The sequence below is a fragment of the Stenotrophomonas sp. TD3 genome (assembly GCF_001939825.1).
GTDB lineage: Bacteria > Pseudomonadota > Gammaproteobacteria > Xanthomonadales > Xanthomonadaceae > Stenotrophomonas.
The window spans coordinates 166384-274048 of record NZ_MOYM01000003.1; the positions used below are offsets into that span (position 1 = coordinate 166384).

At 65.5% G+C, this 107665-nt stretch carries 128 protein-coding genes (2 of these 128 running past the window's edge); 89 read left to right on the forward strand and 39 right to left on the reverse strand.

Annotated elements, in window-relative coordinates:
• From BKE09_RS20185 to BKE09_RS20200, 4 genes are all read right to left on the reverse strand, one after another.
• Nucleotides 1-665, reverse strand: partial view of a HAMP domain-containing sensor histidine kinase gene (locus BKE09_RS20185; protein WP_075677553.1) — the 5' end (the start) only. The gene continues 685 nt to the left of window position 1, outside the view; the window shows 665 of its 1350 coding nt (coding positions 1-665); it begins with the start codon at nt 663-665; its stop codon lies off the left edge, out of view.
• Nucleotides 665-1339 (reverse strand): response regulator transcription factor, encoded by a 675-nt coding sequence (locus BKE09_RS20190; protein WP_014037666.1) that lies wholly within the window; start codon nt 1337-1339, stop codon nt 665-667. The genes BKE09_RS20185 and BKE09_RS20190 overlap by 1 nt, the downstream gene beginning before the upstream one ends.
• 201 nt (nt 1340-1540) lie before the next feature.
• Complete coding sequence (locus tag BKE09_RS20195; protein ID WP_075677555.1) at nt 1541-3682, reverse strand: TonB-dependent receptor; 2142 nt, start codon at nt 3680-3682, stop codon at nt 1541-1543.
• 72 nt (nt 3683-3754) lie between these two features.
• Nucleotides 3755-4399 carry a TetR/AcrR family transcriptional regulator gene (locus BKE09_RS20200; RefSeq protein WP_075677557.1) on the reverse strand — a complete coding sequence of 215 codons (645 nt, stop codon included), beginning with the start codon at nt 4397-4399 and terminating at the stop codon, nt 3755-3757.
• A gap of 82 nt (nt 4400-4481) precedes the next feature.
• Between BKE09_RS20200 and BKE09_RS20205 the strand changes: the two genes are divergently transcribed.
• Nucleotides 4482-6011 (forward strand): FAD-dependent monooxygenase, encoded by a 1530-nt coding sequence (locus tag BKE09_RS20205; RefSeq protein WP_075677559.1) that lies wholly within the window; start codon nt 4482-4484, stop codon nt 6009-6011.
• Nucleotides 6012-6056: 45 nt separating this feature from the next.
• On the opposite strand, the gene BKE09_RS20210 is transcribed toward BKE09_RS20205, so the two are convergent.
• The 4 genes from BKE09_RS20210 to BKE09_RS20225 form a co-directional block, all read right to left on the reverse strand.
• A complete protein-coding gene (locus BKE09_RS20210) occupies nt 6057-6302 on the reverse strand; it encodes a hypothetical protein (RefSeq protein WP_014037662.1) in 246 nt (81 codons plus the stop codon).
• Between the two features lie 124 nt (nt 6303-6426).
• Entirely contained in the window at nt 6427-6696 is a 270-nt protein-coding gene (locus BKE09_RS20215) for a hypothetical protein (RefSeq protein WP_014037661.1), read from the reverse strand.
• A gap of 103 nt (nt 6697-6799) precedes the next feature.
• Entirely contained in the window at nt 6800-7276 is a 477-nt protein-coding gene (locus BKE09_RS20220) for a hypothetical protein (RefSeq protein ID WP_014037660.1), read from the reverse strand.
• Between the two features lie 92 nt (nt 7277-7368).
• Nucleotides 7369-8607 carry an NADH:flavin oxidoreductase/NADH oxidase family protein gene (locus BKE09_RS20225; protein ID WP_075677561.1) on the reverse strand — a complete coding sequence of 413 codons (1239 nt, stop codon included), beginning with the start codon at nt 8605-8607 and terminating at the stop codon, nt 7369-7371.
• Between the two features lie 89 nt (nt 8608-8696).
• Here BKE09_RS20225 and BKE09_RS20230 point away from each other — a divergent pair, with 89 nt between their 5' ends.
• The gene (locus tag BKE09_RS20230) at nt 8697-9176 is read left to right on the forward strand and encodes a MerR family transcriptional regulator (RefSeq protein ID WP_075677563.1); all 480 of its coding nucleotides are present in this window, start codon (nt 8697-8699) and stop codon (nt 9174-9176) included.
• A 16-nt stretch (nt 9177-9192) separates the two neighbouring features.
• Here the strand turns inward: BKE09_RS20230 and BKE09_RS20235 are convergent, their stop codons facing one another.
• Nucleotides 9193-10404: an MFS transporter gene (locus BKE09_RS20235; RefSeq protein WP_075677565.1), complete on the reverse strand. Its 1212-nt coding sequence runs from the start codon at nt 10402-10404 to the stop codon at nt 9193-9195.
• A gap of 221 nt (nt 10405-10625) precedes the next feature.
• On the opposite strand from BKE09_RS20235, the gene BKE09_RS20240 reads away from it, so the two are divergent.
• The 19 genes from BKE09_RS20240 to BKE09_RS20330 all read left to right on the forward strand — a co-directional run bounded on the left by BKE09_RS20240 (nt 10626) and on the right by BKE09_RS20330 (nt 30083).
• Nucleotides 10626-10883: a hypothetical protein gene (locus BKE09_RS20240; RefSeq protein ID WP_014037656.1), complete on the forward strand. Its 258-nt coding sequence runs from the start codon at nt 10626-10628 to the stop codon at nt 10881-10883.
• Nucleotides 10884-10918: 35 nt separating this feature from the next.
• A complete protein-coding gene (locus BKE09_RS20245; RefSeq protein WP_075677567.1) occupies nt 10919-12598 on the forward strand; it encodes a type IV secretory system conjugative DNA transfer family protein in 1680 nt (559 codons plus the stop codon).
• A gap of 431 nt (nt 12599-13029) precedes the next feature.
• Nucleotides 13030-13476, forward strand: coding sequence for a hypothetical protein (locus BKE09_RS20250; protein ID WP_042358796.1), 447 nt, complete (start codon nt 13030-13032; stop codon nt 13474-13476).
• 89 nt (nt 13477-13565) lie between these two features.
• Complete coding sequence (locus BKE09_RS20255; RefSeq protein ID WP_075677569.1) at nt 13566-14627, forward strand: type IV secretion system protein; 1062 nt, start codon at nt 13566-13568, stop codon at nt 14625-14627.
• A complete protein-coding gene (locus tag BKE09_RS20260) occupies nt 14624-15403 on the forward strand; it encodes a TrbG/VirB9 family P-type conjugative transfer protein (RefSeq protein ID WP_032954280.1) in 780 nt (259 codons plus the stop codon). The genes BKE09_RS20255 and BKE09_RS20260 overlap by 4 nt, the downstream gene beginning before the upstream one ends.
• Nucleotides 15400-16671, forward strand: coding sequence for a TrbI/VirB10 family protein (locus tag BKE09_RS20265; RefSeq protein WP_075677571.1), 1272 nt, complete (start codon nt 15400-15402; stop codon nt 16669-16671). The genes BKE09_RS20260 and BKE09_RS20265 overlap by 4 nt, the downstream gene beginning before the upstream one ends.
• 14 nt (nt 16672-16685) lie before the next feature.
• Complete coding sequence (gene virB11 / locus BKE09_RS20270; RefSeq protein WP_014037650.1) at nt 16686-17729, forward strand: P-type DNA transfer ATPase VirB11; 1044 nt, start codon at nt 16686-16688, stop codon at nt 17727-17729.
• Nucleotides 17730-17732: 3 nt separating this feature from the next.
• Nucleotides 17733-18716 carry a lytic transglycosylase domain-containing protein gene (locus BKE09_RS20275; protein WP_075677573.1) on the forward strand — a complete coding sequence of 328 codons (984 nt, stop codon included), beginning with the start codon at nt 17733-17735 and terminating at the stop codon, nt 18714-18716.
• Between the two features lie 72 nt (nt 18717-18788).
• Nucleotides 18789-19199, forward strand: coding sequence for a TrbC/VirB2 family protein (locus tag BKE09_RS20280; protein ID WP_075677575.1), 411 nt, complete (start codon nt 18789-18791; stop codon nt 19197-19199).
• On the forward strand, nt 19192-19500 hold the full coding sequence (locus tag BKE09_RS20285; RefSeq protein WP_075677577.1) for a VirB3 family type IV secretion system protein: 309 nt from the start codon (nt 19192-19194) through the stop codon (nt 19498-19500). Before BKE09_RS20280 ends, BKE09_RS20285 begins: the two co-directional genes overlap by 8 nt.
• Before the next feature lie 81 nt (nt 19501-19581).
• Nucleotides 19582-22020, forward strand: a complete 2439-nt coding sequence (locus BKE09_RS20290) for a VirB4 family type IV secretion/conjugal transfer ATPase (RefSeq protein ID WP_075677579.1) — start codon at nt 19582-19584, stop codon at nt 22018-22020.
• 59 nt (nt 22021-22079) lie between these two features.
• On the forward strand, nt 22080-22871 hold the full coding sequence (locus BKE09_RS20295; RefSeq protein WP_075677581.1) for a hypothetical protein: 792 nt from the start codon (nt 22080-22082) through the stop codon (nt 22869-22871).
• A 76-nt stretch (nt 22872-22947) separates the two neighbouring features.
• Nucleotides 22948-24105, forward strand: a complete 1158-nt coding sequence (locus BKE09_RS20300) for a type IV secretion system protein (RefSeq protein ID WP_075677583.1) — start codon at nt 22948-22950, stop codon at nt 24103-24105.
• Nucleotides 24106-24136: 31 nt separating this feature from the next.
• The gene (locus BKE09_RS20305) at nt 24137-24676 is read left to right on the forward strand and encodes a DUF4189 domain-containing protein (RefSeq protein WP_240502958.1); all 540 of its coding nucleotides are present in this window, start codon (nt 24137-24139) and stop codon (nt 24674-24676) included.
• 166 nt (nt 24677-24842) lie between these two features.
• On the forward strand, nt 24843-25391 hold the full coding sequence (locus BKE09_RS20310) for a DUF4189 domain-containing protein (protein WP_075677585.1): 549 nt from the start codon (nt 24843-24845) through the stop codon (nt 25389-25391).
• A 219-nt stretch (nt 25392-25610) separates the two neighbouring features.
• Entirely contained in the window at nt 25611-26624 is a 1014-nt protein-coding gene (locus BKE09_RS20315) for a hypothetical protein (RefSeq protein ID WP_075677587.1), read from the forward strand.
• A gap of 490 nt (nt 26625-27114) precedes the next feature.
• Nucleotides 27115-27651 (forward strand): hypothetical protein, encoded by a 537-nt coding sequence (locus BKE09_RS20320; protein ID WP_014037638.1) that lies wholly within the window; start codon nt 27115-27117, stop codon nt 27649-27651.
• 57 nt (nt 27652-27708) lie between these two features.
• Nucleotides 27709-28716 carry an XVIPCD domain-containing protein gene (locus tag BKE09_RS20325; protein WP_075677589.1) on the forward strand — a complete coding sequence of 336 codons (1008 nt, stop codon included), beginning with the start codon at nt 27709-27711 and terminating at the stop codon, nt 28714-28716.
• Between the two features lie 98 nt (nt 28717-28814).
• The gene (locus BKE09_RS20330; RefSeq protein WP_170871778.1) at nt 28815-30083 is read left to right on the forward strand and encodes a hypothetical protein; all 1269 of its coding nucleotides are present in this window, start codon (nt 28815-28817) and stop codon (nt 30081-30083) included.
• Nucleotides 30084-30136: 53 nt separating this feature from the next.
• Here BKE09_RS20330 and BKE09_RS20335 read toward each other — a convergent pair whose 3' ends face one another.
• From BKE09_RS20335 to BKE09_RS20345, 3 genes are read right to left on the reverse strand one after another with little or no spacing between them, the layout of a single operon-like run.
• A complete protein-coding gene (locus BKE09_RS20335) occupies nt 30137-31465 on the reverse strand; it encodes an XVIPCD domain-containing protein (protein ID WP_075677593.1) in 1329 nt (442 codons plus the stop codon).
• Complete coding sequence (locus tag BKE09_RS20340) at nt 31462-32115, reverse strand: hypothetical protein (RefSeq protein WP_075677595.1); 654 nt, start codon at nt 32113-32115, stop codon at nt 31462-31464. Before BKE09_RS20340 ends, BKE09_RS20335 begins: the two co-directional genes overlap by 4 nt.
• A 40-nt stretch (nt 32116-32155) precedes the next feature.
• Nucleotides 32156-32827: a hypothetical protein gene (locus tag BKE09_RS20345; protein WP_139319697.1), complete on the reverse strand. Its 672-nt coding sequence runs from the start codon at nt 32825-32827 to the stop codon at nt 32156-32158.
• Nucleotides 32828-33073: 246 nt separating this feature from the next.
• Between BKE09_RS20345 and BKE09_RS20350 the strand changes: the two genes are divergently transcribed.
• Entirely contained in the window at nt 33074-33580 is a 507-nt protein-coding gene (locus BKE09_RS20350; RefSeq protein ID WP_075678328.1) for an N-acetyltransferase, read from the forward strand.
• A gap of 126 nt (nt 33581-33706) precedes the next feature.
• Here the strand turns inward: BKE09_RS20350 and BKE09_RS20355 are convergent, their stop codons facing one another.
• Nucleotides 33707-34144 carry an acetyltransferase gene (locus tag BKE09_RS20355; protein ID WP_075678329.1) on the reverse strand — a complete coding sequence of 146 codons (438 nt, stop codon included), beginning with the start codon at nt 34142-34144 and terminating at the stop codon, nt 33707-33709.
• Nucleotides 34145-34212: 68 nt separating this feature from the next.
• Complete coding sequence (locus BKE09_RS20360) at nt 34213-34980, reverse strand: NAD(P)H-dependent oxidoreductase (protein ID WP_075677597.1); 768 nt, start codon at nt 34978-34980, stop codon at nt 34213-34215.
• 78 nt (nt 34981-35058) lie between these two features.
• Between BKE09_RS20360 and BKE09_RS20365 the strand changes: the two genes are divergently transcribed.
• The 5 genes from BKE09_RS20365 (at nt 35059) to BKE09_RS20385 (ending at nt 39030) form a co-directional block, all read left to right on the forward strand.
• Nucleotides 35059-35418 (forward strand): helix-turn-helix domain-containing protein, encoded by a 360-nt coding sequence (locus BKE09_RS20365; protein ID WP_075677599.1) that lies wholly within the window; start codon nt 35059-35061, stop codon nt 35416-35418.
• A gap of 75 nt (nt 35419-35493) precedes the next feature.
• Nucleotides 35494-36018 (forward strand): tRNA adenosine(34) deaminase TadA, encoded by a 525-nt coding sequence (gene tadA, locus BKE09_RS20370; RefSeq protein ID WP_075677601.1) that lies wholly within the window; start codon nt 35494-35496, stop codon nt 36016-36018.
• 74 nt (nt 36019-36092) lie between these two features.
• Nucleotides 36093-36665 (forward strand): oligoribonuclease, encoded by a 573-nt coding sequence (orn, locus tag BKE09_RS20375; protein ID WP_049444269.1) that lies wholly within the window; start codon nt 36093-36095, stop codon nt 36663-36665.
• Between the two features lie 161 nt (nt 36666-36826).
• Entirely contained in the window at nt 36827-37699 is an 873-nt protein-coding gene (locus BKE09_RS20380) for an EcsC family protein (protein ID WP_014037626.1), read from the forward strand.
• Nucleotides 37700-37914: 215 nt separating this feature from the next.
• Nucleotides 37915-39030, forward strand: coding sequence for an alkene reductase (locus BKE09_RS20385; RefSeq protein WP_075677603.1), 1116 nt, complete (start codon nt 37915-37917; stop codon nt 39028-39030).
• 109 nt (nt 39031-39139) lie between these two features.
• Here BKE09_RS20385 and BKE09_RS20390 read toward each other — a convergent pair whose 3' ends face one another.
• Both BKE09_RS20390 and ppsA read right to left on the reverse strand, forming a co-directional pair.
• Nucleotides 39140-40033 (reverse strand): mechanosensitive ion channel domain-containing protein, encoded by an 894-nt coding sequence (locus BKE09_RS20390; RefSeq protein ID WP_075677605.1) that lies wholly within the window; start codon nt 40031-40033, stop codon nt 39140-39142.
• Nucleotides 40034-40177: 144 nt separating this feature from the next.
• On the reverse strand, nt 40178-42556 hold the full coding sequence (gene ppsA / locus BKE09_RS20395; protein WP_049444262.1) for a phosphoenolpyruvate synthase: 2379 nt from the start codon (nt 42554-42556) through the stop codon (nt 40178-40180).
• 144 nt (nt 42557-42700) lie between these two features.
• Between ppsA and BKE09_RS20400 the strand changes: the two genes are divergently transcribed.
• From BKE09_RS20400 to BKE09_RS20420, 5 genes are all read left to right on the forward strand, one after another.
• Nucleotides 42701-43522, forward strand: coding sequence for a pyruvate, water dikinase regulatory protein (locus BKE09_RS20400; RefSeq protein ID WP_014037622.1), 822 nt, complete (start codon nt 42701-42703; stop codon nt 43520-43522).
• Between the two features lie 153 nt (nt 43523-43675).
• Complete coding sequence (locus BKE09_RS20405) at nt 43676-44185, forward strand: DUF1249 domain-containing protein (protein WP_075677607.1); 510 nt, start codon at nt 43676-43678, stop codon at nt 44183-44185.
• Nucleotides 44186-44227: 42 nt separating this feature from the next.
• A complete protein-coding gene (locus BKE09_RS20410) occupies nt 44228-44716 on the forward strand; it encodes an 8-oxo-dGTP diphosphatase (RefSeq protein ID WP_075677609.1) in 489 nt (162 codons plus the stop codon).
• Between the two features lie 143 nt (nt 44717-44859).
• Nucleotides 44860-45477, forward strand: a complete 618-nt coding sequence (locus BKE09_RS20415; RefSeq protein WP_075677611.1) for a DUF2239 family protein — start codon at nt 44860-44862, stop codon at nt 45475-45477.
• A gap of 118 nt (nt 45478-45595) precedes the next feature.
• Nucleotides 45596-46960 carry an MATE family efflux transporter gene (locus tag BKE09_RS20420; protein WP_075677613.1) on the forward strand — a complete coding sequence of 455 codons (1365 nt, stop codon included), beginning with the start codon at nt 45596-45598 and terminating at the stop codon, nt 46958-46960.
• Nucleotides 46961-47346: 386 nt separating this feature from the next.
• On the opposite strand, the gene BKE09_RS20425 is transcribed toward BKE09_RS20420, so the two are convergent.
• Nucleotides 47347-47997 (reverse strand): class I SAM-dependent methyltransferase, encoded by a 651-nt coding sequence (locus tag BKE09_RS20425; protein ID WP_075677615.1) that lies wholly within the window; start codon nt 47995-47997, stop codon nt 47347-47349.
• A gap of 347 nt (nt 47998-48344) precedes the next feature.
• Here BKE09_RS20425 and BKE09_RS20430 point away from each other — a divergent pair, with 347 nt between their 5' ends.
• The 15 genes from BKE09_RS20430 to BKE09_RS20500 all read left to right on the forward strand — a co-directional run bounded on the left by BKE09_RS20430 (nt 48345) and on the right by BKE09_RS20500 (nt 66939).
• Nucleotides 48345-48959: a CDP-alcohol phosphatidyltransferase family protein gene (locus tag BKE09_RS20430; RefSeq protein ID WP_075677617.1), complete on the forward strand. Its 615-nt coding sequence runs from the start codon at nt 48345-48347 to the stop codon at nt 48957-48959.
• Nucleotides 48960-48981: 22 nt separating this feature from the next.
• The gene (gene phaE, locus BKE09_RS20435; protein WP_075677619.1) at nt 48982-50061 is read left to right on the forward strand and encodes a class III poly(R)-hydroxyalkanoic acid synthase subunit PhaE; all 1080 of its coding nucleotides are present in this window, start codon (nt 48982-48984) and stop codon (nt 50059-50061) included.
• Nucleotides 50058-51125 (forward strand): class III poly(R)-hydroxyalkanoic acid synthase subunit PhaC, encoded by a 1068-nt coding sequence (locus BKE09_RS20440; protein ID WP_075677621.1) that lies wholly within the window; start codon nt 50058-50060, stop codon nt 51123-51125. The genes phaE and BKE09_RS20440 overlap by 4 nt, the downstream gene beginning before the upstream one ends.
• Before the next feature lie 33 nt (nt 51126-51158).
• On the forward strand, nt 51159-51527 hold the full coding sequence (locus BKE09_RS20445; RefSeq protein ID WP_075678330.1) for a YfeK family protein: 369 nt from the start codon (nt 51159-51161) through the stop codon (nt 51525-51527).
• 67 nt (nt 51528-51594) lie between these two features.
• Nucleotides 51595-51798, forward strand: a complete 204-nt coding sequence (locus tag BKE09_RS20450; RefSeq protein ID WP_075677623.1) for a PspC domain-containing protein — start codon at nt 51595-51597, stop codon at nt 51796-51798.
• Entirely contained in the window at nt 51795-52247 is a 453-nt protein-coding gene (locus BKE09_RS20455) for a hypothetical protein (RefSeq protein WP_014037611.1), read from the forward strand. The genes BKE09_RS20450 and BKE09_RS20455 overlap by 4 nt, the downstream gene beginning before the upstream one ends.
• Nucleotides 52248-52951: 704 nt before the next feature.
• Nucleotides 52952-53167 carry a hypothetical protein gene (locus BKE09_RS20460; RefSeq protein ID WP_006452005.1) on the forward strand — a complete coding sequence of 72 codons (216 nt, stop codon included), beginning with the start codon at nt 52952-52954 and terminating at the stop codon, nt 53165-53167.
• A gap of 207 nt (nt 53168-53374) precedes the next feature.
• Nucleotides 53375-55762 carry a Tex family protein gene (locus BKE09_RS20465; protein WP_075677625.1) on the forward strand — a complete coding sequence of 796 codons (2388 nt, stop codon included), beginning with the start codon at nt 53375-53377 and terminating at the stop codon, nt 55760-55762.
• Between the two features lie 207 nt (nt 55763-55969).
• A complete protein-coding gene (locus tag BKE09_RS20470; protein ID WP_075677627.1) occupies nt 55970-58153 on the forward strand; it encodes a PAS domain-containing protein in 2184 nt (727 codons plus the stop codon).
• Nucleotides 58154-58248: 95 nt separating this feature from the next.
• On the forward strand, nt 58249-58932 hold the full coding sequence (locus BKE09_RS20475) for a response regulator transcription factor (protein ID WP_014037608.1): 684 nt from the start codon (nt 58249-58251) through the stop codon (nt 58930-58932).
• The gene (locus tag BKE09_RS20480) at nt 58910-60289 is read left to right on the forward strand and encodes an ATP-binding protein (protein ID WP_075677629.1); all 1380 of its coding nucleotides are present in this window, start codon (nt 58910-58912) and stop codon (nt 60287-60289) included. Before BKE09_RS20475 ends, BKE09_RS20480 begins: the two co-directional genes overlap by 23 nt.
• Nucleotides 60290-60866: 577 nt before the next feature.
• Nucleotides 60867-64085, forward strand: a complete 3219-nt coding sequence (locus BKE09_RS20485; RefSeq protein WP_075677631.1) for an efflux RND transporter permease subunit — start codon at nt 60867-60869, stop codon at nt 64083-64085.
• Nucleotides 64078-65241: an efflux RND transporter periplasmic adaptor subunit gene (locus tag BKE09_RS20490; RefSeq protein WP_075677633.1), complete on the forward strand. Its 1164-nt coding sequence runs from the start codon at nt 64078-64080 to the stop codon at nt 65239-65241. Before BKE09_RS20485 ends, BKE09_RS20490 begins: the two co-directional genes overlap by 8 nt.
• Complete coding sequence (locus tag BKE09_RS20495) at nt 65228-66622, forward strand: efflux transporter outer membrane subunit (RefSeq protein ID WP_075677635.1); 1395 nt, start codon at nt 65228-65230, stop codon at nt 66620-66622. The genes BKE09_RS20490 and BKE09_RS20495 overlap by 14 nt, the downstream gene beginning before the upstream one ends.
• 77 nt (nt 66623-66699) lie before the next feature.
• Nucleotides 66700-66939, forward strand: coding sequence for a hypothetical protein (locus BKE09_RS20500; RefSeq protein WP_240502960.1), 240 nt, complete (start codon nt 66700-66702; stop codon nt 66937-66939).
• A 1-nt stretch (nt 66940) separates the two neighbouring features.
• On the opposite strand, the gene BKE09_RS20505 is transcribed toward BKE09_RS20500, so the two are convergent.
• Nucleotides 66941-67231 (reverse strand): putative quinol monooxygenase, encoded by a 291-nt coding sequence (locus BKE09_RS20505; RefSeq protein WP_075678331.1) that lies wholly within the window; start codon nt 67229-67231, stop codon nt 66941-66943.
• Between the two features lie 62 nt (nt 67232-67293).
• Nucleotides 67294-68382, reverse strand: coding sequence for a DUF5694 domain-containing protein (locus BKE09_RS20510; protein ID WP_075677639.1), 1089 nt, complete (start codon nt 68380-68382; stop codon nt 67294-67296).
• 624 nt (nt 68383-69006) lie between these two features.
• Here BKE09_RS20510 and BKE09_RS20520 point away from each other — a divergent pair.
• Entirely contained in the window at nt 69007-70833 is a 1827-nt protein-coding gene (locus tag BKE09_RS20520; protein ID WP_075677641.1) for a methyl-accepting chemotaxis protein, read from the forward strand.
• Here BKE09_RS20520 and BKE09_RS20525 read toward each other — a convergent pair.
• Nucleotides 70830-72269, reverse strand: a complete 1440-nt coding sequence (locus BKE09_RS20525) for a GGDEF domain-containing protein (RefSeq protein WP_075677643.1) — start codon at nt 72267-72269, stop codon at nt 70830-70832. The genes BKE09_RS20520 and BKE09_RS20525 overlap by 4 nt on opposite strands.
• A gap of 115 nt (nt 72270-72384) precedes the next feature.
• Nucleotides 72385-72927, reverse strand: a complete 543-nt coding sequence (locus tag BKE09_RS20530) for a GNAT family protein (protein WP_075677645.1) — start codon at nt 72925-72927, stop codon at nt 72385-72387.
• 245 nt (nt 72928-73172) lie between these two features.
• On the opposite strand from BKE09_RS20530, the gene BKE09_RS20535 reads away from it, so the two are divergent.
• A complete protein-coding gene (locus BKE09_RS20535; protein WP_075677647.1) occupies nt 73173-74135 on the forward strand; it encodes a site-specific integrase in 963 nt (320 codons plus the stop codon).
• A 195-nt stretch (nt 74136-74330) separates the two neighbouring features.
• Here BKE09_RS20535 and BKE09_RS20540 read toward each other — a convergent pair whose 3' ends face one another.
• The 16 genes from BKE09_RS20540 to BKE09_RS20610 all read right to left on the reverse strand — a co-directional run bounded on the left by BKE09_RS20540 (nt 74331) and on the right by BKE09_RS20610 (nt 80800).
• On the reverse strand, nt 74331-74639 hold the full coding sequence (locus BKE09_RS20540) for a hypothetical protein (protein ID WP_075677649.1): 309 nt from the start codon (nt 74637-74639) through the stop codon (nt 74331-74333).
• Nucleotides 74636-75220, reverse strand: coding sequence for a hypothetical protein (locus BKE09_RS20545; RefSeq protein ID WP_075677651.1), 585 nt, complete (start codon nt 75218-75220; stop codon nt 74636-74638). The genes BKE09_RS20540 and BKE09_RS20545 overlap by 4 nt, the downstream gene beginning before the upstream one ends.
• A complete protein-coding gene (locus BKE09_RS20550; RefSeq protein ID WP_075677653.1) occupies nt 75217-75546 on the reverse strand; it encodes a hypothetical protein in 330 nt (109 codons plus the stop codon). The genes BKE09_RS20545 and BKE09_RS20550 overlap by 4 nt, the downstream gene beginning before the upstream one ends.
• 99 nt (nt 75547-75645) lie before the next feature.
• Entirely contained in the window at nt 75646-75885 is a 240-nt protein-coding gene (locus BKE09_RS20555; protein ID WP_075677655.1) for a hypothetical protein, read from the reverse strand.
• Complete coding sequence (locus BKE09_RS20560) at nt 75878-76672, reverse strand: hypothetical protein (protein ID WP_139319698.1); 795 nt, start codon at nt 76670-76672, stop codon at nt 75878-75880. Before BKE09_RS20560 ends, BKE09_RS20555 begins: the two co-directional genes overlap by 8 nt.
• Nucleotides 76669-77049: a hypothetical protein gene (locus tag BKE09_RS20565; protein WP_240502961.1), complete on the reverse strand. Its 381-nt coding sequence runs from the start codon at nt 77047-77049 to the stop codon at nt 76669-76671. The genes BKE09_RS20560 and BKE09_RS20565 overlap by 4 nt, the downstream gene beginning before the upstream one ends.
• On the reverse strand, nt 77046-77258 hold the full coding sequence (locus tag BKE09_RS20570) for a hypothetical protein (RefSeq protein WP_075677659.1): 213 nt from the start codon (nt 77256-77258) through the stop codon (nt 77046-77048). Before BKE09_RS20570 ends, BKE09_RS20565 begins: the two co-directional genes overlap by 4 nt.
• 3 nt (nt 77259-77261) lie before the next feature.
• On the reverse strand, nt 77262-77441 hold the full coding sequence (locus BKE09_RS20575; protein ID WP_075677661.1) for a hypothetical protein: 180 nt from the start codon (nt 77439-77441) through the stop codon (nt 77262-77264).
• Between the two features lie 296 nt (nt 77442-77737).
• Complete coding sequence (locus tag BKE09_RS20580; RefSeq protein ID WP_075677663.1) at nt 77738-77980, reverse strand: hypothetical protein; 243 nt, start codon at nt 77978-77980, stop codon at nt 77738-77740.
• On the reverse strand, nt 77980-78384 hold the full coding sequence (locus BKE09_RS20585) for a hypothetical protein (protein WP_075677665.1): 405 nt from the start codon (nt 78382-78384) through the stop codon (nt 77980-77982). The genes BKE09_RS20580 and BKE09_RS20585 overlap by 1 nt, the downstream gene beginning before the upstream one ends.
• Complete coding sequence (locus tag BKE09_RS23580) at nt 78377-78553, reverse strand: hypothetical protein (protein ID WP_170871777.1); 177 nt, start codon at nt 78551-78553, stop codon at nt 78377-78379. Before BKE09_RS23580 ends, BKE09_RS20585 begins: the two co-directional genes overlap by 8 nt.
• The gene (locus tag BKE09_RS20590) at nt 78550-78978 is read right to left on the reverse strand and encodes a hypothetical protein (protein ID WP_075677667.1); all 429 of its coding nucleotides are present in this window, start codon (nt 78976-78978) and stop codon (nt 78550-78552) included. Before BKE09_RS20590 ends, BKE09_RS23580 begins: the two co-directional genes overlap by 4 nt.
• On the reverse strand, nt 78975-79214 hold the full coding sequence (locus BKE09_RS20595) for a hypothetical protein (protein ID WP_075677669.1): 240 nt from the start codon (nt 79212-79214) through the stop codon (nt 78975-78977). Before BKE09_RS20595 ends, BKE09_RS20590 begins: the two co-directional genes overlap by 4 nt.
• Nucleotides 79211-79402: a hypothetical protein gene (locus BKE09_RS20600; protein WP_075677671.1), complete on the reverse strand. Its 192-nt coding sequence runs from the start codon at nt 79400-79402 to the stop codon at nt 79211-79213. Before BKE09_RS20600 ends, BKE09_RS20595 begins: the two co-directional genes overlap by 4 nt.
• Nucleotides 79403-79577: 175 nt before the next feature.
• Nucleotides 79578-80021 (reverse strand): hypothetical protein, encoded by a 444-nt coding sequence (locus BKE09_RS20605; RefSeq protein ID WP_075678333.1) that lies wholly within the window; start codon nt 80019-80021, stop codon nt 79578-79580.
• Between the two features lie 35 nt (nt 80022-80056).
• Nucleotides 80057-80800 (reverse strand): helix-turn-helix transcriptional regulator, encoded by a 744-nt coding sequence (locus BKE09_RS20610; protein ID WP_240502962.1) that lies wholly within the window; start codon nt 80798-80800, stop codon nt 80057-80059.
• Between the two features lie 28 nt (nt 80801-80828).
• Here BKE09_RS20610 and BKE09_RS20615 point away from each other — a divergent pair, with 28 nt between their 5' ends.
• From BKE09_RS20615 to BKE09_RS20685, 15 genes are all read left to right on the forward strand, one after another.
• Nucleotides 80829-81269, forward strand: coding sequence for a hypothetical protein (locus BKE09_RS20615; RefSeq protein WP_075677675.1), 441 nt, complete (start codon nt 80829-80831; stop codon nt 81267-81269).
• 58 nt (nt 81270-81327) lie between these two features.
• Nucleotides 81328-81513: a hypothetical protein gene (locus BKE09_RS20620; RefSeq protein ID WP_005418752.1), complete on the forward strand. Its 186-nt coding sequence runs from the start codon at nt 81328-81330 to the stop codon at nt 81511-81513.
• A 226-nt stretch (nt 81514-81739) separates the two neighbouring features.
• Nucleotides 81740-82054 (forward strand): winged helix-turn-helix domain-containing protein, encoded by a 315-nt coding sequence (locus tag BKE09_RS20625; RefSeq protein WP_075677677.1) that lies wholly within the window; start codon nt 81740-81742, stop codon nt 82052-82054.
• 22 nt (nt 82055-82076) lie between these two features.
• Complete coding sequence (locus BKE09_RS23785; RefSeq protein ID WP_139319699.1) at nt 82077-83003, forward strand: helix-turn-helix domain-containing protein; 927 nt, start codon at nt 82077-82079, stop codon at nt 83001-83003.
• A complete protein-coding gene (locus tag BKE09_RS20630; RefSeq protein ID WP_240502963.1) occupies nt 82969-83571 on the forward strand; it encodes a hypothetical protein in 603 nt (200 codons plus the stop codon). The genes BKE09_RS23785 and BKE09_RS20630 overlap by 35 nt, the downstream gene beginning before the upstream one ends.
• Before the next feature lie 189 nt (nt 83572-83760).
• Complete coding sequence (locus BKE09_RS20640; protein ID WP_075677683.1) at nt 83761-83979, forward strand: hypothetical protein; 219 nt, start codon at nt 83761-83763, stop codon at nt 83977-83979.
• Nucleotides 83979-84266, forward strand: a complete 288-nt coding sequence (locus tag BKE09_RS20645) for a hypothetical protein (RefSeq protein WP_075677685.1) — start codon at nt 83979-83981, stop codon at nt 84264-84266. The genes BKE09_RS20640 and BKE09_RS20645 overlap by 1 nt, the downstream gene beginning before the upstream one ends.
• Nucleotides 84266-84640: a Ref family recombination enhancement nuclease gene (locus BKE09_RS20650; RefSeq protein ID WP_075677687.1), complete on the forward strand. Its 375-nt coding sequence runs from the start codon at nt 84266-84268 to the stop codon at nt 84638-84640. The genes BKE09_RS20645 and BKE09_RS20650 overlap by 1 nt, the downstream gene beginning before the upstream one ends.
• Complete coding sequence (locus tag BKE09_RS20655) at nt 84633-85136, forward strand: hypothetical protein (protein ID WP_075677689.1); 504 nt, start codon at nt 84633-84635, stop codon at nt 85134-85136. Before BKE09_RS20650 ends, BKE09_RS20655 begins: the two co-directional genes overlap by 8 nt.
• Complete coding sequence (locus tag BKE09_RS20660) at nt 85133-85333, forward strand: hypothetical protein (RefSeq protein WP_075677691.1); 201 nt, start codon at nt 85133-85135, stop codon at nt 85331-85333. The genes BKE09_RS20655 and BKE09_RS20660 overlap by 4 nt, the downstream gene beginning before the upstream one ends.
• Nucleotides 85333-85761 (forward strand): HD domain-containing protein, encoded by a 429-nt coding sequence (locus BKE09_RS20665; protein WP_075677693.1) that lies wholly within the window; start codon nt 85333-85335, stop codon nt 85759-85761. Before BKE09_RS20660 ends, BKE09_RS20665 begins: the two co-directional genes overlap by 1 nt.
• The gene (locus tag BKE09_RS20670) at nt 85761-86072 is read left to right on the forward strand and encodes a hypothetical protein (protein WP_075677695.1); all 312 of its coding nucleotides are present in this window, start codon (nt 85761-85763) and stop codon (nt 86070-86072) included. The genes BKE09_RS20665 and BKE09_RS20670 overlap by 1 nt, the downstream gene beginning before the upstream one ends.
• Nucleotides 86073-86175: 103 nt before the next feature.
• A complete protein-coding gene (locus tag BKE09_RS20675) occupies nt 86176-86892 on the forward strand; it encodes a hypothetical protein (RefSeq protein WP_343124479.1) in 717 nt (238 codons plus the stop codon).
• 95 nt (nt 86893-86987) lie between these two features.
• On the forward strand, nt 86988-87476 hold the full coding sequence (locus tag BKE09_RS20680) for a glycoside hydrolase family 104 protein (RefSeq protein WP_075677699.1): 489 nt from the start codon (nt 86988-86990) through the stop codon (nt 87474-87476).
• A complete protein-coding gene (locus BKE09_RS20685) occupies nt 87473-87787 on the forward strand; it encodes a hypothetical protein (protein WP_075677701.1) in 315 nt (104 codons plus the stop codon). Before BKE09_RS20680 ends, BKE09_RS20685 begins: the two co-directional genes overlap by 4 nt.
• A gap of 46 nt (nt 87788-87833) precedes the next feature.
• Here the strand turns inward: BKE09_RS20685 and BKE09_RS20690 are convergent, their stop codons facing one another.
• A complete protein-coding gene (locus tag BKE09_RS20690) occupies nt 87834-88061 on the reverse strand; it encodes a hypothetical protein (RefSeq protein WP_075677703.1) in 228 nt (75 codons plus the stop codon).
• Between the two features lie 74 nt (nt 88062-88135).
• On the opposite strand from BKE09_RS20690, the gene BKE09_RS20695 reads away from it, so the two are divergent.
• From BKE09_RS20695 to BKE09_RS20705, 3 genes are read left to right on the forward strand one after another with little or no spacing between them, the layout of a single operon-like run.
• The gene (locus tag BKE09_RS20695) at nt 88136-88564 is read left to right on the forward strand and encodes a hypothetical protein (protein WP_075677705.1); all 429 of its coding nucleotides are present in this window, start codon (nt 88136-88138) and stop codon (nt 88562-88564) included.
• Nucleotides 88540-88830, forward strand: coding sequence for a hypothetical protein (locus BKE09_RS20700; RefSeq protein ID WP_075677707.1), 291 nt, complete (start codon nt 88540-88542; stop codon nt 88828-88830). Before BKE09_RS20695 ends, BKE09_RS20700 begins: the two co-directional genes overlap by 25 nt.
• Nucleotides 88827-89171, forward strand: a complete 345-nt coding sequence (locus tag BKE09_RS20705; RefSeq protein WP_075677709.1) for a DUF1064 domain-containing protein — start codon at nt 88827-88829, stop codon at nt 89169-89171. Before BKE09_RS20700 ends, BKE09_RS20705 begins: the two co-directional genes overlap by 4 nt.
• 6 nt (nt 89172-89177) lie before the next feature.
• Here BKE09_RS20705 and BKE09_RS23450 read toward each other — a convergent pair whose 3' ends face one another.
• The gene (locus BKE09_RS23450; RefSeq protein ID WP_139319700.1) at nt 89178-89561 is read right to left on the reverse strand and encodes a hypothetical protein; all 384 of its coding nucleotides are present in this window, start codon (nt 89559-89561) and stop codon (nt 89178-89180) included.
• Here BKE09_RS23450 and BKE09_RS20715 point away from each other — a divergent pair.
• From BKE09_RS20715 to BKE09_RS20825, 22 genes are all read left to right on the forward strand, one after another.
• Nucleotides 89554-89802, forward strand: a complete 249-nt coding sequence (locus BKE09_RS20715; protein WP_075677713.1) for a hypothetical protein — start codon at nt 89554-89556, stop codon at nt 89800-89802. The two genes, BKE09_RS23450 and BKE09_RS20715, sit on opposite strands and share 8 nt — an antisense overlap.
• A 610-nt stretch (nt 89803-90412) precedes the next feature.
• Complete coding sequence (locus BKE09_RS23675; RefSeq protein ID WP_083663130.1) at nt 90413-90691, forward strand: hypothetical protein; 279 nt, start codon at nt 90413-90415, stop codon at nt 90689-90691.
• Entirely contained in the window at nt 90624-92531 is a 1908-nt protein-coding gene (locus BKE09_RS20730) for a terminase TerL endonuclease subunit (RefSeq protein WP_240502964.1), read from the forward strand. Before BKE09_RS23675 ends, BKE09_RS20730 begins: the two co-directional genes overlap by 68 nt.
• Entirely contained in the window at nt 92528-93787 is a 1260-nt protein-coding gene (locus BKE09_RS20735) for a phage portal protein (RefSeq protein WP_075677719.1), read from the forward strand. Before BKE09_RS20730 ends, BKE09_RS20735 begins: the two co-directional genes overlap by 4 nt.
• The gene (locus BKE09_RS20740) at nt 93780-94424 is read left to right on the forward strand and encodes an HK97 family phage prohead protease (RefSeq protein WP_075677721.1); all 645 of its coding nucleotides are present in this window, start codon (nt 93780-93782) and stop codon (nt 94422-94424) included. The genes BKE09_RS20735 and BKE09_RS20740 overlap by 8 nt, the downstream gene beginning before the upstream one ends.
• Nucleotides 94424-95635: a phage major capsid protein gene (locus BKE09_RS20745; RefSeq protein ID WP_075677723.1), complete on the forward strand. Its 1212-nt coding sequence runs from the start codon at nt 94424-94426 to the stop codon at nt 95633-95635. The genes BKE09_RS20740 and BKE09_RS20745 overlap by 1 nt, the downstream gene beginning before the upstream one ends.
• Nucleotides 95636-95701: 66 nt before the next feature.
• Nucleotides 95702-96187 (forward strand): hypothetical protein, encoded by a 486-nt coding sequence (locus tag BKE09_RS23680; RefSeq protein WP_206120596.1) that lies wholly within the window; start codon nt 95702-95704, stop codon nt 96185-96187.
• Nucleotides 96187-96495: a head-tail connector protein gene (locus BKE09_RS20755; RefSeq protein ID WP_075677725.1), complete on the forward strand. Its 309-nt coding sequence runs from the start codon at nt 96187-96189 to the stop codon at nt 96493-96495. Before BKE09_RS23680 ends, BKE09_RS20755 begins: the two co-directional genes overlap by 1 nt.
• Nucleotides 96495-96845 (forward strand): head-tail adaptor protein, encoded by a 351-nt coding sequence (locus tag BKE09_RS20760; RefSeq protein ID WP_075677727.1) that lies wholly within the window; start codon nt 96495-96497, stop codon nt 96843-96845. The genes BKE09_RS20755 and BKE09_RS20760 overlap by 1 nt, the downstream gene beginning before the upstream one ends.
• Complete coding sequence (locus BKE09_RS20765; protein WP_075677729.1) at nt 96842-97345, forward strand: HK97 gp10 family phage protein; 504 nt, start codon at nt 96842-96844, stop codon at nt 97343-97345. Before BKE09_RS20760 ends, BKE09_RS20765 begins: the two co-directional genes overlap by 4 nt.
• A complete protein-coding gene (locus BKE09_RS20770; protein WP_075677731.1) occupies nt 97342-97698 on the forward strand; it encodes a DUF3168 domain-containing protein in 357 nt (118 codons plus the stop codon). Before BKE09_RS20765 ends, BKE09_RS20770 begins: the two co-directional genes overlap by 4 nt.
• A 71-nt stretch (nt 97699-97769) precedes the next feature.
• A complete protein-coding gene (locus BKE09_RS20775; protein WP_075677733.1) occupies nt 97770-98429 on the forward strand; it encodes a phage tail tube protein in 660 nt (219 codons plus the stop codon).
• Nucleotides 98429-98737: a phage tail assembly chaperone gene (locus BKE09_RS20780; RefSeq protein WP_075677735.1), complete on the forward strand. Its 309-nt coding sequence runs from the start codon at nt 98429-98431 to the stop codon at nt 98735-98737. The genes BKE09_RS20775 and BKE09_RS20780 overlap by 1 nt, the downstream gene beginning before the upstream one ends.
• Nucleotides 98738-98745: 8 nt before the next feature.
• The gene (locus tag BKE09_RS20785) at nt 98746-99045 is read left to right on the forward strand and encodes a DUF1799 domain-containing protein (RefSeq protein ID WP_075677737.1); all 300 of its coding nucleotides are present in this window, start codon (nt 98746-98748) and stop codon (nt 99043-99045) included.
• A gap of 2 nt (nt 99046-99047) precedes the next feature.
• Nucleotides 99048-101837 (forward strand): phage tail tape measure protein, encoded by a 2790-nt coding sequence (locus BKE09_RS20790; RefSeq protein WP_139319701.1) that lies wholly within the window; start codon nt 99048-99050, stop codon nt 101835-101837.
• On the forward strand, nt 101834-102163 hold the full coding sequence (locus BKE09_RS20795) for a phage tail protein (protein WP_075677741.1): 330 nt from the start codon (nt 101834-101836) through the stop codon (nt 102161-102163). Before BKE09_RS20790 ends, BKE09_RS20795 begins: the two co-directional genes overlap by 4 nt.
• 9 nt (nt 102164-102172) lie before the next feature.
• Nucleotides 102173-102712, forward strand: coding sequence for a hypothetical protein (locus tag BKE09_RS20800; RefSeq protein ID WP_075677743.1), 540 nt, complete (start codon nt 102173-102175; stop codon nt 102710-102712).
• A 2-nt stretch (nt 102713-102714) separates the two neighbouring features.
• On the forward strand, nt 102715-103086 hold the full coding sequence (locus BKE09_RS20805) for a hypothetical protein (RefSeq protein ID WP_075677745.1): 372 nt from the start codon (nt 102715-102717) through the stop codon (nt 103084-103086).
• A complete protein-coding gene (locus tag BKE09_RS20810; RefSeq protein ID WP_075677747.1) occupies nt 103083-103775 on the forward strand; it encodes a phage minor tail protein L in 693 nt (230 codons plus the stop codon). Before BKE09_RS20805 ends, BKE09_RS20810 begins: the two co-directional genes overlap by 4 nt.
• 92 nt (nt 103776-103867) lie before the next feature.
• The gene (locus tag BKE09_RS20815; RefSeq protein WP_075677749.1) at nt 103868-104608 is read left to right on the forward strand and encodes a C40 family peptidase; all 741 of its coding nucleotides are present in this window, start codon (nt 103868-103870) and stop codon (nt 104606-104608) included.
• Entirely contained in the window at nt 104601-105218 is a 618-nt protein-coding gene (locus BKE09_RS20820) for a tail assembly protein (RefSeq protein ID WP_075677751.1), read from the forward strand. Before BKE09_RS20815 ends, BKE09_RS20820 begins: the two co-directional genes overlap by 8 nt.
• A protein-coding gene (locus tag BKE09_RS20825) for a phage tail protein (protein WP_075677753.1) crosses the window boundary here: on the forward strand, nt 105215-107665 show its 5' portion. Its footprint extends 1062 nt past the window's final position; only the first 2451 of its 3513 coding nucleotides appear in the window; the start codon lies at nt 105215-105217; its stop codon lies off the right edge, out of view. Before BKE09_RS20820 ends, BKE09_RS20825 begins: the two co-directional genes overlap by 4 nt.

The following is a 107665-nucleotide window of genomic DNA, read 5'->3' on the forward strand; positions in this document are numbered from 1 at the left end:
ACCAGGGGGGCGATCTCTACCGGTACGGCGGTCTCTGTCAGGCGGATGCCGCGACGGCTGGCAGAGATGTTGCGGGCTTCCTGCGCGATGCGTTCCACGCCGGCCAGGGCGCGGCGCACGATGATCGGGGTCAGGATGATGGTGGCCAGGCCCAGCAGCAGGAAGATCGGCAGGGTGATGATGTGCGCGGCCAGCGCCATCTGCCAGGTCAGCGAATCGGTTTCGCCATGCGCCATGATGGTCAGCTTGCCGGCCGGGCCGCTGTGCTGGCGTATCACCACGGCCAGGCCATCGTTGCGGCCGCGTCCGCGCAGGTCGCCATAGGGAATGCCGTCGAGGGCGCCGACCAGCGATGCGTAGGCGGGCGGAACGTGGCCGAACGTCACATGGTGGCCCTGCTCATCTTCGGCGATGAACCACGCGTCGGGGACGATCTTCAGCAGCTCGGCCAGCTCCGGCGTGTGTTGCACATACAGTTCGCCGTTGCTGTCGCGGTGAACGGCCTCTGCCGCCACCGGGGCGAAGGTCTGGATGGTGTAGTAGCCGCCGCTGTCGACACGCACCAGCACCATCAGCAATGCGAAGAACGCCACCAGCAGTGCGAGCAGCTGGTAGATCAGCGTTTTGACGATCAGCGGGCGCTTCAGTGAGGGACGACGCGCCATTACTTCGTTTCCCGCATCAGATAGCCGACACCCCGGATGGCATGGATTTCCACCCCTGCATCAGCGTCGGCCAGCTTGCGCCGCAGGCGTGAGACATGCGAGTCCAGCGTATTGGAATGGATGCCGTCGTCGAAGCCGTACACCGCCATTTCAATGGACTCGCGCAGCACGGTGCGGCCCAGCCGGCGCGCGAGGGCGGCCAGCACGCGGATCTCGCGGCGCGGAAGCTCCAGCCGCTGTCCACCCACGCTGGCCTCGCCCGAGGTGGGGTCGAACAGCAGCCGGCCGATGCTCACCGGCTCCACCTGCATGCCACCCGGCCGGCGCCCGGCTGCACGGATCCGCGCGAACAGTTCCTCCAGCGCGAAGGGCTTGGCCAGGTAGTCGTCGGCGCCCTCATCCAGGCCGGCGATGCGGTCCGGCAACTGTCCCAATGCGCTGAGCACGATGATCGGGACCCCCGGATTGCGCCCACGAAGCACGGGAATCAGGCCCAGCCCGTCACCATCGGGCAGGGTGCGGTCCAGCAGCACCAGATCGTGCGACCCGGAGAGGGCAGCCTCGCGGGCCTGGGCCAGGGTGCTGGCCAGGTCCACCACGTAGCGCTCGCGCTGCAGGGCAGACTTCAAGGTGGCGGCCAGTTCGGCTTCGTCTTCGATCAGCAGGATGTGCATCGGCGGGAATCGGGCGGGAAGGGAACTCAGGGGGCGTCTGAACGCGCCGGCACCGTATTACAGGAACATTGCGTGAACATGGCGTGCCAACGCAGCGGGAGCACCACAGCGGGAGCACCGCTCGATGCGGGTGCCCTGCTCGCACTGGGGTGTGCAGGGGAGGTGGGTTGCCACCTCCCCTTGGCGGGCTCTGGCGCAGCGTCAGAAGCTGTAAGCCGCCTGCACATACACTCGCCGCGGCTCGCCCGGGAAATGCCCGTTGCGTTCGATGAAGCCGCTGGCCGCATACACCTTGTCGAACAGGTTCTTGACGTTGGCCTGGAACTGCCACTGCTTCCACGTGGTTTTCCAGCTCATGTCGAACACGGTATAGGCCTTCACCGCCTGCCCATCCAGGCTGACACGCTCGCCGACATGATCGGCGCCGAAGCCGATCGCCGAATTGATCGACGGCAGGTCATAGCGCGTCCACAGGCCGATCTTGTTGCGCGGCGCATTGGCGAATCGGTCGCTGGAGGCATTGGTGATGCCATTCGGTCCAGCATCCTTCACCCGTGCGTCGTTGTAGGCGTAGGTCAGATTCACCACCCAGCGCTCGGTCACGTCGGCCAGCAGGTCCAGTTCCATGCCCGTGCTGCGCACCAGGCCCAGTGCAGCGAGTTGGTTTACCCCGCCGATCACCTCGCCGGTGGCTTGCACGATGTTGCTGCGGTCGATGCGGTAGGCCGCCATGTTCAAGGTCACGCGGTCGGCCAGCAGGGATTTCAAGCCGACTTCCCACTGCCTGCTGCGCTCGGCATCGAATGGTCCGCCGGCCGCGGGGTTCTGGTTGGCAGCACTCTGCGGCACGAAACCGCTGGCGACGTTGGCATACAGGTTCAGGCCGTCCCGCACGGTAAAGGTGCTGCCCAGGCGCCAGCTGAGATCGTTGCCATCCACGCTGCTGCCACCCATGCGGTCCTCATCCTTGAAGCCGTCCCAGCGCAGCCCGGCCAGCACGTGCCAGCGCGTGCCCAGTGCCAGCTCATCCTGCAGATAGCCGCCGTAGCGCTTGCTGCGGGTGGAGGTGCTGCGCCAGGGCAGAGCGGCCAGGTTGTAGTGGTGCCAGGTGCTTGCGCCATAGACCGGATTGAACAGGTCGATGCCGCGCACCGGGCCGGCGCCGCGTGCCAGGTCGGCGCTGTTGGCGGTCTGCGCGGTGAAGTCGGCGTCGAGTTGATACACGTCGGCACCGAACAGCACCTTGTGTTCGATACGGCCTGTGTTGATCCGCCATATGGCATTGCCGCTGGCGGTGAAGGCCTCGTTGTCACGGATCTGGTTGCGCAGCTGGCGCGTCATCCACTCGGCCACGCCGTCGCGGTCACGATCAATCAGCCCCATCGGCTCGTGGTACATCTGGTGCTCGTTGTTGCTGAACCAGCGCGCGGCAAGGTCTACGTCCAGGTTGTCGCGCGGTGCGAAGCGGTACTGCGCCAGCGCCACCCTGGCGCGCATGTCGAGGAAGTCACTGGCCTCGTTGTGGTTCCAGCGGCGGTCGGTCAGGAAGCTGCCGGCGTCGTTCACCGGCACGCCGCGCAGGCGGTTGCCGCCCAGGTTCTGGGTGATGTCGGTGAACTGCAGCACCAGCTCGCCGGTCTGGCCAACGTCGAAGGCCAGCGATGCATCGCCGATCACGCTTTCGCTGTCGGCATTCCAGCGCAGGCCCTGCTCGCCGTCGGCATACAGGCCGGCGCGATAGCGGATGCTGCCGGTGGCATTCAAGCGGCCTGTGCCTTCGATCGATCCGGCGCGGAAGTCCTTGTCGCCCACCTGGAACTCGATGCGGCGTTCGGCGGTGGCCTTGGGTTTGCGTGTCACGTAGTTGATGACACCGCCAGCATCACCACCGCCATACAGCGCACCGGCTGGCCCCTTCAGCACTTCCACGCGTTCGATGTTGAACAGCTGCGGCACCGAGAAGCCTGCATAGGGATCACCGCGCAGACCGTCGTAGAGCACGTTCTCCTGGCGGAAACCGCGCAGGGTGACGCCGGCATAGCTGAAGAAGCTGATGCCGCTGATGCTGCGGTACAGATCGGTGACCTGGCGCGCAGCCTGGTCGTCGATCAGCTCGCGCGGCACGACCTGGATCGACTGCGGTACCAGTTCCAGCGGGGTATCGGTGCGGGTGCCGACGGCCGCATCGTTGGCGCGGTACAGGGTCTGCGCGCGGCCCCGGACTTCGACCTTGTCCAGATCCTTCGGGGCGTCAGCGGGGAGCTCGGAAGACAGTGCAGGCGGAGCCAGGGAAAGGAACAGCGCCAGGCAGAGCGCGGGCTTCAGAGGGGAAGGAAGGGGCATGAGCGGTCAGGGCTGGCTGCAAATGAGAAAGATTACCATTTGCAATATTTCGTGACCTATCCCCCGAATGCGCTATGGACGCAGGCCCGGGTCGGTATAGGGGGTTCCCGCCAAAGCCACCAGCACACCGGTGCCACCCCGCACGATCAGCTGCAGCATGGCCTCGCGTGGATCCTCGCCCTGCCGCTGGCTGGCCAGTCCTTTCTCATAGGCGGCCACCATCGACGCAAGCAGCATGGCTGCGCCCAGGCGTGCCTCCGCGTCGTGCGCCGGCCGGCCGACGGCGTCTGCCATCAGCTGCGCCAGGTCGTCGGCCAGTTGCGCCTGCAGCCGTCGTGCGTGCGCCACCAGCACCGGGCTGTCGGCCACCGTTGACCAGAAGGCCGCCGCACCGGCATTGATCCGCAGCAGGGGATGGCCGCTGGCGAGCAGCTCCCGTACCAGCGATTGAAACGCGGCCAGCGGGGTCATGCCGCGGCGCGCCGTCATCCCCTCGCGGAGCAGGGTGCGGGCCTCCTCATCGCGGTCGAACACCAGGTCTTCCTTGCTGGCGAAGTAATTGAAGACCGTCTTGCGCGAGACCCCGGCCGCATCGGCGATCTCGGACATGGACACCGACTCGAAGCCACGACGGATGATCAGCTCGGTGGCGACGTCCGAAATGGTCTGTCGGGTCTCGGTCTTGCGCTGCTCGCGGCGGCCCGGCGGCGGGGTCATGGGCGGTTCACTTGTTGAAACGTACACCGAGTGTAACATTGGTGTCGCCAGAGTGCCGACCCGGTGCTCACAGGGAATCCTCATGCTGTACGACGTCGTCATTGCCGGGGCCGGCCCGGTGGGTCTGTTCCTGTCCTGCGAGCTGGCCCAGGCCGGCTGTTCGGTCATGGTGCTGGAGCAGGCAGCATCCCCCGAGACACCGTTGAAGCGCCTGCCCTTTGGCCTGCGCGGCTTGAACGCGCCCACCCTGGAGGCACTGGATCGACGCGGCCTGCTGGACGCGGTGGCCGCGCTCCAGGTGCTGAAGCCGGACAAGGGCGCACCGCCGCCGGGCACTGCCCATTGGCTGGCGCAACCGCGACCGCTGGGCGGTCACTTCGCCGGCATTCCTTTCGCCCTGGACTACGTGGACAGTGCACGCTGGCGCCACCGCCTGCCGACGCCGGTGCCCACCCAGATGGCGGTGGAACTGCAGGCGCTGGAAGCCGTGTTGGTCGAGCGTGCGATCGCACTGGGTGTGCGCATCGAGCGCGGCTGTGCGGTACAGGCGGTCCACCCCGGTGAAACGGAGGTGGCCGTCGAGACCGCGGGAGCAACGGTTCGAGGACGCTGGCTGGTGGGCTGCGACGGCGGCCGCAGCACCGTGCGCAAGCAGTGCGGTTTCAGCTTCGTCGGCACCGCCCCTGAATTCACCGGGCACTCGTTGTTGGTCGAGCTGGACGATCCGGCGATGCTGACGCCAGGTCGGCAATACACCGATCAAGGCATGTGCAATTTCAATCCACCGGGCGTGGTGGCACTGGCCGACTTCGACGGTGGCGCGGGCCATCGCACGCCACTCGACCAGGAGGCCGCACAGGCGCTGTTGCGGCGCGTCTCTGGTCGCGACGTAGCGATCACCGCGCTGCAGCTGTCGAGCACCTGGACCGATGGCGCGCGTCAGGCGGAGACCTATCGCATCGGCCGCGTGCTGCTGGCCGGGGATGCGGCGCATGTGCACTCGCCGCTGGGCGGCCAGGGACTCAATCTTGGCATCGGCGATGCGATGAATCTTGGCTGGAAACTGGCGGCGGTGGTGCACGGTACCGCCGATGATGGACTGCTTGACAGCTACACGGCCGAGCGGCACCCGATCGGTGCGAAAGTGCTGGACTGGTCGCGTGCGCAGGTTGCATTGATGCGGCCGGGCGCCGGCTCGCGCGCATTGGCGGCGGTGATCGCCGAACTGGCCGAAACCCCTGACGGCGCCACGTATCTGGCCGAGCGGGTCTGGGGCGTTGTGCAGCAGGTGGACCTGGGCGGCACCCATCCATTGGTCGGGCGAAGCACGCCCGACGTCCGGCTGGCCGATGGTTGTCGCGTGGGTGAAGCACTGCGGACGGGGCAGGGCGTGTTGCTGCAGTTCGGCCTGGCCGCTTCCTTGGGGGCCGTCACCGAAGGCTGGCGACGGTGCGTTGCCAGCGTAATGGCGGCCGAAGACAATCCGTTTGGCCTGGGCGCAGTGCTGGTGCGCCCGGATGGCATCGTTGCCTGGGCCTGCGATGCCGGTGACACCGAGGCCGGGTTGCGTGAAGCCCTGCAGCGATGGTTCGGTCCGGCGGCCGCGGCTTGATCCGGGTGACAGCGGCGCAGCCGACGCCGGGTGCGCCGATCCCGCTTACAGATCCTTCTTCTTGCCGCTCAGGTCGATCGGCTTGTCACTGCCCTTGCGCTCGCTCGACCACACTTCCATGCCCTTGTTGCAGCGGCTCTCGCGGGCAGCGACCTCACGCGGCAGATCCTTCAGCTGGGGCGACTCCTGGCAGGCCTGATGCATGTTGCTGTCATCATAGGTGGCGCAGGCGCTGAGCGACGCCAGGGCGATGGCAATGAGGGTGGCGCGGAGCGGGAGCTGCAGGTTCATGGGGTGGTCTCGGGTGATGCCGGGATGGCCATGGAATTCAAATCCGCGACACCGGGCACGCACAATCGGACCAACTGCACTTGTTATTCTGTAACATCTGCGCGATAGTCCGGCCCCTGCCAGATCAGGCGATGCAGATCATCAGTACCGTGCACAGCACCAGCATCAGCACGAACACGCGTCGGCTCAGTGCCAGGCAGGCCAGATAGGCTGCGAGCGCCCACGCCGCCAGCAGCGCGCAGGCTGCCATCCATAGCCCGATGCCCATCATCGAACCGGCTGCCAACGCAGACAATGCGATGGCCTTGAACAACGCCACGCCCAACACGCTGCCCAGCATGCCGGCCTGCAGGGCGATGGCATCATGGCGGGCAGGTGCGTGGTGGTGGTGCATTGCGGGTCCGGTGCGGGCCGAGAGCGCGGCGTCGGCTGCACTGTGCCGAAATGCACATCCACGAAATGTGTTCATCGCGCGCGAAGACCGCGATGAAGCCCGTTCAGTCAAACTCACCCTCGGCCGATTCCAGACGCTGCCGGTACGCCGCGCGATGCTGGTACAGGCGCTGGCATTCGGCCGACCTGTGGATGCGGCTGCCGGGTTCGTTGGCTACCGAGTCGCACATCCGCGCGATGTGGTTGTTTTCCGCCAGTTCGGTGACGAAGAACACGGCGGTGATGCCGGTGCCAAGCAGCACGACATACAGCAGGCGGCTGAGCCAGCGCGACAGCTTCCGCTCGAAGTGCTGCTGGATGGTCAGGTCGAAGCGGATGATGCTGAGCACGATCCAGACGATGGCGACCAGGAAGCAGAGCGTGGGCAGCAGGCCGCGCCAGATTCCTGCTTCGTATACCGACTCGCTGTAATGGACAGCGGCCCCGGCGCCTGCGATGGCGATGGCCAGCGCCCAGTTGCGGCCCAGCGAGAGCAGGTCATCGAGCAGCTTTTCGCGGTTCCTGGTTGGTCCTGCTGCCACGAGGGTTCCTTCTGCCTGTTGCGACCGGCGACGGGCTGCCGCCGATCATGCAGATGGTGGAGCATCGCTTCAGCGATGAGAAGCCTGCCCGCTCAGTATCCGCCTGCGCGTGCACCGATCCAGCGCCGGTAGCGGCGGGTCCGGCATTTGCCAGCAGCCTGTGCCAACAGCAGCGCCCACACCGGTGAGACACCCGGCGCGGTGGGGCGGCGCTGGCTCAACCGCCCCAGCTGGTACTTCACCGCTGCCATGTGTGCGCTGGCGGCCAACGGCTTGCTGCGCCAGTCGATGGTGCGCAGTGTCGGCACCGGGTCGCGGCCCTGCTGCCAGCGTTGCGGCAGATCCGGCTCGATCGCCAACGCAGTGGCGATGCCGACCATGGCCACACCGCTGTCCAGTACCTGCTCGGCCACGGCGTGACGGCGGATGCCCCCGGTGACCATCAGCGGCATCGTCGCCACCGAGGCGATCTCGCGTGCGAATTCGAGGAAGTACGCTTCCCGGGCCACGCTGCGCTGGTCGCGTGCAGCGCCGGTCATGGCCGGTGCTTCGTAGCTGCCACCGGACAGCTCGACCAGGTCCACGCCGAGCGGCGCCAGCATTTCCACCACTGCGCGCGCATCCTCGGGCGAGAAGCCGCCGCGCTGGAAATCGGCGGAGTTGAGCTTCACGGCCACCGCGAACGTGGGCGACACGGTGGCGCGCACGCCCTGCACGATCTCCAGCAGCAGGCGCGCACGGTTGTCCAGGCTGCCACCCCAGCGGTCGTCGCGGCGGTTGGACAGGGGCGACAGGAACTGGCTGAGCAGGTAGCCGTGCGCGGCATGGATCTCCACGCCACTGAATCCGGCGCGCTCGGCCAGCTCGGCGCTGCGGATGAAGCGGGCGATCACCTCTTCGATGTCCGCCTCGGTCATCGCCCGCGGCGGTGCGAACTGCCTGGACAGCGCGCCCATCTCCAGGGCGACGGCTGACGGCGCGAGTGCGGGTTGGCCGAGTGCGGCCGGCATCTGCCGCCCGGGATGGTTGATCTGCATCCACATCTGCCCGCCCCGCGAGCTTACCGTTTCGGCCCAGGCGATGAAGCGGTCAAGGTGGCGATCATCTTCCAGCACCACGCCGCCGGGACCGGTCATGGCGCGGCCATCGACCATCACGTTGCCGGTGATGATCAGCCCTGCGCCGCCGTCTGCCCAACGCTGGTACAGCTGCAGCAGCGCATCGGAAGGCGCGTGGTCGGCGTCGGCCATGTTTTCCTCCATCGCCGCCTTGGCGATGCGGTTGCGGATGACGGCACCGGAGGGCAGTGCCAGGGGCGAGAACAGCGACATCGGACAGCTCCAGGACAGGGGAATGGCGCTACGCTAACCTTCAAGTTTGATTGAAGGTCAACGGGTTCCCATGTCGAGGATTCAGGCAGATGAAGATCGGTGAGCTGGCCCGCCTCACGGGCCTCGCGGCGTCGCGCATCCGCTTCTATGAAGACGCGGGGCTGCTGGTGGTGCAGCGCCAGGCCAATGGTTACCGCGACTACCCGGAACAGGCGGTGCTGCTGCTGGAGCTGATCACCGGCGCGCAGCGTGCCGGCTTCAGCCTGGAAGAGATCCGCGCCTTGCTGCCGCCGGACATGGGCCAGTGGCAGCACGATGCGTTGATCACGATGCTGCAGCAGAAGGTGGCCGACATCGAGGCGTTGCAGCGGCGGTTGGCAGAGAGCCGGGCGCACCTGCTGGCCCTGATCGAGGACATCCAGGCGCGACCGGACGGCATCGACTGTGCAGCCAATTCGCGGCGGGTGCTGGACCGCGTGAAGCGCGGTGAGCTGGCGCGGCCTACCCTGGCGGCCGGCGATACGGCGTTGCTGCGACCGGATCGTCGCCGCCGCACGGGCAGCGACTGACGATCCGGCGCGGTGTTCAGTGGCTGCCGGCGACGGCGGTCTTGCGCTTCTTGTCCAGCATCACTGCCACGCACCACAGCAGCAGGCCGCCGATCGCGGTAGCCGCACCGACATAGCCGGTGCTGGCCGGGCTGAAGCCGGCGCTGATCGCCATGCCGCCCAGCCACGGGCCGAGTGCATTGGCGGTATTGAACGCGGCGTGGTTGGAGGCCGCTGCCAGCGTCTGCGCTTCACCGGCCACGTCCATCAGGCGGGTCTGCAGCACCGCCGCCAGCGCGCCCATGGTGCCGACGGTGATGATCATCGGGCCGATGGTCCACACCGACTGTGCGGCCAGCGGGTACAGCAGCAACATCACGATCGACCACAGCAGCACCACGGCGGCGGCCTTGAAGTGGAACTTGTCCACCAGCCAGCCACCGGCGATGTTGCCGATGATCGCGCCGATGCCGAACACGCCCACCGCCAGCGGCATCCACGATTCGGCCACGCCGGTGACCTGCACCAGGGTCGGTGCCAGGTAGGTGAACACACAGAACATGCCGGCGAAACCGACCGCACCGATCGCCAGCGCCAGCCACACCTGGGTGGTGTTGAAGGCGCGCAGCTCGCGCATCGGCGAGGTACGCACTTCATCCGGGTCCGGCAGCAGGAAGCGCGCGATCATCGCCACGGTGGCGATGGCCAGCACGCTGACCAGGGCAAAGGCGGTGCGCCAGCTCAGCTGCTGGCCCAGCCAGGTGGTCAGCGGGTTGCCGACCAGGATCGCGATCGACAGGCCCAGCAGCACGCGCGACATCGCCTGGCCGCGCTGGCCGGCGGGACTGATCGCCGCAGCCACCAGCATCGCCACGCCGAAATAGGCGCCATGCGGCAGGCCGGCGACGAAGCGTGCCACCAGCATCGTGCCGTAGTTCGGTGCCAGCGCGCTGGCCAGGTTGCCAATGGCATAGAAGCCCATCAGCGCCAGCAGCAGCTTGCGGCGTGGGAAGCTGGCGCCGACGAAGGCGAGGATCGGCGCGCCGACCACCACGCCGATGGCGTAGGCGCTGATCAGATGGCCGACCTGGGTTTCGGAGATCGACAGGCCGCGGCTGATCTCCAGCATCAGGCCCATGCTGGCGAACTCGCTGGTACCGATGGCGAAGCCGCCCAGTGACAGGGCGAGGATGATCAGGGTGCGCTGACGGGGCGTCAGCCGCGCAGCCAGGGAAGAGTTGGGGCTCATGCGGGGGCGCGATGGGGGCGGGGAGCCAGCCATTGTACTGCTGCACCGCAGCAGGAGCAGCCACGCTGGGGGTAAATCAGTGTTTGATCGGTGGCGATGCCGCGTCCGCTGCGGGATCGGCCGCCGATCCCTGCCACCGGTGTGCATGCGCAGACGACATGCCAGCGGGCATGATGATGATGCAGGGGACTGTGGCGTTGCTCAAACAAGGAGGCGGATCGATGCAGGAGTTCAAGCACGTGCTGGAGTCGCGCGGGCGCTATCAGCTGGTAGCGGTGTCCTACGCGCCGGTGTACGCTCCGGGCGATGTGGTCGGCCATGCGGTCGTCGCCGACGATGGGGATCGTCTGACCGACCTGATATCACTGGCCGAAGCGCGCCAACGCTTGTTGCAACTGGTGCGTGAGGAGGGCGAGGAGCCCGGGCTGGAGAACGAGAACCACCTGCGGAAGAAGGCGTCGCGCTGGCGCCACCGCTAGGCCGTCGCGCCGCGTGCGCATCATGGAGGATTCGGGTGTTGCCCAGTAAGAAGTATCTGCTCATCGCCATCATCACGCTGGCGACCCTGCTGCTTGGTTTCGTGTTTTCCGGTTACCTGACCCTGCTGTTCCTGGGGCTGGACACCCAGCTGTTCACCTGGAACACCTACTACCAGTACGTCCACGCCATCGGCCAACCGCAGGTTGCGCCCTTCGTGGGCAAGATCAAATGGGCTGGCTACGTGGGCTTCGGCCTGCCCCTGCTGGTGCTGCTGGTGACCGGCCTGGTGCTGCTGCTGAAGAAGGACAAGCGCTCGCTGCACGGCGACGCGCGCTTCGCCACCGGTGCCGACCTGGCCAAGCACGGCATGTTCAAGAAGACCGGCCAGAGCATCGTGGTGGGCAGCCATGGCGGCAAGCTGGTGCGCCTGGATGGCCAGCAGTTCGTGATCCTGGCCGCGCCGACCCGCTCGGGCAAGGGCGTGGGCGTGGTCATTCCGAACCTGCTGGAGTACGGCGAATCACTGGTGGTGCTGGACATCAAGCAGGAGAACTTCGACCTGACCAGCGGCTGGCGCGCCAGCCAGGGCCAGGAGATCTACCTGTTCAATCCCTTCGCCGAGGATCGGCGCACGCACCGCTGGAACCCGCTCAGCTACGTCTCCGACGATCCGGCCTTCCGCGTCTCGGACCTGATGAGCATCGCTGCGATGCTGTATCCGGACGGGGCCGAGGACCAGAAATTCTGGGTCAGCCAGGCACGCAACGCGTTCATGGCCTTCACCCTGTACCTGTTCGAGAACTGGGACGACGAGCGCAGCAGCGGTTTCCCGGGCGGCTCGGGCACGCCCACGCTGGGCGCGGTGTACCGGTTGTCCTCCGGTGACGGCACCGAACTGAAGAAGTACCTCAAGACCCTGTCGGAGCGGCCATTCCTCACTGCCAACGCCCGTTCGGCATTCGCCAACATGCTGTCGCAGGCCGATGAGACCTTCGCTTCGATCCTGGGCACCTTCAAGGAGCCGCTGAACCCCTGGATCAATCCGGTGCTGGACAAGGCCACCAGCTGCAACGACTTCCTGCTGACCGATGTCCGCAAGAAGAAGATGACCATCTACATCGGCATCCAGCCGAACAAGCTGGCCGAGAGCCGGCTGATCATCAACCTGTTCTTCAGCCAGCTGATCAACCTCAACACCAAGGAACTGCCCAAGTCCAACCCGGACCTGAAGTACCAGTGCCTGCTGTTGATGGACGAATTCACCTCGATCGGCAAAGTGGAGATCATCGCCTCGGCGGTCTCCTACATGGCCGGCTACAACATCCGCCTGCTGCCGATCATCCAGAGCATGTCCCAGCTTGATGCCACCTACGGCCGGGAAGTATCGCGCACGATCATCACCAACCACGCGCTGCAGATCCTGTACGCGCCGCGCGAACAGCAGGATGCCAACGACTACTCGGACATGCTGGGCTACACCACGGTGCGCAAGAAGAACGTCACCCATGCCCGCGAGAAGACCCACAACTTCACCGAGGAACGGCGCGCGCTGATGCTGCCGCAAGAGCTGAAGGCGATGGGGCCGGACATGGAGGTGTTCCTGTACGAAGGCATACCCCATCCGGTGAAGTGCGACAAGATCCGGTACTACAAGGACCGTTACTTCACTTCGAGACTGCTGCCGAAGGTGGACGTTCCGATGCTCAAGGTCTGAATTCACAGATGTAAAAATGTGAGCTTCGTTCGCATTCAGTGACGTGAATTGGTGAGCTTCGTCAAAAAAATAGCACGGGGAGATAGATTTTCAGGTTTTCCTGACATGGAATTGACGCGTGGTTGTGCGACCCTATGTTTGAGGTCCGGAAATATGTGCCGGGTGTCAAAGTTTCAGCAGTAGGGTGGCCAGGAGTTTGTGCCATGGAAACAAGGATGGTTTCGACGTTGGTAAGGGTGTGCAGGTGCGTGGCGGCTGAAGTCCGTCGCTCGGCCTGCAACCTGGTTGGCAGCCGCAAGGCTGCAGGGGAGCCGGGGCAGGTGTGCTGCAATCCAGCGCGTCTCCCCGTTTCCGGTGTGCGCCATGCAGCGCCGGACGACCAGGGATCCAACGCTCGGAACTGCTTTTTCGTACGTCAAAGTGAAGCCCGTATGAATCAGGCGTTTATCGCAAAAATGTCCATCGCCGCAGTGGCGGCGCTGATGGTGGCAGGTTGTGCCACCAAGTCCGCTCCCGATTTCGGAGGCCGTTGGAAGCCGGTCAACCGCTTTGCTGCGGCAACGACCGAAATCCCGCTGTACTCCAGCTACGTCTACCAGGCCTCGCCGATGGATGGCACGCTCAAAGCCATGCTCGAGCGCTGGGCCAAGGATTCCGGACGCACGCTGGACTACCGCCTCAGCTCGGACTTCACCCTGTTCGGCGCGGTCTCGAACATCGACACCACCAATGCACAGCAGGCCGTGATCGATCTGACCGCAGCCTATGCAGCGCAGGGCATCTCCGTCTCCATCGTTGGCAACCAGATCGTTGTGCAGAGCGCAGGCTCGACGCCGACCGCGTCGGCGCAGGGCGCTGAGTCCAGCAGCGGCACCTGAGTCCACCTCGAAATCATCGAACGTGCCGCTCCCCGCGCCTGTCGCAGGGGTGCCACGCCCATTGATGTTTCAGCAGTACGGAAGAATCCATGTTCCGCAAGAAGGATCCCGGCAATAGTCCCAAGGTCGAGCAGTCGGTCGCCAAGGCGGTCAGCTACGAGATCACCGTGGCCGACATGGCACGCCGCAGCGAGCGACGTGCGTGGTGGGTGGCCACAGGCTCATTGCTGATGTCGCTCGCCCTCGCGGGTGGCTATTACTACATGCTGCCGCTGAAGGAGAAGGTGCCGTTCCTGGTGATGGCCGATGCCTACACCGGCACCGCGACCGTTGCGCGCCTGAGTGGCACCTTCCAGGGCGAGACGATCACCACCAACGAAGCGATCAATCGCAGCAATGTCGCCCAGTACGTGCTCGCGCGCGAATCGTACGACTCGGCGGTGATGGGCCTGCGCGACTGGGAACTGGTGTTCGTGATGTCCACCGATCCGGTGGCGCAGTCCATGCGCGTCCGCTATGCCGGCAACAACCCGCAGAACCCGTTCGTGATGTATGGCCGCGAGCGCGCCATCCGGGTCAAGATCCTCAGCATCACGCCGCTGGGCGCCGAACCGAACGGCAGCTTCCGCGGCGCTTCGGTACGCATCCAGCGCAGCCTGCTGGACAAGCGCACCGGTGTCGCCACCTACCTGGACAACCAGCTGGTGACGATGCGCTTCGGCTACAACCAGAACCTGGCGCTGTCCGAACAGGATCGCATCCTCAACCCGCTGGCGTTCCAGGTCACCGAGTACCGCGTCGACAACGATTACTCGCGTGGCGTGCCGGTGCCGGATGACGGCGCCATGCAGGCGCAGGCGCAGCAGGCCGCGCAGCAGGCGCAGGGTGTCTACGATCCCAACAATCCGGCCGCGGCCACGATGATCGATCCGGCTACCGGCCAGCCGGTCGCGGTTCCGGCCAACGGCCAGGTGCCGGGCCAGTCTGTACAGGGTCAACCCATGCCGGGCCAGCCTGTACAGGGTCAACCCATGCCGGGTCAGCCGGTGCAGGGGCAAGCAATGCCGGGGCAGGCCATGCCCGGACAGCCGGCCATGAGGCCGGCGCAGAACAATTCCACCGGAACTGCTGATGGAGCAAGCAACCGATGAGTAGTCGAAATATCAGGGGAAGCGCGCTGGCGCTGCTGTCGATGTTGTCGTTGCTGTTCTCAGCAGCGGCGATGGCGCAGGCGGTTGACCACTACGAGTACGAGAAGGACCGCATCTATCCGGTTCGCACCGGCCTGGGCCTGACCACCCAGATCGAGTTGAGCCCGAACGAGAAGATCCTCGACTACAGCACCGGCTTCAGCAGCGGCTGGGAACTGACCCGTCGCGAGAACGTGTTCTATCTCAAGCCGAAGAACGTCGACGTCGACACCAACATGATGGTGCGCACCGAGACCCATTCCTACATCTTCGAGCTGAAGGTGGTGGCCACCGACTGGCGCCAGCTGGAACAGGCCCGTCGTGCAGGCGTGCAGTACAAGATCGCCTTCGTCTATCCGAACGACACCGTGTTCGGCGTCGCCCAGGAAGCGGTCGAGGAAGAGGCCAAGCCGTTGTTGAGCTCTGAACTGGCCAAGGACCGCCAGTACAACTTCAACTACTCCTATTCGACCAGCAAGGCGAAGAAGATGGGGTGGCTGATCCCGGTCAACGCCTATGACGATGGTCGTTTCACCTACCTGAAACTGCCGAATTCGCCGGAGTACAAGACCGGCATCTTCCCGGCGGTGTTCGGTCGCGAAACGGAATACGGTGAAGACTTCGTGGTCAACACCACGGTTGAAGGCAATACGCTGATCGTGCACGGGACCTACCCGTACCTGGTCATCCGCCACGGCGACTTCGTCGTCGGCCTGCGAAGGAACGTGAAGAAATGAGCCAGCAGAACACTCCCGGAAACGACCCGAACAACGGACGCGACGAGAGCCAGAGCCCGTACGGCGCACAGGGTGCCCCGGACGCGCAGTCGAACCCGTACTTCGGCACGACCCAGGCCGAGCCTGCGCCGGATCTGGATGCGGCCGCACCGCAGCTGCGCTCGGCCGAAGAACAGCGGCTGAACCGCAAGGCGCTGATGTTCCTCGGCGGCATCGTGGTGTTGCTGGTGGCCATGGGCTTCCTGCTGTTCCGCAAGGGCCAGGATGGCAAGGACACCGCACCGAAGGTGCCTGATGTCGCGCGTGCCACCACGCCGACGCTGCCGGACGCCGTGCAGACCGATCCGGGTCCGACCCAGGCAATGCAGCCGGTTGACCCGATTCCGATGTTGCCGCCGCCGCCGGCGGGGCCGACGCGTGCGGAACCTGCGTTCAGCATGAGTGAGCGTGAAGCACCGCGCGGTCCGACGCTTGCCGAGCGCCGGATGGGTGCGTCGGGGAATGGCTTTGTTGGCGCTGGGGACAGCGCGGGCGGTGAAGGGCAGGGTGGCCAGGAAGACGAGCTGACCCGCACCCTTCGCCTGCAGGCCCAGATGATGGGTGGGCAGCAGAATGCAGCGCCGGCCCGCGTTCGTCGCGGCCCCGATGTTGATGATGTGTCCAATGCCAGCTACATCCGCAGTCCCGATGCGCTGCTGGTGCGCGGCACCTACCTGCGTTGCGTGCTGGAAACCCGCATCATCACCGACATCGCGGGCTACACCTCGTGCCTGCTGACCGAACCGGTGTACTCGATCAACGGCCGCAATCTGCTGCTGCCCAAGGGTTCCAAGATCTATGGCGCCTATGGCGGCGGTCCCACTGGCAAGCGCGTGGAAGTGATCTGGGATCGCATCACCACGCCGAACGGCATCGACGTAGCCATGTCCAGCCCGGGCGTGGATCAGCTGGGCGGTGCCGGCCATCCGGGCCAGTACAGCGCGCACTGGGGCAGCCGTATCGCTTCGGCGCTGATGATCAGTCTGCTGGCGGACGCGTTCAAGTACGCCGCTGCAGAGCATGGTCCGGAAACCACCACGGTGGCCAACAACGGCATGACCATCCAGTCGCCCTATGAGAGCGCCACCGCGCGCACCATGGAGCGCCTGGCCAATGAGTCGCTCAGCCAGCGTCGTCCGCCGACCGTCACCATCAACCAGGGCACGATCGTGAACGTCTACGTCGCCAAGGACGTCGACTTCACCAACGTGCTGCACCCCCGCCGGTAACCCAACGAACGATCATGGACGCCGAAGTGTCACCCCTCGCCCTCGTCTCCAGCGATTTCCTGCGCTATCAGTACGAAGTGCTGGGCATCGCCGAGTACATGACTTCCCCGGAAGTGACGGAAATCTGCATCAACCGTCCCGGTGAGCTGTACCTGGAAACGCGGGCCGGGTGGCAGCGGGTGGATGTGCCGAGCCTGACTTTCGAGCGGGCACGGCAGTTCTGCACGGCGGTGGTGAACGAGAGCAACACCGGCCAGCGCATCACCGATGCCGATCCGGTCGTGTCGCTCACGTTCCCCACCGGCCAGCGTGCGCAGTTCGTGATTCCGCCCGCCTGTGACGCCGGCAAGGTGTCGATCACCATCCGTCTGCCGTCCAAGCACACCAAGTCGCTCAGCCAGTATCACGAAGATGGCTTCTTCAACCAGATCCTGGAGAGTGATGGCAGCATCAGCGAGCAGGATCGCGAGCTGCTGGAGCTGCGCCATTCGCGCGAGTACGCCGAGTTCTTCCGGCGTGCGGTGATGTACCGCAAGAACATCGTGGTATCCGGTGCGACCGGTAGCGGCAAGACCACCTTCATGAAGGCGCTGGTCAACCATATCCCGGACAACGAGCGCCTGGTCACGATCGAGGACGCGCGCGAACTGTTCCTGACCCAACCCAATGTCGTGCACCTGCTGTATTCCAAGGGTGGACAAAGCACCAGCAATGTCAGCGCCAAGAGCTGCATGGAAGCCTGCCTGCGCATGAAGCCCGAGCGCATCATCCTGGCCGAGCTGCGCGGTGACGAAGCGTTCTACTTCATCCGCAACTGCGCGTCCGGTCACCCAGGCTCGATCACCAGCTGCCACGCTGGCAGCCCGGAGCAGACCTGGGACCAGCTGGCCCTGATGGTGAAGGCCTCGACCGAAGGTTCGGGCCTGGAATTCAACGTGATCAAGCGACTGTTGATGATGACCATCGATATCGTCGTGCATATCAAGGCGCATGCCGGCTCGCGCTACATCACCGGCATCGACTTCAATCCTGGGCGTGCCCAGGGGCAGGAGGGCTGAGGGATGCTGCCAGGACTGGAAATGATGGCGTGCCCGGAGATGGCCGTATCGATGGACGTGATGCAGCACGTCATCAACGTCGAATCGTCGCGTAATCCCTACGCGATCGGCGTGGTCGGCGGCGCACTGGTGCGCCAGCCCAAGGCCTTGGATGAAGCACTGGCGACGGTGCGCATGCTGGAAGAGAAGGGCTACAACTTCTCGATCGGGCTGGCCCAGGTCAATCGCTACAACCTGGGCAAGTACGGCCTGGATTCCTACGAGAAGGCCTTCCAGCAGTGCCCGAACCTGCAGGCGGGTTCGCGCATCCTCGCCGAGTGCTACAAGCGCTCCGGTGGTGACTGGGGCAAGTCGTTCAGCTGCTACTACTCGGGCAATTTCGAGACCGGCTTCCGACACGGCTACGTGCAGAAGGTCTATGACTCCATGCGCCGCGGGCAGATGCTTGCCAGCAATGGTGTTGCACCGATCGACGTGGTCAGCCGCGGCGAGCGCCGCAGCGTGAAGGTCGAGCATCATCCGCAGCTGGCCTCTCCGGCGCAGGCGCGCATCGTTGCGCAGTCCAATGGCCCGGTGTATGTGCCGTCGGAAGACCCGGCACGCGCGTATGTCGTGTACCCCTCCACCGGGGCGATGGCGCGGGGCAGCCTGCTGAACATCGCCGACCAGGCGCTGTCAAAGGTGGTACTGGGCTCGGTGGATCGGATGATGCAGCCGCAGGCGCAGCCGGCCCAGGCGGGCACCTATCCGCAGCAGCAGGCCGCTGCCATGCCGCAGCAGCTGCCACAGCAGGGCCCCGCACAGGCGATGGCCATGCCGCAGCAGTTGCCGGGTGCTGCGGGCGCCGGCAATGAGGGCCCCGTGATGCTGCGGCCCTGGAATGAGCGCAACCAGCCAGTGGCCGGTAGCAGCAATGTGTACAACGCACCGACGCAGGCCGCGCCGGTGCAGCAGATTCCCGCAGGGGATGCGGCCTTCGTGTTCTGACGAAGTCGTGGTTCGGCCCGGCATCTGCCAGGTCATTCAGTTGTGTTAGTCCATCAACAAGGAAATCAATCCATGAAGCGATCCAATCTCGACCTCGTCCAGGCCCAGCGCACGCTGAAGACCCTGCTGATGGCCACGATCTTTGTCGGCGCCCTGTTCGCCCCGCAGGTCTTCGCCAACGGCGCTACCGACTTCGGTGGTACCGACAAGAAGGTCTGCGGCTTCTTCAACAACATCAACGGCCTGCTGAACATCGCCTCGATCGCCGTGGTCACCATCGCGGTGATCTTCGCCGGTTACCAGATCGCCTTCGCCCACAAGCGCATCGCTGACGTCGCCCCGATCCTGATCGGTGGCGTGCTGATCGGCGCCGCCGGCCAGATCGCGCGCATGCTGCTGGGGGATGGCAGCGACGGCAAGTGCGGTGGTGGCACCAGCACCTCCTACCTGATCAACCACGTGATCCAGTACTACAGTGCATAAGAACGTGGTGTTCCGCGGCTGCACGCGCCCAGCGATGTTCCTGGGCGTCCCCTACCTGCCATTTTTCATGGTGGCAGGTGGGTTGCTGCTGCTCAGCATGTACACGAACTTCTGGTTCCTGCTCACCATTCCGGTGGCGGTCTTCATCATGCGGCACATGGCCAAGCGTGACGAAATGATCTTCCGGCTGCTGGGCCTGCGCCTGATGTTCAAGCTGAAGGTGCGCAACGTGCCGGAACACGATGGCATGTGGGTATTCAACCCCAACCATTACCGCGACAAGCCGGCCCGAATGGATTGAGGTCCGGATCCGGCCTGGCGGGCGCTCGCGCCCGCCGGGTCTCTTGAAACTCCTTGGCAGTACCTCTTTGGAAGCAGTCGTATGTTCAGCCCTGACACCTCCATCAGTGAGTTCATTCCGTTGTCGTCGCATGTTGCCCCGAACGTGGTCAAGACCACGGGCGGCGACTACCTGCTGACCTGGCATCTGGAAGGGCTGCCGTTCGTCGGCCGTGAGGAGTGGGAGCTCGAGCATCGCCACAACACGTTCAACCGCCTGCTGCAGACGCTGCGCGCCCCTGACTTCGTCAACGTCGCCTTCTGGGTGCACGACATCCGTCGCCGCCGCACGCTGAAGGGCAAGAGCAACTACAAGCAGCGCTTCAACCAGGACGTGTCCGACCAGTACATGGGCATGCTGTCCTCGCAGCGCATCATGCAGAACGAGCTGTACCTGACCATGATCTACCGCCCGGTGGTGGCGGGTAAGCGCTTTGTCGAAAAATCGGCGAACGTGGATAAGCTGCGCGCCGAGCAGGAGCAGGCGGTCGAGAAGCTGATGGAACTGGCCGGCAACGTCGAGGCCGTGATCCGCGACTACGCGCCGTATCGCCTGGGCATGTACGAAGCCAAGAACGGCGTAGTGTTCTCTGAAACGCTGGAGCTGTTCGGTTACCTGATCAATCGCATCGACGAGCCGGTGCCGGTGCTGTCGGCACCGATCAAGGATTACCTGCCGGTCAGTCGCCACATGTTCTCGGCCAAGACCGGCGATTTCGCGATCAATACCCCCAATGGTGCCAACCACTTTGGCGCCATCCTGAACATCAAGGAGTATGCCGAGGGAACGTACCCGGGCATCCTCAACGGTCTGAAGTACCTGGATTACGAATACGTCATCACCCATTCGTTCAGCCCGATGGGGCGCCAGGACGCGCTGAAGGTGCTCGACCGCACCAAGGGCATGATGATCTCCTCCGGCGACAAGGCGGTCAGCCAGATCGTCGAGCTCGACCAGGCCATGGATCAGCTGTCGTCGGGCAACTTCGTGCTGGGTGAATACCACTTCATCATGGCGGTCTACGGCGACACCCAGGCCAAGCTTTCGCAGAACGTCGCCACGACCCGCGCCGAGCTGTCCAATGCCGGTTTCGTGTCGACCAAGGAAGACTTGGCGGTTACCTCGTCCTTCTATTCGCAGCTGCCGGGCAACTGGCGCTATCGCACCCGCCTGGCCAATGTCAGCTCGCTGAATTTCCTGGGCCTGTCGCCGCTGCACAACTTCGCCACCGGCAAGCAGCACAACAATCCGTGGGGCGACTGCGTCACCACGCTGCAGACCACCAACGGCCAGCCGTACTACTTCAATTTCCACGCGACCCACCCGTCGGAAAACTCGCTGGGTGAGAAGGCGATCGCCAACACCATGGTGATCGGCAAGTCCGGTACCGGTAAGACCGCGCTGATCAACTTCCTGCTCAGCCAGGTGCAGAAGTACGAGCCGTCGCCGACCATCTTCTTCTTCGACAAGGATCGCGGTGCGGAGATCTTCGTGCGTGCCTGCGGGGGCAACTACCTGGCCCTGGAGAACGGCGCGCCGACCGGCTTCAACCCGTTCCAGTGCGAGAACAACGAAGCCAACGTGCAGTTCCTGGCCGACCTGATCAAGGTCCTGGCCGGCAAGCGGGAGTACAGCGCCCGCGAGGAAGAAGACATCTATCGCGCGGTGGAGAGCATGCTCGATACGCCGATGCATCTGCGCAGCATGACCAATTTCCAGAAGAGCCTGCCCAACATGGGTGACGATGGCCTCTACGCGCGCATGCGTCGCTGGACCTCGGGTAACTCGCTGGGCTGGGTGTTCGACAATCCGGTGGATACCGTTGACCTGAGCAAGGCCAACATCATCGGTTTCGACTACACCGACATCATCGACAACCCAGAAGTACGCGTGCCGGTCATCAATTACCTGCTGCACCGCCTGGAGTCGCTGATCGATGGCCGTCCGCTGATCTACGTGATGGACGAGTTCTGGAAGATCCTGGACGGCGAGGGTGGCCTGAAGGAGTTCGCGAAGAACAAGCAGAAGACCATTCGTAAGCAGAACGGTCTCGGCATCTTCGCGACGCAGAGCCCGGAAGATGCACTGAAGAGTGATATCTCCGCCGCCCTGATCGAGCAGACCGCCACGCTGATCCTGCTGCCGAACCCGAATGCCAGCAAGAGCGACTACATGGATGGCCTGAAGCTGACCGAGGCCGAGTTCAAGGTGGTTACCGCCCTGGACGAGCGCTCGCGCTGCTTCCTGGTCAAGCAGGGTCATGCCTCCAGCGTCTGCCAGCTCAACCTGCGCGGCATGGACGACATCCTGTCGGTGATCTCGGCCTCGACCGACAACATCGACATCATGCATCGGGTGTTGCAGACCGCTGCAGTCCGCAATCGGATCACCGTGGACGAGCTCACGCCCGAGCAGTGGCTGGAAGATTTCTACAAGAACCGGAAGGGATCGGGGAAGGAACCCCGTTCCGACGCAGCCTGACGGCGGCGCTAGCAGGAGACAGGCAAGTGGATGTCAATCAGAACAACAGGAGTTTTGCCATGAACAACGTCAAGCGTCGGGCCAGCGCCCGCAAGGTACTCAAGCCGGTGGCCAAGGTGCTGGGCGTTGCCTTGGCGCTGTCGGCCACCAATGCCGGGGCATTCGGTCCGGTGCAGGAAACCGGTCCTGCGCTGTTCCAGCACATCTGGAACCAGGTCAATACCCTGCAGTCCAAGCTGCAGGAGAAGGCCCAGTTCGTCAAAGACAACACCCAGTGGCTGAAGGACTGGAATCAGACATTGACCGAGTACAGAGAGGCGCTCATCAAGGTGCAGGGCATCATGAATGACTTCGGGCTTCCAGATGCAGCGCCCTTGACGCCAGTAGCTTCAAAGTACCTGGTGGCTGAAACCTGCGGTACTGGGGCTGATCTCAAGGATATGTTGCCATCACTGGTGTTTGATTCCACGGGTGATTGGAAGAAGCAGCAGACCCAGATCTGCGTGAACATCCGCATGATGCAGAATCGCAAGTACAACGATGCGGTTGATTTCATGTTGCGCACAGGTCCCTCATTCGCGAAGAGCCTTGAGTCGATCGCTGACCTGAGATTCGGCAGCAACCTGAAGGGCAACATGGATGCGGTTGCGAGCGACTCCCTTCGCACTGCCAACGAAATGAATGCATCTGTCCAGAACTTCGATAGTCGGATGAAGGCATATGACGCCTACATCCAGGTAATGGAAGCGAATCAGAAAATCGTCGCCCAGAATGCCCTGAAGGGAAAGAAGGGGCTGGCTAGTGATCTGGTCAAGACAGTGGCGCTGAAGACTGCGCTGAGCATCGATTGATCGACGCCGGAAATAGTGAATGCATCAACCGGGAGATCGGCACCCGGCATGAAGGAATCAGACAGGAACATCAGGAATGAACATTCGATCGATCACGAGCTTTGACTTCTCAGGTGGCTTGCACGAACTGCTTGCCTATGCCGTGCGGGTACAGTCGATCGGAGACTTTGTGTTCTTCCGAACGATCCTCGACTACCTGCGCAAGCGGATCGATGACTTCGGCATTCAGTTGCTGGGCCACATGATGGCTTGGGTGGGCGGCATTGCCCTGACACTCATGACGTTGTGGGTGCTTATTCAGGGATTCCGCATTGTTACTGGCCGGAGTCGTGACTCGATGATGGTGCTGGTGACAAACATGGCGCGCGCGGCACTGATTGTCAGTGTCGCGACCAGCATGGCGATGTTTGGCGGGACTTTGAAAGATTTCCTCACCAAGGATCTGAAGAACGAGATTGCTCACGTGGTGACCGGCAAGAACGACTCGCCGGAAGATCAGATCGACAAGAGTCTGGCATGGATGCAGGTGGGCCTGTCCAGTATCGATGCGATCAAGGTGTTGGATGATGGAAACCTGCGTGATGACAAGAATCGCGCACTCTGGGCGGTAGGCTTGGGTACGGGCGGACCCGCCGTGACGGCAGGTTCGATGCTCTTGCTGTATGAGGTCGCCCTGGCGCTCTTCATTGGCCTGGGTCCTCTGTTCATCCTTTGCTTGCTGTTCGATCAGACGAAACAGTTGTTCCAGAAGTGGCTGTTCTATGGCATCGGTACGATGTTCTCGATGGCAGTGCTGGCCGCCATGATTTCCATAGCGCTGGATATGGTGATCCGTGTATCGGCTGCCTTCTGGACCAGTGCTCTAGTGGACAAGTACCTTCTCAACCCGGACGGTAGCGTTGATTTCACCAGTCAAGCGCTGCAGCAGGGCGGCATGGGCCTGATCCTCACGACGCTGATCCTGACTGCGCCCCCAATGGCTGCGATGTTCTTCCAGGGCACGCTGGGTGGCTTCGTGGCATATTCGCAGATAGGTGGCAGCCCTGCGGCGGCGCCTGGTCCGAATGGGCAGCCGCCGGGCAGCTACTACACTCCGGCAACACCTGAGAAGAATTCTGGCACGCATGGAGGTGGGACGACTTCCGTTGGTGCAAATGTCACAGTTTCTGGTGGAAGTGCTCCGGTGGGGCAGAACACCTCTGATACCGGCCGAAAGGGTCTCGCGTCACACTAATATGAATAGCTGGAAATTCGGTGCGAATGAAATGACTGCGATCAAGAATTTTTTCTGTGCAGCCTTATTTCTGGTGGTTGGTATTGCCGCCTGTACTTTGCCGCGCGTTGCGAATGCGGAGGGGCGCTGCCCGCCAGGTCAGTATCCAGTGGGAAGGGCGGACGGTGTACAGGGATGCGCCCCAATTCCTGGCGGCGCTGGTGAGGCCGCTCAGAGTGGGCCGATTCAAACCGGAAGGTGGATCAAAACGTGGGGTGCCGTCGCGATCGCGAAGGGTGGAGACGTTGGCGTAGCTTTGGGTAAGCAAAAGAAGACTGAAGCATCCTCCGAGTCGATTGCAAACTGTGCGCAGCATGGTGCTAGAGATTGCCAGGTTGTTCTGAGCTTCAAAAATCAATGCGCTGCCGTTGTCTCGCCTAGTGATGGACGGTTGGGTGGGTCTACATTCGCCCGCGCCGTATCGATCGAAGTTGCCAGTGCTACAGCCATGGATATATGCACTGGGCGTGGGAGTAGCGGTTGTAGAGTCATCTATTCCGGATGCACAGAGCCGATCTTCGAAAAGTTCTAGCGGACCTAAAGCTGGTCCGTGATCGTTCTGTTCCTCGCATGGCGCAGTCGCTGGTGAGGAAAGCCAGGCAAATTGTGTGGCAGACAGCTTGAAATTGTTAGATGTCCAGAGGAGTTGCACGACGGCACCTCGAGGCGGACTATTCGGCTGGTTTTGGAGGTCCTGCATGAGTCGTGTTCTTCTTCTGGCGGTTGCATTCTTCTTGGCCCCGCTTACAGCTCTGGCGGAAGGGCGGTGTCCACCAGGGCAATATCCGGTGGGTAGTGAGCAGGGAGTGCTGGGTTGTGCCCCGATCCCTGGAGCCGCTGCGGGGACCGGTGAAACATCCGCCCCTGTGCCAACTGGGAAGTGGGAAACTCGTTGGGGGGCAGTCGCTGAAGATCGGGAGCCTGAACCGGGTAGTCCGACGTCTACTGGCGCTGTAATAGGCCAGAAATCAAAGCGGGCCGCAGAGGCGATAGCGCTTGAGCGATGTGAAAGAAGTGGTGGAAGAAAGTGCTACGTTCGAATGGCCTACTACAATCAATGTGCAGCGATTGCAGACGTTGTTTATAGCGGGAATATGGCTGGCGGCAAGTCAACTGCAGTGAGCGCAGAGACTTTGGAGAAGGCTAAGAGCTTGGCTTTGACTCAGTGTTCCACACTCAATACGGGGGCGGCTTGCGAGATTGCCTATTCCGCCTGCAGCATGTCTGAGTTCAAGTCATTTCGCTGATGTGAATCCTGGTATTGGGTGGGCTTTGTTGCACGCTGAAGCTCTGCTTGTTTGTTTTAGGGGTGGCCCGCTGAAAAGCGGGCCATTTCTGTTTTCGCTCCTGCGTAGGGCGTGGGCTTTACACTATGGGTGGGCATTGGTCGAGGCGACGCGCCAGGCCGTGCTATAGGGCTCCATCCGCGCTACCGTAAGTCTTCGCGCCATTCGAAGGAACGAATCATGCAGAATCCCGGTCGTGTTGCCTTGCTGATTGGCGGACTGCTGTTCGCTTCGGCGGCACATGCCACTGATAGCTGGGTCATCTTCACCGGTGGCGAAACGCCGAACCGCGAGGCGTGGGTGGTCGATGCGCAAACGCTCTCCGACCGCTCGGATCTGGTCGGTTTTCTGCAGCGTGCCACGCCGGCAGAGCAGAACGCGTACCTGAAGCAGTTGCGCCGCCGGAAGCCACCGAAACCCGGTGAGCCCGTTGCTGGTCCGGAACCGGTGTACGAAATCCAGGTCAATACCATCTACGAGAACGCGACCAAACCGAATCGACTGGTCAGAAAGTACTGGGTGAACTGCTCACGGAACACCGTGGCCACCAGGACGAGTCTGATCCAGTGGCGCGATCGGCCAATGGAGAAGGTCCCACCGGATAAGTTTGAACCGCGAGCCGAGGCGACTGCTCCCTGGCAGGTGCAACTGGTGCAGTTTGCCTGTCTCGTGGGGCCTGATCCCAAGGCCAAGGTACCGGCGGCAATGATGGGGCGCGGCTTCCTTTCCATCGGTGACGTCGGGCAATCGCCGGTGGATTTCATCTGGGGCAGCCTTTGGAAGGACGGCGAACGCCCAGCATTCACCTATCGGCCGAGCGACGCTGAAATGGATCGCACTGTGCGCAGCCTGGAAGCGAATGTGGCGCGAGGCGGGAATTCGGCCATCAAGGCTCTGGATGAGTCGCGTCGCGCGGCCAACCGCGTGGGTCGCAACAATCTCATGGACATGTGGATTGGTAAGACAGAGCAGGAATTCGTACGGGAGTGGGGCCCGGCGGATCGTGTGGAGAATGGGGCCGATGGTTCGCGCACGTTGTACCTGCATCGTGGCGAGCGTGTGCAGGGGTTGAATGCTTATGGGCATGTCGTCAGTGACGTGAACAATCGATGCGATATCACGGTGCTGACGACGGACGGCTACGTCCGCGACTACGCCACACAGGGGGCTGCATGCGCCCAGCAGTTGCGCTGATCGCGATTGCTGGCCACGACGCGAGGCAGCAAAGCGTGGGCGGTGTCTCGCTGCCAGCTGCACGGGTGGCGCAGACTTTCCGTGCAACATCGCCCCAGCCGGACCGGTCCGCGTGTATGGGGGAGACGTATACACGCGGCGCCATCCGCCGCGGATCTGTTTGTCGGATAAGCCCCCGTTCACGTTAACCGCGCTTTTTCTGTGATCAAGTGCGCTTTTCATCCCAAGCCCCCTTCGACGAGCCCCGCCTCCTCGAAGTAAGCTGCGTGCGCGTCAAAATCCCGACGCATCGGTGCCATCGAACGCAGGAGCTTTTCCGTCCATGAGGACTCTGATCACCCGCGTTGCGGATGACGCTTGCCACCGTCGCGGTCGCCGTGGGCTCAGGGCTATCATCCGGCATGGCGGACGCTGGGCGCGCGTAATGCATGGCACCAGTTCCGGCCTCCGCTCGGATACTGGCAGGACGGGATTGAAGGAGTTGCAGGGGATGGAGAAGGGGAGTGGCACGCACATGGACAATGCCCTGGCGTTCGTTCCGTCCGGCGCGAACCTGCTGGAAGCCGTACGCGGCGATCTCACCGGCAACGGGATCGACGACCAGTTGCTGGTGATCGATCAACCGGCGCCTGACGGCCTGGTGCCCGGCGAGCACGGTCCCAACCGGGTGCTGTTGCTGCTGCTGGGCGACGCCGCGGGCCGATGGCAGCTGGCCGCGCGCAACGACAAGCTGGTGCCGTGCTCCACCCGTGGCGGCATCGCCGGCGATCCCTTCGCGTACGTGACGATCGAGGATGGCGCGTTCAGCGTGATCACCAATGGTGGTAGCCGTGAGCGCTGGAGCAGTGTCTACACCTTCCGCTATGCACCCGCCGAGCAGGCCTGCTGGGTGCATGGCGTGCAGCGCAGGGTGGTCGACACGGAGACCGAAGCCACCCATACGCGTGACTTCTCGGCGGCCGAGCTTGGCCGGGTGCGGTTCGAGGATTTCGACCCGTCCGTCGTCGCCGACGTGAGCTTGCCCTGAGTGCCATGCCTGTGAGGAGGCGGGAGTACCCAACGATGATCGAGCAGGAGTTTCACCGTGTCGCAGGATAGAGAGTCGCAGCTGTTGCGGCAGGCCACGGAGGCCGGCATGACCTCGTCCCGGGAACTGGCCAACTTCATGGCGCAGGCCGGGCACGAGTCCCGTGGTCTGAGCCGGCTCAATGAGAGTTTCAACTTCACCCGGGGTATCTCGCAGATCCCGGTGGAAGCGGCGTGGCGCAATGGCAATGGCGCGCTTGAGAGCGCCCGCCAGGAGGCGCTGCGTGGGCGGCCGGAGAACCTGGCCGAACTGATGTATGGCGGGCGCATGGGCAACGACGCGCCTGGTGACGCACTGAAATATCACGGCCGTGGCTATCTGCCGCTGGTCGGCAAGGAGAATTACGAGCGCGCCGGCAAGGCGCTGGATCTGGACCTGGTGAATCAGCCGGAACTGGCCGCACAGCCCGAGCACGCCGGTCGTATTGCGGTCTGGCAGTGGCAGACGCGGGTACCGGAAGGGGCGCGCGAGGATGTGCGCGAAGCGACGCGCGCGATCAATGGTGGCCTGAACGGCATCGAAGCCCGCCAGCAGCGATTCGATGCGTGGCAGCAGAAGCTGACGCCTGATGTGATGGCGCGGCTGGAGCGGGGCGAAGTCGGGGCGCCGGCCCAGCAGGCCACCGTGCGCGACATGTCGCAGCCGGGTGAGCCGGGACACGCCCTGTTCCAGGGTGCGCGCCAGCACCTGCAGCAGATGGGACCGCAGAGCGGATTGCGCAATGGGCAGGAACTGGACAATGCCGCCGGCGCGTTGGCGTTGAGCGCGCAGAAGGTGGGGATGTCGCGCATCGATCATCTGCTGGCCGGCAATGACGGTCGCACGCTGTTTGCGGTACAGGGTGCGCTGGGCGATCCGGCCATGCTGCGTGCATCGGTCGATCGCGAACAGGCGGCGCAGCAGCCGCTGGCGCAGAGCAGCCAGCAGTTGGCCGCCAGCGTTGCCCAGCAGGACCCGGCGGCTGCGCTTGCCCGCGAGCAGGAGCAGCGTTCGCGATCCCTGTAACACCCGATGCCAGCGGGCGGGGTGCCTGCTGGCGATCTACGTACGACGCGTGGCGCCCCCGTGGCGCCGACATGGAAACCCACTTGTAAGGACACCACATGCGAATCGTTCCCTCGAATGCCCGGCACGCCGCTGCCCACTGCAATGCATCCCTGCGCCGCCTGCCGCCGCTCTGGCTGCTGTCACTTGGACTTGCCGCGGCGTCGGCACAGGCTCAGGAGGCCGCCGCACCTGTCGTGGAGACGCCCCCCGCAGCCGAGGCGACCGTTGACGCGCCTGCAGGGGCGTCAACGGTTGCAGCACCCATGGCCACCGAAGCCGTTGGCGCGGCACCGGCTCCCGAAGAACCGGCTGCCGTGACACCCCCTGCGACACCTGTGGTGGATGCGCAGCCGGCGCCGACTGCGGACCCTGCGCCTGCGCCCGTTACGCCCGCAGCGGCGGCGCCTGTGGCCGCACCGCCTGCCGTCGTCGAGCCAACGGTCCCGGCGGTAGCGCCGGCACCTCCCGTCTTGGCCATCGTGCCGTTGCCGCCCGAGCAGGCGACCGAGCGGGCGCTTGGTGCCCGCTGCCCGGTGGATCTGGCCGGGCGCCTGGCGACCCAGGGCGACCTGCTGATCGGCGCCTGCCAGGGCACGATCCCGGCGCATCTGGCTGCGATGCTGGTCGCGCTGCCCGAGCAGGACATCCACCTGCCGCGCAGCTGGCGCGAGCGAGAGGTACAGCAGAAGGCCTGGTTCAAGGCCGTGCCGGGCTACGGCCAGCGCCCGGACTTCATCGTGCGGATGGGTGACATCTGGGTACGTTCGCTGGAAGGGCGCGACGCCGACAGCACGTTCTACCTGGTGTCGGCGCCGTTCACCTGCAGCGACCGGGTCGTCAACCGCGATGAGCACGGCGCGGAGCCGGTCCGTGTGCCAGCGGGTGACTGCCGCGAGGCCTATGTGGCCCAGCGTGTGTACCAGGTCCGCGGGGATGCTGCGCCGAGGGATGTGACCGCCGAAGCCATGCCGGCCATGCCGCAGCAGGCGGAAGCTGATCGTGCGCGCCAGCTGTCGCGTGAGGGCCGGATCAGCCTGGACCACAGCAAGTTGCAGTACGGCCCGGCCATGCGCTGGTTCGTGCAGTACCCGGAGTCGGCGCAGAAGGGTGGTGCGCGCGCCTACGGTGACTGGAACCGCGAGCACATCGCGTTCGTGGTCTGGACCGGTGATCGCTTCGAGCTGCGCGAGAAGGTCGCGCGTGCGCAGTGGCCATGTGATCCGGTGGCGCCCGGCGATCGCGCCTGCGGCGGATTCCCGGATTCCGGGCCGGATCTGTTCGTGACGGCCGGAGCATCACTGCCGGTGGCAGCCTCCAGCCCCTGAACCAGAGTGTCGATGTACAGCGGGAGCCGGGATAGCCGGCTCCCGCTCGGTCATCAGGCCTGCAGGCTGCGGGTCTGATTCTGCTGTTGTTCCAGCTGCTGGTCGCGCTCCAGCGCAAGGCGCTGGCCTGCGGCCTGCTGGTCGATGCGCTGGCTGCTCTGCTCCAGCGGTGTGTTCATTGCCACCGCCGTATCCACCGACACGCGAAGGTGGGCGGGGTCACCGCCCTGGCCCTGCACGGCGAAGCTGCGCGAGGCATCGGCATTCATCATCACCTCGTCGATGCGCTTGCCGCCTGCCGCGTGCATTTCGGCAGCCAAGCTACCTGCCAGCTGCGTACTCATCACGTCCGGTACCCGGCCGACGCGGACGTCCTGCGCGTGCACGCCACGGATCGCGTCGTTGAACAGTGGGTTACCCACATGGTTGGCATCGTCCATGCGCAGCATGCTGGTGTGATGGCCATTCTTCTCCGCTTCGCGACGTGCGGGCTCACCGGGCTGCAGCGGGCCGCGGATATGGTCGTACAGATCGACGGCGCCGCCCGGAATGCCGCGCGCCGCGCGGGTGACACCACGACGCAGTGATTCGACGTCGTCGCGGTACTCCTCGATCATCTTGGCGTTGTCTTTTGCCAGCTTCTGCGTTTCCGGGTGTTGCAGCACCGAGCCGTCGCCGAGGAAGTTGCCCAGCTTGTGCGCGCCGAACGAGCTTCCCGCCGCGACGAGCGGGCTGTCCGGGATCAGGGCGCGCATCGGGTGATTGCTGAAGCCGTTTGCGGCGAGTGTCTTGATCTCATCCGGCTTGGCATAGATGCGCACCTGGCCGAAGTGCGGCGAGGCCGAGCTGACCGGATCGGAGGCCATGACGTGGTTGATCATGGTGTTGCCGCCTTCCGGAATGCGGTAGCTGAGGCTGACCGCGCCATAGGCGTTGAAGGTCTCGCCCTTGACGTTGAAGTGGTGCGAGGTGATCTGGGCCAGGGCGCCGCCGAGAGAGTGGCCGGTGACGGTGACCTGGGGGGCGGGTACACCGTTCAAGCGCGACTGAAGCGCGACGCCTTCAAGCGTCCTCTGTGTCAAGGCAATCGCGTCGGGCGCCTGCACGTTGGTGCGCGCAACCACCATGCCGCCATCGGTCAGAATCGCATCGCGAGCTATCTGCTCGGTGCCACGATGCGCAATGACGATCTCTTTGCTGTCTACGCGCTGATAGACGGTACCTTGATAGCCGTTGAGACGATTGTTGACATGCTCAAGTATCTTGTATTCATGGCCGTTTAACGTGACCTTCTCTTCCTGGCCGGGTTCACGTCGGCCGACGGCTCGATCCTTGTAGGCGTCATCAGATAACGCTGCGTAGTCCTGGGAGGTGATGGTCACGGCGCCACCTCACTTGCGGAGAGGGTGATCGTAAACAGCTTGTCCTGAAGATCAGCGGCGTAATTGCTGCGATCGGGCTCGCCGCTGGCGGGGAAATTCGGAACGCGATCTGCCTTCGGATAGACCAGATCCGGATAGTAGAGCGTATGCGCGCCACCTTCGGTCAGCGGCTTGGCATCAACGAAGGTGAGGAAGCGGGTCTCTTCTTCAGCGCCCGTTGCCTTCAGCATTGCCCCGGCACCGGTGAACTCCCACTTGCACACGCCACGACCGTAGTAGTCTTCATCCAGCATGCGGTCCACATACAGCGTGCCCCGGTACTCGCCATCAGCGACCTTGCGCAGCTCCACTGGCTCCTGGCTGGTAATGCGAGCAGCCGTACCGGTGGCTGGCTCGATGTGGCCGCACTGGTCTTCGTTGGTGACGTCGTACTGAGCCACGCCCTTGACCAGAGCGAAATCGCCGGGGGCATCCTTCAGGCGTAGCACCAGTTCATAGGCCTTGCGCGGGCTGGGGTTGAGCTTTGCGAGCCCGCGCCCACCCTGGGCGACATCGGCTTCAGCAGCGGCACGTTCCTGGTTCATGGCGGTCTCCGGGTGGCAGGCGGTCAACAGAAGCAGAGCAAGGCACGGAATCATCTTGTGGCGCAATGTCGGCCTCCTTGGGGGTAGGGGGTGTGGAACTGGCAGCTCATGGCATGAGCTTCTGCACAGTGGTGGTGGTCGAGAACAGTGCGTCGCGCAGATCGGCGCGATAGCTGGAGGGATCTTCCTGGCCGCTCGCTCCGTATCCGGTGATCTCTTCGATCCGAGGGTAGTCGGCGCGTGGGTAGTACCGCGTCAACTGGCTCCCCGCGTCCATGCGTTTCTTGTCGACGAACGTCAGGAATCGTGTGTCTGCTTCGCCCTTCGTGGCGCGCAACATTGCACCGACACCCGTCAGCGACCAATGGCAGACGCCACGCCCGTAGTAGTCCTCGTCCTGCATACGGTCGAGGTAGAACGTGCCGCGATATTCGTTCTCGCCGATCTTGCGCAGCGTGACGGGCTCTTGGCTGGTGATGCGGCCTGCAGTGCCCGTTGCAGGCACGATCCGTCCACAGTCTGCGTAGTTGATGGCGTCGTACTGGGCCACGCCCTCAACAATCGCGAACGGGCCCGGCGCGTCCTTCAGTGTCAGCACCAGCTCATAGGCCTGCTTCGGCGCCGGGTTGAGCTTGGCCAGGCCGCGTCCACCCGCGGCGACGTCACGCTCGGCATCGGCGTAGGGCGAGCATGCCGCCAGCGGGATGAGGGCGAACAATGCCAGCAGCGGCCGTCCCCTGTGTGTGGGGTGCGCTACACCCATGGCGCGATCCTGCATCGTGCGTCCATGTCCATATATCCTTCCTGGGTGGCAGGTTTCTCGATTATGGGACGTGTCGGGAGCCCTGTGCCACCCCTCGAGACGGATTTTTGACGCGCCCAGGGCGCGCCGCGCCGGCAGATCGCTTGCCGCACAGGGCATCCCATCGTCGCGTTGGCTCTGCTGCCGGACGCAGGTTCGTAGCTGAATCCGTGACGGAAATCGATCATTCACATGTCCATCACTTCACCAGAGGCGTTCCCCTTGAACTGCACGATCCGCCCTGAAACCTGCGAAGACCACGCTGCCATCCACGCGCTTACCGAGGCGGCCTTCCGCGAAGCCCCGCACAGCAGCCACACCGAGCAGTTCATTGTGGATGCGCTGCGTTCGCGTGGAGAGCTGAGCCTTTCGCTGGTCGCCGATAAGGACGGCCAGGTCGTCGGGCACATTGCCCTGTCGCCGGTGACGATCAGCGATGGCAGTACGGGCTGGTTTGGCCTGGGGCCCATCTCGGTGCTGCCCGGATGGCAGGGGCAGGGCATTGGCGCGGCGCTGATGCACGCGGCGCTCGACGCATTGCGTGGGCAGGACGCGCACGGCTGTGTATTGCTGGGGGAGCCGGCGTATTACGGACGGTTCGGATTCCGCATGGAGCCGGGCCTGGTACTACCCGGTGTTCCGCCGGAGTACTTCCAGGCGCTGTGCCTGCGTCCGCCGATGGCGCAGGGCGAGGTGAGCTACTCCACGGCCTTTGAAGCCACCGCCTGAGAGCGCGGGAGGTCAGGGCGCACGCCAGACGGTGGGCTCGGGTTGCGGCTTGGGAATGCGGTAGCCGCCGATGTGTTCAAGTGAACTGACGGCGTCACGCCAGCACGTGGCTGCTGCCGAGGGATGTCAGCCGTTGTACCGGAGATGGATCAGGGGATACGGACGGCCCTGCGAATCGAGCGGTGAGCGGCCGGTTTCGACGAAGCCCATGCGCAGGTAGAAGCCAACGGCCTGCGCGTTCTGTTCGTTGACGTCGGTACTCAGCTGCGGATGCAGGGCCAGCGCGTGCTGCAGCAGCTGCCGGCCGATACCGGTACCGCGCACGTCCGGATCGATGAACAGCGCTTCCATGTGCGTGCCGTCGATCAGCATGAAGCCAAGGGGGCGGTCCTGAGCATCGACGGCCACGGTCATCGGTGCCTGCGGCAGGAAGCCGGCGACTTCGGCATCGATGGCCTGGCGGTCTTCGGCGCTGAGGAAGTCGTGGGTGGCGTCGACGGCGCGACGCCAGAGGTCGACGAGGGCGGTGCCGTCGTCGGCGCGCGAGGGGCGCAGGGTGGTCATGGGTTCACCAAGGTGCTTGACAGGAATGCGCAGTATGAAGTTTTCCGGCCACGCCTGCAGAAGCGGATTCATCCGGTGTGGCGATGGCGGATGAAGGGGCTGTAGGCTGTGGCCTCCGCGCGCAGCACCACGCCGTCCTCGAAGTCCTCGCTGTCATTGAAAGGCACGGTGGGCCACTGCGGCCATTGCGCCAGGCGTTCGCGGTAGTAGTGGGTTGCTGCAGCCAATGCCTCGTCGTGCGCCTGCACGCGCTCCGGTGCCAGCCCGGAACGCACGCCGTGCACTACATGCGGTTCCATCACGTCGAAGCCGACGTAGCGCAGGCTGTACATCAACGGCCACAGCAACAACCGGGTATCACCCTCGCGGCCGTCGACGGCGCAGGCCCGTGCCGATGAGCCGGTGGTGACGCTCAGCAACGCGCGCTTGCCGCGCATCACGCCGTGCTCGTGGCGCTGGCGGCTGTTGTACATCGGCCCGTAGACCAGCACGCGGTCCAGCCAGCCCTTGAGGATGGCCGGTGCCGCGAACCACCACAGCGGGAACTGCAGGATCAGCATGTCAGTGGCCTGCAGCAGCTTCAGGTGGCGGCGCACGTCGGTGGGCAGAAAATCATGCTCGGCGCTGTGGCGTTGTTCGCGCTGGGCATCGAAGCGTTCGCGCTGCAGGCGCTGAGGATGATGGTATGCGGCTTCCAATGGATCGAAGCCTTCCGCATACAGATCGATTGCCTCCACCTGCACACCGTCACGCCGCAGCTGCTCGGCGGCCTGCGTGGCCAGATGGGCGTTGAACGAGCGGGGTTCCGGATGGGCAAGCAGGATCAGGGCGCGCATGGGGCGAGGTGTTGGTGGAGTGTGCGACCATCCTCGCGATGCCGGAGTGCCCCGGCAATTACGCACCTTGAGGTAACCATGGCCTATCCGGGCGATGTCTATGCCGCCGATTGCTCGGCACGCGATGCGCTGGCGTTGATCTCCGGCAAGTGGGTGATGCTGCTGTTGCCAGCATTGGCGCAAGGCCCGCAACGCAACGGTGCGCTGCTGCGGAAGATCGAAGGGATCTCGCAGAAAGTGTTGACCCAGACCCTGCGGCAGCTGGAGCGCAACGGCCTGGTCGAGCGTTGCGATCTGGGGAGCAAGCCGCTGCATGTCGAGTACCGGTTGACCGAGGTCGCGCGCAGTCTGGTAGACACCCTGGCCGCGTTGGACCGTTGGGCCGAGCACAATTTCCCTGCGCTGGACGCCGCCCGCGAGCGCTTCGACGCGCGTTAGCGGCGCCTGCACGGTCCCGGGCGTACAATGCGGCCCCGGCGGCCATCCTGGCCCTGTAGACACGCGAGAACCGCCATGACCGATGCCCTGGGTGTACCGGTGCACGACGCCGATGAACACTGGATGCGCCATGCGCTGGCGCTGGCCGAGCGTGCGCAGCGCGAGTTCGACGAGATCCCGGTCGGTGCGGTACTGGTGAGCGCCGATGGCCAGCTGCTGGGCGAGGGCTGGAACCTCAACATCGCCTCGCACGACCCCAGTGCGCATGCCGAGATCGTGGCCATGCGCGCCGGTGGCAGGTTGCTGGCCAACCATCGGTTGCTTGGCAGCACCCTGTACGTGACCCTGGAACCGTGCGCGATGTGCGCGATGGCGATCGTGCATGCACGCGTTGCCCGTCTGGTCTACGGCGCCAGCGACCCCAAGACCGGGGCCTGCGGCAGCGTGTTCGACCTGCTCGGCGATACCCGCCACAACCACCGCGTCGAGATCCACGGCGGGGTGCTGGCCAAGGAGGCCAGCATGCGCCTGACCAACTATTTCCGTGCCAAGCGTGGCAAGCCGCCGCTGCTGCTGGAAGACCATGCCGGCGAGGCCTGAGGGGCGAACGGGTATGATGGGCGCCTCTTTCCATCACCGGTAGGCCGCGCGCCTGCCCAGCAACGAGGCGACACATGGCGGACAACGGCGCGGCCAACGAACGACTGATCTGGATCGACCTGGAAATGACCGGGTTGGATACCGACAACGATTCGATCATCGAGATCGCCACCGTGGTCACCGATGCCCAGCTGAACGTATTGGCCGAAGGTCCGGAGTTCGCCATCCACCACCCGCTGGAAACCCTGGAAGCGATGGATGAGTGGAACCGCAACCAGCATCGCCGTTCGGGCCTGTGGCAGCGCGTGGTGGACAGTACCACCACCCTCGGCCAGGCCGAGGCGCAGACGGTGAACTTCCTGGCGCAGTGGATCCCGGCCGGCCTGTCGCCGATGTGCGGCAACTCGATCTGCCAGGACCGCCGCTTCCTGCACCGCCAGATGCCGCGCCTGGAGAAGTATTTCCACTACCGCAACCTGGACGTGTCCACGGTGAAGGAACTGGCCAAGCGCTGGGCGCCGAACGTGGCCGCTGGCGTGGGCAAGAACAGCAACCACACCGCGCTGAGCGACGTGCACGATTCGATCGCCGAGCTGCGCCACTACCGCCAGTTCATGGGCGCGCTGTCGGGCCTGCCGGCTGCCTGAACAACGACGCCGGGCATGGCCCGCCGCTACTACCGGGTGGCATGCGAACTGGTAGTGCCGGCCGCTGGCCGGCAATCCCACGGGGTCGGCCCCCTTTCCAGCGGAAGGGGCCCTGACTCCCGCGACGAACCGTTCAACCATCCGGCGCTAAGATCGGCGCCATGAACGAGCCCATCCTGCTTCCCCGCGACATTGCCCACGACGCCCGCGACTGGTCCGACCTGCAGCGGGCGGTGACCCTGCTGGAAGCCCCGACCCTGACCGCGCGCATGGCCAACCTGGTCGGCACGCCGCTGGAGTTCGCGGTGAAGGCGCTGCCCAAGGCGGTCTCCGGCCGCATCCACGGGGCGGTGCAGGCGGCGCTGTCCAAGTCGGCGCAGGCGGCGCTGTGGAGCATGGACAACACGCCCGGCAAGGGGGCGTCGACCCGCTGGCACAAGGTGGCCGCCGCGACCTCGGGCGCGGTGGGCGGGGCCTTCGGCTTCGCGGCCTTGTTCATCGAGCTGCCGGTGTCGACCACCATCATGATGCGTGCGGTGGCCGACGTGGCCCGCAGCGAGGGCTTCGACCTGTCCGAGTTCAGCACCCGCCAGGCCTGCCTGGAGGTGTTCGCGCTGGGCGGCAACTCGCCGCGCGATGATGCCAGCGAGACCGGCTACTACCTGGCCCGCGGCTTCACCACCGATGTGATGCGCCACCTGTCGGCCGAGTTGGCCGGGCGGGTGGTGACCGGCCGCGACCTGACCCTGGGCGTGGCGCCGAAGGAAGCCGGCAAGCTGCTGGCGAAGATGGTGGAAAAGGTAGCGGCGCGCTTTGGCGTGGTGGTGACCGAGAAATTCGCCGCGCAGGCAGTGCCGATCGTCGGTGCGGCCGCGGGTGCAACGCTGAATACCATGTTCACCGATTACTACCAGGACATGGCGCGCGGTCACTTCATCGTGCGTCGGCTGGAGTTGAAGTACGGGGAAGACGTGGTGCGCAGCTGCTATGACCGCGTGGCGCACGGCGGGGCGTTGATCGAGCCCACGCTGTAACCGGCTTCCGGCTTCGGGGTCAGAGCCCTTTGCGTTGCAACGGGATCCGACCCCGGTTGCGCGCGGGGTCGGATCCCGTTCCGCAGGAAGGGGCTCTGACCCCTGGGCTTGCCATCCTTGCCTCGGGGGAACAATTGTTTTGCCAGCGCATGCCTGTTGCATGGCAGCCGGCATCCCCATCCTTTGCGGCACTCCCCCCGCAAGAGATTGCCGCCATGATGTTCACTCCCCACCGCCTGGGCGCCTTGACCCTGCCCAACCGCATCGTGATGCCGCCGATGACCCGCTCACGTGCCGCCGACGGCAACGTCGCCACCGCGGAAATGGCCGCCTACTACGCGCAACGTGCCAGCGCCGGTCTGATCGTCAGCGAAGGCACCCAGATCAGCCAACAGGGCCAGGGCTACGCCTGGACCCCGGGCATCCACAGCGCCGAGCAGGTGCAGGGCTGGCGCCAGGTGACCGATGCGGTGCACGCCGCCGGTGGCCGCATCTACGCCCAGCTGTGGCACGTGGGCCGCGTTTCGCACGTGGCGCTGCAGCCGGAAGGTGGCGCACCGGTATCGTCGTCGGCCCTGCTGGCTGAAGGCGTGAAGGTGTTCGTCGATCCGACCGGAGCCGGTCCGGAAGCCGGCATGGGCGAAATGATCCAGCATTCGATGCCGCGCGCGCTGCGCGAAGACGAGATCCCGGGCATCGTCGAGGACTATGCGCAGGCCACCCGCAATGCGCTGGCCGCCGGTTTCGATGGTGTCGAGCTGCACGCCGCCAATGGCTACCTGATCAACCAGTTCATCGATTCGCAGGCGAACCTGCGTACCGACCGCTACGGCGGCTCGCTGCAGAACCGGCTGCGCTTCCTGCGTGAGGTGGTGCAGGCGGTGGTGGCGGTAGCCGGTGGTGACCGAGTCGGTGTTCGTCTGGCGCCGCTGACGACGTTGCAGGGCGCGGTGGACGATACGCCGCAGGCCACCTATCTGGCCGCGGCGCACCTGCTGGGTGAGCTGGGCGTGGGCTACCTGCACATCGCCGAAGCCGACTGGGACGATGCACCGCTGATGCCGGTGGCGTTCAAACAGGCGCTGCGCATGGTCTACCCGGGCACCCTGATCTACGCCGGCAAGTACACCGCCGAGCGCGCCGAGCAGGCACTGGCTGAAGGCTGGGCCGACCTGATCGGCTTCGGCCGCCCGTTCATCGCCAACCCGGACCTGCCGGAGCGCCTGCGTCTGGGTGCGGAATTGAATCCGCCGGATCGGGCGACGTTCTTCGGTGGTGGTGCGGTCGGGTTCACCGATTACGGGACGCTGGAAGAAAGCGTCGCCGCCTGATCCTGGAGGCTGCCGGCCAGCGGCCGGCACTACCGGTGCATGGGCCAGCGGTCGGCACTACCGGCGTATGGACATGGGGTGGGTGCCGACCATTGGTCGGCACTCCCGGTCAGGGCTTGTCGCGCACCAGTGCGTCGGCCTCGACCACGCCGCCATCCTTGCCATGCAGGTACAGGTGCATGTCCTGCTGCGGATACGGGATGTTGATGCCGGCCTTGTCGAAGCCCAGCTTCAGCTGTTCCAGCAACGTGACCTTGGTACCGAACCAGTCGGCCGACTTTACGTAGCAGCGGATGCCAAGATTGATCGCGTGCGCGCCCAGCTCGTACACCACCACGTCCGGTGCCGGTGTCTGCAACACGCGCGGGTCGGCCTTCATCAACGCCAGCGCGGTGTCGCGCGCCAGCTGGATGTTGTCTTCGTAGCCGATGCCCACCACCAGTTCGACGCGGCGGGTCGGCTCGGCGGTGAGGTTGATGATCGGCGCAGCGGTGATCAGCGTGTTCGGAATGGTGGTGTGCTGGTTGTCGGCACCGGTGATGACGGTCTGGAAGATGCGCACTTCGCGCACCGTGCCGGTCTGTCCGGCCACTGTCACCACATCACCCGCGCGGAAAGGACGCAGCGTCACCAGCATCACGCCCGAGGCGATGTTGGACAGCGAATCCTTCAGCGCCAGGCCCACCGCCAGGCCGGCGGTGCCGAGCACGGCCAGCAGCGGGGTGATCTGCACGCCCAGCGTGCCGATTGCCAGCACCACCACGATCACCAGCGAGGCGGCGTACACCACGTTGCGCAGGAAATTGCCCAGCATCGGATCCACGCCCATGCGCGCGGTGGCGCGTGGCATCGCGTTGGACAGGCGTCGCGCCACCCACATGCCGACCAGCAGCACTACGATCGCGGCCAGCAACGGTACGCCGTAGGTTTCCAGCAGGCGCTCCCAGTCGAGCGAATGGAACCAGGGGGTAGCGGCGGGAGCGGGTGCGGCGGCGACGATCATGCGGAAATCCTTTGCTGCGGGGGAAGTCTGCGCGGGGCATGGCGTACGTGGACGCCAGAAACACGAAGCCCCGCAGAGGCGGGGCTTGCGTGCAGCAGCAGTATGGGCGGACGCCGATGAACACGACGTCAGCCCATCACGGCATCAGCCGTTGGCCTTCAGCTTGGCCAGGCGCAGCCAGGTATCGACCACGGTGTCCGGGTTCAGCGACACCGACTCGATGCCTTCCTGCATCAGCCATTCGGCCAGATCCGGATGATCGGACGGGCCCTGGCCGCAGATGCCGACGTACTTGCCCTTGGCACGTGCCGACTTGATCGCCATCGACAGCAGCTTCTTCACCGCCGGGTTACGTTCGTCGAACAGGTGCGCGACGATCGACGAGTCGCGGTCCAGGCCCAGGCTCAGCTGGGTCAGGTCGTTGGAGCCGATCGAGAAGCCGTCGAAGATCTCCAGGAACTCATCGGCGAGCAGTGCGTTGGACGGCACTTCGCACATCATGATGATCTTCAGGCCGTTCTCGCCCTGCTTCAGGCCGTTCTGTTCCAGCACCTCGATGACCTTGCGGCCTTCTTCCAGGGTGCGCACGAACGGAATCATGACCCACAGGTTGTCCAGGCCCATTTCGTTGCGCACGCGCAGCACGGCCTTGCACTCCAGCGCGAAGGCGGCCGAGAAGCTCGGGTCGACGTAACGGCTGGCGCCGCGGAAGCCGATCATCGGGTTCTCTTCGTGCGGCTCGTAGTTGCTGCCGCCGATCAGGTTGGCGTACTCGTTGGACTTGAAGTCCGACAGGCGCACGATCACAGCGTTCGGGGCGACCGAGGCGGTGAGGGTGGCGATGCCTTCGGCCAGGCGGTCCACGTAGAAGCTGACCGGATCACCGTAGCCGGCGATCTTCTCGTCGATCTTCTTCTTCGTCGCAGCGTCCTGGCGGTCGTATTCCAGCAGCGCGTTCGGGTGGATGCCGATGTGGCTGGCGATGATCATTTCCAGGCGGGCCAGGCCGATGCCGGCGTTCGGCAGCTGGCCGAAGTCGAAGGCACGTTCCGGGTTGGCCACGTTCATCATGATCTTCAGCGGTGCCGGCGGCATGTTGCCCAGATCGGTGGTGGTGCGCTCGAAGCCGAGCTTGCCTTCGTAGATGAAGCCGGTATCGCCTTCAGCGCAGCTGACGGTGACCAGCTGGCCATCTTCGATGACCTTGGTGGCGTTGCCCGAACCGACCACGGCCGGCACGCCCAGCTCGCGCGCGATGATCGCGGCGTGGCAGGTGCGGCCGCCACGATTGGTGACGATGGCCGAGGCGCGCTTCATCACCGGTTCCCAGTCCGGGTCGGTCATGTCGGCGATCAGCACGTCGCCCGGCTGCACGCGGTTCATGTCATCCAGCGTCTTGACCACGCGGGCCACGCCCGAGCCGATCTTGGCACCGACGGCACGGCCTTCGGCCAGCACGTTGCCGCCCTTTTCAGTCAGCGCGAAGCGCTCGATCTGGGTGGCATGGCTGCGCGACTTCACCGTTTCCGGGCGCGCCTGCACGATGAACAGCTTGCCGCTGACACCGTCCTTGGCCCACTCGATGTCCATCGGGCGGCCGTAGTGCTTTTCGATGACCAGTGCCTGCTTGGACAGTTCCTGCACGTCCTCGTCGCTGATCGAGAAGGTGTTGCGCAGTTCGACCGGGGTGTCCTCGATCCTGACGCGCTCACCCGGAACATCCGAATACACCATGCGGATCGCCTTGCTGCCGAGCGAGCGGCGCAGGATCGCCGGCTTGCCGGCCTGCAGGGTGGGCTTGTAGACGTAGTACTCGTCCGGGTTGACCGCGCCCTGCACGACCATTTCGCCCAGGCCGAAGGACGAGGTGACGAACACCACGTCGCGGAAGCCGGACTCGGTGTCCAGGGTGAACAGCACGCCGGAGGAGCCGACGCCCGAACGCACCATCAGCTGCACGCCGGCGGACAGGAACACGTCCTCATGCTTGAAGCCGTGGTGCACGCGGTAGGCGATGGCGCGGTCGTTGTACAGCGAGGCGAACACTTCCTTGACCTTGTGCACGACGTCGTCGGCACCCGTGACGTTGAGGAAGGTTTCCTGCTGGCCGGCAAAGGACGCATCCGGCAGATCCTCGGCGGTGGCCGAGGAACGCACGGCCACGGCCACGTCGCCGCCGCCATTGTCGGCGCTCAGCTTGGCGTAGGCGGTGCGGATGTCCTGGTCCAGCTGCGGCTGCAGCGGAGCGTCGATCACCCAGGTGCGGATTTCCTTGCCGGCGGCGGTCAGCGCGTTGACGTCCTCGACGTCCAGCGTGGCCAGCTTGTCGAAGATGCGCTTGGACAGATCGTTGTGCGCGATGAAGTCCTTGAAGGCTTCAGCGGTGGTGGCATAACCGCCCGGCACCGAAACGCCCAGACCGGCGAGGTTGCCGATCATCTCGCCCAGCGACGAATTCTTGCCGCCTACGCGGGCCAGATCGGCCAGACGCAGTTCGTGCAACCACAGGATGTTCTCGTTCAAGCGCGATGCTCCGTTTGGCCATCGCCCGAGGCGGGCTGAGTGGCCGCGTCCGTAGGAAGAAGCCGATATGATGCCGGGCAGAGCACCGTCGGCACAAGCTTGTGCTGGCGGCCTTTTTAAGCTTCGTAGGGGGTAAAAGCGCGCATGTCGACCATCCGTCCGGTGTTCTACGTTTCCGATGGAACCGGTATCACCGCTGAAACCATTGGGCATAGCCTGCTTACCCAGTTCTCCGGGTTCAGCTTCATTACCGACCGCATGTCGTTTGTCGACGACCCTGAAAAGGCGCGTGAAGCCTGTGCCCGGATCCAGGCGGCGGGGGAGCGGTACCAGGTCCGGCCGATCGTGGTGAACTCCTGCGTGGACCAGAGCCTGAGCCTGATCCTGGCCGACAGCGGGGCGTTGATGCTGGATGTGTTCGCGCCGTTCATCGAGCCGCTGGAGCGTGAACTGGCCAGCCCGCGCCTGGCCCGGGTCGGCCAGGCCCACGGCATGGTCGATTTCGACACCTACCACCGTCGCATCAACGCGATGAACTTCGCCCTGACCCATGACGACGGCATCGCGGTGAACTACGACGATGCCGACGTGATCCTGGTGGCGGTGTCGCGCGCCGGCAAGACGCCCACCTGCATCTACCTCGCCCTGCATTACGGGGTGCGCGCGGCCAACTATCCGCTGACCGACGAAGACCTGGAAAGCGACCGCCTGCCGCCGCGCCTGCGTGCCTACCGGCGCAAGCTGTTCGGCCTGACCATCGACCCCGACCGCCTGCAGCAGATCCGCCAGGAGCGCCGCCCGAACTCGCGCTATGCCAACCTGGACACCTGCAAGCGCGAGGTGGCCGCGGCCGAGACCATGTTCCGCATGGAGCGGATCCCGACCCTGAGCACCACGCATACCTCGATCGAGGAGATTTCCAGCAAGGTGCTGGCCACGCTGGGGCTGCAGCGCGAGCTGTATTGATCCGTGCGCCACGACCAACGGTCGTGGCCTACCTGGGGGGGGGCGGGCGTTGCCCCTCCTCCGCGGTGGGTATCGACCGTTGGTCGATACCGAGCCCCTTTGGTCGGGACGATCCCGCCCCCACGTTGAAGCACCAACGTGTAGGATCGACCCATGGCCCAAGCCTCGCCCCGCACCGAACGCATTCCCCGCCTGAGCCGGCTCAGCTGGCTCATGGGCCTGTACGCGGAAAACTACCGCCATCTCGTGCGCCTGTTCGAACCGGCCGGACTGGTGGCGGGCAGCTACATTTCCTCGATCGGCGACGGCCTGGATGTCCGCCTGGACGTGATCGAGTGCCACCGCTACACGGTGGAACTGCGCCTGACCTACGACCTGGCCGACCCGATCACCGGTGAGCCGGATCCCTCGGCCTATGTGCGCCTTTACCGTGACGCGCGCCAGGCCGAGACCACCCACTGCTACGTCGGTCGTCGCTGGCAGGACACGATGGGCCTGTATCCGCCGCCGGCGGAGCTGATCAGCCACCGCATGCGGATGAACACCTTCCTCGGCAAGTGGCTGGAATACCTGGCCGAGCGTGGCCACGGTGTCGCCACCCTGCGCCGCGATCCCGACGGCGCCGGCACGCCCGCCGAGCGCCGCCTGTCGCTGGTGCGCTGATCGGCCATAATCCACGGCTGACCTGCCGCTGGATGCTGCCCCATGCCGTATACCCCGATCGTCGCCACCCTGGGCTATGTGCTGTCGCCCGATCGTCGCCAGGTGCTGATGATCCACCGCAACACCCGTCCCGGTGACCACCACCTGGGCAAGTACAACGGGCTGGGTGGCAAGATCGAAGCGGACGAGGATGTAGCGGCCAGCATGCGCCGCGAGATCGCCGAGGAAGCCGGCATCCACTGCACCGACATGCACCTGCGCGGCACCATCAGCTGGCCGGGCTTCGGCAAGCACGGCGAGGACTGGCTGGGCTTCGTGTTCGTCATCGATGGATTCGAGGGCACCCCGCACGGCGGCAACCACGAGGGCACGCTGGAGTGGGTGGACCTGGACAAGTTGGACACGCTGCCGATGTGGGAGGGCGACCGCAACTTCCTGCCGCTGGTGTTCGACGCCGACCCGCGCCCGTTCCACGGCGTAATGCCGTACAAGGACGGTCGCATGGTCAGCTGGTCCTACAGTCGACTGTGACCCGACGAATCGGGTGGGAGCCAACCTTTCGGGTAGCTGCCACCCTTGGTTGGCACGCCCCCCTGGCTGGTTAATACCCGGGCAATATTGACTCTCGCAAATTACCCGGGCAATATTCGCGCATCACCTCTGATGCCATTGCCATGCCTGCGTCCCGACTTCCTCCCTTCAGCTGTTTCGACGGCCATCGCCTGGTCGCTTCCGGTACCCCGGAAGTGGCTGCGCTGGCGTTGAAACAGCTGCGTGCCGACAACGCCGCCGGTCCGCTGCTGGTGTTCGACAACGCCAGCGGCCGCACCCGCGATTTCGACACGCGCGGCAGCGACGCAGAACTGCTGGCGCGGGTGACCGAAGCGTTTCCCGCCGCCATGGAGGCGGAGGCCGATGCCACTGCCGAAGATGCACCCGCAATCCCGCGTGGCCGTGGCCGCCCCAAGCTGGGCGTGGTCGCCCGCGAAGTGACGCTGTTGCCGCGCCATTGGGCGTGGCTGGCCGAACAGCCGGGTGGGGCCTCCGTGGTGCTGCGCAGGCTGGTGGAAGCGGCCAGCCGTGTCGGTGCCGACAAGGACCGGCAGCGCCGCCACAGCGAGCGTGCCTATCACTTCCTGCAGGCCATCGCCGGTGACCTGCCGGGCTTCGAAGAGGCCATCCGCGTGCTGTTCGCGCACGACCGCGCGGGCCTGGAAGCGGCGCTGCATTCCTGGCCCGAGGACGTGCGTGACCACGCCCTGCGCCTGGCCTTCGAAGACGCTGGCGGCTGAGCCATCGCGCCGTTGCTGAGCGACGGCGTCATCTGACCGCGGGCCGCGGCCCGCTTCCCCTGTGCTTGCTTTGCTGGCGGAAACGCCGGGCAGGGCGGCGCCTTGCCCAGAGAACCCCATGAGCACCCCTGTACATCCGATACCTCCGGCAGCACCCCCGCTGTGGCGCACCTACCTGACGCTGCTGCTGCCGATGCTGCTGACCAATGCGCTGCAGCTGGCCGCAGGCACGCTGGACAACATCTATCTTGGCCACCTGCTTGGCACACAGGCGGTGGCTACGGCCGCCGCGTTCTTCCCGGTCTTCTTCCTGCTGCTGGCCCTGGTGATGGGCCTGGCCACGGGCGCAATGGTGTTGATCGGCCAGGCCTGGGGCGCGGGCCGGCCGCAGCAGGCACGCGCGGTGGCTGGCAGCGCGGTGGCGCTGATCCTGCTGTTGTCGGCGCTGGTGATGGTCCTGGGCGGCGGTTTCGCGCCACAGCTGCTGGTGGCGCTGGGTACGCCGGCAGCGGTCCTCAGTGAGTCCATCGTCTATGCACGCGTGCTGCTGCTGGCGGCCCCGGCGTTCTTCCTGCTGTGGCTGGCCACCGCCGTGAGCCGTGCAGTGGGCGATGCGACGTCGCCGCTGCATGCGCTGCTGCTGGCCACGGCGGTCGGCCTGCTATGCACGCCGCTGCTGATCCTGGGCGGGGCCGGCCTGCCGCAGCTGGGTTCGGCCAGTGCGGCCGTATCCGCGGCGTTCGCGTCGCTACTGGCACTGGCCTGGTTGCTGTGGCGCTGGCGTCGGCTGGGACATCCGCTGGCGCCGGGCCGTGACCTGTTGCGCGCCATCCGTTTCGATGGCGCGATCATCCGCGCGATGCTGCGCATCGGCGTGCCGTCTTCATTGCAGATGCTCAGCCTGGCCATTGCCGAGATCGTGTTGCTGGGCTGGATCAACCGCTACGGCTATACGGCCACGGCCGCCTATGGTGCGGTCAACCAGTTGATGAGCTGGGTGCAGCTGCCGGCGATGTCACTGGGCATTACCGCCACCATCCTCGCGGCGCATGCGATGGGCGCGGGGCGTACGGCACGGCTGCCCGCCATCGCCCGCACCGGCGTGCTGCTTGGACTGGCGATGCTGAGCGCGGTGGTGCTGCTGGTGATGGTGCTGGCGCCCTGGCTGACTGCGCTGATCCTGGTGACGACCGAAGCGCGCGAACTGGCCACGCTGCAGTTGCGCACGGTGGCGTGGGGCGTGCTGGCGATGGGAGGCAGCACGGTGCTGGTCGGGGTGATGCGCGGCAGCGGCACGGTTTTGCTGCCCGCGTTGCTGGGCATGGCGGCGGTACTGCTGCTGGAGCTGCCGCTGGCGATGTGGTTGCAGGCGCGGCATGGGCTGGCCGGCGTGTGGTGGGCGTGGCCGCTGGGGTTGCTGGCGATGCTGGTGATGCAGGTGTTCTGTTTCGCGCGTTGGCGGCGACGGGTGCAAGGCGGGTAATACCGACCGCTGGCCGGCAACCCGGAACGGTCGGGGCAGCCGGCCAGCGGCCGGCTCTACCACGCGGTCGGATCGTTGCCGTGGCGGCGGCTGCGGTGGGCTGGCCACTGGTGATGCAGGTGTTCTGTGTTGCTCGTTGGTGGCGGGCGCAGGCTGGGTAGTGCCGGCCGCTGGCCGGCAACGCGGAATGGCCGGGGCAGCCGGCCAGCGGCCGGCTCTACCACGCGGTCGGATCGTTGCCGTCGCGGCGGCTGCGGTGGGGTGGCCACTGGTGATGCAGGTGTTCTGTGTTGCTCGTTGGTGGCGCGTGCAGGTTGGGTAGTGCCGGCCGCTGGCCGGCAATCCAGAATGGCCGGGGCAGCCGGCCAGCGGCCGGCTCTACCACTTCAGCGCCGCTGTGCCAGCAGCAGGTGGAAGTGCTTGTCACGGGTCTGGCCGTCATTGCCGCTCGCGGTTTCGCGGTGGCTGCGCCAGGCCGAGACGCGGAAGCCGGCTACCCGTAGGGCCAGCTCCACCGCGTCCAGTTCATGCAGCTGGAAGTCGGCGGCGAACGGCAGGCTGCGCATGAAGGCGGCATCGCCAAAGGCCAGGCACAGGCGGCCGCCCCAGCGCAGCACCCGCGCCAGCTCGTCCAGCACCGGGGCCAGGTTTGGCCAGAAGTACAGGGTATTGACCGCCAGCGCCGCATCCATCGAGGCATCGCTGACTGGCAGGGAATGGGCGTCGCCGAGGCGCATCGTGGCACGGTCGCTCAGCCCGGCGGCGTCCAGGCGCTGATTGCCGGCCTCGACCATGGCAGGGGACAGCTCGATCCCCAGGTACTGGCTGTCGGCGGCGTGCAGAAGCGCGGGAGCGAAGGCGGCGTTGCCGGGACCGATCTCCAGGATGCGTTCGCCTGCCGACACCGCCAGCAGGCCGATCGCCGCGCGGTTGAGCGCGCCGTTGCTGCGATTCATTGAATCGGCCACCGCCAGTGCGGCGTCGCCATGGGGCTGCCGCAGCTGCGCGGCCAGGGAGGAGGCATCCAGCATCGTCATCGTCGTCCGTCGGTGGGTTTCGGACGTGGCGGCGGCGGGCCCGCCGGTGACCATAGCGCCGACTCTGCGGCTTGGGAAGTAGGGAAACCCCGCGGATGGGTGATGAGGAAATGTCCACCGTCGCAGTCGGTGAGATCTGGTTGTCCACAGGGGGTGTGGATTACGCGTGGGCAACTTTGTGGATAAGCCGCGACAGGCGCCACCCCCCTAGGCTGTCAAGATGGGTGGCGAAAAATTCACCGCCGGTGACGACGGGTGAGGGAGCGGTGAAGGATCGGCCCCGCCAGCGCTGTCGCCAGCGGCGGCGCTCGCGGTAACCTGTGGGCCTTGATGCTCCGTGAGACCCCATGAAACGTCATTTCTCGATGCTGCGCGAATTCCAGCTGGCCGACTGGTTCACCCTGGCCAATGCTTTCTGCGGCACCGGCGCGGTGTTTGCCGCGATGCGCTTCCTGCAGGACGGCGAGCGCGGCTACCTGCTGTTCGGCATGGCGCTGATCCCGCTGGCCTTCATCTTCGACGCCCTCGATGGGCGCATCGCGCGCTGGCGCAAGTCCAGCTCGACCCTCGGCCGCGAACTGGATTCTCTGTCCGACGTGATCTCCTTCGGTGTGGCACCGGCAGCGCTGGCGTATGCGTGCGGCATGCAGGGCGGCTGGGACTGGCTGGTGCTGAGCTACTTCGTCTGCTGTGGCGTCAGCCGCCTGGCACGCTACAACGTCACCGCCGAGGCGCTGGCCGGCGACGAGGGCAAGGTCACGTATTTCGAGGGCACCCCGATTCCGACCAGCCTGCTGCTGGTGATTGTGCTGGCGATCGCCGCCGGTACCGATGCCATCGGCCAGAACATCTGGTTCGGCCAGTGGCAGATCGGCCCGTGGCAGCTGCACCCGATGGTGCTGTTGTTCGCCCTGTCCGGGTCGCTGATGATCAGCAAGACCCTGCGTATCCCCAAGCCATGAGCCAGCCCTGCGGAGGCCTGCGATGACCAGCTCGGCCCACGACGCCGGCAGCAGTGATTTCGAAACCCTGGCCCGGCAGTACTTCGGCGCCTGGGGCGATGCCCTGCGCCATGCGAGCACGCCCGGCGCACCGGCCGGTGACGATCCCGGCAGCTGGCGGCGGTTGTTCGACTGGTGGGGCCAGCTGCTGCCCGAACAGGCGCAGGGTGCGCCGGAAGATGCCGTGCGCCGGTTCCGCGAACAGGCGGGCAGCTGGTACGGCACCATGCAGGAAGTCGCCGCACGGTTTGCCGGCCGCGACGCCAGCAGTGCCGACGTCGCCCAGGCCTGGCGCGAGGCGGTGCAGGGGCAGGGCGACGGCATGCTGCAATGGATGCTGCAGGGCGCCCGTGGCAGCACCCACGCCGGCGCCGCGGTTCCGGAGTTCGCCGCCTGGCTGCAGCAGTTCCAGCTGCAGGCCGGCCCGTGGCTGCAGAGCCCGGCGTTCGGGCCCGGCCGCGAGCACCAGGCGCGCTGGCAGGCCCTGCTGCGTGCGCAGGAGGAATACCAGCAGCATTCGCGCGCCTACGTCGATCAGATCAAGCAGGCGCTGGACGAGGCCTTCGCACTGTTCGAGCAGCGGCTGGCCGAGCACGAGCAGCCCGGCAGCCAGCTGACCAGCGCTCGCGCGATGTTCGACCTGTGGATTGAAGTGGCGGAGGAAGCCTACGCCAAGGTCGCCATGTCCGAGCCGTTCCAGCAGGTATACGCCGCGCTGGGCAACGCGCAGATGCGCCTGCGCGCCGGCCTGCAGCGCGAGGTGGAACAGATGAGTGAACGGATCGGCCTGCCGACCCGCAGCGAGATGGACGCCGCACACCGCCGCATCGCCGAGTTGGAGCGCAGCCTGCGCCGCCTGCAGGCGCAGGTGGTGGCCATGGCTGGTACGGGCGAGGTCGATCCGGTGGCGCAGCCGGCACCGGCGAAGGTGAAGCCTGCCGCGCGCAAGGCCGCGAAGAATGCCGCGCCGGCAAAGAAGGCGTCTGCGAAAAAGGTGTCTGCGAAGAAGGCGCCCGCGAAAAAGGCTACACCTCGCACTTCCACGCGGGCGCGTGACCGATGAAAGGACCGCTGGGCTTCAACGCCGATGACCTGATGCAGGAAACCCTGGCCATGCAGCGCAAGCTGATGGAAGGGCTGAAGCTGCTGCCGCAGGTGGAAGACGTGGACTATGGCGTGACCGCGCGCGAGGAAGTCTGGCGCGACGGCAAGGTGGTGCTGTACCGCTTCGTCGGCGAGCAGGCACCGACCCGGCGCACGCCGCTGCTGATCGTCTACGCGCTGGTCAACCGGCCGTACATGGTCGACCTGCAGGCCGACCGATCGCTGGTGCAGAAGCTGCTGGCGCTGGGCCAGGACGTCTACGTACTGGACTGGGGCTACCCGGATCGCTCGGAGCGCTTCCAGACCCTGGAGGACTACCTGCTGCGCTACATCGATGGCGCGGTGGATGCGCTGCGCGCGCGCAGTGGTGGCCCGGTCGACCTGCTCGGCATCTGCCAGGGCGGCGTGTTCGCGCTGTGCTACGCCGCACTGCGCCGGCAGAAGCTGGGCAAGCTGATCACCATGGTCACCCCGGTTGATTTCCAGACCACCGACAACATGCTCTCGCACTGGGCGCGGCAGGTGGACGTGGACCTGCTGGTCGACACGCTGGGCAACATCCCGGCCGACCTGATGAATGCCAGTTACCTGATGCTCAAGCCGTTCCGCCTGAACGTGCAGAAGTACGTCGGCCTGCTCGACATCCTCGATGACAAGGCGGCGCTGGAGGATTTCCTGCGCATGGAGAAGTGGATCTTCGATTCACCGGACCTGGCGGGCGAGGCTTTCCGCGACTTCATCAAGCAGTTCTACCAGGGCAACGGGCTGGTGAACGGCACGGTGCGGATCGGCGAGGAAGCGGTGGATCTGTCGCAGGTGACCTTGCCGGTGCTGAACATCTATGCCGAGCAGGACCATCTGGTGCCGCCGGATGCCTCGCGCGCGATGCGTGGGCGCCTGGGCACCGAGGACTACACAGAGTCCAGTTTCCGCGGCGGCCATATCGGCATCTACGTGTCCGGCCGCGCGCAGCGCGAAGTGCCGGCCACGATCGATGGCTGGCTGAAGGCGCGCGACCTGTAGAGTCGAGCCATGTTCGACTGACTTGGGGGGATGATGACGTACCGGATTTGGTTGATTCTTGCGGTCCTGCTGGCAGCGCCCCTTGCCCACGCCGCACCCAGTGCGGATGCACGGCGGGAGATCGCCCAGCTGATCTCCAGCCTGGACGGCTCCCAATGCCGGTTCCAGCGCAATGGCAGCTGGTACGACGGCAGCGATGCGCGCGCGCACCTGCAGCGCAAGTACGACTACCTGCTGAAGAAGGACATGGTGGACAGCGCCGAGCAGTTCATCGAGCGCGCCGCCAGCCAGAGCAGCATGAGCGGCAAGCCCTATCGCATCCAGTGCCCGGGGCAGCCTGAACAGACGGCAGCGGCCTGGTTCGGTGCACGCCTGCAGGCGTTGCGTCACCGCACGCCGTAGACACGGCCGGGGTGTAGAGTCGAGCCATGCTCGACTGGTTCTGTCCGCAAGCCGAGGAGACGCCGCCATGAATACCACGCCCAAGACGCTGTCGCGCTCGCTGAACGACCGCATGATTGCCGGCGTGATGGGCGGCATTGCCCACCGCTTCGGCTGGAGCCCCACGCTGGTGCGGATCGTGTTCGTGCTGGTCTCGATCGGCTCGGCGGCTTTCCCCGGCATCCTGGTCTACCTGATCCTGTGGCTGCTGATGCCGAACGAGGCCGATTGAAGACGGCCCCGGAGCCCTGGCCGGTCTGGCTGCGCGCGCTGCAGGTGCTGGGCGCGGCATGGGCGTCCCCCAATTCCCTGCTCGGCCTGATCGGTGGCCTGGCCGGCATGCTCGGCGGCGCGACGCTGCGTTGGAGCGGGCGGGACTGCGCCCTGGTGTTCGACCGCTGGCCGTGGGGGCCGGGCGGGGCGATCACGCTGGGCAATGTGATCCTGCATACCGGCCATGACCTGGGCATTTCCTGCCGCACCTATGCGCACCAGGCCGGGTGGGGCGTGGAGCCGCTGATCCGGCTGGACGATCACGAGCGCGCGCACGTTTACCAGTACATGGTGCTGGGGCCGCTGTACCTGCCGGTGTACCTGCTGTGCGGCGGGGTGAGCGCGCGCAATCCGTTCGAGCGCGCGGCGGATCATTTCGCCCGGTTCGGGCGTGGCTGGTGGCCGTAGGTTCCAGCCAACGGCCCAGCCCCTCGTGGCGTGGTCGCGGAATGCCTGCTTCCTGGGGGCTGGCCGGGTGGGTGGGGCTGGCGGGGACGCCGTGAACCCATCCATGGGGGCTTAGCCGCGGCATCCATGCCGCGGATACCCCGCCAGCCCCACCCACCCGGCCGCTGACAGTTTCCGTGCGCGCCAGGCCACGGAAGAGAATAAAGAACAGCAGAAGCGGGTCGCGCGCTGCGCTTGCTCGTGAGCCGAACATGGGCTCGGCTCTTCAAAAAGCGGCCAGCCAAGCTGCTTTTGCTTGTGATCTTCTTTTTCTTTTCCGTGGGTGGACGTGCCCGAAAACTGTCAGGGGCCGGTCGGGATGGGTTCGCGGGACCGTTGGCGCCATGGATGGCGCCATCGAGCCCCCATGGATGGGTTTACGGCGTGTCCCGCGAACCCATCCCGACCGGCCCAATCGCATGAAGCGCATTCCGCGACCAAGCCACGAGGGGCTGCGCCGTTGGCTGGAAACCCCCGATTCGTTAGTCGGAAGTTAAAGATCCGTAAGCATTCTGCTGCGATCCCGCAGTCGTCTGCATGCAACCGATCGTCATTAGCCTTCGTGACGTTCCAGTCAGGTTCGACGCGGTAAGCTCTCCCTCGATGAGCTCGCAGCATCGCTCATCGAGTGCAGTACGCAGTAGCAATTTGGAGGAATACATCACATGGCAATCGTTCTTTATGTCGGTGGTAGCAAGGATGGCGAGAAGGGCGTGGTGCCCTACGGCTTCAGCAAATCCCGCGCCGACACCGCGCTGGGGCCGGAGTTCTACACGGAGCGGTTCATGGAACTGCAGGGTGTCGGCAAGGTCCGCCTGATGGCCCTGGAAAGCATGCGTGACGACATCGTCATGCAGCGCGCCGCCCGCCACTACCGCTGACCTTCGCAACACGCGGCAGGGCGCGCCCACCATCGTGCGCCCGCGCCGGCATCCCAGCCCAGGGCCAGTCCGAGCCCTCTCTTCGCCAGGATGCCGGCGTCCACTCCGGCCCCGCCGCTGAACCTCGCCCCCTGTCAATGCCTTGTCCGGCTCCGTCGTGGATTGCCAGAATGGGGTCTTCCCGTAACGCGGCACAGACCTGAAGCAATGCACGACGCCAAGAACGCCCAGAGCGCGCTCGCCCAGCAGATCGCCCAGACCATCGCCGACGAGATCGGTGCCCAGTCCGCCCAGGTACGTGCCGCCGTCGGCCTGCTCGACGAAGGCGCCAGCGTTCCGTTCATCGCGCGCTACCGCAAGGAAGTGACCGGGGGCCTGGACGACACCCAGCTGCGCAACCTGGAAGTGCGCCTCACCTACCTGCGCGAACTGGAAGACCGGCGCGCGGCGGTGCTGGCCAGCATCGGCGAGCAGGGCAAGCTCAGCGACGAACTGCGCAACGACATCCTGGCAGCCGATACCAAGAGCCGGCTGGAAGACCTGTACCTGCCGTACAAGCCCAAGCGCCGTACCCGCGCCCAGATCGCCCGCGAGGCCGGTCTGGAGCCGCTGGCCGATGGCCTGCTGGCCGACCCGACGCAGGACCCGCAGGTCTTCGCGGCCACCTTTGTCGACACCGACAAGGGCGTGGCCGACACCAAGGCCGCGCTGGAAGGCGCCCGCGCGATCCTGATGGAGCGCTGGGGCGAAGATGCCGCGCTGGTTGGCGAGCTGCGCACCTGGCTGGGCGAGACGGGCGTGATCCGCGCCCGCGTGGCCGAGGGCAAGGAAACCGAAGGCGCCAAGTACCGCGATTACTTCGAGCATGCGGAGGCGCTGGCGAAGATTCCATCGCACCGCTTGCTGGCACTGTTCCGTGCGCGCCGCGAGGAGATCCTGTTCCTGGAACTGGACCCGGGCAGCGATGCCGAGGCCGGCCATCAGTACGCCGAGGGACGCGTGGCGCGCAAGGCCGGCATCGCCGACCAGGGCCGTGCCGCCGACCGCTGGCTGCTGGATGCCTGCCGCCTGACCTGGCGCGCCAAGCTGCACACCCATCTGCTGCTGGACCTGTTCAACCAGGCTCGCGAAAAGGCCGAGGCCGAAGCCATCGCCGTGTTCGGCGACAACCTGAAGGACCTGCTGCTGGCCGCACCGGCCGGCCCGAAGACCGTACTCGGGCTGGACCCGGGCATCCGTACCGGCTGCAAGATTGCCGTGGTCGATGCCACCGGCAAGCTGGTCGCCACCGACACCATCTACCCGCATGAGCCGCGTCGCCAGTGGGAGCAGTCGCTGCAGACGATCAAGCAGCTGTGCGCCAAGCACAACGTGGAACTGATCGCGATCGGCAACGGCACTGCCAGCCGTGAAACCGACAAGCTGGCCGGCGAAGCGATCAAGGCTGTCGCCAACCCGAAGCTGCAGAAGGTGGTGGTCAGCGAGGCGGGTGCGTCGGTGTACTCGGCGTCCGAGTTCGCGGCCAAGGAGTTCCCGGGGCTGGACGTGTCGCTGCGTGGCGCGGTGTCGATCGCGCGCCGCCTGCAGGATCCGCTGGCCGAACTGGTGAAGATCGAGCCCAAGGCGATCGGCGTCGGCCAGTACCAGCATGACGTGGACCAGTACCGCCTGGCACGGGCGCTGGATGCGCGCGTGGAGGACTGCGTGAACGCGGTCGGCGTGTACGTGAACACCGCGTCGGCTGCGCTGCTGTCACGGGTGTCCGGTTTGTCTGCCACGGTGGCCGAGAACATCGTGCGCCATCGCGACGACAACGGCCCGTTCAAGCGTCGCAAGGACCTTCTCAAGGTCGCGCGCCTGGGCGAGAAGACCTTCGAGCAGTGCGCCGGCTTCCTGCGTATCGCCGATGGTGACCAGCCGCTGGACGCCTCGGCGGTGCACCCCGAAGCCTATCCGGTGGTCGAGCGCATCGTGGCCAGCACCGCGCGCCCGATCAAGGCGCTGATCGGTGACGGCAGCTTCCTGCGTGGCCTGAAGGCCGAGCAGTTCACTGATGCCACTTTCGGCGTGCCGACCGTGCGCGACATCCTGAAGGAACTGGAAAAGCCGGGCCGTGACCCGCGCCCGGAGTTCAAGGCGGCGCGCTTCGCCGAGGGCGTCGAGGACATCAAGGACCTGCGCGAGGGCATGGTGCTGGAGGGCGTGGTCAGCAACGTGGCCGCCTTCGGGGCCTTCGTCGATATCGGCGTGCACCAGGACGGCCTGATCCACATATCGGCGCTCTCCGATACCTTCGTGAAGGACCCGCGCGATGTGGTCAAGGCCGGTGACATCGTCAAGGTGAAGGTGCTGGAGGTGGACGTGGCGCGCAAGCGCATCGCCCTGACCCGGCGCCTGGACGATACCCCGGGCCAGGCCACCAGCCGCCCGGGCCAGCGCGATGAGCGCGGCCAGGGCCAGGGGCCGCGCCGTGACGCGGGCGGCCAGAACCGTGGACCGAACCGCGGCCAGGGCGCTGGCGGCCGTCCCGCCCAGTCTGCGCCGCCGGCCAACAATGCCCTGGCCGAGGCCTTTGCCCGGGCCAAGCGCAGCTGAGGATCGTGCCCCCCGTCACGGTTGATCCGGGGCAGGGGACTTGTCGGTTTTCCCCGTGATTGCGCACACTTGCGCCTGAGGGAGGCGTTTGGCCTCCCCGCTGTCGCTGGGGAGGGCCATGACGCCAGCACGACCCGCCATCTTCGTTGCAGGCCGCAGCGTTCCGCTGCGGTCGGCGCCTGCCCGTGCCGGCAGGGGACCGGATTGATGCCGGGCCAGGGTACCCACGGCAATGGACTGCTGGAGCGCCGCCTGCAGGAGTTGGCGGAAGAGCGTCGTCGCCTGGCGATGATCATCGACGGTACCGCTGCGGGGACCTGGGAATGGAACGTGCAGAGCGGCGAGATGCGGGTCAACGCGCGCTGGGCCGAGATTGTCGGTTACCGCCTGGATGAGCTGGAACCGATCTGCCAGAAGACGTTCCTGAAGCTGGTCCATCCCGATGACATCGCGCTGTCCGATGCGGCGCTGGATGAGCATTTCGAAGGCCGCACCGACAACTACGCCTGCCTGCTGCGCATGCGCCACAAGAACGGGCAGTGGATCTGGATCCAGGACCGCGGGCGGGTCTTCGAATGGGACGGGCAGGGCAAGCCGTTGTGGATGGCGGGCGCGCATGCCGACGTCACCGAGCTGCAGCAGGCGAGGCAGGACGCGGCCGAGACCCGGCAACGCCTGCAGGCCGTGGTCGATGCGTCCGATGAGGTGGCGGTGATCGCCACCGATACCGATGGCACCATCACCCTGTTCAACACGGGGGCGGAGCGCCTGCTGGGCTACAGCGCGGCGGAGGTGGTCGGCCAGCGCCGGCTCGACGCCTTCCACGATCCAGCCGAACTGAAAGCCTGGTTGCAGCCGCTGGCCGACGCTGATGGCAATCTTCCCGGCGTGTTCGAGGCGCTGAGCGCGCGTGCCGACGGACAGACCTACTCGCGGCAGTGGACGCTGCTGCGCAAGGATGGTCAGTCACGCCAGGTGCGCCTGTCGATCAGCCGCATGGAGAGTGCTGATGGAGCGCGCATCGGCTACGTCGGCATGGCCATCGACATCACCGAGATCCTGCAGGCGCGCGCGGAAGCACGACTGTCGGCAGAGAAGTTCGCTGGCGCGTTCACCTCCGCCGCACTGGGCATGGCCCTGGTCTCGCTGGAGGGACGCTGGCTGGACGTCAACGACGCGCTGTGCCGGATCCTGGGCTACCCGCGCGAAGAGCTGCTGCAGGTCGATTTCCAGCGGCTGACCCATCCCGATGACCTGCAGACCGACCTGGCCCTGGTGCAGGACCTGCTGGCCGGGCGACGCAGCCACTACCACCTGGAAAAGCGCTATCTCGACCGCGACGGCCGCATCATCTGGGCGCGGCTGTCGGTGTCGCTGGTGCGCAACGAGCACGGCGAACCACTGCATTTCGTGTCGCAGATCCAGGACATCACCGCCCAGCGCAGCAGCGAGCAGCGCCTGTTCGAGAGTGAACAACGCAGCCGCATCACGCTGGATGCGGTGGCCGACCTGGTGCTCAGCGTCAGCCTTGATGGCCGCATCGACTACGCCAACGCGGCCGCGGTGCGCACCCTGGCCGGAGATGGCGCCTTGTCGCTGGCCGGGCACAAGGTGCAGGACGTGCTGGCGCTGACCACCGAGTACGCGCCCGGCTCGGTACTGGATGTGTCGGTGCTGCTGGACCCGGAGAGCAATGCGGTGGACCTGCACGCCGACCTGCTGCTGCGGCTGGGCACGGCAACGGTGCCGGTGGACCTGACCCGCGCCTGGCTGCGCGATGACGAAGGCCATGTGCGCGGCGCGGTATGGGTGCTGCGCGACGATACCCAGCAGCGTGCGCGCCAGCGCGAAGCCCGCCACCTGGCCGAGATCGACCCGTTGACCGAGCTGAGCAACCGTCGCGGCTTCGAGGCGCACCTGCAGCAGGCGATCACCCGCGTCGAGCGCACCGGCCAGGCCGCCTCGCTGATGTACATCGATCTGGACCGCTTCAAGCCGGTCAACGACACCTGGGGCCATCTGGCCGGCGATGCCGTGCTGTGGGCGGTGGCCAGCGTGCTGCGCCATGGCGTGCGCGATTCGGATGTGGTGGCGCGGTTGGGCGGTGACGAATTCGCGGTGATCCTGTCCGGTTGTACGCCACGTCGTGCGGCCCGTATCGGCGGTGAACTGCTGCATACGCTGGCCTCCCTGTCGATTCCCTGGGACCAGGACCGGCTGCGGATCGGTGCCAGCATCGGTATCGCGCCGCTGGCCGGCGGCATGAGCGTGGACCAGGCGGTGGCTGCGGCCGATGCCCAGTGCTACCGGGCCAAGGCGATGGGCCGCAACAACGTGCAGGTGCAGGGCGAGCTGTCCGAGCTTCCGGGTGACGACGGCGAACCGGGCTGAACCGGCCCGCACCACGGGGATGGATGAAGGATGTTTCATTTGCCCGCGCCGGCTGATTTGGCGAGCATGGGCCAGTCTGGACTTCAGCGGTGCCCATGTCGCGCGTATTGACCATCGAGGATGACGCCATCACGGCCCAGGAGATCGTGGCGGAGCTGGGCAGCCATGGCCTGCAGGTGGACTGGGTGGCCGACGGCCGCGAAGGCCTGGTGCGCGCGGCCAGTGGCGACTACGACGCAATCACGCTGGACCGCATGCTGCCCGGGCTGGATGGCCTGGCCATCGTCACCACCCTGCGCCGGATCGGCATCGATACGCCGGTGCTGATGCTCAGTGCGCTGTCGGATGTCGATGAGCGGGTGCGCGGCCTGCGTGCCGGCGGCGATGACTACCTGACCAAGCCGTTCGCCTCCGACGAGATGGCCGCGCGGGTGGAGGTGCTGCTGCGTCGCCGCCAGCGCCCGGCCGGCAACGAGACCCTGCTGTGCGTGGGGGATCTGCAGCTCGACCTGCTGGCGCGCACCGCCCACCGTGGCGGGCGCAGCCTGAGCCTGCTGCCGACCGAGTTCAAGCTGCTGGAATACCTGATGCGCAACGCCGGCCAGGTACTGACCCGGATGATGTTGTTCGAGGAAGTGTGGGGCTATCACTTCGACCCGGGCACCAACCTGATCGACGTGCACATCGGCCGCCTGCGGCGCAAGCTGGACCAGGCCGACGCGCCGTCGCTGATCCGTACCGTGCGTGGCAGCGGCTATGTCCTCAGCGAAACTGTCTGACGGCTGGCGCTCGTCCAGCAGTCGCCTGCTGGGCCTGTACAGCCTGCTGTTCGTGGCCTGGTCGTGCGTGCTGCTGGGGGTGCTGTACTGGAGGGTGTCGCTGTACCTGGACGAGCTGGCACAGTCGGCGGTGCTGCAACGTGCGCACCTGTTCGAGCACTTCACCGGTGATGGCCTGACCGCAGCGCTGCGCGAAAACCGCCGCTACGACCTGCATGGCATCGATGCCTACGGGTTGTTCACCCCCGACGGGCAGCCGATTGCCGGCATGCTGAAGTCGCTGCCGGCGCAGCTGCCGCTCGATGGCAGCGCGCATCCGGTGTCCGGCCTGCCGATTGCCGATGTGAACGCACGCGGCAAGCGCGGTTTCGGCCTGGCGATGCCGACCCGCGACGGCCGCATCCTGGTGCTGGTGCGTTACAGCGGGCCATTGAACGAGGTCAATCACCTGATCCTCGACGCCCTGCTGTGGGGTGTGTCGTTGACCCTGCTGCCGGGGCTGCTTGGCTGGCACCTGTTGCGGCGGCGGCCGCTGCGCCGCATCCAGGCCATCGAGCAGGCCACTGCGCGGATCGTTGCCGGCGACCTGGGCCAGCGCCTGCCGTTGGCCAACCGCCGCGACGAACTGGACATGCTGGCGGCCATCGTCAACGCCATGCTCGACCGCATCGAGCAGTTGATGACCGAGGTCAAAGGGGTATGCGACAACATCGCCCACGATCTGCGTACGCCACTGACGCGCGTGCGTGCGCAGCTGTACCGAATGCGGCAGCAGGTACAGGACGGTGATCCGCAGGCGCTGCCACTGGAGCAGGTGCTGGAAGAAACGGACACACTGATGGTGCGTTTCCGCGCGCTGCTGCGGATCTCCGAGCTGGAAGACCACCAGCGCCGCTCCGGGTTCGACACGCTGGCGCCGGAAGCGTTGCTGCAGGAGATCCATGCGTTCTACGCGCCGCTGGCGGAGGAGAAGGGGCAGTGGCTGCAGCTGGAACTGGCGGCTGACCTGCCCGGCGTGGTGGGCGACCGCGGCCTGCTGTTCGAGGCGATCGGCAACCTGCTCGACAACGCGATCCGGTTCGCGCCGGACGGTGGCCGCGTGCAGCTGTCGGCCCTGGTGGAGGAGGGTGCTACCTGCATCGTGGTGGAGGATTCGGGGCCCGGCATTCCCGAAGCCGAACGCAGCCTGGTGTTCCAGCGTTTCCATCGTGCGGAGGCCAGCAAGGGCGGAGGATTCGGCCTGGGCCTGTCGATCGTGGCCGCCATCGCCGGCCTGCACGGGTTCCGCCTGCAGGTGGCGCAGTCCACGCTGGGCGGCGCGCGCTTCAGCCTGCTGTGCCGGCCGCAGGTGCTGTAGAGGGTGTTCTTTTGCAGGGCTTGCAGCCCTGCACCTGCCGAAGCAACGTCAACTTCAAAAGCCTGCATTCCGTGGGATGGCGGGGTGGGGCCGGTTGCAGGCCATCCATGGCGCTCACGCCCCCGCAACCTGACCCACCCCGCCTTCGACAGTTTTCCGCTGCTGTTGGTGCCAGCTGCTTCTGGTGGGTGCCGACCGTTGGTCGGCACTGGGTCGGGTCCCAAATGAAATTTGATATCTGACAGATGTGTCGACCAACGGTCGACACCTACCAACAGCCGCGCGGACCAACAGTCTCAGTTTTCAACAGCCGCGTGAAACTGTCGAAGGCGGGGCACTGTGGGTTTACGGCGTCCCCGCACTCCGACACCGCCCCGCCATCCCACGGAATGCCCGCTGTTGCTGCTGCTGTTGCCGGCCAGCGGCCGGCACTACCGCAGGTGCAGGGCGCAGCCCTGCAACAAAACCCCTTCATGAAATATGTTTCATCTGCGGCACAGCCTTGTTTTAGCTGGCAACGCCGATACTTGCCGACCTGCGCTGCCCACGGTGGGCAGTGGCACCGTTGGAGAGCCGCATGCTCGGGTTGGTCAGGACCGCGCTCAACAAGCCTTACACCTTCGTGGTTATGGCCATTTTCATCTGCATCGTCGGTCCGCTCAGCGCGCTGCGCACCCCCACCGATGTGTTTCCCGATATCGGCATCCCGGTCGTCGCCGTCGTCTGGCAGTACACCGGCCTGTCGCCCGATGCGATGGCCGGGCGGGTGATCTCGCCGTACGAGCGTGCGCTCAGCACCACCGTCAACGACATCGCGCACATCGAATCGCAGTCGCTGGCCGGCATGGGCGTGGTGAAGGTGTTCTTCCAGCCCGGCGTGGACATCCGCACCGCCAATGCGCAGATCACCGCGATCTCGCAGACCATGGTCAAGCAGATGCCGGCCGGCATGACGCCGCCATTGATCCTCAACTACAGCGCCTCCACCGTGCCGGTGCTGCAGATGGCGTTCTCCAGCCCGACGCTGGGTGAGTCGCAGATCCGCGATCTTGCGCAGAACACGGTGCGCCCGCCATTGACCTCGATTCCGGGTCTGGCCATTCCCGCCCCCTACGGCGGCAAGCAGCGCCAGATCACCCTCGACCTGGACCCGCAGGCGATGGCCGCCAAGGGGCTGTCGGCCCAGGACGTGGGCAACGCCCTGGCGGCGCAGAACCAGATCACCCCGGTCGGCACCGCCAAGCTGGGCAGCAATGAATTCACCGTGCTGCTCAACAACAGCCCCAATGAGATCGAAGCGCTCAATGACCTGCCGATCCGGACCGTCAATGGTGCGGTGGTCACCATCGGCCAGGTGGCACACGTGCGCGACGGCTCGCCGCCGCAGACCAACATCGTGCGGGTCAACGGCGGCCATTCGGTGCTGATGGCCGCGTTGAAGAATGGTGATGCATCCACGCTCACGCTCGTCAGCCGCATCCGCGCGATGCTGCCGCAGATCGGGGAGTCGCTGCCGCCGTCGCTGAAGATCTCGTTGCTGGGCGATGCGTCCACCTTCGTGCGCGAATCGATCAGCAGCGTCGCCCGCGAGGGCATCATCGCCGCGCTGCTGACCAGTGTGATGATCCTGGTGTTCCTCGGCAGCTGGCGTTCGACCGTCATCATTGCCGCCTCGATCCCGCTGGCGGTGCTGTCGGCCATCGCGCTGCTGTCGGCCGCCGGGCAGACCCTCAACGTGATGACGCTGGGCGGCCTGGCGCTGGCCGTGGGCATCCTGGTCGACGATGCCACGGTCACCATCGAGAACGTCAACTGGCATCTGGAGCAGGGCAAGGGGGTGCGCGAGGCGATCCTCGATGGCGCCGCGCAGATCGTCGGCCCGGCGTTCGTATCGCTGCTGTGCATCTGCATCGTGTTCGTGCCGATGTTCCTGCTTGATGGCATCGCCGGTTACCTGTTCCGGCCGATGGCGCTGGCGGTCATCTTCGCCATGGGCAGCTCCTTCGTGCTCTCGCGCACCCTGGTGCCGACCATGGCGCTGTACCTGCTGCGGCCGCATCGCGTGGAAGGCGGGGTCGGGCATCATCCCGAGGACGCGTTCCTCAACCATCACGAGGGTGATCATCCGCGGCCGCGTCGTGCACGCCTGACGGCCACGCTGGTGCACTGGCAGCAGCGTTTCGAGGCCGGCTTCTCCGCCACCCGTGACCGCTACCACGCACTGCTCGGTCTGGCGCTGGCACATCGCGGTCGCTTCCTGATCGGCTTCATGGCCTGCGTGATGGTGTCCTTCGCGCTGCTGCCGGCACTGGGCCAGGACTTCTTCCCGGCCACCGAAGCCAGCGCGTTGTCGCTGCACGTACGCCTGCCGCTGGGCACCCGCATCGAGGAAACCGCAGCGGCGTTCGATCGCATCGAATCGCGCATCCGCCAGGAAGTGCCGGCGCATGAGATCGACGCCATCGTCGACAACCTGGGCCTGCCAATGACCGGCATCAACATGGCCTACAGCGCCAGCGGCACCATCGGCCCGCAGGATGGCGACATCCAGGTGTCACTGAAGCTGGGCCACGGCGATGCGGCCGAGTATGCGCGACGCCTGCGGGAGGTGCTGCCGGCCGCCTTCCCGGGCGTCAGCTTTGCGTTCCTGCCCGCCGATACCAGCAGCCAGATCCTCAACTTCGGTTCGCCGGCACCGCTGGACGTGCGCATTGCCGGGCCGGATGCCGCCGGTAACCGCGCCTATGCCCAGGAGCTGCAGCGTCGCCTGCGCCACGTGCCGGGCCTGGTCGACCTGCGCCTGCAGCAGCCTGATGGCTATCCGACCCTGAAGGTGGATGTTGACCGCCTGCGCGCCAATGGCCTGGGCATCACAGAACGCGATGTCACCAACAGCATGGTGGCGTCGTTGGCCGGCAGCGGCCAGGTTGCTCCGACGTTCTGGCTGAGCCCGAAGAATGGCATTTCCTACAGCGTCGTGGCGGCCACGCCGCAATACCGCATGGACAGCCTGGCCGCGCTGCAGGCGCTGCCGGTGACCGGCAGCAGCGGTACTCCGCAGGTGCTGGGCGGCCTGGCTGACATCCAGCGCGGGGCCAGTTCCGCGGTGGTCACCCACTACAACGTGCAGCCCACGCTGGATCTGTACGCCAGCGTGCAGGATCGGGACCTCGGCGCGGTGGCGGCCGATGTGCAGAAGGTCATCGATGGCATGGCCGGCCAGCGCCCCCGGGGTACCGAGGTGGGACTGCATGGGCAGATCGATGCGCTGCATGTGGCATTCACCGGCCTCGGTTACGGCCTGCTGGCGGCGATCGTGCTGATCTACCTGCTGATCGTCATCAATTTCCAGTCCTGGACCGATCCGTTCGTGATCATCACCGCATTGCCGGCGGGTCTGGCCGGCGTGGTCTGGATGCTGTTCCTGACCCACACCACGTTGTCGGTACCCGCGTTGACCGGCGCCATCCTGTGCATGGGCGTGGCCACGGCCAATTCGATCCTGGTGGTCAGCTTCTGCCGCGAGCGCCTGGCCGAGCATGGTGACGCGGCCAAGGCCGCGCTTGAAGCAGGATTCACCCGGTTCCGCCCAGTCTGCATGACAGCGCTGGCGATGATCCTGGGCATGCTGCCGACCGCACTGTCCACCGAACAGAACGCGCCACTCGGCCGCGCGGTGATCGGTGGCCTGCTGCTCGCGACCTGCGCCACGTTGTTGTTCGTTCCGGTGGTGTTCGCATTGGCCCACTCCCGCAAAACCCGTTCTGCTCCTGCCGGAGAACCCCTGCATGTCTGAGTCTTCGCTGCCGCAGCGTTCGCTGCGCCGTCCCTTGCTCCTGGCCGCGGCGGTTGCGCTCGCCCTGGTGGCCGGTGGTCTTGCCCTGCGAGCGCAGCAGGCACACGCCGTGGTCGAGTGGACTGAGCGCCAGGCGGTCCCGTCCGTGCAGGTGGTCATCGCTGGCGGGCAGGGCGCTGCAGGAACCATGACCCTGCCGGCACACCTGAGTGCCTGGACCGAGGCACCGATCCATGCCCGCGTGGGCGGCTACCTGAAGTCGTGGAGCGCCGACATCGGCCAGGCGGTCAAGGCTGGACAGGTGCTGGCGGTGATCGACAGCCCGGAACTGGACCAGCAGATCGCCCAGGCCCACGCCCATCTGCTGCAGGTACAGGCAGACGCAGCGTTGGCCAAGGTCAGCGCCGAGCGTTGGCAGGGCATGCTCGGCAGCCATTCGGTGTCGCGCCAGGAAGCCGACGAGAAGCAGGCCAATGCGGTGGCCGCCCAGGCCAGCGTGGAAGCAGCGCAGGCCGACTATGCGCGCTTGCAGGAGCTCGGGCGCTACCGCACCCTGCGTGCGCCGTTCGATGGCACCGTCACCTCGCGGCAGACCGATGTCGGCCAGCTGATCCGTGCCGACGACAGTGGTCGTGAGCTGTTCAACATCGCCGATACCCGCCGCTTGCGGCTGATGGTGCCGGTGCCGCAGAACAGCGCGGCCAGCATCCGTTCCGGGCTGCAGGCCACGTTGCAGGTGCCGGGCCAGGAAGGGCGCCATTTCACCGCAACGCTGCAGGGGGATTCCAGTGCGATCGACCGCAGCTCGGGCACCCTGCTGGCGCAGTTCGTGGTCGACAACGCCGACAGCGCACTGCTGCCCGGCAGCTACGCGGAAGTGACCCTGCCGCTGCAGGACGGCGGCGCCGGCGTGAGCGTGCCGGCCGAGGTGCTGATCTTCCGTGCCAAGGGTACGCAGGTGGCAGTGGTCGACGCCAAGGACATCGTGCATCTGCGCGACATCCATATCGTCAGTGATCTGGGCAGCACGTTGCGCATCGACCGCGGCTTGAAGGCGGGCGACCGGGTCATTCCCAATCCGCCCGATGCGTTGCGCGAAGGTGACCATGTGCATGTGGTGGCCGGTGAGCAGGAGCCCGCGCATGCCCGCGGCTGAGCGTGTCGGTGCGCTTGCGCTGGCGACGCTGCTGTTGGGCGGCTGTTCGCTGGCGCCGGCCTACCAGGTGCCCTCGGTGACGATGCCGATGGCCTACGAGCAGGTTGAGGCGGCGGTGGCCACCGCACCGATGGCACAGGCGTGGTGGCAGGCCTTCGATGACCCGGTGCTGGACCAGCTGCAGCAACAGCTGGAGCAGGCCAATCCGACGCTGGCACTGGCCGTGGCGCACTACGATGCTGCACGTGCCGCTGCGGGCGAAGTGGCATCGGCGCGCGCACCGCAGGTGGGCTTCAACACGGGCCCGGTGCGCCAGCGCCAGTCCGATGACAAGCCGCTGCGCAGTGCGACCCAGCCGGCCATCTATGACAGCAATACCGCCACGTTTTCGCTGTCGTTCGATCTTGACCTGTGGGGGCGGCTGCGCAACGCGGCGGCCGCCGGCAGGGCGCGCGCCGATGCGAGTGGCGACGACCTGGCCGCCGCGCGGCTGAGCCTGTCGCAGCAGCTGGCCGGGCTCTACCTGCAGCTGAGGGGCGCCGAGGCGCAGCAGCTGATCCTGCGCGAGAGCATCGAGGACTACCAGCAGGCGCTGGCGCTGACCGAAGACCGATTCCGTGGCGAGATCGCGTCGGAGCTGGATGTGTCCCGTGCGCGGCATCAGCTGGCGAGCGCGCAGGCCGATCTGGATGCGCTCGATGCGCGCCACGACCTGCTGCGGCATGCCATTGCCGAACTGGTCGGCAGGCCGGCCAGCGGGTTCACTGTCGCTACTGAAGGCCTGCCGGCATTGCCGACGGTGCCGGCCGATCTGCCCAGCAACCTGCTGCAGCGACGGCCGGATATCGCTGCCGCCGAGCGGCGGGTGTTCGCCGCCAATGCCGGCATCGGTGTGGCCCGCGCCGCGTGGTTCCCGCAGCTCAGCCTGACCGGGTTGCTGGGTGGCCAGACCTCGGGTGGCAGCGCCCTGCTGGATGCGGGCAACCGTTATTGGGCACTCGGCCCGTTGGCTGCACTACCGGTGTTCGATGGCGGCCGCCGCAAGGCTGCCAAGGCCGGGGCCGAGGCCGAATTCGATGCTGCGTCGGCGCAATACCGGGCCACCGTGCTGGCGGCGATCCGCCAAGTGGAAGATCAGCTGACCCTGCTGCGCCAGCTCGATGCCCAGCGCGGCCACGAACAGGAGGCGGTGCAGGCCGCGCAGCGTGCGGAGCAGATCGCGCATGACCGCTACACCGGTGGTGCGGTGAGCTATCTGGACGTGGTCAGCGCGCAGACCGATGCGCGCCAGGCGCAACTCGGCCTGCAGGACATCCAGAGCCAGCAGCTGCAGGCGAGTGCGGCGCTGATGGCGGCGTTGGGCGGTGGATGGAGGCGGTAGCGGCGGGAGGCGGTCTCAGCCTGTGAGAGGGCAGGGCGGAACAATCGCCGCTCCCCCGGACATGAGAGCTGACGATGATGGCCTGGAATCGAAACGTCGTTGCCGCCTATGCGCCGGCCATGGTCGGCTGGTGCCTGGCGCTGGCCAGCTGGCTGCGCCTGGAACAACTGCGCGACGACCTGCATGCGAAGGCGTTGCTGCCGGTGCTGCAAGGCGGCGCGGTGACGTTGCTGGTGCTGACGCTGGCCTGCACGTTGGCAGCAAGCGCGGTGCTGTGGCGTGCCCGCCGGCCACCGCGCCGGACCACCGCTGGATGATCTACAGCGCAGCGGCCTTCATCAGCACGAACCGGCAGGGTGCGCGCTGGTAGGCATTGATCTGCGGCACCAGACGCTGGAAGTGCTCGCTGGCGCAGTGGGCGTCGAGTGCGGCGTGGTCGGGCCATAGCTCGATGAAGACGAAGTGCCCGGGATCCTTCTCGTCAACGAACAGTTCGTAGCTGATGCACAGCGGCTCCCGCTGCGTGCAGGCGACCAGCTCCCGGTACAGCGGAAGGACGGTGGCCAGGGCCTCCGGGTGAATGAAGTCTTCGGCGATCACCTTGAGCATGTCGGCACCTGCAAAGCGGGCCCCGTAGGATAGTGCCGGCGTCGGGCCGGCACTATCCATCGTCAGCGCAATACTTCGTCCGCTGAGACCAGCTGCACATCGTGCATCTGGTTGAGGTAGGCCTCGTAGTAGCCCTTGTGCGAGGCACCGACGATGGTCAGCATGCGGCTGCCGGGGTGCTGGCCCAGCACGTCGCGCATGTTGGCGACCATGCGCAGGTTGCGGGTTTCCCAGTAGCCGACGTAGTTGCGGCCGAAGGCCTCGGGTGACGGTTCGACCAGGTTGGCGCCGAAGTCGCTGTTGTAGACAGTCATCGCCGTTTCCGGGGCGTTGTAGTTGCGATAGAGCGCAAGCAGGCCATCGGGCTTGCCCAGATTGGCCTCCAGCGGTTCGTCCGCGGCGAATCGTGCCGCACTTGCCGGGTTGTCCCAGGCTGCTTTCAGGGCCGCACCGTAAGCCTTCTCCTGCGCCTTCGGGATGGGGGCGTCGGCCGTGTGGTCATCGACCGACCACAAGCGCTCCAGGCCCAGGCGCGCGGCGAGTACGCCGGCGATCATGCCGACCTCGTCGCGCTTGGCCATTCGCTTGTCGAGGAACTGCACCAGCTCCGGTGTCAGGCTGTCGGCTGCGCGACGTTCGTCCTTGGGCAGGCGCAACCATTGCACCACCGCCGAGCCATTCTCACCGGCGGCCAGGAACACGGCAGCCAGGCGGCGGCGCTGCGCGGGCGTGGGGTCCGTGGGCCACTGCGCGAGCAGGCGCTCCATCTCGGCGTTGGCGCTGGGGACGTCCAGGCCGGTTGCGGCCTGGGCCGGTGCCGGATCGATGCAGTAGGTCTCGACACTGTCGGCGTAGCGGGTGGGGTTGCGACGCATGAAGTCGCACTGCAGGCCGGACAGGTTCTCCACGGCGATGGCGGTCGGGTGCCAGGCCTGCAAGCGCGTCAGCAGGGGCTCCAGCAACTCCGGAGTGAAGGTCTTCGGCAGCCCGGAAAGATGGGGCGTGCCGAGCACCAGCACTTCGTTCGGGCGGCCCGGGGGCGGCCCCTTCAGCTGATCCGGCTGGAAGGCGGGCCGATAGCCGGCGTCGGCGGCCAGCGCGCCGGTGCTGCACAGGCCGAGGATGATGAGGCTGCCCAAGCGAGCGAACATACGATCTCCATGTCAGTGAACAATCCTGCCGATCGCTGCATGCTGGGCCTTTTCATCCGTTACGGAATCTCCCGTTGGTCATGCAAACCTTTCCGGCTTGAACTGCATCGGCGTCCCGGGCGAGGCTGAGCCCAATGACGGCAACCCTGCGCGACATCTGCCCTGACGACTGGACCATCGACAGCCGACGGCTGAGCGCACGGCCTTCCGCTACCCGGTGGCCGAGCAGAACCTGTCCAGCCGGCACCTGGCGGAATCACTCGGCGGGGTCCCCGTCGCGCGTGAGCAAGGTGTGAAGTGCACGGCGATTGTCTACCGCATCCCTGCAGCAGCATCTGAAGTTGCGACGGACGTCGCGGAATCCGGCTAAAGCCACCGATCGCATCGCCGATATTCCCTCTGGATCCCGCTCCAGTCGCCCGCTGCAGGACCCCAGGCTGCCCCCGACGGGCGGCCCGCGCTGTGTGTTCCGCCGCTCCCTATGCCGATCGCACCCGCACCAGACGTTCTTGCCAGCCGCTCGAGGGGTGCCTGCCGGTACCTGTAGTCCCAAGCAACTGAAGTTGCCGCCGGGCATCCCGCCCGTCGGGTCGCAACCGCTTACCGGACACCGAGGATCAGACAATGCTCATTCCAGGCTTCACGGCAGGCGCGCAGGCGCCGGCCGAGCTGCATACCCGTTGGTCGCCGTGGCGTGCCCTGCTGGGCGCGCTGGCACCCCAGCACCGCACCGGCGTCGAGGCGGCGGCCGATGGCCGTGCCGAACTCGAGGCGCAGGTCGCGGCGCTGCACCGGGTCCAGGCGGTCATCGAGTTCGCCCTCGACGGCACCATCCTGCAGGCCAACGACAACTTCCTGCAGGCGATGGGCTACCGGCTGGAGGAGATCCAGGGAAAGCACCATTCCCTGTTCGTCGATCCCGAGCAGGCGCGCAGCGCCGAATACCGTGACTTCTGGGCGCGGCTGGGACGTGGCGAATATGACGCTGGCCAGTACCGGCGCTTCGGCAAGGGCCAGCGCGAGATCTGGATCCAGGCCTCGTACAACCCGGTGCTGGACCGTCAGGGGCGTCCGTACAAAGTGGTCAAGTTCGCCACTGACATCACCGCGCAGAAGCTGCAGGCGGCCGACTCGGCCGGGCAGCTGGCGGCGATCGACAAGTCGCAGGCGGTGATCGAGTTCAGCATGGATGGCCGCATCCTGTCGGCCAACGACAACTTCCTGGCAGCGACCGGTTACAGCCTGGATGACGTGCGTGGCCAGCACCATTCGCTGTTCGTCGAACCCGAGTATCGCGGCAGTCCCGAGTATCGCCAGTTCTGGGAGAAACTGGGCCGTGGCGAATACGATGCCGGCCAGTACCGGCGCCTCGGCAAGGGCGGGCGCGAGGTCTGGATCCAGGCGTCCTACAACCCGATCCTGGACCTCAACGGAAAGCCGTTCAAGGTCGTCAAGTACGCCACCGACATCACCACGCAGGTGCATGAGAACCAGGCCATGCAGCGCGCCGTGGCACAGACCCGTGAAGTGGTGGCGGCCGCCAAGGAGGGCGACCTGACCCGGCGCGTGGCCACCGCCGACAAGAACGGGCCGATCGCCGAGCTGTGCGAAGGCGTGAACTCGCTGGTCGAGGCGATGGCCGCGATCATCGGCCAGATCAAGTTCGCCGCCGACACCATCGCCGTCGGCGCAACCGAGATCGCACAGGGCAACAGCGATCTGTCGCAGCGCACCGAGCAGCAGGCAGCGTCGCTGGAGGAGACCGCGGTGTCGATGAAGGGCCTGGCCGAGACCGTGCAGCGCACCGCGACCAACGCACGGCAGGCCAGCCAGCTGGCCGGTGGCGCCGCCGACGTCGCCGCGCGCGGCGGCAACGTGGTGCACGAAGTGGTGGAGACCATGGCGGTGATCAACGCGTCCTCGCGGCGCATCGTCGACATCATCGGCGTGATCGATGGCATCGCCTTCCAGACCAACATCCTTGCCTTGAACGCTGCGGTGGAAGCCGCGCGTGCGGGTGAACACGGGCGTGGCTTCGCCGTGGTCGCCACCGAGATCCGCGAACTGTCGCAGCGCTCGGCCAGTGCCGCCAAGGAGATCAAGCAGCTGATCGATGCGTCGGTGGCCAATGTCGGCGCCGGCACCGCGCAGGTTGAGAGCGCCGGCCGCACCATGGACGAGATCGTGGTCAACGTGCGCCGGGTCAGTGACCTGATGTCCGAGATCAGCACGGCCGCACAGCAGCAGAGCGACGACATCCAGCAGATGAACCATGCCGTCGACCTGATCGACCAGGGCACCCAGCAGAACGCTGCGCTGGTCGAGGAAGCCTCGGCCGCGGCGCGCAGCATGGAAGAGCAGTCAGCGCAGCTGCTGCAGACCGTGGCCAGCTTCCGCGTGCAGGGTGGGGCGGGGCACCTGCATGGCGCGACGGTGCTGCGCGCGGTCTAGGCCCGGCGGTCGGAGTGGTGTTCCCCGGCCTCGAGGGCCGGGGCAGCATGCACGCAGTTGCGGCCGGCATGCTTGGCCCGGTACAGGGCCTGGTCGGCCCGGTCGACCAGGCCTCGTGGGTCGGCCTGCTCATGCGCGGCCTGCCAGGCCACGCCGATGCTGATGGTCACGTGGGCCTCGGCGGCGGGCAGGGCGGCGGCTTCCACGGCGGCGCGCAGGCGCTCGCCCAGGCCCAGGGCGTGGGCGGCGTCGGGCGCGGGCAGGGCGGCGATGAACTCCTCGCCACCGTAGCGGGCCAGCAGGTCATCACCGCGTTGCAGGCAGCCGTCGAGGATCGCGGCGACTGCCTGCAGGCGGCGATCGCCTTCCGGATGCCCGTAGGTGTCGTTGAGTCGCTTGAAGTGGTCGATGTCGATCATCAGCACCGCCAACCCCAGGCCCTGGCGACGGGCGCGGCCGTGCGCGCTGCCGAGTGATTCATCGAAGTTGCGCCGGTTGCCCAGCCCGGTCAGCGGATCGCGCCGGGCCAGCAGCGCCAGTTCGTCGCGCTCGCGCTGGATCTGCACCTGGGTCAGCACGCTGCGCAGGGCATAGCCGAGCATGGCGCCGATGAACCCCACGGTGGCCAGGGTCGGCTGCAGGCGTGCCACCAGCAGCGCCACCATCATCAGCAGCAACGGCAGCATCAGCGGCACGCCGGCATCGACGATGCGGCGGAGGTTGCGCGGCACAGCCTCCGCCGGTGGGCGGTACGTGCTGCCGGCCAGCACCGCCAGCAGCACGAACAGCCCGCTGATCAGCAGGTCGCCCCAGCCACCATCGGGTACCTGTGGCTGCCAGGTATTGATGTAGAACGCCAGCAGGAAGTAGCCCAGCGCGTAGAGGGTCAACGTGCGGAAGAAGTCGCGACGGTCGGCATTGTCCTCGGCCAGGAAGCGGATCAGTGCGAAGCAGAACACCAGGCTGTTCTGCACGCTGCTCATGGTGTGCAGGCATTGCGTCCACAATGCGGTGTTGAGGTGTGCCATCGCCCGCGTATGCACGAAGTACAGCAACCACAGCAGCGCGATGACCGCCAGGTCCACCGCACGGATGCAGCGGTTGCCGCCGCCCGGGCTGGCGGCGACGTAGGTCAGCGGAATCCGGTAGAACACGTACAGGATCAGCGACGAGGCGGTCATCTGCGCAGGGCTGAGGCCGGCCACATTGCGATACAGCAGGGCCAGCAGGGCAAGCGAGAACAGGCCAACGGCAGCGCCCAGCGTTCGCCATTTGCAGGCCGCCTGGCTGTCGCGCGCGCGTCGCACGCAGGCCAGTGCCGCCAGAAGGGGGGCGGTGATCAGCATCAGGTAGGAGCCAACCGGGTCCTGCGGGCCGATCAAGGCAATGACGAGCGCGTGCGTGACCATGAAAAACAGTGCCGCACGCAACGTCATGCATTCCCCCGCCCCCAGATCCGGCTGGGATCACGATAGGCAGAAGTACGTGAGGCTGGCAAGAAAAGTGTGCGCCAGTTCTATTCGCAACCTTGTCGGCTGTCACATTTGCGTTTCAGCGGGGTGACACGACGCCGTTGACGTGGGCGTACATCCAGAAGTCGCGGGGCTGCCCCCGCACGTGGCGATAGGCGCGCAGCCGCCCCTCGCGCTGCATGCCGAGGCGTTCCAGCAGGGCGATCGAGCGGGCATTGCTGTCCAGAACGGTGGCCTGGATGCGGACCAGCCCACAGGTGCCATGTGCCCAGTCAAGCACTGCCCGCGCCGCATGCGTGGCCAGGCCCTGTCCCTGCCAGCGCGGATCGAGGTCATAGGCGAGTTCGCCGCGGCGATGCCACGGGTCGACGCCGTTCAGGCCGACAGTGCCGATCAGCTGGTCGTCGGCATCCACCAGCGCCCAGCGCTGATCGGATGCATCAGCCAGATAGCGGGTGATCTGCTGCGCCAGCGCCCGTTCGGAAACGTCGCCCCAGCTGGTGTGCTCGATTACGCCTGGCAGCGAGAGGTAGTGGGACCAGGCGGCGGCATCGGACGCCCGCAGAGGGCGCAACCGTGCGGGCGGGGTGTCGGCAAGCGTGGGAGGGGTATGCTCGGGCATCGTCGCCAGTGTCGGTGCACAGGCCCGGGAAATGCAAAAGGCCAGGTCATGGACCTGGCCTTTGATGCAGTGGTGCCGGTGAAAGGCACTACGCCACATTTCCCGCGCAATCCCGGTCAGGCCCGAACAGAGACTATATCCAACGGATTCAGTAGCTTGCGCGCGCTGCGCGGATTGCTCAAATCACGCGTTGGCCCGTTCCTGCCCGATAGCGTTACGCCAGAATTACGCCGAACATTGTCGGCATGGCATCTATCCAACGACGCGGCACCTCCTGGCGTGCCGAGATCTACAAGGACGGTCGACGCGAGTCGAACACCCTCCCCACGAAGGCGCAGGCGGTCCAGTGGGCGCTGATGCGCGAGGCCGAGCTGACGGGTGCACGCCTCCCAGAGAATACCGTGAAGGACGCCCTGCGCCGCTATGCCGATGAGGTGGCGCCGAAACACAAGGGCGCTCGGTGGGAGCTGGCTCGGTTGGGACTGCTGGAGCGGGATCCCCTGGCGCTCGTGCGCCTGCCCGCTCTGCGGCCGATCCACCTGGCCGAATGGCGCGAGCGCCGCTTGGGCCAGGTCGCACCAGCCTCCGTGCGGCGCGAGATGAACCTGCTGCAGTCGGTGTTCAAATCCTGCCGGAAGGATTGGGGATGGCTGAACGGGGACCCGATCAAGGACGTGGACCGGCCGCAGGCGCCGGCCAGCCGGAAGCGCAGGGTGGCGCAGGAGGAGATCGACCGGCTGACGCTGGCGCTGGGATATGACGGCGGCGTGCCGGAGACGGCTCAGCACCGGGTCGCGTTGTGCTTCATGTTCGCCCTGGAGACGGCGATGCGCGCTGGCGAGATCTTGGGCATGAAGTGGGCCGATGTGTCGGCCAAATCCGTGACCTTGCCGAAGACCAAGAACGGCGACGTTCGCCGTGTGCCAATGTCAGCTCGCGCGCGGGAGATCATCAGCCTTCTGCCGCAGGATGCGGATAGTGTTTTCGATCTGGACCCCGGCACACGAGACACCCTGTTCCGCCGTGCGCGGGATGCCGCTCAGATCGAGAACCTGCACTTCCACGACAGCCGCGCAGAGGCCATCTGGCGGCTGTCGAAGAAACTGGACGTGATGGAACTGGCCCGGGTCATTGGCCACCGGGACCTGAAGAGCCTCTTGATTTACTACCAGACCGACGCCGACGAGCTGGCTGACCGGCTCGGTTAGCTTGGCGCCATGCCAGCACCTCGCCGGCAATCCATGTTGCCGGGCGCATGCTGATCCGGACGGGGAAGTCCGGCCTGCAAGCGACGGTCTCCAGCACCGTTCGCGCAGCCAGGCCGAGCAGGCTGCCGACTTCTTCGGCACCGATGGCTCGCAGCTCGAATGGGATGTTCTCGGCAGCTCCCATATTCCCCTCCTTCAGATCGACGCCAGCGCCGCGCGCTGGGTCTTGGGTTTGCGCTCGGCCAGGCCGAGCTGGAACTGCAGGACGTTGTCGACCGCCGCAGGCACCGCTGCCGGCCGCGCGCTGCGCGCCGGGCGGTTGAGTCGGCGCCATGCCGCAATGGCCGCATCGGGATCGGCGTGCTTGCTGGTCGACCTGCAGGCGCACTCGACCAGGTGGCCACCGCCGGCGGACGCACAGCGCTTGTCGTGGATGTGGCGCGCGCGGTGGCCGGCGGCGCAGTTCGGCAACCCTTCCGGGTGGCTGATATGTTCCTGGGTCATGGCTTGTTGCACTCCTCGATGTGGGCGGCCAGCTTTTCCAGCAGGAAGGCAGCTTGTTCCGCCCTCCTGCGGCGTTCGTACTGGTTGAGAGTTGGGCGGGCATCCCTGAGCCATTCCAGCGGCTCGACCAGCCATTGCGGGTCGAATGGGAGCAGGGTGCGCGGGTCGACTTTCTGGATCAGCGGCTCACAATCCGGGCCGGCCCAATCCTCGCTGTCGCCACAGCGGACGCAGACCCTGCCCTGGAAGTCGTGGACCTTCTCGGGCTGGATTACGCGCGGGGTCTCGAACAGGGCGCGGACGACAAGCCCTCGCTGGTGCCCGCCGTAGACATGGCCGGCGTCTGCCTGCATCCAGCAGCCCGGCGCGTGATCGTCCTTGTGGCGGTACTCCCAGCGCACTGGCTGCGCGGTGTAGAGCGCCGTCATCAGAGTGTCGGACCAGGCACGCACCTGGTCGGCGGCAACAGCTCCGCCGGCAGGATCGATGCGCCGCATAGCCGCGATGACCTCGGCGACAGGCGACGATGCCTTGGTGGCCTCGACAACGGTGGCAGGGGAAACGGGCAGTGGTGCGGTCATGCGAACAGGTCCAGTTGGGCCGGCGCGGCCGGCGGCGGTGCGGGTTCATCACGCAGCAGGTCGGCCATGCGGAATGTCACGGCCCACGCGTCGGTATGTCGGATCAGGTACTGGTGTTCCTGGCACACCGAGATCTTTCCTGCGGAGATCAGGTAACCGGCGTGCGCCGGCCCCGTGAATCCTTCGTATTCGATGCGCAGGATCTGCTCCCGTCGCCAGCCGGCGCGCAGCTTGCGGTCGAGGATGGAGCGAGCGAAGGCGCGCAGTTGCTCCGGCCGCATCAGGCAGCGGTCCTCCATTGCAGCGGTGAGCAGCTGGTCAGCCATGGGCGGGCTCCTCCTGCTTATCCAGCGGCATATGCGCGCCGCAACGGCCGCACGCCTCCATTTCGGGCCAATCTCGGCTGTGCCCAAGCCAGCGGCAGATCAAGGCCAGCATCGCTTGAACTCCTCATTCCGCACGTAGGCCTTGGCCGAGGCGTCGTAGCGCATCTGGCCGTGCCCAGCGTGTTCGAGGTACTGCTGCAGATCGATGGATGCTTGGGGCATGCTGATACCGAAGTAGTCCATGAGCGCGCTGCGATTCACGCGGCCGTACTGGGCCAGCAGGAAATCAATGAAACGCAAGCGCTGCTCGACGGCAAAGGTGAACTTGCGCTTAGCCATTGCCCACCGCCTGGCTGTCGATCAGGACCAGCAGCTCTTCCAAGCTGAATTTGTTGAGGGTTCCGGCGTCAGCGTTTTCATACGCTTCCTGCACCGCCTCCCTGAACTGCCCCAGGTCCTCGGCCTGCGCGGGCTTCTCCAACAAACCACCGTTCATCCACTGCATCGCATCAATCACCGCAGCCTGGATACGGCTGACGAACTGCGAGCGGTCCTTCCCCCACATCAGGGCGATTTCAGTGGCGGTCGCCAGCGCTTTGGAATCCACGGCTGCTGAGTGATCGCGCCACGGGGTCACCGGCTCCCCCACCGGCTGGCGGGCGGCGAGGGCGGCTTGCAATTCTGCCGCGTGTCGCATGGTGCAGTTCGCGATCTTCTGGCACAGCAGGTTGTCGCTGACTCCGATCTCCTCGGCGTGGTTGCGCCACCGGGCGACCAGCGATTCCAAAAGCGCATCCCCCTGACCGCCCGGGGAGGGCTGGGCCATCCAGCCGACGTACCCAAGGTTGTCCACCAGCCCGCGTCGGCCAGTCTCAGGATTGAAGATGGCAACGCCGTTGACGATGAAGCCGTCGCCCTGAAGTTGATGCAGCTTTCGCTTGCCCATGGACTCCATGGCCGGGGAAGGATGGGCGGAGAGGGCGGCTTCCAGTCCTGCTCGCGTGGCAAAGAACGTGCCCTGCTCGTTTGTTCCTTCGGGGGCGCATCGCTGCGCCTCCCAGTTCTTGGAGTAGGCATCATCGAAAGCATGAACCATCGAATCCGTGACTCTTACCGGGGCGCTCATGAGTTCACCGCCTTGGCATCCGCAGTCTGTTCCGGCAGGTACTCGAGGCTCGAACCCCAGCAGCGGAAACCGGTGCGATCACGCGACAGTGGGAAGTCAGGCCGCTGTATGCGGCGCCAGCTTTCCATTGGGACGGCAGGCTCAAAGCGCCCGCGCTGACCATCGGGCGAATACATGGTGATGTTGGCAACCCATTCGCCGGCGATGTCATCCCAGAACGGTTCCTGGACTTTGGCGATCTCCGGATGAGTCATTCCAGGCTCGTCGGCGATCCAGTCGCCAGCCTTAACCGGAGAGGGGATAGTGCATGGCTTCAGGGCCAACCTCACCTTCCCGCCTGGCCGCACGTCCGCCAGCGTTGTCTTGTCGTTGCTCATGCCTGCATGTCCTTGCTGTTGGTGGACCGCGCGCCGCGCGCCCTGGCTTCAAGTTCTTCGGCTATGCCGAGGTAGTAGGCGTGCCGTTCCAGACGGATCGATTCAGGGAACTGGAAGTGCTTCAGCGAGTCTTCCGCCTGCACGCGCCAGGCGGCTGCCTCGCGCGCTGGGTCGTCGTCGAAAATGTCCATCTGGACCGGCTTGACCATGGGTCAGTGCTTGTCGACGGCGCGATGGCGGCTATAGCCGACGCCTTCGATGGGGATGCCGTACCAGGTCATCCCGTCCAACGCGACGGGCTCGGGCTTGGCGTCGCGCCAACGCTCCTTCGACCCGGCTTTGCGGCGCTCCTGCCACTCGGCCTTTGCTTGGTCGCGGTGAGGCTTCTGCATGCGAGCGCGGACCCGCCGCTGGCAGTGCATGAGGTCTTGGGCCTGCAGAACGATGCGGGCGGGCTTGTAGCCCCTTGGCTACCGTGTAGCCCTCGACGTAGCTGGCGACCTGTTCGCGGATCAGTTCGATCCTCGGGCGCTCGCCGTTGTCCAGCTTGGGGAACTCGGGTTCGGTGTGGAAATCGACAACGACAGATGTGGTCATGGCAGATCTCGATATGGAATGGGTTGCCGGCTGTTGGAACCCGGCCGGCGCGGGTTCCCTGCGCTACAGGGGGAGAGCGCAGGGCAGGGGGTCAGTGGGTGTCGTCGGCGGGCAGCGATATGCGCGCGCGCTCGGCCGAGCGCTGCCGCATCTCCTCGCGGAAAGCGGGCCAGTTGCACCGCAGGTCGCGCACGCCGCACCAGGTGAAGAAGACGACGCCAGCACCAAAGGGCGGGAAGAGCGAGCCGGCATCGGTGTAGATGGCGCGCGCGATCAGCGCCATTAGCAGGCCGACGACGGCAGCGCAGTAGAAGGGCAGGGCCAGGTGGCGCATCACTCGGCCTCCTGCCGCAGGCCGTAGTCGGCGAAGCGGTGGAACGAGCTGTTGACGATCTTCCAGTAGTTGCTTCCGGCGTCGGCGCGGCCGATCCAGTCGGCCAGGAAGTTGATCAGTTCCTGCTTTTGCTCGGCGGTGATCGAGCCCAAGAAGTCTTCCGAGGCCTCGCCCAGTTCGTCGTACATCTGCGTCTGCGCCCAGTCGATGAACGAGTCGGCGTCCAAGAGGCTGGATGGATGGAACGGCTCGCTTTCACCGATGTGCACGCCCGGCCGCAGTTCGCCGGCATCGGCGGTGCGCACTTCTCGATCAAAGGCGGCTTTCATGGCCTCATCGATCGAACCGAGGTGGCCGTGGTAGGTCTCTTCGTCGAAGGACCAGCTGTAGGTGGGCTTATCCATTGCTCTGTTCCTTCGGGAAAGTGGTCATTCGGGTGGTCGTTCCGTCGGCTGCGACCTCGGCCACGACGGTTGTGTCGGTGCCGGCGGCCAGGTCGAGGCCGATACGGATTGGCGGGGTGATGGGCGGGATGCCGACGGACATGGCGGCGAAGAAGTCGGGGTCGGTCACGGAAAGTCGTCTCCCTGGTACAGGCCGAACCCGCTGACGCATGCGCCTTGGCAATCTCCGTTCACTGCATCGCCACGGAGGACGTTGATAGCCGCCATCTGATCCGCGACTGCCGCCCGTACCTGCGGAGCCGAATCACCGTCCATGCCAGGAATCTCCAGCAGCTGGCGAGCCAGCCAGATGGCACGGAAGTGGCTCGGAATCGCGCGCTGGATGGATGCGCCGCTCGGAAGGTGGGTGATGCCCCAGTCGCCGTAGTCCGCCTCACCTTGCCCTGCTAACAGCAACGATTCGTCATCGCTGATGGCGTGGTGGCAGAACAGCGGACCGATTCGGAACCCGGTGAACGACCGCGCTTCATTCGGGTTGTGTCGCTGGGCGTCATCGCCGCAAGGTAGGACGATGGTCTGCGCGGTGATCGTCACGCTGCACCGCCTTTGGCGCGCATCAGGCGCATGGCGGTGCGGAGCTGGTCGACCATTTCGGAGATGGCGCGCGCTGCGCTGCAGCGGCCGGAGAGGAAGTCTCGGCGTGCCAGGTCGGCGGCGAAGTCTGCGTTGTGCTGGTGGTAGCCGAGGCGTTGGGCCGCGCGGCGCACGGCTTGGGCGACGGCGTTGGCGCGCAGGCTTGCGATGGGGAAGTGGAGGATGACGTCGCTCATGCGGCGGCGTCCTGGCTTTCGCCGCGCAGCTGATGTGCGGCGTTGAGGAGCGACCGACCGAGCTGCACGGCCTCGTCGGCGGTCAGGTGCAGGCGCGCTGCGCCCATGTCTGTGATGACGCGCTCGCTGACGGGGTCAGCGGTGACTTTCAGTTCTGCTGAGCGGCAGCTCAGGGAGAGGGTGTCCATTGCGTGGTCTCCTGCGCCCGGCCCCGAAATAGGGCCTCAACTGGCGGCAGGACGAAATTACAGCATTCTGTATTTCGTCGTCAACAGGATTCTGTGATTTCTTTGGCCGTAGTGGACGGCGCCCAAAAAAATACCCCCGCAGCGCGGGGGTATCGGTACTTCGGGCCCTGGACTCTTAGAACGCTGGCTCAATCGTCACGTCGGTCTCGCCGGTGCGGATTCGGTAAGGGCGATTCTGCCCAGCGTCGACAAAAATCTCGGTGCTTCGCCTCTGAGCGGCGGCCTGCTTCTCGCTACCAATCCCGCAGAGTCCGCGACCCTTGACGAATGTTGCTGTCAGCAGGTGTCGGCCGGCCGACAAGTCAACGGAATAGCGTTCACCTGGATCGAGCTTGGCTGCGAGCTGGCCATCAACCATAAGGCCAAGGTAGCAACCGCTCCCCAGAAGGCCAACATCACGCGTGACACTGATGCGACCAAGTGGGGCCATCTGCTCGTTGATCCTCTCCACTCGCTCCCGTGGGACCTCGGTTATCTCACTCGCCACTGGTTGTTTGGTCGGCATCACGCAACCTGCCAGCGCAATCGCCCCCAGCAGCACCACTAGATTCTTCTTCATCCGCATCCGTTCTCCGATAAGTTGGCAACCCATGGTTAAAAGCGCCGCAGCCCTGCATGGATCAGCGCCTTGCCGAGGATGGTTACGTCGTCAGGGTCAGGTCGGTAAGTCGGGAACTCTGTGTTGATGCTCACGACGTACATGCCATCCCCGCGCTTTTGCAGCATCTTGATCTGCGTCTCGCCGCCGATGTTGATCAGGTAGTAGTCGTCGCCGTCAAAGTAGTCGCATCCTGTGTCAATCCAGACAATGTCACCATCCTCCAGCTTCGGGCGCATGGACGGTCCTCGGCCTGTGATGATCTGAATGCGCCCAGCCCTGGGGAGGTAGCCCAGCTTGCGGCGGACTTCCCATTCCGCGATTTCGATCGTCTTGACCACTTCCGGAAAGTCTTGGTTGACTAGCCCTGGTCCCATCCCCGCCTCTCCTTCAAACAGGTCGAAGCGAACATAGCCAGGTGCCGTCTCAGTCTCCGCGACTCGTGAGATTGATTTGGAGTTTGGTCCCGTACCTGCGGTGCCGATGTTCCCAGGGTCGCCTTGACCAGTCTCGAGCCAGGACTGGGAAACTGCCAGTGCATCTGCGATGAGCCTCAGCTTGGTGCTCGTCCGCATGCCGCCGCGCTCCAGCTCCGACAGGGTGCTGTAGCCGACACCAGTCGCAGCGGCTAGTTCATGGCGGCTCATGTTGGCCGCCTTGCGCGCTTTCTTGACGCGATCACCGATTGTCTCCATGCCCTCATGGTCACAGAATTCTGTGGCAGGATGCTGTTGATTCACGTAACAGAATCCTGTAGTTTCGCTATCCATGGACTGGAAATCTCACATCGAAGAGTTGTTGAGCGCTGGCGCGACGGTGAATGAGTTGGCCGCCGGGATGGGCGTAACTGCCAACGCCGTCCGCGAGATCAGGGCTGGCCGGACGCGCTCTCCGCGCGCTGACGCTGCTTTTCGCCTCGCCGCAATGAAGCCGCGGGCGATTGCAGTTGCTGTGGATTCCATGCGTGCCGAGATCGACAGCCGGATGAGCAAGCGCGCGCTGCGCGCCCGACTCGGCATCGCAAGCGACAAGCACCTGGCGACCTTGCTGCAGCTCCCCGCGGCACAGGTCGAGGGCTGGCCGGAGGAGGGCGTGTTGCCCGCTCTCCCGCAAATCCAACGCCTGCTTGGCGGCGAGGCCAAGCCACCCGACCCGCTTGTCCCCACGGATTTCGATCATGACCGAATCACTCAGGTCGACGTGGCCTGACATGCCGCGCGCTGTAGCAGTTCGTTCCACCACTCCCTCCTGAACTTCTCATACGGATATGTACGCAGATCCTTCGAACCTTCGTGACAACCCGATCAAGGTCCGGTTCAACGACACGGAAAAGGCCTTGATCGATGCGGCGGCGAACTTCAACGGTCGCCAGCCTGCGGTTTTCGTGCGCGACCTGGTGCTGGCTGGCCTTGCCGCGTTGGAACAGCGTAGCCCCGACCGTGATGCGGCCTGAAGGACCCAACGAGTCCCTGGGGAGGGTCCATGGAAATTCAGCTGTCGCGCGATCAGCGAAAGCAGCTTGAGCAATACGCGGCCTCACGCGGCATCACGCCCGAAGAGGCCGCCACAGAGCTGGCGTGCGGCGAACTTGGGCGCCGCTACCGGCTCCCGCGAAGTAACGGCGAAGTTGTCCCTTTTCAGGGACTGAAGCGACCCGACGACCCTACGAGGTAGTACCGATGAGCAGCTCTCTCGCGCGCTCCACCGATCCGCACACCAGCCATGCCGCTGCTGCCGACCTTGTCGCCAGCGGCGCGCTGCGCATCCAGCATGCCAAGACCGAAGCGGCAGTCATCCGCCACCCGGGGCAGAGCAGCCTCCACCTCTCAACGCTGACCGGCCTTGATCGCCACATGCTGGGGCGGCGTCTGCCGGAGCTGGCCAGCGAGGGCAGGATCTGGCGGGGCCCATCGGCACCATGCGCCACCACCGGTAAGCCGGCATGCACCTGGTGGCCGGTGGCCCCAGGCGACAACTACACGCTGGGGATCTGACGTGGCTGCACGCATGACAGGCATGGTCTTCGAACGCTATCCATGCGGCGGCGGTGAGCTGTTGCTGGCGTTGGCTCTGGCTGACCACGCGCACGACGACGGTACGCACATCTTCCCGTCGGTCGCCAAGCTGGCCGTGAAGTCCAGGCAGTCGGAACGCTCCGTGCAGTACCAGCTCCGAAAGATGGAGCGCATCGGCTGGCTCGAGGTGGTTTGCGAGGGCGGCGGCCGCCTGAAGGGCTACAAGTCCGGCGGCCGGCCGCGTGAGTACCGGATCAGCCCGTACTGGATCGAGGGTGGCGCTCTGGCAGTCGGCGGTGACGCTGGCGAGCAGCCCGAGGATTCAAAGGGTGCAAATTCTGCACCCTTTGCAAAGGGTGCAAAACAGAGTCGGAAAGGGTGCAAAACGACGCAGGAAAGGGTGCAAAACGGCGTCGAAAAGGGTGCAACAGCTATTGCACCCGAACCAAGAGCAACCAAAAGCAACCAAGAGCAACCCTCACACCGCGAGTGTGAGCGCGAGGCCGACCCGCTGGGGTTGACGTCCGAGCAGGTCGACCGCGAGCTGGCCGGTTTCGGCAGCACGCCAACCGGCGTCGACCGTGAGCAGCTGGCCCGGTTCGTCCGGCACCGCGCCGCGATCCGGCGTCCGCTGTCGGTCCAGGGCTGGCTCCAGGTGCGCCAGCAGCTGCTGAACCTGATCGCCGCCGGCCACGACCCGAACGAATCCCTGAAGCAGACGATGGCCGCCGGCCTGGCGCTGCCCGTGATCCCTGTCGCCCAGCAATCCGCAGGAGCAACCCATGCAAGCCATCAGCACGGTTCTGCCGACCGCACCGAGCAGCTCGAACAGCAGTTCTACGCCGACCGCCGAGGCGGTGGCCACGGTAGCGGCGCTGGGTTCGGACCAGGCGATGTCGTCGACGCCGAGTTTGCCGTCGTCGTCTGAGCCGCTGAGCGAGCAGCAGACCGCCTACCTGTGGGAGTTCTGGAAGCAGATGACGGCCATGTTCCCGGGGAAGTGGGAGCGCGAGAACGGCGCGGGGCCGTTCAAGAAGGATGGCAGCCTGACCATCGCGGCCGGCACCTGGTTCCAGGTGCTGAAGGGCCGCAGCCGGGCCCAGCACGCGCGTGGCATGGCCTGCTGCCTGACCGAGGGCCGGGAGTGGCCGCCGAACCCGCCGCGGTTCCTGACGATGTGCCTGGACATTCCGGTCATGGCGGCGGTGGAGCGGGAGATGGCGCCGGGCCGGCCGCAGAGCGGGTTCACGGTGCTAGTGCGTTCGCTGCTGGACCTGCACGTGTACGCCTCGGCTGACCACGGATCGCAGCAGCGACGGATGCTGGAAGAGGCCTACACGCGCGCTGTCCAGCACGTGGTCGACGGGAAGCCGCTTCCACAGCCGGTGCTGGCGATCGAGCAGGAGAAGCACGGCGTTCGGCCGGTGCGTGACCGGGAGTCGGCGCGCGCTGCGATGGAGCGGGCAGCAGCCGAGCTGAACTTCGATGGTGACTGAGGCGGAGCTGGCCCAGGCGGAGCAGGCCGGCCGCTGGGCACGCGATGCCTGCCGCAGTCGGGAATCAGCACCGCGATACGAGATGGGGCAGGACGGTGTGACGCGGCGGCGCCGCTGGCAGGCCGGGTGGGACCAGAGAGACCACGAACTGAGTGCGGCACGCCGCAGCACCACGAGGAAAAAAGGCTGATGGACTTCACCAAGTACAGCACGCGCAGCAGGCTCGCCAAGGAGATCAACGCGGGTTACTCGGCACGGCTCAACGGCCTGCGCCTGAGCGACAACCCTCACCTGGTCTGGATCGAATGTGAGACCGAGGACGGCGCCAACCGCCGCGCCGGCCCGCTGAGCGAGAAGGCCGAAGGTTGGCAGCACGGCTGGCGGCTGGCCGACCAGGGCGTGCGCTGATGGCTGCCAAGAAGATCCTCGCTCAGTTCACGACCGACCAGCTGTTGGAGGAAGTGGTGCGGCGTCGGAACGAGCGCAAGGACGTGGATGACGTAGAGCCATGCGACCAGTGTCGGCACTTCAAGTTCTGGACCGCCGATCTCGATCCGCCGAAGGACTACAACCCTTGCGACCTTGGTAAGCGAATGAGCTTTCACATGGCAGGGGAAGGCGAGGATCCGCACAGCGGCATCGGTTACTACCGGCGCGTGTGCCCATCAAGGATGAGCAGGGAGGGCGCGCGCTGATGTGGTCGAAGGCACCGGCGCCAACGAAGGAAGAAGCACGCCGGATCCGTAAGGCGAAGACAGGGCCGTGCATGGTCTGCCTTCTGCTCTACACGCGAAACCTGCTTCCTAAGCACCGCGTGGTCTACGGCTGCGACTACCACCACTGCAAGTCAGGAAACATCCGGCGCGGCCATGCCTTCGGCTTCGCCATGTGCCAGTGGCACCACGAGCGCATCCCGCAAGAGGGGAGGTCGTTCGCATGGATGTCCAAGGTTTACGGCTGGAGCTTGAAAGACGGCTCCAGAACCTTCCACGAACTGTACTGCTCCGATGACGAACTGATCGCGCAGCAGACCTATGTGAACCATCTCAGGAGAACCGCCAATGGCTAAGCCGACAGGCCTGTCCGACGAGGTCAGGACCATTTTCGAAGCGAGGAAGGGCCAGCCGCTCGGCCACCAGCAGGTGTTCGAGTTGATGGACGTGACCGGCGTCGACAAGACGAAGGAGCGCAACGGCGTCCGCGATGTTCTTACGTGGCTGGTGAGCTGCGGCTACCTGGTGAAGACGGGCGCCCGGGCTACTGCCGCGTACCGCTACAGCGGAAAGGGCATGCGCTTCCACAAGGCGACAGCGGAGGAACTTCGCGAGCGGCGCATCGAGCGTGGCCGAGCCTACCGTGCGCGCAACGGTGCACAGCCGAAGGCGCCGCGCGTGGACAAGATGACCATCAATCGTTCGCGAGTGGAGCGGCTGTCGGGCCTGGCCCCGGCGAAGGCGTGGGGCAAGGAGAAGGACGGCCAGCGCCCGGCGGAGACGGTGGAGCAGTTCCAGGCGCGCGGCGGGCAGGTGCAGCGCCTGACGGCAAGCTGGGAGCAGCGAGCATGACTGCCGGCCCAGAGATCAAAGTGGCCCCGGGCTTCGTAGCGGTCAACTGGCAGCCCATCGCCGCCGCGCCGCAGGGCGGCACGCGGTTGCTGCTGTGGGACTCGGTTAGCAAGCGGCCGGTGTTCGGCAGCTGGCGGGGTGACAACCCGGCGATCACGCACTATGCGGCCGAGCCGGCCGGCCCGGAGGTGGCCTGATGAGCGGTGCACTGGTGAATGAGGCCCGATGGCTGGCGGAAGAGGCGCATGCCAGCCAAACCGACAAGGCCGGCCGCCCGTACATCGAGCATGTGGCTCGGGTCGCAGCGGCGGTCGCCGGCGATGACGCCGCCGAAATGGTGGCCTGGCTCCACGACGTGCTGGAGGATCAACCGGCATTCGCGACCCAAGTCATGCTGTTCCCGCAGGCCGTGGTGGAGGCTGTGTTCGATCTGACGCGCGGCGTGAACAAGAGCGAGGCGTTCTACTACTGGAAAATTCGACAGAACCCGCTGTCGCTCAAGGTGAAGCTGGCAGATATCGCCGACAACAGCGACGAGTCACGACTGGCTCTGCTGGACCAGGACATGGCGGCTCGCCTGCGGGCCAAGTACGCCAAGGCGCGCGCTGCGCTGGGGGTGAAGTGATGGACGCCATCGAGAAGCAGACGCGGGCGATGTTGGCACACGTGTTCGCATGCGCCCCTGGCGAGCTGTCCAAGGAAGAGGTAAGGGCTGCGCGCGCCGTTCTCGCCTATCAAACCGCACTCGCGCCGCCTGATGGCTACGTGCTGGTGAACCACACGCAGCTGCGCCAGCTACTGCGAGACGTGGTGACCGCCGCTGACTTTGTTGGAGGCAGGGGGCAGTCCAAGCCTCTCGCTCGCCGCTTGGCTGACCAGGCGTGGGCACTCATCGAGGCTCCTGGTGTTGCCACTCGGCCAGAGGTGCCTTCGTGATGGGCCAATACCTGGAGAAGAAAGAGGCCCTAAAAAGGCCCGCACTGAATGACCACCAGTCGCGATCGCGCGCTGCACGAGCAGACCACCAAGGGGAAGGCGCATGGAAATGAACAAGGCACGCGAACTGCTGGCAAGCCGCATGGGGCCAACAACGCAGAGGTTCGACGCATGCGGTGGCGGTGGGCGCCCCGAGCTGACGACGCAGGACATTGCCGCTGCCATGGCGTACGTGCAGGACGGCCTCGGCCGGGAGCTGATGGAGGCGTTGTGGTGGCCAGAAAGCGCTTCTCGCCGCCGCGAGCATCTGCGCAAAGCGGTAATAGGGCTGGTGGCCCCGGAGTTCATCCGGCAGATGCACGGTCTCGCTATCGCACGAACTGAGTTCGGCATCGCCAAGGCGTGCATGGGTTGGGGGGGCAGCCAGGTAACGGACGCGCAGCGACGCGAACTGCTGAGGACCGAGAACGCTCTGGATGAGGCGCGCGCTGCGGCCTGGCCGAACAACACCATGGAGCAGCTTGGGGTGCTGGCCGGCGCAGTGATTGCGGAGATGGCCAGCTGTGGCTGCTGCAAGACCTGCGGGGGCACGCGGGTCCAGGCCGCGCCGGCTGGGATTGGTGTCGTTGAGTGTGAGGCGTGCGGCGGCATGGGGTTGGAGCAGCTCAGCGGGCGCAAGCGCGGGGTGGCGATCGGCGCTGACGATGCGGCGTATCGTCGGTTCTGGCGCCCGGTATACGAGTGGATGCTTGAGCGCATGCGTAGCGCGGAGCATGTTGCTGCCGAGCAGTTTTCGCGGGCACTGAATCGCGCTGCGTAGTGAGGTCTTGCAGGGTCCGCAGATTGGCGGGCAAATTGATCACCATCCAGACGCAAGCCCCGGCCCAGCCGGGGCTTTTCTTTTTCGGAGACGCTATGGCGCAGATCACTCCCCAACAGGCTGGCGGCGTGAACGTCGTGGCCTTCCTCGACATGCTGGCCTGGTCCGAAGGTACGGACAACGGCCGGCAGCCGACCAACGACCGCGGCTATGACGTGCTGGTCGGTGGTGGCTTGTTCCGTGGCTACGCCGACCATCCGCGCGTGCTGGTGGATCTGCCGAAGATGAAGATTCAGTCCACGGCAGCCGGCCGCTACCAACTGCTGCGCCGCTACTACGACGCCTACAAGAAGACGCTCGGCCTGAAGGACTTCTCGCCTCTGAGCCAGGACCTGATTGCGCTGCAGCAGATCCGCGAGCGCCGCGCGCTGCCGCTGATCCAAGCCGGCAAGATCACCGAGGCTATCGCGGCCGTTCGCAACATATGGGCCAGCTTGCCTGGCGCCGGCTATGGCCAGCACGAGCAAAAGGTCTCCGACCTGTTGGCCGTGTACCGCAAGGCTGGCGGGACGGTCGTGTCATGACGGGGGTTGGCATCGACTGGCAGGCCATCGGGACCGCGATCGGCGGCCTGATGGTGGGCGCAGGTGGCGTGGCCCTGTGGTGGCGCAAGCAGTTCGTAGAGACAGCCAGGGAAGGGGCCGAGGTAAACGTGATCCAGCTGATGCGCGAGGAAGTGACCCGGCTGGGCGAACGGGTTGGCCGCATGGAGGCCAGGGAACTGCGCCTGATCCGCCACATCTACCGGCTGGAAGGGTTGATGCGCGCGGCCTGCTTGGAGCCGCCGCCGTTTGACCCGGATAGCGACACGATCAGGGCAGGAGGTTCGGACTAAAGATGGGGCCAGGATAAAACTGGCCCCATCTTTGATCAAAGAGCATTCACTGCTTTTTGAACTGCGCCTTCAGCAGGCGATGGACTGCCCCGGCAGCATCATCACGGTCCGGAATTGCGTCCCCGAAGTCCGCTACTAGCTTCTCCGCGTCTATTCCTGGCTGTTGCTTCAGCGCAGCAAGCAACGCTAGCACGAGATCTGCCGCCCCCGTCGCAACTTGGCCCAGATGCTCTCCGACCAACTGCGCCAGTTCGTCGTTCCGGTCACTGCTCATTTCACCCTCCTTGGGCTGTGTTGGTAGCACGCGCAGCGTACCCCAAGGCGGGCCACCCTTCATGTAGGTGCCCAATGCTGTACCCACTACGCCTATACGCCGACCTTCTTAAGGTGCTGGCGGTCTTGGCGCTGGCCGGTGGCTTGTTCGTGACCGGCTGCCAGCGCGGTGAAGATCGCCAGTCCGCCAAAGACCAGGCCGCCATCGCCAAGGCCGATAAGGCGCGCGCTGCCGCAGAGGCTGACGCGGCCGAGAATCTGCGAGCGGCCACCGCCTGCGGCCTCCTGTTGGAGGATGTGAACCGGCAGACCCAGGCATCGATCGATGACGCCGCCCGGCAGCGAGCGGCAGCCAATGAGGCCGCGCGCCGGGCGGAGGCGGCAGCAGCCGAGAGTCGGCGGCGGGCAACAGCGGCGGAGCGCGCGCTGCAGGATGCGAAGAACCAGCCGGGATGCCGGCAACAGCTGGAGCAGAAGCTATGCGACGCCATTCCATTGCTGTGATCCTGGCCGCGGCGCTGCCGCTGTGCGGGTTCGGCAGCTGCACCAAGACCAGCAAGCCGGACATTCCGCAGGTGGTGTACGTCACGGTGGAGAAGCCAGTGGCGCCGCCGGCCGAGCTGACCCAGCCGTGTCCGATCAACCGAGCCCAGGAGCGGTCCGTGGAGAATGTGGTGTCGGCCTACAACGCAAACATCCTGAGCCTGCAGCAGTGCAACAAGCAGTTGGGCGAGATCCGGGAGTTGGGCGTTGACCAGGTGAAGCGATGAACCGTCGGGTTCTGGCCCTTGGTCGGTTGAAGACCGGCGAGATGAACAAGACCGAGGCGGCCTATGCCGAACGCCTGCGCGCGTTGCAGGCCGCAGGCGGGGTCCAGTGGCACCGGTTCGAGGGCATGAAGCTGCGCCTGGCCGACAACACGTTCTACACGCCCGACTTTGCGGTCATGGCCGCCGACGGCGTCATGGAGTGCCACGAGGTGAAGGGTCACTGGCAGGACGATGCCAGGGCCAAGATCAAGATTGCCGCTGCCATGTACCCGTTTCGCTTCATTGCGGTGAAGGTGCGGCGCAAGCGTGACGGCGGTGGCTGGGAAGTGGAGGAGTTCTGACCTTCCCTACTGATGCTCCTTGAGCAGCTCCTGCAGCTGGCTAGCGAGGTAGGAGATATCAGAGGACGGCCCGTAGAGCCCGGTGACCCACTTAGATGGTGGGGCATTGGTCCGCAAGGAGAAGTTGGCTGATGCCTGCCTGATCGCTGGCTCGTAGAACGCATCCTCGATCCTGGTCGGCCGTCGCTTCGAGCCGTCGACCGTGCCGGTGCTCGCGCGCTGCTTCAGGTGGGCCTTCAGATCCACCAGGCGCGCGCGGTAGCTTTGCAGTTCATGTGGAGCCAGGGATCGATGGCGGTCGCCTGCAGCGGCAATCTCTTCAAATTCGTCATGTACCCGGAGCAGCTCGGCAAGTACGAGTCGTGCTTCATGGAGATCAGTGGTGTCCATTCAGTTCAATCCTGATGACGGCGTCGTCCGTGTGGAAGTGTGCGTGCGCGGTGGCAAGGAGGGCGACCTCAGCCGGTACATCGCCTCTGGCGCGCTGCACACCCTGGATTCTATTGCTGCCATGGATCAGGGGCCTGCGAGACGAAAGCTGATCAGCTGCCTGATCCAGCAAGCCCGATCGCTCAAGCGCAACGAGGATGAGCTGCGAGCTGCCGCAAGGGCAGGGAGTGCCAAGCAGTGAGCGTGGCTCGCGGCCGCAGGACCCGACAGACCGGTGGCAGCGCCTTCGCCCACCTGTACGGCACGGCTCGGTGGCAGCGCACGCGCAAGGCGCAGTTGGACCGTGAGCCGCTGTGCAGCCGGTGCAAGGCGCGCGGCCATGTGACGGTGGCGACGGTATGCAACCACACGAACGGACACCCGCCTGGAGAGACCGAGGAGATGTTCTGGACTGGACCCTTCGACAGCCAGTGCGCCGACTGCCACAACGTCGATCAGGCGCGTCTGGAACGGGGGGCGGTGCAGGTCCGAGGGTGCGATGAGGACGGGTGGCCGGTGGCTGGCTGACACGTTCCACGCCGCTGTTCCACAGGGGGGGGGTGAATTTATGCCATTCCCACCGGCCTAGACGGACCGTTCCCCTAAATTCGCGTATCCACAATTCACGGGACGACCCTCGAACGAGTCATCCCTGCCAAGAAATCCCGCATTTTCCCGAGGAATTCATGCCAAGGCCCCGATTGCCCGTCGCAAAAGCTGCGACAAGCGGCGCCGCCATCAAGAATCCAGGCCGGCATGCCGGGAGAAAGAGGCCAAAAGGTACGCGCGCCCTGGGCGAGCCATTCAAAACCATGACTGCCGCCGAGAAGCGCGCATGGAAGGAATTCGCAGCCGAAATGTCATGGCTCAACTCCAGTCACCGGGTACTTCTTCGCCTGGCGTGCCTCTGGACGGCGCGGATGGAAGACCCCAAAGCCGAATTCGGTGTGTCAGCAACCCAAGCGCTCAGCTCGATCCTCTCGAAGCTGGGTGCCACTCCTGTGGATGAATCGAAGGTCTCGCATGGCGGTGACGAAGACGACCAGGGCGAAGAGTTCTTCGGTGGCCCCGGCTCCGGCCGACCGCACTAAGGCATATGCACTGGATGTGGTGGCTGGCCGGATCGTTGCCGGACCCCATGTCCGAAACGCCTGCCGGCGCCACCTGCAGGATCTGATCGAAGGCCCCGAACGGGGCCTTTACTTTGACCACGAGGCTGCGGAATACGCGTTCCGCTACTTCGAGAACGTGCTGATGCTCTCCGAGGGCCAATTCGAGGGCCGGAAGTTCGAGCTGCACCCCTCGCAGGCGTTCATCATCGGCTCGCTGTTCGGCTGGAAGGGCGCCGACGGCCTCCGGAGGTTCCGCCGCGCGTACATCGAGCAGGGAAAAGGCAACGGAAAGAGCCCACTGGCCGGCGGGTTGGGCCTATTGGGGATGACGGCCGCAGGCGAGGCCGGCGCGCAGATCTACTCGGCGGCGGCAAAGAAGGACCAGGCCGGCATCTTGTTCGCCGACGCGGTGAAGATGGTCAAGAAGTCGCCGCTCCTGGCCAAGCGCATCGAGTTCGCCGGCGGTGAGGGGCGGGAGTTCAGCATGGCGCACCATGCCAGCGCGAGCTTCTTCCGGCCGGTGTCGCGCGATACGGGCCGTACCGGCTCCGGTCCTCGCCCGTTCTTCGTGCTGGTCGATGAGGTGCATGAGCTTCCCGACCGGCGAATCATCGAAATGCTTGAGCGCGGCTTCAAGTTCCGCCGCGAGCCGCTGCTCTTCATGATCACCAACTCCGGCAGCGATCGAACCTCGGTGTGTTGGGAGGAGCACGAGCATGCGGTCAAGGTCGCCGCCGGCCACACCGAGGCGGTGAACGATCCGACCTTCGTAGGCGACGTGATCGATGATCGCACCTTCAGTTACGTGTGCAGCCTGGACGACGGCGACGACCCGCTTGAGGACCCTAGCTGCTGGGCTAAGGCCAATCCCCTGTTGGGGGTAACTATCACCGAACAGTACCTGGCGGACGTGGTGGCGCAAGCCAAAGCCATCCCCGGGTCACTGAACGGCATTCTTCGTCTGCACTTCTGTGTGTGGACCGATGCGGAGACCGCCTGGATGACGCGCCCAACGCTGGAGCCGGCGCTGGCCGACTTCGACCCGCGCATGCATGAGGGCCGCAAGGTCTATCTCGGCCTCGACCTGTCGCAGGTTCGCGATATCACCGCGATGGCGGCGGTGGTGGAGACCGGCACTGTCCCAGTAGAGGTTGAGGTCGAGGGCGAGAAGCTGGTCATCGAGAAGCCGACGTTCGACGCCTGGATCGAGGCTTGGACGCCCGGTGACACGCTGGATCAGCGGCAACTGCAGGACAAGCTGCCCTATCGCACGTGGGTCAATGGTGGATATCTGCACGCTCCACAAGGGCAGGCCATCAACTTCCGGCATGTGGCCCAGGTCATGGCCGAGTACGACAACCGCTATGACGTGCAGTTGGTTGCTTACGACCGCTACGCGTTCCGCCGGTTCGAGGAAGAGGTCAACGACATTGGATTGTCGGTCACCTTCGCCGAGCACCCGCAGGGCGGCTGCAAGAAGGGCAAACCGCTGGAAGCGGCAGTAGAGGCTGCCGAGCAGTCGGGCCAGCCGGCACCGGAGGGTATGTGGATGCCCGGATCGCTGCGCCTGCTGGAAGAGGCGCTGCTGGAAGGTCGCCTGCGCCTGCGGCGGAACCCCGTTTTGGTGTCCGCAATCATGTCCGCCGTAATCGAATCGGACCGCTGGGGCAACAGCTGGCTGTCTAAGGCCAGGTCGGCAAACAAGATCGACGCCGCGGTGGCCCTTTGTATGGCCATCGGAGCGGCACACGCCATGCCACCGGATACCGGTGGCATAGACGACTACCTGGAAAACGGCTTCTTTGGACTGATCGGATGACTACCTTTCGCTGGTACAACCCGCTGAGCTGGCGGTTCTTCGGATACGACGACCCTGCCACGGGCAACTACGTGGAGGTCGACCTATCCACCGGTGGCCGAGGCACCAAGGCAGGAGTCCGGGTGACGCCCAAGAAGGCGTTGACGGTCAGCATCGTCTGGTCCTGCGTCAAAGTCCTGTCCGAGTCGGCCTCGGGGCTGCCCTGGAAGCTGTATGAGGACAAGAACGGCCTGAGGTCGTTGGTCAAGGGAACCAGCCCGCAGCGCCGACGGCTCTTGCGTCTGCTGAGCAAGCCCAACCCCTACATCAAGTGGCTGGACCTGATCAAAGCGGTCGTGCTGAACATGGCGCTACGCGGCAACGCCTTCGCCATCATCCAGCGCGACGACGCAGGAGACTGGATCGGGCTTATTCCGCTGCCTGTGGAGAACGTCCGCATCGACACCGACGATGGACTGATCTACTGGGCAACGATCAATGGCAGCGAGACCCCGGTATCGCCGCAGAACATGCTGCATTTCAAGCTGTTCAGCCCGGATGGAATCGTTGGTTTGTCACCGGTGGAGTACCAGGCTGAAACCATCGGTCTGGCGCGCGCTGCGCAGGACTGGTCGGCCCGGTTCATGCGAAAAGGTGGCTTCACCGGTGGATACATCATCTATCCGGGCTTCCTGACCAAGGAGCAGCAGGCGCAGATCAAGGCGAAGTTGCCGGATATCCGGCAGGGCGACGTGGACGATCTGGGCAAGATGGCCATCCTTCAGGGCGGTCCGACGATAACGCCGGCTGGCCTGACGCAGAAGGACAGCCAGTTCATCGAATCGCAACAGTTTCAGGAGGAGGCGCTTGCCGGCATCTGGGGCGTGCCCCTGTACCTGACCAATCGCGCACGCTCGACCTCGGTCCTTGGTTCGAACCTCGAGCAGCAGACCAGCGGCTTTGTGACCTTTGGTTTGAAGCCCTACTTGGACGCTATCGAGAGCGAGGTCAACGACAAAATCTTCGCCGATGGCGCCATTTTCATTGAGGCGGCCGTAGAGGGGTTGTTGCGTGCCGATAGCGGAGCCCGCTCCACGTACTACAAGACCGCCCTTGGCGGATCCGGCGGGTCTGGCTGGATGACGATCAACGAGGTTCGGGTGAAAGAGAACCTGCCTGTGCTCGATGGCGAGCAATACAACCAGGTCACCCGGTGGACCAGCAACAAGCCCGATTCCAGTAGCGACGACCTAACGGGAGATCCCGCCAATGCTTAGCAAGTATTCCTGCCCGTTCGAGGTTAAGGCGGCAGACGATGCCGGCAACTTCGAGGGCTATGCCTCGGTGTTCAACAACGTGGATCTCGGCGAGGACCTAATCGTCCCGGGCGCCTTCGTCAAGGTGAAGACGACCCGCACTGGCCGACTACGCCTGGCGCTGTACCACAACCTGACACGGTTGATCGGCGATGCCGAGTTCAAGCAGGACGACAACGGCCTGCACCTGAAGGGCAAGGTCAACCTCAACGTCAGCTACGCCAAGGACGCCTACGAGCTGATGAAGGCCGGCACCTTGGACGAAATGTCAGTCGGCTTCAACACGTTGGAGGACGCGATTGAAACCCGCGATGGACGGCGGGTACGCGTCATCAAGAAGGCCGAATTGTGGGAGGCCTCGGTCGTCCCCTTTGGCATGAACCCGGAAGCACAGGTGATGAGCGTCAAGTCCGACGTTCGCGCCTTCGAATCAGCCCTGCGCGAACGCATGGGGCTGTCCCAGAAAGAGGCGGCGGCCGTCGCCTCGCTCGGCTTTCCCGCGATCCACCGAGACGGTGGCATTGGGGACACGGAGACCGTGAAGCAGCTGCAGAAACTCGGCAACTCCATCCAATCCATCTTTGAAGGAATGAACTAATGCCGGACAATATCATTGAGATCCGCGAAGGCCTGGAAAAGCAGCTGAAGGACGGCTTCGACGGCCTGCAGAAGAAGTACGACAGCGCCTCGGCCGAGATCGAAAAGGGCAATCAGGTCACCACCGACCTGAAGAAGCAGATCCAGACCGCCACCGACGAGATCCAGAAGGTGGTCGACAAGGTCCTGAAGCTGGAAGAGAAGGGCATCGGCTTGGGCAACCAGCCCGGCACGAAGAAGGGCTTCATCGACTTCATCAAGGGCAACGACGAGTACAAGGCGCTGCAGGGCCGTGAAAAGTCGGCGGCCGAGATCGAGATCAAGAAGGACGAACTGGCGTCCATGCAGGAGACCAAGGCGGTCACCAGCGCCGGCATCGTCGTGCCGAACTATGACCCGACCATCCAGCCGGGCATCCGCCAGGAACTGCGTATCCGCGACCTGATCCCGTCGATCTCCGTCACCGGCCAGAGCTACACCTACTTCCGTGAGAAGCTGCACACCCGCGGCGCCGGCCCGGTCGGCGAAGGCGGGACCAAGCCGCAGAGCAACGTCACCTTCGAGCAGAAGACCGACCTGGTGAAGAAGCTGGCGGTCTGGATCCCGGTCACCGACGAAGCCCTGGACGACGTGCCGCAGATGTACGGCTACTTGCAGCAGCTGCTGCGCTACGACCTGAAGCTGGAGGAGGAGGTCCAGATCCTGAAAGGCGACGGCACCGGCAACAACCTGCCCGGCCTGATGACTGACGCCACCGTTTTCGACGCTGATCTGTCGAAGGCGAGCGACACCTCGATCGACACCGTCCGCCGCGCGATCTACCAAGTGCGCAAGCAGTCGAAGCTGTCGGCCGACGCCACGGTGATGACCGAGCTGGACTGGATGAACATCGAGCTGGAGAAGGACAGCCAGAATCGCTACCTGTTCGCCAACCTGCAGGGCTTCGTGACCCCGATCCTGTGGGGCCGCCCGGTGGTGGCCTCGGACAGCATGGACGAAGGCGACGGCACCACCACCGGTGGTGAGTTCCTGGTCGCTAACTTCCAGCGCGGCGCCACGATCTACGACCGCATGAGCTTCCTGTTCAAGGTCGGCCTGATCAACGACGACTTCGTGAAGAACCAGCGCGTGCTGCTGGTCGAAGAGCGTCTGGGCCTGGCCAAGCGCCGCATCGAGGCATTCGTGAAGGGCCGCTTCAAGCCGCAGGCGTGATAGCGAGCTGATCCCGAAAGAGGCCGGCCACGCGCCGGCCTCTCTCTTTCGATACGGAGCAGGAACATGAAGATCAAAGCTCAATGGGGCTTCCGCGGCGACGCCCTGAAGCTCAATGCAGAGTCTGCCGATGTGAAGGCCGGCCAGGTGTTCGAAGACGTGGATCCGGAATACGGGCACGTGCTGGTCGGCAAGGGCCTGGTGGTGCAGATTACGGAAGGCACTGCGCCCAAGGAGACGAAGCCGGCCAAGCCTGCCGAGCTGAAGGCGGGCGAGGGCAGCGACGTGGTGCCAACCACCAACAGCGACGGAGCGACAGACGCGGCAGGCACCCAGACGGCTGGTGGTGAAGCGTCCGGCGGTGCTGGTCCGGCCGAGGCCGTCAGCGATGCTGCCGCAGGCGGTCCGACCACTTCCGATCAGGGAGGCGACGATAAGAAAGCGCTCTTGATTCAGCAGCTCGAGGCCGCCGGCGTTGAGTTCGATCGCCGCTGGGGTGCTGCTCGCCTGGAGGCAGCGCTCGCTGAAGCCCAGAAGAAGGATCCCGCGTAATGGCCGTCACCCTCGACCTGGAGCTGGTGCGCAAGCAGTGCAACATCGTTGCCGACGTGGACGACGCCTTGCTGCGGCAGTACGTGGCAGCCGCGTTGTCGCACATCGAGCAGCACTGCGACCGGAGGCTGGTCGAGGGTGAGCCTGCCGGCCCGGATGAGATGAAGCTGTCGCCTGACGTGATGCAGGCTGCACTTCTGCTGGTGGGGCACTGGGTCGCCAACCGTGAGGCGATTGTGGTCGGCGAGGTATCCACTGAGGTGCAGTTCGGCGTCGAGCGACTCCTCTGGTACAGGAAGACATTCTGATGCGCGCAGGCTTGCTCAATCGAAAGGTCCGGGTAGAGCGGCCGGCGGCCGGAACGGATGACTGGGGGCAACCAGTTCAGGGCTGGGAGCTGGTCGACGAGATCATGGTCAGCATTGCCGGCGAAACTGGTCTCGGAGCGATCCGCGCTGGTCTACAAGGCGGCGTCCCGGCGTCGATCTCCCGGTACAGCTTCATGGCCAGGTTTCAGACCGTGACGGCACTCGGGATCGACGCAACCATGCGGATCCTGTACGAGGGCCTCGTGTTTGAGGTCAAAGGAATCACCCGTGACCTCACTCGCAAGGATCGCGCCTTCATCATCACTGAGCAGGGAGGCAACAGCGGATGAGCATCAAGGCCAACGTTGACTTCTCCGACGCGGTGAAGGGACTGGAGGCGCTTCTCGACTCCCGCGTCAGTCTCGCGCGCTCCATGGGCGTTGCAGGTGGCCAGGTAATTCGGGATGAGGTGAAGTTGCGTGCACCGGTGGGCACGGAGGAGGGGGGTAGCCTGCGCCCCGGAAGTCTTCGCGACGCGATCTACCTGGCGTACCGTGATGGCCGATCCACCGACAGTCGGCAGATTTACTCGATTTCCTGGAACGCCAAGAAGGCACCCCACGGGCACTTGATCGAGTTCGGACACTGGCAAACGCACGCGGTTTACAAGGACAAGGACGGCTCCTGGACGCTGGGTGCGCCGCTGGCGCAGCCCAAATGGGTGCCGGCCAAGCCCTTCGTGCGGCCAGGGTACGAGGCGTCCCTGGCGCGCGCACAGGCGGCGATGGTGGAAAGGGGTAGGGACCGGCTTCCCGAATTGTTGCGTGAGGCGCGAGGAGGCAGCGGATGAGCTACGAACCGCCCCTCCATGCCCTGATTGCGCCCTTGGTACAGGGACGCTTCTATCCCGACGTTCCGCCGGACCAGCCGGTCTTCCCGTTTGCGCTCTATCAGCAGGTCGGAGGCCAGGCCCTGTGGTTCCTCGAAGGATCAATGCCGGACCACAAGCATGCGCGGGTGCAGATCACCATATGGTCCAAGTCCAGGCCCGAGGCCAACACGCTGATCCGTCGTATCGAGGATGTGATCTGTACCGGCGTTCCACATTCCGAGCCCTATGGCGCCGCAGTCGCCATGTACGAGGCGCCCATCAAGGCATACGGCGCCCGTCTCGATTTCGGGCTCTGGTTCCCTGACCCGTAAGTGACCCACCAACCCCGTATCAGCCCGGCCATGCGCCGGGCTTTTCGTTTCCAACCAGAGGAAGACAACACATGGCACTCAAGCTCCCGAAGGGCACCCAGTTCGGCTTCGCCCCGGTGCTGGCCACCAAGATCGCAACCACTGGCATCTCCAAGGCGGCGCCGGCATTGGCGAGCATTGCCGCCAATGCAGTCGACACCGACGACGTGGTGGTGCTGGAGATCCCGGGCTGGCCGGCCCTGAACAACCGCACGACCCGCGCTGGCGCCGAATCCACCGGTGCAATCGAATTGCTCGGCACCGACACCACCGATACCACCTTGTACCCGGGCACCAGCGGGGCTGGCTCGCTGCGCAAGGCAGGCGCCTTCATCGACCTGGACCAGCAGGGCGATCCGACCACCGCCGGCGGAGAACAGCAGTACTGGAGCGGCACCATGCTGGAGGACCCGACCGGCCGCCAGATCCAGATCCCGACCTTCAAGAACGCCAAGACCATCACCATCCCGCTCTACTACGACCCGTCCAAGCCCTGGTATCCGGCGTTGAAGACGGTCGATGCCAAGGGCGAGCCGGTGGTGCTGCGGGCCAAGCTTGCCGGCGGTGACGTTCTGTACTGGTATGGCTACCTGAGCTACGACGGTGACCCGACCATGACCGCGAACGCCCCGATGGGCACCACCGCGACGTTCACTGCCCTGGCCGATTCGATTCTGGTGGAGGGCGCCTGATGTTCAAGGTAAAGGCCCCGGAGACCTTCAAGGCATCGTTGACCATCATCGGCCACGGCCGCGAGCAGAAGCTCAACCTGACCTATCGGCACCTGACGCAGGAGGAGTACACCGCGCTCCTGCAGCGCCTGGCAGGGCAGGAGATCACGCCGGCTCAAGCGATCCTGGACATGGTGGCGGAGTGGGATGCGGACGTGTCGCTGGATACGGCCGGCGTGGATGAGGCCCTGCAACAGCAGATCGGCCTGGACGCGGTGATCATCACGGGCTACGCGCAGGCAATCCAGGTGGCCCGCAAGGGAAACTGATCGAGGCGGTGGGGGCGCTGTACTGGCGCGCCCCCACCGAGGCTGAGCTCGCACAAGTCGGCCTCAAAGCGAAGCACTACCAGCCGCCGGACGTGCAGCTGTGGCCCGAGTGTTCGCTGCCTATCGAGATCTTCTCGCGGGTCTCCACCCAGTGGCGTGCAAGCGCCGGAGGTCCGTTTGGGCTGGACTACAACGTGGTGTTCCAGGAGCTGGACCGCGAAGGGGTGACCGGTAATCGCCGGGCCGAGGTGATGGCCGCGATACGCATCATTGAGGGCGCTGCCCTAACCGAAATTTGCAAGGGCTGACCATGACCGACCAATCAATTGGCGCGGCTAGAATCGACCTGGTCGTCGATACGCAGCAGTTCGACAGTGCGATCACCGCAGCAAAGCGCGGTGTCGCCGACATGTCCGGCAGCGCACAGCAGCAGTATCAGCAGCTGTCGCGCGCTGAGCGCTCGCGCGTAGATACGCTGGTGCGCCAGGCGGATACGCTGGGCATGACCCGGTCCCAACAGCTGGCCTACAACGCCGCCTTGCGCACGAGTGGGCCGGTGCTGGACGAGATCGTACAGAAGCTCGCCCGCGCTGAAGCTGCGGCCAAGCGCTCCGGAAAGGAGCTGAACGCCTACGGTGTCAGCGCGGCCCAACAGGCAGCAGCAATGCGAGGCGTGCCCGCGCAGATCACCGACATTGCTGTGAGCCTGCAGGGTGGGCAGAACCCGCTGACTGTCTTCCTGCAGCAGGGCGGACAGCTCAAGGACATGTTCGGCGGCATCCGGCCAGCGGCCGCCGCCTTGGCGTCGCAGCTGCTGTCGATGATCAACCCGCTCACGGCTGCAGCCGCCGCGACTGCAGCGCTTGGCGTGGCCTGGTATCAGGTCGGAGAGGCGCAGCGGCAGGCGGAACTGGCGCTGATCACGACCGGAAACTATGCCGGAACCAGTGCCGAGCAGATTGCGGCGCTCGCTCGGCAGATGGACAACCTTGCTGGTGTAACACGGGGCAAGGCCTTGGCGGCGCTGACTCAGGTTGCGGCATCAGGCCGCTTCACTGGCGAACAATTCCGCTTGGTGTCGGAATCTGCGGCCGAAATGGAAGGCGCGACCGGTCAGAGCATCGACTCCACCATCGACAAGTTCAAGGAGCTGGCAAAGGACCCGGTTGAAGGCCTCCTCAAGCTGAACGAGGCCGAGCACTTCCTCACGCGCGCGCAGCTGGATCGGGTGACCGCGCTTCAGGAGGAGGGGAGGCAACAGGAGGCGGTTACGGAGGCGATCCGGATCTACAACGCCAGCCTTGGTGATGTGTCTGCAAAGGCGCGAGAGTCCCTGTCGGGCGTCAGTCAGTGGTGGAAGGCGGTAAAGGACGACACGTCCTCTGCCTTCAATGAGCTTGGGCGGTACATCGATCTCACCGACCGCCTCCTCACTCGCACCACAGGGGTGAAACGGGGTGCGGTGGCGGAGACTGCCTCATTCTTCACCCCGATAGCAGGCCAGGCAAAGCTCGCGGGCGGGCTGCTTGGCGCGGCGAACGACTTCGCCGAGCGGTACTGGGGCCTTGGCCCCAAGCCCACCGTCACCATGGCAGGGATCTACGGCAACGGCGCAGAGGAATCGATCGACAGCGCTGGAGAGCGAAAGCGCCTAGAGCAGCGGAAGAAGGATCAGCAGGAATGGGATCGCCTGGCTGGGCAGAACCTGTCCAAGCGTCAGAAACAGCTCGCGGAAGAGGCGCAGATCGTCGCCTTGGGCAAGAAGCTTGGCAAGGATCAGGCTGATATCGACCGGGAAGTGGCGGCCTCGCGCAAGCAGTTCCAGGAGGCAGAGGCACGCCGCGGTGGCGGCTCCAAAACGAACCCGGCTACATCGATCGTTGCCAGGATCCAGCAGCAGGTAGCCCTGAACAAAGAGCAGTCAGGCAGCGAGGAGAAGCTGACCGTCAGCCAGCGGCTGCGGGTGCAGGTATTGGAAGAGCTGGACCGGCTGGGGAGCAAGATTCCAGAGGCCGATCGGAAGCGCATCAGGACGATGCTGGAGGAGCTGAAGACCACTGGCGACCTGGTGGAGGCCAAGGACAAGCAGAAGAAGACCCTGGAGGCGCTAACCCGGCAACAGGCCATCTTCGACCAGCAGGCCGAGTCACGGCGCCGGGGTAACGAGCTGGACCTGATGAGCTACGGACGCGGCCAGGATGCCGTCGCCCAGCTGCGCCGGCAGATGGACGTGCAGCGGGAATACGAGGACGAGCTGAAGCGCTTGGGCGACCGCCAGGTGGCCACCGATCAGGACCAATGGGACCAGCTTGCGGCGAATGCTGCTAGGCACAGGGATGGGCAGCTGCAGCTGGAGAAGGACTACCAGGCCCGCCGGCTTGCCGCGATGGGCGACTGGCGAAATGGCACACGCGCAGCCTTCGAGGACTATGCCACGGAGGCCAACAATGCGGCCGGCCAGGCGCACTCGGCGCTGACGAACGCATTCCAAGGCGCGGAGGACGCCCTGGTTCAGTTCGCCATGACCGGGAAGCTGTCATTCCGCGACCTGGCCAACTCGATCATCGCCGACTTGGCGCGCATTGCCGCAAAGCAGGCAATCGTCGGCATCGCCGGGATGATCGCCAGTGCTTGGGGTGGCGGAGTCACTGCCGCGGGGAATGCTGCAGCTACCAGCGGAACGCAGCAGATCAACTCCGATCTTCTCGCCAACATCGGCCGCAATGCCAACGGCGGCGTCTACACATCGTCCAGCCTGTCTGCCTACTCCGGTGGTGTCTACAGCTCCCCACAGCTGTTCGCCTTCGCGAAGGGAGCCGGTGTGTTCGGTGAGGCTGGTCCGGAGGCCATCATGCCGCTGCAGCGTGGTCCCGATGGGCGGCTGGGCGTCGCCGCTCATGGTGGTGGTTCCGGAGCGTCTCAGGTGAATGTCAACGTGGTGGTGAACACCGATGGCTCTACCGACGTTTCTGCTGACACACCTGTGTGGCAGCGCTTCGGCAAGGAAATCGGCCAGCTCATCGACATGAAGATCAACGACGCGCAGATCCGATCAATGAAGGATGGCGGTGCAATGAGGGTGATGGGAGGCGGCCGATGACAGACACATTCCACTGGCAGGCCACCAGTCAGAGCAGCGGCTCCGCGACTGCATCGGTGCGCCGCGCAAGGTTCGGTGACGGCTACTCGCAACAAGCGGCGGAGGGCATCAACTCCGTTTCCAGGAAGTACCAACTGAGCTTTGTCGCGTCCAAGGCAGTGATCGCCGAGATCGTCGCCTTCCTCGATACACACGTGGGCACTTCATTCCTGTGGGCCAGCCCTTGGGGAACGAGCCTCTACTACTGCGATACCTACACCGACTCCCACCTTGGTGGCCTGACCTATAGCGTCACGGCCACCTTCGAACAGACGTTCCAGCCGTAAGGGAAGCCCATGGCACGAAAAAACATCGACACCACTACCGACAACGGCTCGTACCGAGGCGACCTCGCGCCGGTGGCCTTCGGAAAGTGCAATGACAACTTCACCGAGGTCTATCAGAACGCGGCTGCCGCGCAGACCACAGCTAATACAGCCAAGTCCACGGCCGACGAAGCGAAGGCGACCGCGGATTCTGCCGCCACGACGGCTGCGGGCAAGGTCAGCAAGGGGGCAAACGGAACGTGGCCGGACGCGATTCCAACAGCGTGGAATCTGTGGGAGGGCCCGCGTGTCATCCAAGCGTTCGGCACCAGCTCGAACAACGCTCCAGTGGGGTTCGGCGTGGCGATTGCCGTTGCGAACTCGCCGCCAGATGCATCTGGCAACTTCACCAAGCAGAACGGCCGGTGGATCAATCAACTCGCCTTCGGCACCAACAATGACGTCTATTTCTCCCAATCGATCAATGGCAACCAGTTCGGAGCGTGGCGGCAGTTCTGGCACTCCGGCAACACCACGGTCGATGCCAACAACTTCATCAAGCGAGCCTGACGATGGACAGTACCTGCGCTGCAGCGTTCAACATCCAGCCGGACGGTAGCATCGTCCTCGCCGGCGACCATGCCCCTGGCACGAGTATGGGCTGTCCGTTCGAAAGCCTCGGTATCAGCTGCACGCGTATCGGCACCGGGCTGTACCAGGTCACGGGACCAGGTATCCAACCTGCGGCCGGCTGGCGCGCGAGCGTGTACCGCGACGAGAACGACGAGCCGACGGTTCGCCTGGCCATTCATCAGCAGCAGGATGCGATCTTGTACACGTGCACGGATCCAGCTACCGGCGACCCGAAGGACATCGTCTATCTGCTGACGGTGCGAGTGATCGTTGCGGCACCAGAATGTGAGCCGGCAGGTGATGCCGCATGATCACCGCCGACGCCCAGAAACTGGAGCCCGGCGGCCGGGTGACGCTGTACGAGCTGGATTGCAGTAGCTTCGGCGCTGATCAGCTGTTCTTCCACCAGCACCTGCAGTCGGGGGTGATCTGGTGGCAGGGCCAGGAGTACGGCCCATGGCCGATCAACGCTACGGGCTTCGAGCGCACCAGCGAGCAGCAGCCCAATCCCCGGCTGAAGGTCAGCAACATCGACGGCCGTATCGGCGCCCTGTGCCGCATGTTCCAGGATCTGGCCGGTGCCAAGCTGATTCGCCGGCAGACGCTGGTGAAGTACCTGGACGCGGCCAACTTCCCCGAGGGGAACCCGCTGGCTGACCCGGGCGAGCACTTCCTGGATGAGATCTGGTACATCGAGCGCAAGGTGGGCGAGGACGACGAAACGGTCGAGTTCGAGCTGACCACGGTGGCCGACTTCAACGGGCGGGAGCTGCCAGCGCGGCAGTGCACCAGGATCTGCAGCGCCCTGCTGCACGGGGGCTACCGCGGTCCCTACTGCGGCTACACCGGCTCGGCGTACTTCGATATCAACGACCAGCCGGTGGATGACCCGGGCAGGGACGTGTGCGCCGGCCTGGTTCGCAGCTGCCAACTGCGGTTCGGCCAAGACAAGCCGATCCCGCATGGTGGGTTTCCGGCCGCCGGCCTGTTGCGGACCTGACGACCCGCCCGCCGACACCACCAGCAACTTCGCGCTGTACCAGCAGCACCACAAGGCCCGCCCAGCGCGGGCCTTTTCTATGGGCGATATCCATGCAACAGAGCACCCTGCAGGCCATCCAGGCGCATGCCGTGGCCGAGTACCCGCGCGAGTGCTGCGGCCTGATCGTGGCCTGCGCCGATGGCGAGGCCTTCATTCCCTGCCGCAACGTGGCCACCACGCCCAGCGAGCATTTCCGGCTGCCGGCCGAGGACTACGCCGACGCGGAGGACCAGGGCGAGGTGCTGGCCGTCGTGCACAGCCACCCGAATGCCTCTGCGGCCGCGTCCGACGCTGACCGGGTCATGTGCGAGGCCAGCGGCCTGCCGTGGCACATCGTGAGCGTGGGCCAGTGCACCGGCGCAGAGCCGGAGTGTGGCGACCTGCAGACCATCGAGCCCTGTGGCTACGAGGCGCCGCTGGTTGGCCGCCAGTTCGCCCATGGGGTGCTGGACTGCTACACCCTGGTGCGCGACTTCTACGCCCGCGAGCTGGGCATCCAGCTCAGCCAGTACGAGCGCGAGGACGACTGGTGGGAGAAGGGCCAGGACCTCTACAGCCTGGACCGGCTGCGCGCCGAAGGCTTCGAGCTGATCGATGGCGAGCCCCAGCGCGGCGACATGGTGCTGATGCAGATCCGCTCGCCAGTGACGAACCACGCCGGCGTCTACCTGGGCGACGGGAAGATGCTGCACCACATGCACGGCCGCCTGTCCGAGACGGTGGTCTACGGCGGCATGTGGGCCGAGCGCACCCGCCACATCGTGCGCCATAGGGAGGCCGGCCATGACTGAGCGCCTGCGCACTGTCCGGCTGTACGGCCGCCTCGGCGCCCGCTTCGGCCGCAAGTTTCAGCTGGCGGTGAACAGCCCAGCCGAGGCCATTTTCGCGCTCGGCATCCTGTTGCCTGGCTTCCGGCAGTTCCTGACCGGCTGCAAGGATCAGGGCATCGAGTTCGCTGTGTTCATCGGCCGCGAGAACCTGAGCAAGGCGCAATTGCACGATCCGCCGGGTGCGGATGATATCCGCATTGCGCCGGTGCTGGTCGGCTCCAAGCGCGGCGGCGCCCTGCAGACCATCGTCGGTGTGGCCCTGATCGTGGTGGCCACCATCTACGGCGGCCCGGGCGCCGGTGCTGGCGTCGCCAAGTTCTGGGGCGCGGTCGGCGCGGCCGGTTGGAGCCTGGCCATCGGCGGCGTGGTGCAGATGCTGTCGCCCCAGCCGCGTGGCCTGGGGACGAAGGAGAGCGCTGAAAACACGCCGAATTACAGCATGAACGGGCCTGTGAACGTGCAGGCCCAAGGCAACCCGGTGCCCGTCGCCTACGGCGGCCACGACACGAAGGGGATGGTCGTCGGATCCGTGGTGATCAGCGGCGGCATCTACGCGGAGGACCAGCAGTGAATCGAGCCATCAACTATCAGCACGTCGAGGTGGCCAAGGCGTGCGCGGACGTGATCGGCGCCGGCGGGAAGAGCAGCACCAACGCCCGCACGCCGGTGGAGACGCCGGATAGCCTGCACTCGATCTCCTACGCCAAGGTCCTGGACCTGACCAGCGAGGGCGAGATCCGCGGCCTGGTGGCCGGTAACCAGTCCATCTACCTCAACGAGGTGCCGATCCAGAACAGCGACGGCACCTTCAACTTCAACGGCGTTCGGGTTGAGACCCGCTCGGGCACGCAGGACCAGGAGTACATCGCCGGCTTACCGTCCGTCGAGAACGAGATCGGGGTCGGCGTCGAGCTGCGCGACACGCCGGTGGTGCGCACGGCTTCCGGTCAGGATCTGTCGGCGGTGCGGATCCGGTTCGGTGTGCCTGCCCTGCAGCGACAGAACACCGAGAACGGCGACACCGAGGGTTACGCGGTCGAGTACGCCATCGACCTATCCACCGACGGCGGTGCATTCAGCACGGTGCTGACCAACGCCTTTCGCGGCAAGACCACCACCGAGTATCAGCGCAGCCACCGCATCGACCTGCCGCCGGGCAACCAGTGGCAGGTGCGGATCCGCCGCCTCACGCCGAACGCGAACAGCTCGACCGTGGCCGACACCGTGAACGTGATCTCGATGACCGAGATCATCGACGTAAAGCTGCGCTATCCCAACTGCGCGATCGCCGCGATCCAGATTGATGGCAGCCAGTTCCAGGGTAAGCCGACCACCGCATACCGCATCTGGGGCCGGATCATCCGCGTGCCCAGCAACTACGACCCGATCGCGCGCACCTATACCGGCGTGTGGGATGGCACCTTCAAGTCCGCCTGGACGAACAACCCGGCGTGGGTGTTCTTCGACATGGTCACCAACGACCGTTTCGGCCTGGGCGATCGCATCCCGCTGGACTGGGTGAACAGGTATCGCCTGTACGAGATCGCGCAGTACTGCGATCAGCTGGTGAGCGACGGCATGGGCGGCATGGAACCGCGCTTCACCTGCAGCCTGTACCTGCAGACCCGGGAGTCGGCCCACAAGGTGCTGCAGGACATGGCCAGCATGTTCCGCGGCATCAGCTTCTACGCGGCAGGGCAGATCATGGCCTCGGCGGACATGCCGAAGGATCCGGTCTACACCTACAGCCAGGCCAACGTGGTCGACGGGAAATTCACCTACACCGGCAGCGGCAGCAAAGCGCGGCACACGGTAGCTCTGGTTTCGTGGTCTGATCCCGACGACTTCGGCCGGCAGAAGGTCGAGCCGGTCCAGCTGCAGGAGGGCATCGCGCGCTACGGCGTGAATCAGATCGAGGTGACGGCATTCGGCTGCCACTCGAAGTCGCAGGCCCAGCGCGTGGGGCTGCACATCCTCTACAGCGAAAACCTGGAGACCGAGACGGTCAGCTTCGCAGTCGGCCTGGACGCTCTGAACTGCATGCCGGGTGATGTGATCCAGGTCGCCGATGCCAAGCGTGCCGGCCGGCGCAATTCTGGTCGTATCAGCGCGGCATCGGCGAGCAGCGTGACCCTGGATGTGGTGCCACCCTCGATGCAGGCCGGAGACCTGCTGCGCGCGACGCTGCCGAGTGGGAAGACCGAAGCCCGCACCATCAGCGGGGTCAACCCGGGAACGCGCGTGGTGACCGTCTCGGCGCCCTGGAGCGCGGTGCCGGTGGCGCAATCGATCTGGGCGACGGAATCGACCGACCTGGTGCTGCAGCAGTTCCGCGTGATCAGCATCACCGAGGAAGATGGCCTGACGTACCGCATCACCGCGCTGCAGCACCGCCCGGACAAGTTCGCGGCTATCGACGACGGCACCAGGCTGGAACCGCCGCCGATCAGCATCGTGCCGCCTAGCGTGCAGCCGCCGCCGGCCAACGTGCGCATGTCCTCGCATGTGGTGATTGACCAGGGCATTGCCACACCGGTGCTGACCATCGAGTGGGACGCCGCCGACAAGGCGATTGCCTACGACGTGGAGTGGCGCAGGGACGACCTCAACTGGGTGCGTATCGGGCGCGTCGGCACGACCAGCGCCGAGGTGCGCGGTGTCTACGCGGGAAGGTACTTGGCCCGGGTTCGCGCAGTGAATGCGCTTAACGCGGTGTCGCAGCCAACCCTCAGTGCACTGACGGACATTCAGGGCAAGACGGAGCCACCGCCGGCGCTGACCTCGCTGACGGCAACCCCGGTGGTATACGGAATCCGGCTGGCTTGGTCGTTCCCGCCGGGAGCTACCGATACAGAGCGCACTGAAATCTGGCGCGGTGCCGGCCCGAATTTGGAGAACGCCACCAAGTTCGCGGACTTCGCCTATCCGCAAAATCGATACCAGCTCGATGGCCTGGCCGCAGGCGCCAAGTTCTACTTCTGGGGGCGACTGGTCGACCGCAGCGGCAACATCGGCCCG

Bases quoted from the DNA above. Each gene is read 5' to 3' on its own strand.
- BKE09_RS20190 (WP_014037666.1), bottom strand. From the start codon at position 1,339: ATGCACATCCTGCTGATCGAAGACGAAGCCGAACTGGCCGCCACCTTG.
- BKE09_RS20195 (WP_075677555.1), bottom strand. From the start codon at position 3,682: ATGCCCCTTCCTTCCCCTCTGAAGCCCGCGCTCTGCCTGGCGCTGTTC.
- BKE09_RS20200 (WP_075677557.1), bottom strand. From the start codon at position 4,399: ATGACCCCGCCGCCGGGCCGCCGCGAGCAGCGCAAGACCGAGACCCGA.
- BKE09_RS20205 (WP_075677559.1), top strand. From the start codon at position 4,482: ATGCTGTACGACGTCGTCATTGCCGGGGCCGGCCCGGTGGGTCTGTTC.
- BKE09_RS20210 (WP_014037662.1), bottom strand. From the start codon at position 6,302: ATGAACCTGCAGCTCCCGCTCCGCGCCACCCTCATTGCCATCGCCCTG.
- BKE09_RS20215 (WP_014037661.1), bottom strand. From the start codon at position 6,696: ATGCACCACCACCACGCACCTGCCCGCCATGATGCCATCGCCCTGCAG.
- BKE09_RS20225 (WP_075677561.1), bottom strand. From the start codon at position 8,607: ATGTCGCTGTTCTCGCCCCTGGCACTGCCCTCCGGTGCCGTCATCCGC.
- BKE09_RS20230 (WP_075677563.1), top strand. From the start codon at position 8,697: ATGAAGATCGGTGAGCTGGCCCGCCTCACGGGCCTCGCGGCGTCGCGC.
- BKE09_RS20235 (WP_075677565.1), bottom strand. From the start codon at position 10,404: ATGAGCCCCAACTCTTCCCTGGCTGCGCGGCTGACGCCCCGTCAGCGC.
- BKE09_RS20240 (WP_014037656.1), top strand. From the start codon at position 10,626: ATGCAGGAGTTCAAGCACGTGCTGGAGTCGCGCGGGCGCTATCAGCTG.
- BKE09_RS20250 (WP_042358796.1), top strand. From the start codon at position 13,030: ATGAATCAGGCGTTTATCGCAAAAATGTCCATCGCCGCAGTGGCGGCG.
- BKE09_RS20255 (WP_075677569.1), top strand. From the start codon at position 13,566: ATGTTCCGCAAGAAGGATCCCGGCAATAGTCCCAAGGTCGAGCAGTCG.
- BKE09_RS20260 (WP_032954280.1), top strand. From the start codon at position 14,624: ATGAGTAGTCGAAATATCAGGGGAAGCGCGCTGGCGCTGCTGTCGATG.
- BKE09_RS20265 (WP_075677571.1), top strand. From the start codon at position 15,400: ATGAGCCAGCAGAACACTCCCGGAAACGACCCGAACAACGGACGCGAC.
- virB11 (WP_014037650.1), top strand. From the start codon at position 16,686: ATGGACGCCGAAGTGTCACCCCTCGCCCTCGTCTCCAGCGATTTCCTG.
- BKE09_RS20275 (WP_075677573.1), top strand. From the start codon at position 17,733: ATGCTGCCAGGACTGGAAATGATGGCGTGCCCGGAGATGGCCGTATCG.
- BKE09_RS20280 (WP_075677575.1), top strand. From the start codon at position 18,789: ATGAAGCGATCCAATCTCGACCTCGTCCAGGCCCAGCGCACGCTGAAG.
- BKE09_RS20290 (WP_075677579.1), top strand. From the start codon at position 19,582: ATGTTCAGCCCTGACACCTCCATCAGTGAGTTCATTCCGTTGTCGTCG.
- BKE09_RS20295 (WP_075677581.1), top strand. From the start codon at position 22,080: ATGAACAACGTCAAGCGTCGGGCCAGCGCCCGCAAGGTACTCAAGCCG.
- BKE09_RS20300 (WP_075677583.1), top strand. From the start codon at position 22,948: ATGAACATTCGATCGATCACGAGCTTTGACTTCTCAGGTGGCTTGCAC.
- BKE09_RS20305 (WP_240502958.1), top strand. From the start codon at position 24,137: ATGACTGCGATCAAGAATTTTTTCTGTGCAGCCTTATTTCTGGTGGTT.
- BKE09_RS20310 (WP_075677585.1), top strand. From the start codon at position 24,843: ATGAGTCGTGTTCTTCTTCTGGCGGTTGCATTCTTCTTGGCCCCGCTT.
- BKE09_RS20315 (WP_075677587.1), top strand. From the start codon at position 25,611: ATGCAGAATCCCGGTCGTGTTGCCTTGCTGATTGGCGGACTGCTGTTC.
- BKE09_RS20320 (WP_014037638.1), top strand. From the start codon at position 27,115: ATGGAGAAGGGGAGTGGCACGCACATGGACAATGCCCTGGCGTTCGTT.
- BKE09_RS20330 (WP_170871778.1), top strand. From the start codon at position 28,815: ATGCGAATCGTTCCCTCGAATGCCCGGCACGCCGCTGCCCACTGCAAT.
- BKE09_RS20345 (WP_139319697.1), bottom strand. From the start codon at position 32,827: ATGCAGGATCGCGCCATGGGTGTAGCGCACCCCACACACAGGGGACGG.
- BKE09_RS20355 (WP_075678329.1), bottom strand. From the start codon at position 34,144: ATGACCACCCTGCGCCCCTCGCGCGCCGACGACGGCACCGCCCTCGTC.
- BKE09_RS20360 (WP_075677597.1), bottom strand. From the start codon at position 34,980: ATGCGCGCCCTGATCCTGCTTGCCCATCCGGAACCCCGCTCGTTCAAC.
- BKE09_RS20365 (WP_075677599.1), top strand. From the start codon at position 35,059: ATGGCCTATCCGGGCGATGTCTATGCCGCCGATTGCTCGGCACGCGAT.
- tadA (WP_075677601.1), top strand. From the start codon at position 35,494: ATGACCGATGCCCTGGGTGTACCGGTGCACGACGCCGATGAACACTGG.
- orn (WP_049444269.1), top strand. From the start codon at position 36,093: ATGGCGGACAACGGCGCGGCCAACGAACGACTGATCTGGATCGACCTG.
- BKE09_RS20380 (WP_014037626.1), top strand. From the start codon at position 36,827: ATGAACGAGCCCATCCTGCTTCCCCGCGACATTGCCCACGACGCCCGC.
- BKE09_RS20385 (WP_075677603.1), top strand. From the start codon at position 37,915: ATGATGTTCACTCCCCACCGCCTGGGCGCCTTGACCCTGCCCAACCGC.
- BKE09_RS20390 (WP_075677605.1), bottom strand. From the start codon at position 40,033: ATGATCGTCGCCGCCGCACCCGCTCCCGCCGCTACCCCCTGGTTCCAT.
- BKE09_RS20400 (WP_014037622.1), top strand. From the start codon at position 42,701: ATGTCGACCATCCGTCCGGTGTTCTACGTTTCCGATGGAACCGGTATC.
- BKE09_RS20405 (WP_075677607.1), top strand. From the start codon at position 43,676: ATGGCCCAAGCCTCGCCCCGCACCGAACGCATTCCCCGCCTGAGCCGG.
- BKE09_RS20410 (WP_075677609.1), top strand. From the start codon at position 44,228: ATGCCGTATACCCCGATCGTCGCCACCCTGGGCTATGTGCTGTCGCCC.
- BKE09_RS20415 (WP_075677611.1), top strand. From the start codon at position 44,860: ATGCCTGCGTCCCGACTTCCTCCCTTCAGCTGTTTCGACGGCCATCGC.
- BKE09_RS20420 (WP_075677613.1), top strand. From the start codon at position 45,596: ATGAGCACCCCTGTACATCCGATACCTCCGGCAGCACCCCCGCTGTGG.
- BKE09_RS20425 (WP_075677615.1), bottom strand. From the start codon at position 47,997: ATGACGATGCTGGATGCCTCCTCCCTGGCCGCGCAGCTGCGGCAGCCC.
- BKE09_RS20430 (WP_075677617.1), top strand. From the start codon at position 48,345: ATGAAACGTCATTTCTCGATGCTGCGCGAATTCCAGCTGGCCGACTGG.
- phaE (WP_075677619.1), top strand. From the start codon at position 48,982: ATGACCAGCTCGGCCCACGACGCCGGCAGCAGTGATTTCGAAACCCTG.
- BKE09_RS20440 (WP_075677621.1), top strand. From the start codon at position 50,058: ATGAAAGGACCGCTGGGCTTCAACGCCGATGACCTGATGCAGGAAACC.
- BKE09_RS20445 (WP_075678330.1), top strand. From the start codon at position 51,159: ATGACGTACCGGATTTGGTTGATTCTTGCGGTCCTGCTGGCAGCGCCC.
- BKE09_RS20450 (WP_075677623.1), top strand. From the start codon at position 51,595: ATGAATACCACGCCCAAGACGCTGTCGCGCTCGCTGAACGACCGCATG.
- BKE09_RS20460 (WP_006452005.1), top strand. From the start codon at position 52,952: ATGGCAATCGTTCTTTATGTCGGTGGTAGCAAGGATGGCGAGAAGGGC.
- BKE09_RS20465 (WP_075677625.1), top strand. From the start codon at position 53,375: ATGCACGACGCCAAGAACGCCCAGAGCGCGCTCGCCCAGCAGATCGCC.
- BKE09_RS20470 (WP_075677627.1), top strand. From the start codon at position 55,970: ATGCCGGGCCAGGGTACCCACGGCAATGGACTGCTGGAGCGCCGCCTG.
- BKE09_RS20475 (WP_014037608.1), top strand. From the start codon at position 58,249: ATGTCGCGCGTATTGACCATCGAGGATGACGCCATCACGGCCCAGGAG.
- BKE09_RS20480 (WP_075677629.1), top strand. From the start codon at position 58,910: ATGTCCTCAGCGAAACTGTCTGACGGCTGGCGCTCGTCCAGCAGTCGC.
- BKE09_RS20485 (WP_075677631.1), top strand. From the start codon at position 60,867: ATGCTCGGGTTGGTCAGGACCGCGCTCAACAAGCCTTACACCTTCGTG.
- BKE09_RS20490 (WP_075677633.1), top strand. From the start codon at position 64,078: ATGTCTGAGTCTTCGCTGCCGCAGCGTTCGCTGCGCCGTCCCTTGCTC.
- BKE09_RS20495 (WP_075677635.1), top strand. From the start codon at position 65,228: ATGCCCGCGGCTGAGCGTGTCGGTGCGCTTGCGCTGGCGACGCTGCTG.
- BKE09_RS20500 (WP_240502960.1), top strand. From the start codon at position 66,700: ATGGCCTGGAATCGAAACGTCGTTGCCGCCTATGCGCCGGCCATGGTC.
- BKE09_RS20505 (WP_075678331.1), bottom strand. From the start codon at position 67,231: ATGCTCAAGGTGATCGCCGAAGACTTCATTCACCCGGAGGCCCTGGCC.
- BKE09_RS20510 (WP_075677639.1), bottom strand. From the start codon at position 68,382: ATGTTCGCTCGCTTGGGCAGCCTCATCATCCTCGGCCTGTGCAGCACC.
- BKE09_RS20520 (WP_075677641.1), top strand. From the start codon at position 69,007: ATGCTCATTCCAGGCTTCACGGCAGGCGCGCAGGCGCCGGCCGAGCTG.
- BKE09_RS20525 (WP_075677643.1), bottom strand. From the start codon at position 72,269: ATGACGTTGCGTGCGGCACTGTTTTTCATGGTCACGCACGCGCTCGTC.
- BKE09_RS20530 (WP_075677645.1), bottom strand. From the start codon at position 72,927: ATGCCCGAGCATACCCCTCCCACGCTTGCCGACACCCCGCCCGCACGG.
- BKE09_RS20535 (WP_075677647.1), top strand. From the start codon at position 73,173: ATGGCATCTATCCAACGACGCGGCACCTCCTGGCGTGCCGAGATCTAC.
- BKE09_RS20540 (WP_075677649.1), bottom strand. From the start codon at position 74,639: ATGACCCAGGAACATATCAGCCACCCGGAAGGGTTGCCGAACTGCGCC.
- BKE09_RS20545 (WP_075677651.1), bottom strand. From the start codon at position 75,220: ATGACCGCACCACTGCCCGTTTCCCCTGCCACCGTTGTCGAGGCCACC.
- BKE09_RS20550 (WP_075677653.1), bottom strand. From the start codon at position 75,546: ATGGCTGACCAGCTGCTCACCGCTGCAATGGAGGACCGCTGCCTGATG.
- BKE09_RS20555 (WP_075677655.1), bottom strand. From the start codon at position 75,885: ATGGCTAAGCGCAAGTTCACCTTTGCCGTCGAGCAGCGCTTGCGTTTC.
- BKE09_RS20560 (WP_139319698.1), bottom strand. From the start codon at position 76,672: ATGAGCGCCCCGGTAAGAGTCACGGATTCGATGGTTCATGCTTTCGAT.
- BKE09_RS20565 (WP_240502961.1), bottom strand. From the start codon at position 77,049: ATGAGCAACGACAAGACAACGCTGGCGGACGTGCGGCCAGGCGGGAAG.
- BKE09_RS20570 (WP_075677659.1), bottom strand. From the start codon at position 77,258: ATGGTCAAGCCGGTCCAGATGGACATTTTCGACGACGACCCAGCGCGC.
- BKE09_RS20575 (WP_075677661.1), bottom strand. From the start codon at position 77,441: ATGCAGAAGCCTCACCGCGACCAAGCAAAGGCCGAGTGGCAGGAGCGC.
- BKE09_RS20580 (WP_075677663.1), bottom strand. From the start codon at position 77,980: ATGCGCCACCTGGCCCTGCCCTTCTACTGCGCTGCCGTCGTCGGCCTG.
- BKE09_RS20585 (WP_075677665.1), bottom strand. From the start codon at position 78,384: ATGGATAAGCCCACCTACAGCTGGTCCTTCGACGAAGAGACCTACCAC.
- BKE09_RS20595 (WP_075677669.1), bottom strand. From the start codon at position 79,214: ATGAGCGACGTCATCCTCCACTTCCCCATCGCAAGCCTGCGCGCCAAC.
- BKE09_RS20600 (WP_075677671.1), bottom strand. From the start codon at position 79,402: ATGGACACCCTCTCCCTGAGCTGCCGCTCAGCAGAACTGAAAGTCACC.
- BKE09_RS20605 (WP_075678333.1), bottom strand. From the start codon at position 80,021: ATGAAGAAGAATCTAGTGGTGCTGCTGGGGGCGATTGCGCTGGCAGGT.
- BKE09_RS20615 (WP_075677675.1), top strand. From the start codon at position 80,829: ATGGACTGGAAATCTCACATCGAAGAGTTGTTGAGCGCTGGCGCGACG.
- BKE09_RS20620 (WP_005418752.1), top strand. From the start codon at position 81,328: ATGTACGCAGATCCTTCGAACCTTCGTGACAACCCGATCAAGGTCCGG.
- BKE09_RS20625 (WP_075677677.1), top strand. From the start codon at position 81,740: ATGAGCAGCTCTCTCGCGCGCTCCACCGATCCGCACACCAGCCATGCC.
- BKE09_RS23785 (WP_139319699.1), top strand. From the start codon at position 82,077: ATGGTCTTCGAACGCTATCCATGCGGCGGCGGTGAGCTGTTGCTGGCG.
- BKE09_RS20630 (WP_240502963.1), top strand. From the start codon at position 82,969: ATGTCGTCGACGCCGAGTTTGCCGTCGTCGTCTGAGCCGCTGAGCGAG.
- BKE09_RS20640 (WP_075677683.1), top strand. From the start codon at position 83,761: ATGGACTTCACCAAGTACAGCACGCGCAGCAGGCTCGCCAAGGAGATC.
- BKE09_RS20645 (WP_075677685.1), top strand. From the start codon at position 83,979: ATGGCTGCCAAGAAGATCCTCGCTCAGTTCACGACCGACCAGCTGTTG.
- BKE09_RS20650 (WP_075677687.1), top strand. From the start codon at position 84,266: ATGTGGTCGAAGGCACCGGCGCCAACGAAGGAAGAAGCACGCCGGATC.
- BKE09_RS20655 (WP_075677689.1), top strand. From the start codon at position 84,633: ATGGCTAAGCCGACAGGCCTGTCCGACGAGGTCAGGACCATTTTCGAA.
- BKE09_RS20660 (WP_075677691.1), top strand. From the start codon at position 85,133: ATGACTGCCGGCCCAGAGATCAAAGTGGCCCCGGGCTTCGTAGCGGTC.
- BKE09_RS20665 (WP_075677693.1), top strand. From the start codon at position 85,333: ATGAGCGGTGCACTGGTGAATGAGGCCCGATGGCTGGCGGAAGAGGCG.
- BKE09_RS20670 (WP_075677695.1), top strand. From the start codon at position 85,761: ATGGACGCCATCGAGAAGCAGACGCGGGCGATGTTGGCACACGTGTTC.
- BKE09_RS20675 (WP_343124479.1), top strand. From the start codon at position 86,176: ATGGAAATGAACAAGGCACGCGAACTGCTGGCAAGCCGCATGGGGCCA.
- BKE09_RS20680 (WP_075677699.1), top strand. From the start codon at position 86,988: ATGGCGCAGATCACTCCCCAACAGGCTGGCGGCGTGAACGTCGTGGCC.
- BKE09_RS20685 (WP_075677701.1), top strand. From the start codon at position 87,473: ATGACGGGGGTTGGCATCGACTGGCAGGCCATCGGGACCGCGATCGGC.
- BKE09_RS20690 (WP_075677703.1), bottom strand. From the start codon at position 88,061: ATGAGCAGTGACCGGAACGACGAACTGGCGCAGTTGGTCGGAGAGCAT.
- BKE09_RS20695 (WP_075677705.1), top strand. From the start codon at position 88,136: ATGCTGTACCCACTACGCCTATACGCCGACCTTCTTAAGGTGCTGGCG.
- BKE09_RS20700 (WP_075677707.1), top strand. From the start codon at position 88,540: ATGCGACGCCATTCCATTGCTGTGATCCTGGCCGCGGCGCTGCCGCTG.
- BKE09_RS20705 (WP_075677709.1), top strand. From the start codon at position 88,827: ATGAACCGTCGGGTTCTGGCCCTTGGTCGGTTGAAGACCGGCGAGATG.
- BKE09_RS23450 (WP_139319700.1), bottom strand. From the start codon at position 89,561: ATGGACACCACTGATCTCCATGAAGCACGACTCGTACTTGCCGAGCTG.
- BKE09_RS23675 (WP_083663130.1), top strand. From the start codon at position 90,413: ATGACTGCCGCCGAGAAGCGCGCATGGAAGGAATTCGCAGCCGAAATG.
- BKE09_RS20730 (WP_240502964.1), top strand. From the start codon at position 90,624: ATGGCGGTGACGAAGACGACCAGGGCGAAGAGTTCTTCGGTGGCCCCG.
- BKE09_RS20735 (WP_075677719.1), top strand. From the start codon at position 92,528: ATGACTACCTTTCGCTGGTACAACCCGCTGAGCTGGCGGTTCTTCGGA.
- BKE09_RS20740 (WP_075677721.1), top strand. From the start codon at position 93,780: ATGCTTAGCAAGTATTCCTGCCCGTTCGAGGTTAAGGCGGCAGACGAT.
- BKE09_RS20745 (WP_075677723.1), top strand. From the start codon at position 94,424: ATGCCGGACAATATCATTGAGATCCGCGAAGGCCTGGAAAAGCAGCTG.
- BKE09_RS23680 (WP_206120596.1), top strand. From the start codon at position 95,702: ATGAAGATCAAAGCTCAATGGGGCTTCCGCGGCGACGCCCTGAAGCTC.
- BKE09_RS20755 (WP_075677725.1), top strand. From the start codon at position 96,187: ATGGCCGTCACCCTCGACCTGGAGCTGGTGCGCAAGCAGTGCAACATC.
- BKE09_RS20760 (WP_075677727.1), top strand. From the start codon at position 96,495: ATGCGCGCAGGCTTGCTCAATCGAAAGGTCCGGGTAGAGCGGCCGGCG.
- BKE09_RS20765 (WP_075677729.1), top strand. From the start codon at position 96,842: ATGAGCATCAAGGCCAACGTTGACTTCTCCGACGCGGTGAAGGGACTG.
- BKE09_RS20770 (WP_075677731.1), top strand. From the start codon at position 97,342: ATGAGCTACGAACCGCCCCTCCATGCCCTGATTGCGCCCTTGGTACAG.
- BKE09_RS20775 (WP_075677733.1), top strand. From the start codon at position 97,770: ATGGCACTCAAGCTCCCGAAGGGCACCCAGTTCGGCTTCGCCCCGGTG.
- BKE09_RS20780 (WP_075677735.1), top strand. From the start codon at position 98,429: ATGTTCAAGGTAAAGGCCCCGGAGACCTTCAAGGCATCGTTGACCATC.
- BKE09_RS20790 (WP_139319701.1), top strand. From the start codon at position 99,048: ATGACCGACCAATCAATTGGCGCGGCTAGAATCGACCTGGTCGTCGAT.
- BKE09_RS20795 (WP_075677741.1), top strand. From the start codon at position 101,834: ATGACAGACACATTCCACTGGCAGGCCACCAGTCAGAGCAGCGGCTCC.
- BKE09_RS20800 (WP_075677743.1), top strand. From the start codon at position 102,173: ATGGCACGAAAAAACATCGACACCACTACCGACAACGGCTCGTACCGA.
- BKE09_RS20805 (WP_075677745.1), top strand. From the start codon at position 102,715: ATGGACAGTACCTGCGCTGCAGCGTTCAACATCCAGCCGGACGGTAGC.
- BKE09_RS20810 (WP_075677747.1), top strand. From the start codon at position 103,083: ATGATCACCGCCGACGCCCAGAAACTGGAGCCCGGCGGCCGGGTGACG.
- BKE09_RS20815 (WP_075677749.1), top strand. From the start codon at position 103,868: ATGCAACAGAGCACCCTGCAGGCCATCCAGGCGCATGCCGTGGCCGAG.
- BKE09_RS20820 (WP_075677751.1), top strand. From the start codon at position 104,601: ATGACTGAGCGCCTGCGCACTGTCCGGCTGTACGGCCGCCTCGGCGCC.